This is a genomic window from Cohnella sp. GCM10027633, assembly GCF_042675445.1.
Classification (GTDB): Bacteria; Bacillota; Bacilli; order Paenibacillales; family Paenibacillaceae; genus Cohnella.
Genome location: NZ_JBHTGV010000001.1, coordinates 114,091 through 229,433, shown reverse-complemented (window position 1 = coordinate 229,433; position 115,343 = coordinate 114,091). Strand labels below are relative to the sequence as shown.

General features: G+C 59.1%; 94 protein-coding genes (2 of these 94 only partly in view). 80 read left to right on the top strand and 14 right to left on the bottom strand.

What is annotated here, in order from left to right:
- From katG to ACFQZG_RS00940, 3 genes are all read left to right on the top strand, one after another.
- A protein-coding gene (gene katG / locus ACFQZG_RS00950; protein ID WP_378149209.1) for a catalase/peroxidase HPI crosses the window boundary here: on the top strand, nucleotides 1–689 show its end. It extends 1,495 nt beyond the left edge of the window; the window shows 689 of its 2,184 coding nt (coding positions 1,496–2,184); the start codon falls outside the window, past its left edge; its stop codon occupies nucleotides 687–689.
- Nucleotides 690–713: 24 nt separating this feature from the next.
- Nucleotides 714–1,127 carry a Fur family transcriptional regulator gene (locus ACFQZG_RS00945; RefSeq protein WP_378149207.1) on the top strand — a complete coding sequence of 138 codons (414 nt, stop codon included), beginning with the start codon at nucleotides 714–716 and terminating at the stop codon, nucleotides 1,125–1,127.
- Nucleotides 1,128–1,236: 109 nt separating this feature from the next.
- The gene (locus ACFQZG_RS00940) at nucleotides 1,237–2,145 is read left to right on the top strand and encodes an NAD(P)-dependent alcohol dehydrogenase (protein ID WP_378149206.1); all 909 of its coding nucleotides are present in this window, start codon (nucleotides 1,237–1,239) and stop codon (nucleotides 2,143–2,145) included.
- 38 nt (nucleotides 2,146–2,183) lie between these two features.
- On the opposite strand, the gene ACFQZG_RS00935 is transcribed toward ACFQZG_RS00940, so the two are convergent.
- Both ACFQZG_RS00935 and ACFQZG_RS00930 read right to left on the bottom strand, forming a co-directional pair.
- Nucleotides 2,184–2,708, bottom strand: a complete 525-nt coding sequence (locus tag ACFQZG_RS00935) for a DUF3231 family protein (protein WP_378149204.1) — start codon at nucleotides 2,706–2,708, stop codon at nucleotides 2,184–2,186.
- A gap of 42 nt (nucleotides 2,709–2,750) precedes the next feature.
- Nucleotides 2,751–3,605, bottom strand: a complete 855-nt coding sequence (locus tag ACFQZG_RS00930; protein WP_378150416.1) for a manganese catalase family protein — start codon at nucleotides 3,603–3,605, stop codon at nucleotides 2,751–2,753.
- A gap of 195 nt (nucleotides 3,606–3,800) precedes the next feature.
- On the opposite strand from ACFQZG_RS00930, the gene ACFQZG_RS00925 reads away from it, so the two are divergent.
- The 20 genes from ACFQZG_RS00925 to ACFQZG_RS00830 all read left to right on the top strand — a co-directional run bounded on the left by ACFQZG_RS00925 (nucleotide 3,801) and on the right by ACFQZG_RS00830 (nucleotide 26,003).
- Nucleotides 3,801–4,130, top strand: coding sequence for an ArsR/SmtB family transcription factor (locus ACFQZG_RS00925; RefSeq protein ID WP_378149203.1), 330 nt, complete (start codon nucleotides 3,801–3,803; stop codon nucleotides 4,128–4,130).
- On the top strand, nucleotides 4,127–4,519 hold the full coding sequence (locus ACFQZG_RS00920; RefSeq protein WP_378149201.1) for an SRPBCC family protein: 393 nt from the start codon (nucleotides 4,127–4,129) through the stop codon (nucleotides 4,517–4,519). The genes ACFQZG_RS00925 and ACFQZG_RS00920 overlap by 4 nt, the downstream gene beginning before the upstream one ends.
- 16 nt (nucleotides 4,520–4,535) lie before the next feature.
- Nucleotides 4,536–6,782, top strand: coding sequence for an ATP-binding cassette domain-containing protein (locus ACFQZG_RS00915; RefSeq protein WP_378149200.1), 2,247 nt, complete (start codon nucleotides 4,536–4,538; stop codon nucleotides 6,780–6,782).
- Between the two features lie 15 nt (nucleotides 6,783–6,797).
- Nucleotides 6,798–7,169 carry an iron chaperone gene (locus ACFQZG_RS00910; protein ID WP_378149199.1) on the top strand — a complete coding sequence of 124 codons (372 nt, stop codon included), beginning with the start codon at nucleotides 6,798–6,800 and terminating at the stop codon, nucleotides 7,167–7,169.
- 88 nt (nucleotides 7,170–7,257) lie between these two features.
- Nucleotides 7,258–8,238 (top strand): aldo/keto reductase, encoded by a 981-nt coding sequence (locus tag ACFQZG_RS00905; RefSeq protein WP_378149198.1) that lies wholly within the window; start codon nucleotides 7,258–7,260, stop codon nucleotides 8,236–8,238.
- Nucleotides 8,239–8,365: 127 nt separating this feature from the next.
- The gene (locus ACFQZG_RS00900; RefSeq protein ID WP_378149197.1) at nucleotides 8,366–9,484 is read left to right on the top strand and encodes an FAD-dependent oxidoreductase; all 1,119 of its coding nucleotides are present in this window, start codon (nucleotides 8,366–8,368) and stop codon (nucleotides 9,482–9,484) included.
- Between the two features lie 74 nt (nucleotides 9,485–9,558).
- Nucleotides 9,559–10,677 carry a GNAT family N-acetyltransferase gene (locus ACFQZG_RS00895; RefSeq protein WP_378149195.1) on the top strand — a complete coding sequence of 373 codons (1,119 nt, stop codon included), beginning with the start codon at nucleotides 9,559–9,561 and terminating at the stop codon, nucleotides 10,675–10,677.
- Nucleotides 10,678–10,704: 27 nt separating this feature from the next.
- Entirely contained in the window at nucleotides 10,705–11,880 is a 1,176-nt protein-coding gene (locus ACFQZG_RS00890; RefSeq protein WP_378149193.1) for a serine hydrolase domain-containing protein, read from the top strand.
- A gap of 21 nt (nucleotides 11,881–11,901) precedes the next feature.
- Nucleotides 11,902–13,128, top strand: coding sequence for a M20 metallopeptidase family protein (locus ACFQZG_RS00885; RefSeq protein ID WP_378149192.1), 1,227 nt, complete (start codon nucleotides 11,902–11,904; stop codon nucleotides 13,126–13,128).
- A 238-nt stretch (nucleotides 13,129–13,366) separates the two neighbouring features.
- On the top strand, nucleotides 13,367–14,698 hold the full coding sequence (locus ACFQZG_RS00880; protein ID WP_378149191.1) for an LLM class flavin-dependent oxidoreductase: 1,332 nt from the start codon (nucleotides 13,367–13,369) through the stop codon (nucleotides 14,696–14,698).
- Between the two features lie 19 nt (nucleotides 14,699–14,717).
- Nucleotides 14,718–16,409 (top strand): ABC transporter substrate-binding protein, encoded by a 1,692-nt coding sequence (locus ACFQZG_RS00875; RefSeq protein ID WP_378149189.1) that lies wholly within the window; start codon nucleotides 14,718–14,720, stop codon nucleotides 16,407–16,409.
- 18 nt (nucleotides 16,410–16,427) lie between these two features.
- Nucleotides 16,428–17,354 carry an ABC transporter permease gene (locus ACFQZG_RS00870; RefSeq protein WP_378149187.1) on the top strand — a complete coding sequence of 309 codons (927 nt, stop codon included), beginning with the start codon at nucleotides 16,428–16,430 and terminating at the stop codon, nucleotides 17,352–17,354.
- 12 nt (nucleotides 17,355–17,366) lie between these two features.
- Nucleotides 17,367–18,284: an ABC transporter permease gene (locus ACFQZG_RS00865; protein ID WP_378149185.1), complete on the top strand. Its 918-nt coding sequence runs from the start codon at nucleotides 17,367–17,369 to the stop codon at nucleotides 18,282–18,284.
- Between the two features lie 37 nt (nucleotides 18,285–18,321).
- Nucleotides 18,322–20,352 carry a dipeptide ABC transporter ATP-binding protein gene (locus tag ACFQZG_RS00860; RefSeq protein ID WP_378149184.1) on the top strand — a complete coding sequence of 677 codons (2,031 nt, stop codon included), beginning with the start codon at nucleotides 18,322–18,324 and terminating at the stop codon, nucleotides 20,350–20,352.
- 36 nt (nucleotides 20,353–20,388) lie between these two features.
- Nucleotides 20,389–21,567 carry a M20 metallopeptidase family protein gene (locus ACFQZG_RS00855; protein WP_378149182.1) on the top strand — a complete coding sequence of 393 codons (1,179 nt, stop codon included), beginning with the start codon at nucleotides 20,389–20,391 and terminating at the stop codon, nucleotides 21,565–21,567.
- 30 nt (nucleotides 21,568–21,597) lie between these two features.
- Nucleotides 21,598–22,254 (top strand): SDR family NAD(P)-dependent oxidoreductase, encoded by a 657-nt coding sequence (locus tag ACFQZG_RS00850; RefSeq protein ID WP_378149180.1) that lies wholly within the window; start codon nucleotides 21,598–21,600, stop codon nucleotides 22,252–22,254.
- Nucleotides 22,255–22,368: 114 nt separating this feature from the next.
- Nucleotides 22,369–22,884, top strand: a complete 516-nt coding sequence (locus tag ACFQZG_RS00845) for a GNAT family N-acetyltransferase (protein WP_378149178.1) — start codon at nucleotides 22,369–22,371, stop codon at nucleotides 22,882–22,884.
- 123 nt (nucleotides 22,885–23,007) lie between these two features.
- A complete protein-coding gene (locus ACFQZG_RS00840; protein ID WP_378149176.1) occupies nucleotides 23,008–24,171 on the top strand; it encodes an MFS transporter in 1,164 nt (387 codons plus the stop codon).
- A gap of 134 nt (nucleotides 24,172–24,305) precedes the next feature.
- Complete coding sequence (locus ACFQZG_RS00835) at nucleotides 24,306–24,929, top strand: thioredoxin family protein (protein WP_378149175.1); 624 nt, start codon at nucleotides 24,306–24,308, stop codon at nucleotides 24,927–24,929.
- Nucleotides 24,930–24,968: 39 nt separating this feature from the next.
- Complete coding sequence (locus ACFQZG_RS00830) at nucleotides 24,969–26,003, top strand: LLM class flavin-dependent oxidoreductase (RefSeq protein WP_378149173.1); 1,035 nt, start codon at nucleotides 24,969–24,971, stop codon at nucleotides 26,001–26,003.
- A gap of 62 nt (nucleotides 26,004–26,065) precedes the next feature.
- Here the strand turns inward: ACFQZG_RS00830 and ACFQZG_RS00825 are convergent, their stop codons facing one another.
- The 4 genes from ACFQZG_RS00825 to ACFQZG_RS00810 all read right to left on the bottom strand — a co-directional run bounded on the left by ACFQZG_RS00825 (nucleotide 26,066) and on the right by ACFQZG_RS00810 (nucleotide 30,650).
- Complete coding sequence (locus ACFQZG_RS00825; RefSeq protein WP_378149171.1) at nucleotides 26,066–26,821, bottom strand: SDR family oxidoreductase; 756 nt, start codon at nucleotides 26,819–26,821, stop codon at nucleotides 26,066–26,068.
- Nucleotides 26,822–26,921: 100 nt separating this feature from the next.
- On the bottom strand, nucleotides 26,922–28,022 hold the full coding sequence (locus ACFQZG_RS00820; RefSeq protein WP_378149170.1) for a GerAB/ArcD/ProY family transporter: 1,101 nt from the start codon (nucleotides 28,020–28,022) through the stop codon (nucleotides 26,922–26,924).
- A 31-nt stretch (nucleotides 28,023–28,053) separates the two neighbouring features.
- Nucleotides 28,054–29,205, bottom strand: a complete 1,152-nt coding sequence (locus ACFQZG_RS00815; RefSeq protein ID WP_378149168.1) for a Ger(x)C family spore germination protein — start codon at nucleotides 29,203–29,205, stop codon at nucleotides 28,054–28,056.
- The gene (locus ACFQZG_RS00810; protein ID WP_378149167.1) at nucleotides 29,202–30,650 is read right to left on the bottom strand and encodes a spore germination protein; all 1,449 of its coding nucleotides are present in this window, start codon (nucleotides 30,648–30,650) and stop codon (nucleotides 29,202–29,204) included. Before ACFQZG_RS00810 ends, ACFQZG_RS00815 begins: the two co-directional genes overlap by 4 nt.
- 210 nt (nucleotides 30,651–30,860) lie before the next feature.
- Between ACFQZG_RS00810 and ACFQZG_RS00805 the strand changes: the two genes are divergently transcribed.
- Together ACFQZG_RS00805 and ACFQZG_RS00800 are read left to right on the top strand one after the other, a co-directional pair.
- On the top strand, nucleotides 30,861–32,207 hold the full coding sequence (locus tag ACFQZG_RS00805) for a glycoside hydrolase family 140 protein (protein WP_378149165.1): 1,347 nt from the start codon (nucleotides 30,861–30,863) through the stop codon (nucleotides 32,205–32,207).
- Nucleotides 32,208–32,333: 126 nt separating this feature from the next.
- Nucleotides 32,334–33,239: a sigma-70 family RNA polymerase sigma factor gene (locus tag ACFQZG_RS00800; RefSeq protein ID WP_378149163.1), complete on the top strand. Its 906-nt coding sequence runs from the start codon at nucleotides 32,334–32,336 to the stop codon at nucleotides 33,237–33,239.
- Here ACFQZG_RS00800 and ACFQZG_RS00795 read toward each other — a convergent pair.
- Nucleotides 33,218–33,796 (bottom strand): TetR/AcrR family transcriptional regulator, encoded by a 579-nt coding sequence (locus tag ACFQZG_RS00795; protein ID WP_378149162.1) that lies wholly within the window; start codon nucleotides 33,794–33,796, stop codon nucleotides 33,218–33,220. The genes ACFQZG_RS00800 and ACFQZG_RS00795 overlap by 22 nt on opposite strands.
- Nucleotides 33,797–33,963: 167 nt before the next feature.
- Here ACFQZG_RS00795 and ACFQZG_RS00790 point away from each other — a divergent pair, with 167 nt between their 5' ends.
- The 14 genes from ACFQZG_RS00790 (at nucleotide 33,964) to ACFQZG_RS00725 (ending at nucleotide 47,802) form a co-directional block, all read left to right on the top strand.
- Nucleotides 33,964–34,704 (top strand): SDR family oxidoreductase, encoded by a 741-nt coding sequence (locus tag ACFQZG_RS00790; protein ID WP_378149160.1) that lies wholly within the window; start codon nucleotides 33,964–33,966, stop codon nucleotides 34,702–34,704.
- 227 nt (nucleotides 34,705–34,931) lie between these two features.
- A complete protein-coding gene (locus ACFQZG_RS00785; RefSeq protein ID WP_378149158.1) occupies nucleotides 34,932–36,185 on the top strand; it encodes an AMP-binding protein in 1,254 nt (417 codons plus the stop codon).
- Between the two features lie 5 nt (nucleotides 36,186–36,190).
- Nucleotides 36,191–36,460, top strand: a complete 270-nt coding sequence (locus ACFQZG_RS00780; RefSeq protein ID WP_378149156.1) for a phosphopantetheine-binding protein — start codon at nucleotides 36,191–36,193, stop codon at nucleotides 36,458–36,460.
- On the top strand, nucleotides 36,457–37,512 hold the full coding sequence (locus ACFQZG_RS00775; protein WP_378149155.1) for a Gfo/Idh/MocA family protein: 1,056 nt from the start codon (nucleotides 36,457–36,459) through the stop codon (nucleotides 37,510–37,512). Before ACFQZG_RS00780 ends, ACFQZG_RS00775 begins: the two co-directional genes overlap by 4 nt.
- Nucleotides 37,475–38,632 (top strand): DegT/DnrJ/EryC1/StrS family aminotransferase, encoded by a 1,158-nt coding sequence (locus ACFQZG_RS00770; protein WP_378149153.1) that lies wholly within the window; start codon nucleotides 37,475–37,477, stop codon nucleotides 38,630–38,632. Before ACFQZG_RS00775 ends, ACFQZG_RS00770 begins: the two co-directional genes overlap by 38 nt.
- A gap of 29 nt (nucleotides 38,633–38,661) precedes the next feature.
- On the top strand, nucleotides 38,662–38,934 hold the full coding sequence (locus ACFQZG_RS00765) for an acyl carrier protein (RefSeq protein ID WP_378149152.1): 273 nt from the start codon (nucleotides 38,662–38,664) through the stop codon (nucleotides 38,932–38,934).
- Nucleotides 38,931–39,890 carry a DUF6005 family protein gene (locus tag ACFQZG_RS00760; protein ID WP_378149151.1) on the top strand — a complete coding sequence of 320 codons (960 nt, stop codon included), beginning with the start codon at nucleotides 38,931–38,933 and terminating at the stop codon, nucleotides 39,888–39,890. Before ACFQZG_RS00765 ends, ACFQZG_RS00760 begins: the two co-directional genes overlap by 4 nt.
- Nucleotides 39,874–41,244 (top strand): glycosyltransferase, encoded by a 1,371-nt coding sequence (locus ACFQZG_RS00755; RefSeq protein ID WP_378149150.1) that lies wholly within the window; start codon nucleotides 39,874–39,876, stop codon nucleotides 41,242–41,244. The genes ACFQZG_RS00760 and ACFQZG_RS00755 overlap by 17 nt, the downstream gene beginning before the upstream one ends.
- A complete protein-coding gene (locus ACFQZG_RS00750) occupies nucleotides 41,231–43,018 on the top strand; it encodes an ABC transporter ATP-binding protein (protein ID WP_378149149.1) in 1,788 nt (595 codons plus the stop codon). Before ACFQZG_RS00755 ends, ACFQZG_RS00750 begins: the two co-directional genes overlap by 14 nt.
- Complete coding sequence (locus ACFQZG_RS00745; RefSeq protein ID WP_378149148.1) at nucleotides 43,015–44,604, top strand: class I adenylate-forming enzyme family protein; 1,590 nt, start codon at nucleotides 43,015–43,017, stop codon at nucleotides 44,602–44,604. Before ACFQZG_RS00750 ends, ACFQZG_RS00745 begins: the two co-directional genes overlap by 4 nt.
- On the top strand, nucleotides 44,558–44,821 hold the full coding sequence (locus ACFQZG_RS00740; RefSeq protein WP_378149146.1) for an acyl carrier protein: 264 nt from the start codon (nucleotides 44,558–44,560) through the stop codon (nucleotides 44,819–44,821). Before ACFQZG_RS00745 ends, ACFQZG_RS00740 begins: the two co-directional genes overlap by 47 nt.
- The gene (locus ACFQZG_RS00735; RefSeq protein ID WP_378149144.1) at nucleotides 44,818–45,960 is read left to right on the top strand and encodes a hypothetical protein; all 1,143 of its coding nucleotides are present in this window, start codon (nucleotides 44,818–44,820) and stop codon (nucleotides 45,958–45,960) included. The genes ACFQZG_RS00740 and ACFQZG_RS00735 overlap by 4 nt, the downstream gene beginning before the upstream one ends.
- A gap of 32 nt (nucleotides 45,961–45,992) precedes the next feature.
- Complete coding sequence (locus ACFQZG_RS00730; protein WP_378149143.1) at nucleotides 45,993–46,946, top strand: hypothetical protein; 954 nt, start codon at nucleotides 45,993–45,995, stop codon at nucleotides 46,944–46,946.
- Nucleotides 46,936–47,802 carry a sugar phosphate isomerase/epimerase family protein gene (locus tag ACFQZG_RS00725; RefSeq protein ID WP_378149141.1) on the top strand — a complete coding sequence of 289 codons (867 nt, stop codon included), beginning with the start codon at nucleotides 46,936–46,938 and terminating at the stop codon, nucleotides 47,800–47,802. The genes ACFQZG_RS00730 and ACFQZG_RS00725 overlap by 11 nt, the downstream gene beginning before the upstream one ends.
- A 6-nt stretch (nucleotides 47,803–47,808) precedes the next feature.
- Here the strand turns inward: ACFQZG_RS00725 and ACFQZG_RS00720 are convergent, their stop codons facing one another.
- Nucleotides 47,809–48,630, bottom strand: coding sequence for a helix-turn-helix transcriptional regulator (locus ACFQZG_RS00720; protein WP_378149139.1), 822 nt, complete (start codon nucleotides 48,628–48,630; stop codon nucleotides 47,809–47,811).
- Nucleotides 48,631–48,732: 102 nt separating this feature from the next.
- Between ACFQZG_RS00720 and ACFQZG_RS00715 the strand changes: the two genes are divergently transcribed.
- The 35 genes from ACFQZG_RS00715 (at nucleotide 48,733) to ACFQZG_RS00545 (ending at nucleotide 95,709) form a co-directional block, all read left to right on the top strand.
- Nucleotides 48,733–49,005, top strand: coding sequence for an acyl carrier protein (locus tag ACFQZG_RS00715; RefSeq protein ID WP_378149138.1), 273 nt, complete (start codon nucleotides 48,733–48,735; stop codon nucleotides 49,003–49,005).
- Between the two features lie 39 nt (nucleotides 49,006–49,044).
- Nucleotides 49,045–50,112: a hypothetical protein gene (locus tag ACFQZG_RS00710; RefSeq protein WP_378149136.1), complete on the top strand. Its 1,068-nt coding sequence runs from the start codon at nucleotides 49,045–49,047 to the stop codon at nucleotides 50,110–50,112.
- The gene (locus ACFQZG_RS00705; protein WP_378149134.1) at nucleotides 50,090–51,244 is read left to right on the top strand and encodes an amino acid--ACP ligase; all 1,155 of its coding nucleotides are present in this window, start codon (nucleotides 50,090–50,092) and stop codon (nucleotides 51,242–51,244) included. The genes ACFQZG_RS00710 and ACFQZG_RS00705 overlap by 23 nt, the downstream gene beginning before the upstream one ends.
- Nucleotides 51,245–51,393: 149 nt before the next feature.
- The gene (locus tag ACFQZG_RS00700) at nucleotides 51,394–51,969 is read left to right on the top strand and encodes a TetR/AcrR family transcriptional regulator (RefSeq protein WP_378149132.1); all 576 of its coding nucleotides are present in this window, start codon (nucleotides 51,394–51,396) and stop codon (nucleotides 51,967–51,969) included.
- 86 nt (nucleotides 51,970–52,055) lie between these two features.
- The gene (locus ACFQZG_RS00695) at nucleotides 52,056–53,429 is read left to right on the top strand and encodes an MFS transporter (protein WP_378149131.1); all 1,374 of its coding nucleotides are present in this window, start codon (nucleotides 52,056–52,058) and stop codon (nucleotides 53,427–53,429) included.
- 142 nt (nucleotides 53,430–53,571) lie between these two features.
- Complete coding sequence (locus ACFQZG_RS00690; RefSeq protein ID WP_378149130.1) at nucleotides 53,572–55,023, top strand: spore germination protein; 1,452 nt, start codon at nucleotides 53,572–53,574, stop codon at nucleotides 55,021–55,023.
- A 16-nt stretch (nucleotides 55,024–55,039) separates the two neighbouring features.
- Nucleotides 55,040–56,134: a GerAB/ArcD/ProY family transporter gene (locus ACFQZG_RS00685; protein ID WP_378149129.1), complete on the top strand. Its 1,095-nt coding sequence runs from the start codon at nucleotides 55,040–55,042 to the stop codon at nucleotides 56,132–56,134.
- Nucleotides 56,131–57,207 (top strand): Ger(x)C family spore germination protein, encoded by a 1,077-nt coding sequence (locus ACFQZG_RS00680; protein WP_378149128.1) that lies wholly within the window; start codon nucleotides 56,131–56,133, stop codon nucleotides 57,205–57,207. The genes ACFQZG_RS00685 and ACFQZG_RS00680 overlap by 4 nt, the downstream gene beginning before the upstream one ends.
- 82 nt (nucleotides 57,208–57,289) lie before the next feature.
- Nucleotides 57,290–58,588 carry an epoxide hydrolase family protein gene (locus ACFQZG_RS00675; RefSeq protein WP_378149126.1) on the top strand — a complete coding sequence of 433 codons (1,299 nt, stop codon included), beginning with the start codon at nucleotides 57,290–57,292 and terminating at the stop codon, nucleotides 58,586–58,588.
- 20 nt (nucleotides 58,589–58,608) lie between these two features.
- Nucleotides 58,609–60,099 carry a spore germination protein gene (locus ACFQZG_RS00670; protein WP_378149124.1) on the top strand — a complete coding sequence of 497 codons (1,491 nt, stop codon included), beginning with the start codon at nucleotides 58,609–58,611 and terminating at the stop codon, nucleotides 60,097–60,099.
- Between the two features lie 17 nt (nucleotides 60,100–60,116).
- Nucleotides 60,117–61,223, top strand: a complete 1,107-nt coding sequence (locus ACFQZG_RS00665; RefSeq protein ID WP_378149122.1) for a GerAB/ArcD/ProY family transporter — start codon at nucleotides 60,117–60,119, stop codon at nucleotides 61,221–61,223.
- Nucleotides 61,220–62,371, top strand: a complete 1,152-nt coding sequence (locus ACFQZG_RS00660) for a Ger(x)C family spore germination protein (RefSeq protein WP_378149120.1) — start codon at nucleotides 61,220–61,222, stop codon at nucleotides 62,369–62,371. The genes ACFQZG_RS00665 and ACFQZG_RS00660 overlap by 4 nt, the downstream gene beginning before the upstream one ends.
- Nucleotides 62,372–62,460: 89 nt before the next feature.
- Nucleotides 62,461–63,552: a copper amine oxidase N-terminal domain-containing protein gene (locus ACFQZG_RS00655; RefSeq protein WP_378149119.1), complete on the top strand. Its 1,092-nt coding sequence runs from the start codon at nucleotides 62,461–62,463 to the stop codon at nucleotides 63,550–63,552.
- A gap of 111 nt (nucleotides 63,553–63,663) precedes the next feature.
- Nucleotides 63,664–64,605, top strand: a complete 942-nt coding sequence (locus ACFQZG_RS00650; RefSeq protein WP_378149118.1) for a hypothetical protein — start codon at nucleotides 63,664–63,666, stop codon at nucleotides 64,603–64,605.
- Nucleotides 64,606–64,819: 214 nt separating this feature from the next.
- Complete coding sequence (locus ACFQZG_RS00645; RefSeq protein WP_378149117.1) at nucleotides 64,820–65,299, top strand: hypothetical protein; 480 nt, start codon at nucleotides 64,820–64,822, stop codon at nucleotides 65,297–65,299.
- A 110-nt stretch (nucleotides 65,300–65,409) separates the two neighbouring features.
- Nucleotides 65,410–66,288: an ABC transporter permease gene (locus ACFQZG_RS00640; RefSeq protein WP_378150415.1), complete on the top strand. Its 879-nt coding sequence runs from the start codon at nucleotides 65,410–65,412 to the stop codon at nucleotides 66,286–66,288.
- Nucleotides 66,282–67,142 (top strand): carbohydrate ABC transporter permease, encoded by an 861-nt coding sequence (locus tag ACFQZG_RS00635; protein ID WP_378149116.1) that lies wholly within the window; start codon nucleotides 66,282–66,284, stop codon nucleotides 67,140–67,142. Before ACFQZG_RS00640 ends, ACFQZG_RS00635 begins: the two co-directional genes overlap by 7 nt.
- A 68-nt stretch (nucleotides 67,143–67,210) precedes the next feature.
- Nucleotides 67,211–68,773 carry an extracellular solute-binding protein gene (locus ACFQZG_RS00630; RefSeq protein ID WP_378149114.1) on the top strand — a complete coding sequence of 521 codons (1,563 nt, stop codon included), beginning with the start codon at nucleotides 67,211–67,213 and terminating at the stop codon, nucleotides 68,771–68,773.
- Between the two features lie 84 nt (nucleotides 68,774–68,857).
- A complete protein-coding gene (locus ACFQZG_RS00625) occupies nucleotides 68,858–70,600 on the top strand; it encodes a sensor histidine kinase (RefSeq protein WP_378149113.1) in 1,743 nt (580 codons plus the stop codon).
- Between the two features lie 16 nt (nucleotides 70,601–70,616).
- A complete protein-coding gene (locus tag ACFQZG_RS00620; protein ID WP_378149111.1) occupies nucleotides 70,617–72,101 on the top strand; it encodes a response regulator transcription factor in 1,485 nt (494 codons plus the stop codon).
- Between the two features lie 24 nt (nucleotides 72,102–72,125).
- Nucleotides 72,126–73,868, top strand: coding sequence for an FAD-dependent oxidoreductase (locus tag ACFQZG_RS00615; protein WP_378149109.1), 1,743 nt, complete (start codon nucleotides 72,126–72,128; stop codon nucleotides 73,866–73,868).
- On the top strand, nucleotides 73,865–76,255 hold the full coding sequence (locus tag ACFQZG_RS00610; RefSeq protein WP_378149107.1) for a family 78 glycoside hydrolase catalytic domain: 2,391 nt from the start codon (nucleotides 73,865–73,867) through the stop codon (nucleotides 76,253–76,255). The genes ACFQZG_RS00615 and ACFQZG_RS00610 overlap by 4 nt, the downstream gene beginning before the upstream one ends.
- Nucleotides 76,252–77,823 (top strand): MGH1-like glycoside hydrolase domain-containing protein, encoded by a 1,572-nt coding sequence (locus ACFQZG_RS00605; RefSeq protein ID WP_378149105.1) that lies wholly within the window; start codon nucleotides 76,252–76,254, stop codon nucleotides 77,821–77,823. Before ACFQZG_RS00610 ends, ACFQZG_RS00605 begins: the two co-directional genes overlap by 4 nt.
- Before the next feature lies 1 nt (nucleotide 77,824).
- Nucleotides 77,825–78,898 carry an SGNH/GDSL hydrolase family protein gene (locus ACFQZG_RS00600; protein WP_378149104.1) on the top strand — a complete coding sequence of 358 codons (1,074 nt, stop codon included), beginning with the start codon at nucleotides 77,825–77,827 and terminating at the stop codon, nucleotides 78,896–78,898.
- A gap of 104 nt (nucleotides 78,899–79,002) precedes the next feature.
- Complete coding sequence (locus ACFQZG_RS00595; RefSeq protein WP_378149102.1) at nucleotides 79,003–80,274, top strand: FAD-binding protein; 1,272 nt, start codon at nucleotides 79,003–79,005, stop codon at nucleotides 80,272–80,274.
- A gap of 194 nt (nucleotides 80,275–80,468) precedes the next feature.
- Entirely contained in the window at nucleotides 80,469–81,023 is a 555-nt protein-coding gene (locus tag ACFQZG_RS00590) for a YdhK family protein (RefSeq protein WP_378149100.1), read from the top strand.
- 222 nt (nucleotides 81,024–81,245) lie between these two features.
- Nucleotides 81,246–83,924: a DUF4962 domain-containing protein gene (locus tag ACFQZG_RS00585; protein WP_378149098.1), complete on the top strand. Its 2,679-nt coding sequence runs from the start codon at nucleotides 81,246–81,248 to the stop codon at nucleotides 83,922–83,924.
- 104 nt (nucleotides 83,925–84,028) lie between these two features.
- Nucleotides 84,029–85,591 carry an ABC transporter substrate-binding protein gene (locus ACFQZG_RS00580; protein WP_378149097.1) on the top strand — a complete coding sequence of 521 codons (1,563 nt, stop codon included), beginning with the start codon at nucleotides 84,029–84,031 and terminating at the stop codon, nucleotides 85,589–85,591.
- A gap of 242 nt (nucleotides 85,592–85,833) precedes the next feature.
- Complete coding sequence (locus tag ACFQZG_RS00575; protein ID WP_378149095.1) at nucleotides 85,834–86,751, top strand: ABC transporter permease; 918 nt, start codon at nucleotides 85,834–85,836, stop codon at nucleotides 86,749–86,751.
- A 15-nt stretch (nucleotides 86,752–86,766) separates the two neighbouring features.
- Nucleotides 86,767–87,660 carry a carbohydrate ABC transporter permease gene (locus ACFQZG_RS00570; RefSeq protein ID WP_378149094.1) on the top strand — a complete coding sequence of 298 codons (894 nt, stop codon included), beginning with the start codon at nucleotides 86,767–86,769 and terminating at the stop codon, nucleotides 87,658–87,660.
- A 116-nt stretch (nucleotides 87,661–87,776) separates the two neighbouring features.
- Nucleotides 87,777–89,330, top strand: a complete 1,554-nt coding sequence (locus tag ACFQZG_RS00565) for an ABC transporter substrate-binding protein (RefSeq protein ID WP_378149092.1) — start codon at nucleotides 87,777–87,779, stop codon at nucleotides 89,328–89,330.
- Nucleotides 89,303–90,403 (top strand): hydroxyacid dehydrogenase, encoded by a 1,101-nt coding sequence (locus ACFQZG_RS00560; protein ID WP_378149090.1) that lies wholly within the window; start codon nucleotides 89,303–89,305, stop codon nucleotides 90,401–90,403. The genes ACFQZG_RS00565 and ACFQZG_RS00560 overlap by 28 nt, the downstream gene beginning before the upstream one ends.
- A gap of 31 nt (nucleotides 90,404–90,434) precedes the next feature.
- Nucleotides 90,435–91,403 (top strand): carbon-nitrogen hydrolase family protein, encoded by a 969-nt coding sequence (locus tag ACFQZG_RS00555; RefSeq protein ID WP_378149088.1) that lies wholly within the window; start codon nucleotides 90,435–90,437, stop codon nucleotides 91,401–91,403.
- A 157-nt stretch (nucleotides 91,404–91,560) separates the two neighbouring features.
- Nucleotides 91,561–93,927, top strand: coding sequence for a helix-turn-helix domain-containing protein (locus tag ACFQZG_RS00550; RefSeq protein ID WP_378149086.1), 2,367 nt, complete (start codon nucleotides 91,561–91,563; stop codon nucleotides 93,925–93,927).
- A gap of 21 nt (nucleotides 93,928–93,948) precedes the next feature.
- Nucleotides 93,949–95,709, top strand: coding sequence for a DUF4091 domain-containing protein (locus ACFQZG_RS00545; protein ID WP_378149084.1), 1,761 nt, complete (start codon nucleotides 93,949–93,951; stop codon nucleotides 95,707–95,709).
- A 64-nt stretch (nucleotides 95,710–95,773) separates the two neighbouring features.
- Here the strand turns inward: ACFQZG_RS00545 and ACFQZG_RS00540 are convergent, their stop codons facing one another.
- Both ACFQZG_RS00540 and ACFQZG_RS00535 read right to left on the bottom strand, forming a co-directional pair.
- The gene (locus ACFQZG_RS00540) at nucleotides 95,774–97,516 is read right to left on the bottom strand and encodes a hypothetical protein (RefSeq protein ID WP_378149083.1); all 1,743 of its coding nucleotides are present in this window, start codon (nucleotides 97,514–97,516) and stop codon (nucleotides 95,774–95,776) included.
- Nucleotides 97,513–104,226, bottom strand: a complete 6,714-nt coding sequence (locus tag ACFQZG_RS00535) for a DUF7507 domain-containing protein (RefSeq protein WP_378149082.1) — start codon at nucleotides 104,224–104,226, stop codon at nucleotides 97,513–97,515. The genes ACFQZG_RS00540 and ACFQZG_RS00535 overlap by 4 nt, the downstream gene beginning before the upstream one ends.
- Nucleotides 104,227–104,666: 440 nt before the next feature.
- On the opposite strand from ACFQZG_RS00535, the gene ACFQZG_RS00530 reads away from it, so the two are divergent.
- The 3 genes from ACFQZG_RS00530 to ACFQZG_RS00520 are packed head-to-tail and all read left to right on the top strand — an operon-like array spanning nucleotide 104,667 to nucleotide 106,204.
- Entirely contained in the window at nucleotides 104,667–105,110 is a 444-nt protein-coding gene (locus ACFQZG_RS00530; RefSeq protein WP_378149080.1) for a tetratricopeptide repeat protein, read from the top strand.
- 17 nt (nucleotides 105,111–105,127) lie between these two features.
- Nucleotides 105,128–105,886: a hypothetical protein gene (locus ACFQZG_RS00525; protein ID WP_378149078.1), complete on the top strand. Its 759-nt coding sequence runs from the start codon at nucleotides 105,128–105,130 to the stop codon at nucleotides 105,884–105,886.
- A gap of 54 nt (nucleotides 105,887–105,940) precedes the next feature.
- Entirely contained in the window at nucleotides 105,941–106,204 is a 264-nt protein-coding gene (locus ACFQZG_RS00520) for a hypothetical protein (RefSeq protein ID WP_378149077.1), read from the top strand.
- A 65-nt stretch (nucleotides 106,205–106,269) separates the two neighbouring features.
- Here ACFQZG_RS00520 and mtnK read toward each other — a convergent pair whose 3' ends face one another.
- A complete protein-coding gene (gene mtnK, locus ACFQZG_RS00515; protein ID WP_378149075.1) occupies nucleotides 106,270–107,478 on the bottom strand; it encodes an S-methyl-5-thioribose kinase in 1,209 nt (402 codons plus the stop codon).
- Nucleotides 107,479–107,656: 178 nt separating this feature from the next.
- Here mtnK and ACFQZG_RS00510 point away from each other — a divergent pair, with 178 nt between their 5' ends.
- Genes ACFQZG_RS00510 through ACFQZG_RS00500 form a run of 3 tightly spaced genes read left to right on the top strand, consistent with a single transcriptional unit; the run spans nucleotide 107,657 to nucleotide 110,588 of the window.
- Nucleotides 107,657–109,162, top strand: a complete 1,506-nt coding sequence (locus tag ACFQZG_RS00510; RefSeq protein ID WP_378149073.1) for a spore germination protein — start codon at nucleotides 107,657–107,659, stop codon at nucleotides 109,160–109,162.
- Nucleotides 109,163–109,188: 26 nt separating this feature from the next.
- Nucleotides 109,189–110,361: a Ger(x)C family spore germination protein gene (locus tag ACFQZG_RS00505; RefSeq protein WP_378149071.1), complete on the top strand. Its 1,173-nt coding sequence runs from the start codon at nucleotides 109,189–109,191 to the stop codon at nucleotides 110,359–110,361.
- Nucleotides 110,358–110,588 carry a hypothetical protein gene (locus tag ACFQZG_RS00500; RefSeq protein WP_378149069.1) on the top strand — a complete coding sequence of 77 codons (231 nt, stop codon included), beginning with the start codon at nucleotides 110,358–110,360 and terminating at the stop codon, nucleotides 110,586–110,588. The genes ACFQZG_RS00505 and ACFQZG_RS00500 overlap by 4 nt, the downstream gene beginning before the upstream one ends.
- Here ACFQZG_RS00500 and ACFQZG_RS00495 read toward each other — a convergent pair whose 3' ends face one another.
- The 3 genes from ACFQZG_RS00495 to ACFQZG_RS00485 form a co-directional block, all read right to left on the bottom strand.
- Complete coding sequence (locus ACFQZG_RS00495) at nucleotides 110,589–111,680, bottom strand: GerAB/ArcD/ProY family transporter (protein ID WP_378149068.1); 1,092 nt, start codon at nucleotides 111,678–111,680, stop codon at nucleotides 110,589–110,591.
- A 107-nt stretch (nucleotides 111,681–111,787) separates the two neighbouring features.
- A complete protein-coding gene (locus tag ACFQZG_RS00490; protein WP_378149067.1) occupies nucleotides 111,788–113,287 on the bottom strand; it encodes a DHA2 family efflux MFS transporter permease subunit in 1,500 nt (499 codons plus the stop codon).
- A gap of 175 nt (nucleotides 113,288–113,462) precedes the next feature.
- Nucleotides 113,463–115,343: the 3' portion of a Na+/H+ antiporter gene (locus ACFQZG_RS00485; protein WP_378149066.1), read on the bottom strand. Its footprint extends 138 nt past the window's final position; 1,881 of the gene's 2,019 nt are visible here — the last part of the coding sequence; the start codon falls outside the window, past its right edge — the gene reads right to left on this strand; the stop codon is at nucleotides 113,463–113,465.

The following is a 115,343-nucleotide window of genomic DNA, read 5'->3' as shown; positions in this document are numbered from 1 at the left end:
ATTGGGAAGTCAATCAGCCGGGACAGCTGTCCAAGGTGTTGACGATTCTCGAGGGCATTCAAGAAGACTTCGGCAAGCCGGTCAGCTTGGCCGATCTGATCGTCCTAGGCGGCAGCGCGGCGGTAGAGAAGGCGGCGCGCGACGCAGGCTACGAAGCGTCCGTTCCGTTCACGCCGGGCCGCGGCGATGCGACGCAAGAGCAAACCGACACGGAGAGCTTCGCGGTGCTGGAGCCGATCGCGGACGGCTTCCGCAACTACCAGAAGAAGCAATACGGCGTAAGTCCGGCCGAGCTCCTCGTCGACAAGGCGCACCTGCTTAATCTTACCGCGCCGGAATTGACCGTTCTGATCGGTGGCTTGCGCGTGTTGGGCGCGAACTACGGCGGCACGAAGCACGGCGTATTCACGAACCGGGCAGGCACGCTTACGAACGACTTCTTCGTGAACTTGCTCGACATGGGCATCCAGTGGAGGCCGGTTGACGGCGTCGTATACGAAGGGCGAGATCGCAAGACGGGTGCCGTCGTGCGCACGGCGACCGTCGTCGACCTCGTGTTCGGATCGAACTCCGTTCTGCGCGCCATCGCGGAAGTGTACGCACAGGACGATAATCAACGGAAATTCGTGCGCGACTTCGTCTCCGCATGGACGAAGGTCATGAACGCGGATCGGTTCGACTTGAACTAGAACGATAACGAGGAGGGGACAAGGATGAGCAAGGATTCGATATTGGACCATATGAGAGAAGAAGGTCTGCGGATGACGCCCCAGCGCGTTCATATCGTCGAACTCCTGTTCGAATTGTCCCATCCGACCGCCGAACGGATCTATTCGATGATGACCGGGAAGTTTCCGTTCGTCAGCCAAGCGACCGTGTATAACACGCTTCGTAAGCTGAAGGAGCTCGGCGTCGTCAGAGAGCTCGCGAACGGGGACAAGTCGAGTCACTTCGAAGTAAGCGAGGCGGAACATTGGCATTTCAATTGCAAAGTTTGCGGCGGCATATACGACTTGGAGCCGAGCGAGACCGAAGCGCTGATGGCGGCAGGTACTCGCAATGGCGCATTCGAGGTCGATCGCTATCAGGTCGAGTTCTACGGCGTATGCGAGACGTGCAGGGAATAATGCGATAACCGTAAATCCGTCGGCGATGCGCCGGCGGATTTTTGTTATGATTAGGGTAAATCGCGGGGAATATTCCCAGTCCCCGTCTATCGAGTAGGAGGAACGAATGATGAGAGCAGTCGTTTACGCCGCATACGGATCGCCCGACGTTCTTCAGCTAAGAGAGGTCGACAAGCCTTCGCCCAAGAGCAACGAAATTCTGATACGAATCCATGCGACGACGGTAACGGCGGGAGATTGGCGCATGCGCAAGGCCGACCCGTTCCTGGCAAGACTGTATAACGGACTCCTAAGACCGAAGAAGGTGACGATACTCGGGTTCGAGCTGGCCGGGGAAGTCGAAGCCGTAGGCAAGGACGTGACGCGATTCAAGGAAGGCGACCGAGTATTCGCGTTCTGTGGCATCGGATTCGGGGCATACGCCGAGTACAGATGTTTGCCGGATGACGGATTGGTGGCCATCAAACCCGCGCATATGTCTTACGAGGAAGCGGCAGCTGTCCCTACGGGCGGAATAACGGCATTGAATTTCCTAAGGAAAGGCGATATCGCAAGCGGGAAAAAAGTGCTCATCTACGGCGCTTCCGGAAGCGTAGGCACCTACGCGGTACAGCTTGCCAAGCATTTCGGCGCTGACGTTACCGGGGTTTGCAGTACCGCGAATCTGGACTTGGTCCGTTCGATCGGCGCCGATCGGGTCATCGATTATACGAAGCAGGACTTCACCGCCGGCGACGAACGTTACGATCTCGTCTTCGATGCGGTAGGCAAGCGAATGTCGAAGCTCTCGAAAGCCCGATATCGGAAGGCGCTTCTACCGAACGGAAAGTTCGTAAGCGCGGACATGTCGCAGAAGATACGGCGTGAAGATCTTCTCTTGCTCCAAGAGCTTTGCGAGGAACAACGGATTAGACCGGTTATCGATAGAAGCTATCCGTTCGAACAGATCGCGGATGCTCATCGTTACGTCGAAGGGAAACGCAAAAGAGGAAACGTGGTCATTACGGTAAGAAGCTGATAACGAATCAAGCCCGCCATATCGGCGGGCTTGATCGTTTACTTGAGAGCTTCTTCGTATTGCGGTCTTTCAATGAGAAGAGGCGGGGGAACCAGCCACCCTTTTTCTTTGCTCAAGCGAAGCGCCTTTAATCCGATGGCTGCTTTGGTCGCATGGTACTTCGCGAACAATGCGCCGATGTCCTCGCGGATCGACTTGCCCATGATTTGACTGCAGACGACAAGGCCCGCAGCCGAATCGAGCGCCAGCATCCCAGCGATCTCTATGTCCGTGAACCGGGCGCCGACCGGAATGTCTTCCCAGCGGGCTTCGGGGCGATCCGGCAAGCCCGGGGCCGGGACAAGCCCGTTATGGACCAATATCTCGTCGCACTCCGCAACTTCGAGCTCCGCTTGATTGATCATGTCGCCGATGATTCCCTTAAGTTCCTTGTCGCCCGCATGATAGCTGTATGCGCGATAAGCGGAGACGCAGCCTTTGGCAGCCATCGAGAACTGCCAGATATCGTACGCTTCACCGAAGTGTAACGGTTGTTTCTTCTGATTGCCGCTTAAAATTCCCATTCGTTGCTGCCGCCTTTCGAGTAGTGGTATGTCGCTTTTGTTTTACCTTTGCAGATCGGCTACCCCGGGACTATGTTCGTTCGGCATATCCGGAAGCTGCGGCACCGGGAAACCCGCTGGAGGCGGCGTGACCGATAGCGTGCCGTCGTTGCGGCTCGGGCTCGCGCCTTTGAACACTTCCGCGATCCGAGTAGGGTCGAGACGGAAGTTGAATTGCGCGTTATGGAAGCCTTTGTCTACGTATTTCCGGCACTCGGGATATTTGTTGATATCGTAGTTCGGAACCGGGAAAATTTTGCCCCAGTCGACGCCTAACGTTTCCAACGCTTTGGCGAACGCGTTCTGATGGGCGTTGTCCCGAACGATCAGGAAGCCGAGCGTTTCCCTGAACGCCTTGTTGGAGCTCATCTCGTATATTCTCGTCTTCTGCAATACGCCGGTCGATTCGAGCACGACGTTGTTCAGCAGATCCGCGACCAGATTGCCGTGACTGTACACCCAGGAACCGTTCCACGGATTGCCGCCCCCATCGACGGGCAAAGAGCTCTTCGCGCCCATGATGAAGTGATGAGGGTTGCCATGCTTGACAGCCTCGTCGATCGGCGCGGCGTCGTTGCCCGCGTTGCCCGGGGTCGACAACCCCGCATCGTTCAACAATTGATTGATCGTATTCTGTACCAATTCCACGTGCGCGATCTCTTCTAAGAACACGCCTCGAAGCAAGTCCCGATATTGCTTGTCTTTGCCTCTGAAGTTCGAGCTTTGGAAAAAATACTGCATCATCGTTCTCATCTCGCCGAATTGTCCGCCGAGCGCTTCTTGAAGCACTTTGGCCGCGGCCGGGTCCGGTCGATCCGTCTCGATGACGTTAATCAGCTCTTCTTTGTAGTAATACACGTTCTCACTCACCTCCATCGATTCCTCGATACATGAACGCATATAGGGTGTCGCCGCGGTACCTTTTTATTCATGAAGACAAAGAGCGGGGGGATCCTATCGAAAGTTGACACGCCACCGAACGGCGCCTTATAATCGAAATGTCACCAAACGGTGTCCGTTTCGGAAATCCACCCAAAATTAGGTGAAGGTGTTGTGGACGAAAACCAGCGAACGAGGGACGTGTTCGACGCGATCGCGGATCCTACCAGGCGCCGAATCATACATCTGCTCGCGCAAGCAGACGAGATCCCGCTTCACGAGCTGACGACCCAGTTCGATATGGGACGAACGGCGGTATCGAAGCACTTGACGGTGTTGAAGGAAGCCGGTCTCGTCATCGACCGCAAGGTCGGGAGAGAGACGAGGTTCAAGCTGAACCCGGCGCCTCTGCGCGAAGTGCAAGATTGGGTCGCATTCTACAGTTTGTTCTGGACGACGAGCATGCTGCGGTTGAAACCGCTACTAGAGGAGGAAGAACCATGAGTTTAGCTTTATCCTTGGACTTTCAATACGCGACGACGATCGAGAAGGCTTGGGCGGCGTTAACCGATCCGGACAAGCTCGCGAAGTGGATCATGACGAACGATTTCAAGCCCGTCGTAGGGCATAAATTCCAGTTCCGCACGGAGCCGAACAAGTTCTGGAACGGCATCGTCGAAGGCGAAGTGCTGATCGTGGACGAACCGCGCAAGCTGAGCTATACGTGGGGCGTAACCGGCGAGTCTCACACGGTTACGTGGACGTTGCAAGATCTTGGCGAAGGCAAGGTGAATCTGCATCTCGAACAGACCGGGTTCTCGAACGTTCACGGCCTCGAGGGCGCAAGACACGGCTGGACGAATTGGTTCGGCGGATTCGAGCAAGTTCTGTAACGAGAGGAGAACGTTCATGACGCAAGAATATATCGAGATCCGCGGCGCGCGGGAAAATAATCTCAAGAACGTGACGCTGCGCATTCCGAAGCGGCAAATTACGATATTCACTGGGGTGTCCGGGTCAGGAAAATCTTCGATCGTCTTCGATACGATCGCGGCGGAATCGACGCGGCTGCTGAACGAGAACTTCAGCATGTTCGTGCGCACGTTCTTGCCCAAAATTCCTCAGCCGGAAGCGGACGCGATCGAGAACCTGAGTATGGCCGTCATCGTCGACCAGAAGCGATTGGGCGGCGGCTCCCATTCCACGATGGGCACGATAACGGATATCGCGCCGATCGTCCGCCTGCTGTTCTCCCGCGCGGGACAACCTTACGTCGGGCCGGCGAGCCTATTCTCGTTCAACGATCCGCAAGGCATGTGTCCCGATTGCAACGGGATGGGCCGCAGCATGGTCGTCGATATGAGCAAGGCGGTGGACATGTCGAGATCGTTGAACGAAGGAGCCCTCCTGCTGCCGGATTATAAGGTGGACAGCTGGGAGTTTAACATTATCGGGCAAGCGGGAGCCTACGATTTCGACAAGAAACTGAGCGATTATTCGGCTGAAGAACTGGATCAATTGCTGTACGGTAAGGCGAGGAAAGTGGAGATGCCGTTCGGCGGGAAGATCATGAACTTAACCGTCGAAGGCGTCATCGAGAAATTTACGAACAAGTACATCAAACAGGACTTGAAGACGAAGTCCGAACGTACGCAAAAAACGATCGCTCCTTACATTATCGAAGGAACGTGCTCCAGCTGTCATGGCGCGAGACTCAACCAGGCCGTGCTCGGCTGCAAAATCAACGGACGCAACATCGCGGACCTGTCCGCCATGGAAGTCGGCCAACTGATCCGCGCCGTTCGGGAGATCGACGATCCTGTAGCCGCGCCGATCGTCAAGTCGCTGGTCGAGCGTCTACAGCATCTGGTCGACATCGGACTGGACTACTTGACGCTCGATCGCGAGACGGATACGTTGTCCGGCGGAGAATCGCAGCGCGTCAAGATGGTGAAGCACTTGAGCGGCAGCCTCGTCGACGTGACGTACATCTTCGACGAGCCGAGCGTCGGCTTGCATCCGCGCGACGTGCACCGGTTGAACGAACTGCTCGTGAAGCTGAGGGACAAAGGCAATACCGTCATCGTCGTCGAGCATGATCCCGACGTCATCAAGGTGGCGGACCATATCGTCGACGTCGGTCCTCACGCGGGCAATCGCGGCGGCAACGTGGTCTACGAAGGAAGCTTCCCGGGTTTGTTGGAGTCGGGTACGCTGACGGGCTCCCATATGAAGTTGCCGCTCCGACTGAAAGGCGAATGCAGGCAAGCTTCCGGCAGTCTGCCCGTCAAGAACGCTTCGTTGCACAACCTGCAGAACGTTAGCGTCGATATCCCGACCGGCATTCTGACCGTCGTAACGGGCGTAGCCGGCTCCGGCAAGAGCACGCTTATTAACGACGTATTCCTTGGACAGCATGCGGACGCGATCGTCATCGACCAATCCGCGATCGGCGTGTCTTCGCGCTCCAATCCCGCGACCTATACGGGCATTATGGACGACATTCGCAAGGCGTTCGCTTCCGCGAACAAAGTGAACCAAGGCTTGTTCAGCTTCAACTCGAAGGGCGCTTGCGAGAATTGCCAAGGGCAGGGCGTCGTCTCGATCGATCTGTCGTTCTTGGACAGCGTAGATCTACCGTGCGAAGCGTGCGGGGGCAGACGGTTCAAGGAAGAAGTGCTCGCGTACAAGCTGAACGGCAAATCGATCGCGGACGTGCTGGAGATGACAGTGGAGCAGGCCTTGGAGTTCTTCGATCTCAAGGAGGTCGTGCGCAAGCTCCAGGCGATGAGCGACGTCGGGCTGAACTACATTACGCTCGGCCAGCCGATGAGCACGCTGTCGGGCGGGGAGTGCCAGCGGATCAAGCTGGCCAGCGAGCTGCACAAGAAGGGCAGCATCTACGTGATGGACGAGCCGACGACCGGCCTTCATATGTCGGACATCGGCCATCTTCTGGCGATCATGAACCGGCTCGTCGATGCCGGCAATACGGTCATCGTCATCGAGCACAACCTTGAAGTGATCAGCCAAGCGGACTGGATCATCGATATGGGACCGGACGGGGGCAGCCGAGGCGGCCAGGTCGTGTTCGAAGGCACGCCGGCACAGATCGTCCATGAAGCGCGATCGATCACGGGCAAATATTTGAAGTAACTCGGAGGCGAGATCATGGAAGTATTCGAGCCGTTCCTGGCGAAGATCGACAACCCGGATCATCGGATGCGCGTGGAGGAAGTGTTCGAATGGGTCATGCGGAAATATCCGCATCTTGAGACGAAGATTGCCTGGAATCAGCCGATGTTCACCGATCACGGCACGTTCATCATCGGCTTCAGCGTAGCCAAGCAGCATATGGCCGTCGCCCCCGAACGGGCGGGCATGAACCATATCGCGGACGATCTCGCGCAAGCCGGTCACGACCATACGCAAGAACTGGTACGGTTTAAGTGGAACCGTCCGTTCGATTACGCGCTGCTCGAGAAGATGATTTCGTTCAATATCGCGGACAAAGCGGGATGCACGACCTTTTGGCGGAAATAGAACCGAACGACCCTCTTGACTTAGAGTCCACTCGAAGCGGGATAATCATAGAAGCGATCCCAGACCACTTCGAAAGCAGGGACAATACATGGATTACGTGAAGCTAGGAAATACCGGACTGGACGTGTCTCGCATCTGCCTAGGATGCATGAGCTTCGGCGTTGCCGAAAGATGGACGCATCCGTGGGTACTCGACGAAGCGAACAGCCGGCCAATCATCAAGAGAGCGCTGGACCTGGGCATCAACTTCTTCGATACGGCGAATATCTATTCGGTCGGATCGAGCGAGGAAATCGTCGGCAGGGCCCTGAAGGAATACGCGAACCGAGACGAGGTCGTCATCGCGACGAAGGTTCACTTCCGGATGCGGGAAGGACCGAACGGCGCGGGTCTATCGCGTAAAGCGATTATGAGCGAGATCGATAAGAGCCTGAAGCGACTCGGCACGGACTACGTCGATCTCTACCAGATTCACCGCTGGGATTACAACACGCCGATCGAAGAGACCATGGAAGCGTTGCATGACGTCGTGAAGGCGGGAAAAGCAAGATACATCGGCGCGTCCGCCATGTACGCCTGGCAGTTCTTGAAGGCGTTGCACGCGGCGGAACGGCACGGTTGGACCCGGTTCGTGTCGATGCAAAACCATCTGAATCTCATCTACCGCGAAGAGGAGAGGGAGATGATGCCGCTGTGCAAGGAAGAGAAAATCGGCGTCATTCCGTACAGCCCGCTCGCTTCGGGCAGACTGGCGCGCGACTGGTCCGAGCAGACGCATCGTTCCGAAACCGACCAAGCGCAGAAGATGAAATACGACGCGACCGCGGGCGCCGACCGTCTGATCGCAGATCGGCTAGCCGCGATCGCGGAACGACGAGGCGTTCCCCGCGCTCAGATCGCGCTGGCGTGGTTGCTTCAGAAGCAACCGGTGACGGCTCCGATCATCGGAGTTACGAGCATCCCCCAGCTTGAAGAATCGGTCGGCAGCCTGTCGGTGACGCTATCTTCCGATGAGATCCTGGCGCTGGAAGAGTTGTACGTGCCGCATCGCGTCGTTGGCGCGCTGTAATCAAGTTTGCGTTCGAAAGACGCCTTGCCTTCCCGGCAAGGCGTTTTTCGTCTTCGTAGAAACATTTTCCATTCGGTCACGTCTAACCGTTATTACCAATCGCCAGCTATACGATCGGAGAACTGTTATGAGAATCGTCATTATCGGCGCCGGCATCGCAGGGTTAGCGACGGCTGCCGCGCTACGAATGAGAGGTCTGAACGTCGCGGTGTACGACAAGAACGCAGGATTGGAAACCCGCGGCGCGGCGCTGACGCTGTGGTCCAACGGCACGGATGCCTTGAAGCGGCTTCAAGCGCTGGAAGAGGTTCAGGCTCATGCCGAGATCTTGTTCAAGGCTAATATGTATACGAGCGGAGGCAAATGGCTGGAGAGCATCGCTATCGACTACGGAACGCCGACGGTAGGCATTCCTCGCAACGCGCTGCTTCGCATTCTGGCGGACAAGGCAGGAGCAAGCACGATTACGTGGAACAAGAAAATCAAATCCGTGTCCGGAAACGCTCTCGTATTCGAAGACGGATCTACCGTCGATGCGGATCTAATCATCGCGGCGGACGGGATCCATTCCGTCATTCGGCGAACGTTCGCGAACGATTCCTTGCGCTATAGCGGGTACACGTCATGGCGCGGAATATCAAGCGTGTCCGTTCCTTCAGCCTATGCCGGCGCGATGACGCAATATTGGGGAAACGGCCGCCGGTTCGGCTTCGTGCCCTTGAAGGGCGGCCGAACATACTGGTTCGCGACCGCGAACGCTAGGGAGGGAGAGTCGCGAATGGAAGGCGTCGCGCGGATGGTCGGCTCTTTCCCGGATCCCGTAGGGGCGATCTTCGCGGGACAAGCGCCATCCGAGATCATCCACTTGGACCTGTACGACCGGCGTCCCTTGCGCGGATGGTCGTATGGGAACGCGCTGTTACTTGGCGACGCTGCCCATCCGATGACGCCAAGTCTCGGACTCGGCGCCTGTACGGCGTTGGAAGACGCGGTCGTGCTGTCGGATTGCTTCGCCGGTTCGAAGTCCATCGAAGGAGTCTTGAACGCATTCGAATCCTTGCGCGTTCGCCGAGCGAACCGAATCGTCCGATTATCCCGTCGCGTCGGGATGATCGGTCAACTGAGGCATCCCGTATGGTGCGCGTTGAGAAATCGCATGTATCCTCTCGTGCCGAATCGATGGAAGCAGCGCGTGTGGAACGATTTATACGGATTCGTCACCGGGGATGATCCGAGTTTGCTATGATAGAGGTTAGCAAGAAGCGATTTCAGGAAAGGGCACCGCAGCGATCGCGCGAAAGGCGCCTAGAGGAGTACGACATGATCGAATATAGAAAGGCAAGACCGGACGAGCGCGAGGCCTGTATCGAACTGGCCAACCTGGCGTTTCAATTCGATTTGGAAGCGCAACTGCCGAAAGTATACGGCAAAGACTCGTCATTCACCTCTCTGCATAAGGTAGCTGCGGACGAACATGGCAAACTTCGCGCCCAAGTGGCCGTGCTGCCGCAACGATTGCACGTAGGCGATCATTCTCTCCGCGCCGGATTCGTCGGGATCGTGTCGGTGCATCCGGAAGCGCGCGGAGAAGGACATATGAAAGCGCTAATGAACGAATGGCTGGACGAGATGCGCGACTCATACGATATGGCCGTCTTGTGGGGGCAGCGCCAACGATACGAGTACTTCGGTTTCACGCAAGGCGGCGTGCAATTCAAGTATTGGATCGGAGAGGCCAACGTGCGCCACGCGCTGCGGGAGACGAACGCGGAAAGGTTGTCGTTCCGTCCCTTGTTCGAGGTCGACGGCGCGGACAGCTTCGCCCACGCGCTCAACGCATCGCGACCGGCATACGTTCGGCGCGAAGACGAGAGCTTGCCCGATTACTTCAAGACGCTGAAGCAAGTCGCGATCGGAGTGCTCGACGATGACAAGCTGATCGGCTATGTAATCGCTAACGACAAAGGCGACGAGATCTCCGAGTTCGCGATCGAAGATCAAAGCGATATTACGCGAACGATCAAAGCCTATATGAAGCACGCAGGCGCGGATAGAATCTCGATTCTCGTTCCCGAATACGATACGGCGCTGAACGCGATCTTAGGCGGGTTCGCGGAAATCTATACGATCGAGACGGTCAATATGTATCGCATATTCGACTACGCGAACGTGATGCAGGCCTACTTGACGCTCAAGCATCGAACGATCGGACTTGCACATGGCGTATTCTCGGCCGTTCTGGACGGACAGCCGGTTACCGTGCGATCCGACGAGAACGGCGTGACCGTCGAGCGGTCCGCCTTGGCCGGCGCCGTGACGCTCGACCAACGGCAAGCTCAGACGCTTCTGTTATCCAGGCACGGCGTATACCTTCCCGTATCCGCGCCAGCCGGCTGGTTTCCGTTGCAGTTGTTCTGGTATACGGCCGATCTATTCTAAGTTATCGTCGATAAGGAGATCATGCGCATGTTGGACCTATCCGCAATGAATCATTTGAAGCAAGCTTTAAGACAAGGGATCGAGAATCGGGAGTTAGCCGGCGCGAACATGCTGCTGTTCAAGGACGGCAACGAGCTGTTCTATCATGAAGACGGCATGGCCGACTTGGAAGCGGGAATTCCGGTGAACAGGCGCTCGGTCTTCCGCATGTATTCGTTCACGAAGCCGGTGACGGCGACCGCCGCGATGATCTTGCTGGAACGAGGGACGATCGACTTGTTCGACCCGGTGAGCAAGTACTTGCCGGGTTTCAAAGATCAGATGGTCGAGGAGGCTGGAAGCCTCGTTCCCGTCGCCCGCGAAGTCAACCTCCACGACCTGCTCTCCATGACCTCCGGATTGGTGTACGGGGGAACGGACAGGGCAGGCAAGGAAACCGAAGCGTTGTTCCGGGAGATCGATCGCGAATTGTTAGGCGAGACCCCGCTGTCTACGCTGGACGCGATGAACCGGCTGGGCGCATGTCCCTTGTCCTTCCAACCCGGCTCGGCTTGGCAATACGGGACTTCGGCGGACGTGCTCGGCGCGGTCATCGAAGCCGCTGCCGGCATGCGGCTCGGCGAATTCATGCGCAGAGAGCTGTTCGAGCCGCTGGGCATGCGCGATACGGGATTCTGGCTAAGCGAAGACAAGCGCGATCGCCTCGCCTATACGTACGCGGACGACGGCGAAGGCGGATTGACGCGCTACGAGGGCAACCACCTCGGCATCATTAACCGGATGGATAGGGACCCCGCATTCGAATCGGGTGGCGCGGGCCTCGTCTCGACGATCGACGACGCCTCGCGATTCACGCGGATGCTTATCAACGAAGGTTCGTTGGACGGCGTACGGATATTGCGTCCGAAGACGGTCCGTTACTTGACGTCCGCGACGTTGACGCCGGCGCAGCAGAAGGGCTTCGATCTATGGCATACGCTCCGTGGACATAGCTACGGCAACTTCATGCGGGTCATGACCGACGGCACGCGCGCAGGCATACTGGGAAGCAACGGGGAGTACGGTTGGGACGGCTGGCTCGGCGCTTACTTCTGCAACAGTCCGAAGGAGAACTTGACGTTCCTGTTCATGATGCAGAAGAAAGACGCGGGAACGACGACGCTCACCCGCAAGCTTCGCAACATCGTGCTCAGCGCATTCTAAGATCGCAAGGAGAGTATGAAGATGAGCGAGACGATCGACACGGCACCGGTCTATCGATGGCTGGAGGAACGGGAGACGGAATGGATCGCGCTGCGAAGAGAATTCCACAGGCATCCCGAAATCTTATACGACGTCGATCGAACCGTTTCGCGAGTCGCGGAGCTTCTGTCGGGTTACGGGCTGGAAGTGCGGACGGGCGTAGGCGACCATTTCGGCCGAGGCGTCGTCGGCGTGCTGCGCGGAAGCAAGAAGGGCAGAACCGTCTTGCTTCGAGCGGACATGGACGCGCTCCCGATTCATGAGCTCGGAGATAAACCCTACCGCTCCGAAACCGACGGCGCGATGCACGCTTGCGGGCACGACGCGCATATGACGATGCTGCTGGCCGCAGCCTATGGCCTTAGCCGAATTCGCGAACGATTGACCGGTACCGTTATATTCGTATTCCAACCCGCGGAAGAGGGCGCGGCGGCAAGCCCGTTGGACGGCTTGCTCAGAAGCGGAGGAAGAGACTTGGTCGAGAGCGGGGTGGCGGACGAAGCGGACGCGGCATTCGCCCTTCACGTCTGGCCCGACCTGGAAATCGGCAGGATGGCGGTGCACCGGAGAGAGGCGATGGCCAACTCGAGTCACTTCCACGTCGAATTCACGGGGCGTTCCGGTCACCACGGAGAGCCGCATCTGGCCGCCGACGCGCTGCTGATGGCCGCTCACTTCGCGGTCGAGGCGAGGAGCGCCGTCGCGGCGTCGATCGATCCGCACGAGCGCGTCGCGTTCGCCTTCGGCAAGCTGCACGCCGGTACCGTGGGCAACGCGATCGCGGAATCGGCGGAAGTCCGCGGGACGTTCCGCGCGTTCGATGCCGCGACCGTGCAACGCATCCGCTCGATTCTGGAACGTTGCGCATCCGCCTGCGCGGATCGGTTCGGCGGTACGTGCGAGTCGCGATTCCGAATGGGCAAGGCGCTGATCAACGACGAAGGAGCCGTGGAAGCAGCTAGGAGAGCCGGTGCTCTCGTATTCGGCGAGCGACAGGTCGAGCGGCTCGATAAGCCGAGCCTGGCCGGAGAGGACTTCGCTTACTACTTGGATAAGGCGCCGGGGGCTTTGGTGCTGATCGGCGTAAGGAACGAGGAGAAGGGCATCGTCCATCCGCTGCACCACCCGGCGTTCGACTTGGACGAGAGGGCGCTCGCGCTAGGCGCCAAGCTGCACGTGCAGCTGGCGGTCGACGCGCTATACGATTGAATCGGCAATAAGGCCGTTCTAGATGTCATCGGAGATGACGTCGAGGACGGTCTTTTTGCCGTTTTCGCGCGGACATCCAGGCAGGTCGCTTCCCCAATGATCGATTTCCCCTATTAGACATTCGAACTTTTCTATTATCCGCCGACCGATAATTCCCTTATAGTAGCAATTAAATACTCCTTTAAATCAAGTGGATTACTAGGAATTAAATCTATCAAAGGGATGGAGAGGATCATTCATGGCGGAAAAAAGAAAGTTGAGACTCGGCGCTGTCATTCACGGAGTAGGTTCTAGCGTGTCGGCATGGCGGCATCCGGACGTTCAGTCGGACGCCAGCATCAATATCGGCTACTACCGACAGCAGGCCGCCAAAGCGGAGGAGGGCAAATTCGACTTCGCGTTTATCGCGGACGGCCTGTACATCAACGAGCTCTCGATCCCGCATTTTCTGAACCGGTTCGAGCCGATCACGCTACTGTCTTCGCTCGCCGCCGTCACGAGCAACCTCGGTCTCGTCGGCACGCTGTCCACGTCGTACAGCGAACCGTTCAACGTCGCGAGGCAGTTCTCTTCGCTCGACCACATCAGCGGAGGACGCGCCGGCTGGAACGTCGTCACGTCGCCGGGCGTCGGCACGGCGTCCAACTTCAATAAAGGCGATCATCCGGAGCATGCGTCCCGTTACGATATCGCGGAAGAGTACCTCGAAGTCGCCAAGGGGCTGTGGGATTCGTGGGAGGACGACGCCTTCGTGCGCGACAAGGAGAGCGGCGTGTTCTTCAATCCGGAGAAGCTGCACCGCCTCGATCATAAGGGCAAGCACTTCTCCGTCCAAGGACCGCTTAACATCGCCAGGTCCAAGCAAGGACATCCGATCGTGTTCCAGGCGGGCTCTTCGGACGCCGGGCGGAACCTTGCGGCGAAGACGGCCGACGCCGTGTTCACCGGCCACGAGACGATCGAGGAAGCGCAGGCGTTCTACGCCGACGTGAAGCAGCGCGCCGCCGCGTACGGCCGTTCGCCGGACAGCATCCTCATCTTCCCGGGCATCGGCCCGATCGTCGGCGCGACGCTCGAAGAAGCGGAGCGCAAATTCGAGGAGACGGCGAGCCTTGGTTCGATCGAAGACGCGCTGCGATACTTGGGCCGGTTCTTCGATCATCACGACTTCACCCAGTATCCGCTCGACGAACCGTTCCCGGATCTCGGCTCCCTTGGCTCGAACGGGTTCAAGAGCACGACGGACCGGATCAAGCTGAAGGCGAGGGAGCAAGGCCTGACGCTGCGCCAAGTCGCGCTCCGTTCGACGACGCCGCGGGGCAACTTCATCGGCACGCCGGATCAAGTGGCGGACGAGATTCAGCGCTGGTTCGAGACGGGCGCGGCCGACGGCTTCATCGTCGGTTCGGGCGTTCCGAACGGCTTCGAAGACTTCGTGGAACAAGTCGTGCCGATCCTTCAAGCGCGCGGCCTGTACCGCACCGAATACGAGCACGATACGCTTCGCGGCAATCTAGGCTTGCCGTTCCCGATCAACCGCTACGCCAAGCAAACCGTAACTTCCAATTGAACTGGAGAGTGTCCATCCGATGAAATCTTTCGTTAAACGTTCGCAAGCATTGTTGACGCTCGTATCCGTGCTGCTCGTCGCGACCGCGTTGTCAGCTTGCGGCAACGACAATAACAAGGAGGAAGGCGCGGCCTCCGGCAACGCCTCCTCGAAACCCGCCTCCGCATCGGCAACCGAATCCGCATCGCCGCAAGCGTCAGCCGCGCAAGGCGGCGTGCTCACGTATGCTCTTGCGACTTCGCCCGATTCGCTCGACCCCGCCCGCAGCGGCCTCGCGGTCGCGTCCCGCGTCTACAAGACGATCTTCGACAACCTCGTCGTCACCGACGCGGACAACAACATCAAGCCTTGGCTCGCCACGGAATGGACGGCTTCGGAGGACGGCCTGAGCTATACGTTCAAGCTCCGCCAGGACGTCAAGTTCCAAGACGGCACGCCGTTCAACGCCGAGGCGGTGAAGTTCACGTTCGACCGGATCAAGGATCCGGCGACCAAAGCGTCCAACTCCGCCGCGCAGCTCGCCGCCTACGCATCGTCAGAGGTTATCGATCCTTATACGATCAAGCTGAATCTGTCCATCGCTTCCCGCGCGTTCCTCGGCAACCTCAGCAACGCGACGCTCGGCATCGTATCGCCGACGGCCGTGCAGAAGTACGGGGACCAATTCGGCAAAAACCCGGTCGGTACCGGTCCGTTCAAGTTCGTGAAGTGGGTGGAGAACGCCGACATCGAAGTCGCGCGCAACCCGGATTATGCTTGGGCGCCGGGTACCGTCGACAATCAAGGAGCCGCTTATCTGGACGGCATCACGTACAAGATCATTCCGGAGGAAGCGACACGGATCGGCAGCGTGCAGAGCAAGCAGATTCTGGCCGCCGAAACGGTGCCGCCGCAGAACATCGTCTCGATCGAAAGCGATTCTTCGCTGCAGCTGCTGAAGTCGAACACGGTCGGGTTGCCTTATACGCTGTTCATCAATCAAGACCACGCGCCGTGGGACGACGTCAAGGTAAGACAGGCGCTCCAATCCGGCATCGACGTCGGCGCGATCGTGAAGACCCTATACTTAGGCACGTACGAGCAAGCATGGTCGTCTCTGACGCCGGGCATATTCGGTTACGACGCCTCTCTCGAAGGTTCGGTTCAGCCCGACGCCGATAAAGCCGCGAAGCTGCTCGACGAATCCGGCTGGGTACTCGAGGCGGACGGCATCCGCGCCAAAGACGGGAAGAAGCTGACGCTCCATTACGTCGACGGTTCACCGAACCGGGAGAAGCGCAACGATATTGCCGTCATCATCCAGCAGCAGTTGAAGAAGATCGGGATAGAAGTGAATATCGAGCTCACGAAGGACGTCTTGACCAAAGTTTATACGAACAGGGAGTACGACATTTACGGCAACAGCCAAGTGAACAGCGACCCGAACGCGCTCTACTCGTTCTACCACACGGCCGCTCCCGGAGCCTTCGGCAACATCGCCGGCGTGTCCGATCCGCAAGTCGACCAGTGGCTCGAGCAAGGCGCGGTCGAGAAGGACGACGCGAAGAGGGCGGAGCTGTACAAGAACGTCCAGCATTACATTAAGGACAATGCGGTCATCATTCCGATCTACGTGTTCCCGTACACGGTCGCGGCAGGCAAATCCGTGCAAGGACTGAAGTTCGACAAGTACGGCTATCCATTATTTAATGACGTTAATCTTAAAAAATAACGCGAGGAGGTAGTATCGGTGGTTAGAGCGGTATCGGAACGGGTCATCGCCTCGCTGCTCGTCATCACCGGATCGTCCGTGCTCGTCTTCGTCATCATGTACTTGCTTCCCGGCGATCCGGCCGGTTCCATCCTCGATCCGTCGATGGCTTCAGCCGAAGCGCTCGCCGAGCTCCGCCGTCAGCTCGGAACCGACCAGCCGTTCCTCATGCAGCTTGCCGATTACTTCGGCAAGCTGCTTCGCGGGGATTTCGGCAAGTCGCTGCTCAATTCCGAGCCCGTGCTGCCGAAGATCGTCGAGCACTTGCCGGCGACGCTCGCGCTGGCCGGGGCGAGCACGCTCATCTCGGTAACGGTAGGGGTGCTGCTCGGCGTACTGTCGGCCATTCACCGGAACAAGACGATCGACGTCGTCGCCCGGATCGTCGGTTTGCTCGGCATCTCGATGCCGACGTTCTGGTCCGGCATTCTGCTGCTGCTCGTCTTCTCGATTCATCTCGGCTGGGTGCCGGCGATGGGCTCGGACGGCTGGAAGACGCTCGTGCTGCCGGCGGCGACGCTCGGGTTGATCGGCGCGGGCTACATCGTGCGCATGGTCCGCAACAGCATGCTCGAAGTCGTGAACGAGCCCTTCATCGTCACGCTCCGGTCCAAGGGTCTGTCCGAGCGCGCGATCATGTACCGGCACGCGCTTCGCAACGCTCTCATTCCGACGGTGACGATGATCGGCATGCTCGTCGGCGAGATGCTGGCGGGCGCCGTCGTCATCGAGACGGTGTTCTCCCGGCAGGGGATCGGGCGCATTCTCGCGGACGCCATCATGGCCAAGGACTTGCCCGTCGTTCAAGGCGTCATCTTCTTCTCCGCCATCGTCTACGTAGCGGTTAACTTGATCGTCGATCTGTCGTATTCGTTCATCGACCCGCGCGTCAGGCGCAAAGCTTAAGGAGGAGAGTACATGAGAGATACGGCAACTGCATCGGCAACGACGGCAACCGCGAAAGCGGTGCTGCGGGGGAGCAAGTGGGAGCTTCCCGCGCTGCGCGCCCCCGCAAGGCGGCTATCCTTCGCGAAGCTGTTCGTCGGGCTCGCGGCGCTCGTCATCGCCTTCATCGCGCTGTGCGCGATCGCGCCGCAATGGGTGGCGCCGTATTCGCCGACGGAGATGATGGCGGACAGCCTCATGCAAGCCCCGAGCGCCGCGCATCCGTTCGGAACCGATTACTTCGGCCGGGACGTCTACAGCGTCGTCGTGTACGGCGCGCGGGACTCGCTGTTCATCGGGCTGCTGTCGGTGCTCGTCGGCGGATTGATCGGCGGTACGATCGGCGCGCTGTCCGGTTATATCGGCGGTTGGTTCGATGCGGCCTTCATGCGGGTCGTCGACGTGCTGATGACGATTCCCGGCATCCTGCTGGCGCTGGCGATCGCCGCCGCGATGGGGCCGAGCATGACGAACATCGTGCTGGCCGTCGCCGCCGCTTCGATTCCCGGTTACGCGCGCGTAATGAGAAGCCAGACGATGAGCATTAACGGACGTCCGTTCATCGCGGCGGCGCGATCGATCGGCGTGACGAACTTCGGGATTTTCTGGCGGCACGTGCTGCCGAACTCGCTGTCCCCGATGCTCGTCATGTCGACGATCGGCATTGGCACGTCCATCTTGGCGGGATCGGGACTGAGCTTCCTCGGGCTCGGCCTGTTGAGAGAAATTCCGGATTGGGGCACGCTGCTGTCGCAAGGCAGAGGCTACCTGACCGTCGCCTGGTGGATTTGCACGTTCCCGGGGCTGGCGATCACGATGCTCGTGCTCTCCGTCAACATCATCGGCGACCGGTTGCGAGACGAGTTGGATCCGAAGAAGAAGGACAATTAATGTCATTAACGATATAGTGAAAAAGGAGGTTTCCGACTTGGAGCAACTGCTCGACATTCAAGGGTTGTCCGTCGATTTCCATACGCGCCGAGGGTTGCTTCAAGCGCTGAACGACGTCTCGCTGAGCATCGTTCCCGGCGAGACGGTCTGCCTCGTCGGAGAATCGGGAAGCGGCAAAACGCTCACCTCCAAGGCGGTCATGCGACTGCTCGATTACGAGAACGGGCGAATCTCGAGCGGTCGTATCCGGCTCGGCGGCCACGACTTGACTTCGTTGTCCCAGCAGGAGCTGCGGCTGCTCCGGGGCAAGAAGATGGCGATGGTGTTCCAGGAGCCGATGGCCGCGTTCGATCCGGTCTACACGATCGGGCATCAGATCGCCGAGACGATCCGGGCGCACGACGCCAAGACGAAAGCCGAATCGTGGACGCATGCCGTATCGCTGCTCGAACGCGTCGGCATTCCCGAGCCGGCCATTCGGATGAAGCAATATCCCGGGGAGCTGTCCGGCGGCATGCTCCAGCGCGCCATGATCGCTCTCGCGCTGTCGTGCGGTCCGGAGCTGCTCATCGCCGACGAGCCGACGACCGCGCTGGACGTCACGATTCAAGCGCAAATTCTGCAACTGCTCCAGGACCTTCAAGAAGAGTTCGGCATGGCGATCCTGCTCATTACGCACGACCTCGGCATCGCCGCGGAAATCGCGGACCGCGTCGTCGTCATGTACGCCGGGCGCGTCGTCGAGCAAGCGCCGACGGCGGAGCTGTTCGCTTCGCCGCGACACCCGTATACGCAAGGGTTGCTGCGTTCGATCGCCTCCCTGGACACGGAGAAGGGCGACAAGCTGCACGCCATCGAAGGCACGATTCCGAGCTTGTCGGCGTTGCCGGAAGGCTGCCTGTTCCATCCGCGCTGCCCGTACGCGACGGACCGTTGCCGGGCGGAAGCGCCGCCGCTCGTCGCTGACGGTGATCGGGAGGCTGCTTGCTGGCATATCGACCGCGTCGCGGGGAGCGCTCGGCGGGAGCCGGATAAGCAGGCGTCGATCGTCGTCTCGACGTCCGATCGGCCCGCGCTCGGCTTCGGCGAACAGGAGACGGAAGCGCCGGACTTGTTCCGGGTTGACGGCCTGCGCAAATATTATCCGGTCAAAGGCCGGTTGCCGGGTCGCGCCCGCGCGTTCATCCGCGCCGTCGACGACGTGAGCTTCGCGATCCGCGAAGGCGAGACGTTCGGGCTCGTCGGCGAATCGGGAAGCGGCAAATCGACGCTCGGCCGGGTACTGCTGCAGCTGGAGCGCGCGACCGCCGGAACGATCTCGTTCCAAGGCCGGGAGCTGACGAAGCTCGGCGGGTCCGCGCTGCGGAGCGCGCGCAAGGACATGCAGATGATCTTCCAGGATCCGTACGGCTCGCTCGATCCGCGCTGGAGCGTCGGGGACATTATCGCGGAGCCGCTTCGCACGCACGGCAAGCCCGGCTCGCGCGAGCTACGGGAGAAGATCGCCGAATTGCTCGGCGCCGTCGGATTGGACGAAGCTTACTCGAAGCGGCATCCGCACGAATTGTCTGGCGGGCAACGGCAGCGGATCGGCATCGCTCGCGCCATCGCGCTGAATCCGCGGTTCGTGCTCGCGGACGAAGCGGTTTCTGCGCTCGACGTGTCGGTACAGGCGCAGGTCGTCAACCTGATGCAGGAGCTTCAGGCGAAGCTGGGCTTGACGTACTTGTTCATCGCCCACGGTCTTCAGATCGTCCGCCACGTCTCCGACCGGATCGGAGTCATGTATCTCGGCAAGCTGGTCGAGATCGCGCCGAGCCGGGAGCTGTTCCTTCGTCCGGCGCACCCGTACACGAAGGCGCTCATCGCCTCGATCCCGCATCCGGACCCGTCGCGGAGACGGGAGAGGACGACGCTGCAAGGCGAGATTCCTTCGCCGACGCGGCCGCCGTCGGGCTGCAGGTTCCATACGCGCTGTCCGTTGGCGACGGCCAAGTGCCGCGAGGAAGAGCCGAAGCTGGCGACTATCGCCCGCGACCATGTCGCGGCTTGCCATTATCCGCTATAATGATTCGAACCGAAAGAGCGAAGAGGGGGCATACGCATGACGACCGCGCTGCGGAGATGGATTCAGACTCTAGAGGAAGACGAGCGCGAGATTATCGGCGTCAGACGTTACTTGCATCAGCATCCGGAGCTGAGCTTCGAGGAACATCGGACGGCTGCCTATATCGCCGAGCGCTTGCGCGACTACGGCATTGAGACGAGGACCGGCGTCGGCGGCAACGGCGTTGTCGGTTTCCTGCGAGGAGGCAAACCCGGTCCGACGCTCGCGTTCCGCGCCGACTTCGACGCGCTTCCGATCCAGGACGAGAAGGATGCGCCGTACAAGTCGACGGTGCCCGGCGTCATGCACGCGTGCGGACACGACGGACATACGGCGACGCTGCTCGGCGTCGCCAAGGTGCTTAGCCGACACCGGGACGAACTCGGCGGCACAATCGTCTTCTTGTTCCAGCACGCGGAGGAGAAGCCGCCGGGCGGCGCGAAGGCGATGATCGAGGACGGCTGCCTGGACAGCGTCGACAAGGTGTACGGCGTGCACGTCTCCTCGGAAATTCCGTACGGGCGCGCCGGACTGAGAGAAGGCCCGGCCATGGCCGCCGTCGACGCGTTCACGATTACGATCATCGGCAGAGGCGGGCATGGGGCGCGCCCGCACGATACGGTCGACGCGTTGGTCGTCGGCAGCCAGCTCGTCTCCAGCTTGCAACAGATCGTCAGCCGCAGGGTGAACCCGCTGCAGCCCGCTGTCGTCACCGTAGGCGTGTTCCAGGCGGGAACGGCGTTCAATATTATCGCGGGCAAGGCGAAGCTGGAAGGCACCGTGCGCACGTTCGACCCGCAAGTACGCCGGCAGATCGAGGAGGAGATCCGTCTGCTCGTCGCGGGCGTCTGCGAATCGGCGCATGCGAGCTACGAGATCGACTACTTGAACGGCTATCCGTCGCTCGTGAATCCGAGCGAGGAAGCCGGGCGACTGCGAACCCATGCCCTGGATCTGTTCGGCCCGGAGTCGTGGAGAGACTTGCCTCCGGTCATGGGCGCGGAAGACTTCGCGTATTACTTGGAGAAGAAGCCCGGCGCGTTCCTGCACGTCGGCGCGCGCAACGACGAGGAACGAACGCATTACCCGCACCATCATCCGAGATTCGATATCGACGAGAGAGCGCTGCTCGCGGCAGGTCGAGTGTTCCTGTCGCTGGCTGCGGAACATTCGTAACCAACCCCAATAGATAGAGGAGTGAATGCCATGAGTAATCCCATTATTGCCATCGTCGGCGCCGGTCCGGGCGTCAGCGCGGCGGTCGCGCGCAAATTCGGATCGAACGGGTTTCGCGTCGCGCTCGTCGCGAGGAACGCGTCTTCCTTGGACGCACTGGCATCCGAACTGAGAGAGGACGGAATCGAGACGATCTTCGCGACGGCGGATGCCTCGCGGCCGGAATCTATCGCGGACGCATTCCGGTCCATACGGGAGCAATTCGGCGAGCCGGACGTCCTGTTGTATAACGCCGCAGCCATCTCGAGAACGGCGGCGACGGCGCTGAGCGAACAACAATTGATCGAAGACTTCAAGGTGAACGTCGTCGGCGCGCTGACGAGCGTCAAGGAAGTCGCACCGCGATTCGTAGAACGCAAGGAAGGCACCGTACTCATTACGGGCGGAGGCTTGGCGCTGCACCCGCATCCCGATTACGCATCGCTCTCCGTCGGCAAAGCCGGCGTTCGCTCGCTCGCGTACGCGCTGGCGCAAGAGCTGAAGCCGAGCAACGTCTATGTCGGCACGGTCACGATCGGCGGCTTCGTGTCGCGGGGAACGTATTACGATCCGGACCGCATCGCCGAGAAGTATTGGGAGCTATACCGGGATCGCGACGACGTGGAGTACGTGTTCGCGGAAGCTTAAGAGAAGACGAGACCGAATATATGCCGGAGGGCAGCCCGATACAGGGCTGTCTTTCTTCCGTTCGGGCGAAGATGAAAGGAGGGCAAACGACTTAGACCAAGGAGACCTGGAAGCATGGACGATCGTCAATTCGATCGCGTGTACGCGATCATGCAAGCTTCTTTCCCGAACATCGAACGGAGGACGTACGAAGGCCAGAAGGCGCTTCTGGCCAATCCGCATTATCGGCTATTCGCCGAATCCGACGGCGAAGGCGACGCGATCGGATTCATCGCGTCTTGGGAATTCGCGGATTTCCGCTTCGTCGAGCATTTCGCCGTCGATCCCGCCATCCGGGGAGGCGGGGTCGGAGGGCGGCTCATGTCCGGCTATCTCGCTCGGTCGCCGAAGCCCGTCATTCTGGAAGTAGAGCCTCCGGAGACGGAACCGACGAGACGAAGAGTCGGGTTCTATGAACGGCTCGGCTTCCGGTTGAACGGCTACGATTACTTGCAGCCGCCATTGCAGCCGGGCTTGCCGGATTTGCCGCTCAAGATCATGAGCTACCCGGAACCGCTCTCCGAACCCGAGTTCTCAACGTTCCGCGACACGTTGTACGAGCGCGTCTATCGCGTATCGCGCGATCTATAGAGATGTACGATCGATCTATTACGTATTTCTATTATCATTGGCCCGCGAGTTCCTCTATCGTAGAGTGATAACCGACTTCCCAAGTCGGATTACGATGTCATCTACGCTCGGAGGACGCGAACGTTGCCGGTATGGAAACGCAATCTGTACGTCTTGTGGTTCGGCCTGTTCTTCAACCATATGGCGTTCACGCTGTCCGTGCCGTTCTTCCCGCTGTTTCTGCAGCAGGATCTGGGCATCGAGAGCGGGCTAACGGCATGGGCGGGCGTCTCGATCTCGATCAGCTTCCTCGTCAGCGGCTTATGCGCGCCGTTCTGGGGTTCGCTTGCCGACAAGTACGGGAGCAAGCCGATGCTCGTTCGCTCCGGCGTCGGCCTCGCGCTCGCGCACTTCGCCAATTATTTCGTATTCGATCCGTATACGTTCATTCTCGTCCGAATCTTCCAAGGCGTCATGGCCGGGTTCAGTCCCGCGGCCTATACGCTGCTCGGCACGAACACGCCGGAGAAGCACGTCGGCTACGCGCTCGGCGTCATCTCGACGTCCGGCGCGGCCGGGGGTATCCTCGGCCCGCTCTTCGGAGGCGCGCTTAGTCAGTGGGTCGGCCTGCGAGGCTGCTTCGTCGCTTCCGGCATCATTACGTTGCTATCCGCAGCCATCGTGCTCGGCGTCAAGGAAGCGCACGAACGCCGCTCGACCGGCCGCCCGAGCGTCTGGCAGGACGTGAAGCGCGCGGCCGCGACTCCGGCGCTGCTGCGCGTATACGGTCTCATTCTGCTCGTCTCGACTTCGGTGCTCCTTCTGGAGCCGCTGCTGACGATCTTCGTCGTCGAGCTCGGCGGCGAACCGGATCAAGCGACGCTCAGCTCGGGCATCGTCTTCTCGGCGATCGGCGTCGCGACCGTCATCATGGGACCGCGATGGGGGAAGATCGGCGGAAGGATCGGGTACGGCAAGACGCTGCTCATCGGTCTCGTCGGGGGAGGAATCGGCAATTTGCTGCAAGCGGTCGTTCCGCAGCTGGTCAGCTTCGGCGTGCTGCGGTTCGGATACGGCTTATTGTTCGCGGCCGTCTATCCGGCGCTCAATGCGCTCGTTATTCAATACGCGGATGCCGACTTCCGCGGGAGGGCGGTCAGTCTCAGCCAGACCGCGATGCAGCTGGGTATCGTCGCAGGTCCTCTGCTCGGCGGCGTCCTCGGCGGCTGGATGGACATCCGGTACGTATTCGTGCTGACGGGCATCGCGTTGTTGGCGGCCGCATATCGAGCCAGAAAGCTCGGCTAGGGATGTAATGCCGGCTGGCGTATTCTCTATAACCGTATAGAAAAAGTCGATTAGCACAAGTCCGCATCGTTATGGTATTTTTATATACACAAATTCTTACCCGATTAATCGGATATTATAATGGAGGTAATCCCATGACCATCTCGCAATCGTCCCGATTGTCTCAAGAAAGAAGAGAGCGCGCGTTCCAAGAAGCGGTTCCGTTCGCCGCGTTCGTAGAGCAGGCTCAGGTAAACCGGGAGACGTTACAAGCGAACTACGATGCATACGCCGTGGAGGACGGGCAATTGGACTTCCTGAACGACCGTCGGGAGCCGGTGGACGTTCTCGTTCTCGCCCATGACTGGTGCGGCGACGTCGTCGCCAATCTGCCGCTGTTCGGCAAGATCGCGGACCGGACGGATAAGCTGCGGCTTCACATCGTGAACCGCGATCCGGACAATCAGGATATCGCCGGGTTGTATCCGCATGCCGACGGTCGCAATCACATTCCCACGTATGTGTTCTTCGACCGTTCGGGTCAAGAACTCGGGACGTTCATCGAACGCCCGGCGGAGATTAGCGCGCTTCTCGGCCAATGGATCGAAGCGTTCTGGACCGAGCACCCGGAGCTGGAAGGCCGGGGCAAGCCGATCGGCGAGCTCGGAGAGACGGAGAAGAAAGAGCTGTTCCGCGAGCTGAAGAGAAGGAGAAGGGAAGTCATCGACCAAGAGCGAGATGCCATCCTGCGGGAAATTCGGACCATTGTTAGCCGCTAAGACGCTGACGATTGAGGCAGCGGGGAGGCGATACGCACGATGAGATTCGCATTGTTCAGCTTGATCATGAATATTCCTAACCCCGTTACCGGGGAATCGTTCTCGGATCACCGGAAGCTGCATAACGTGCTGCGGCAGGCCGAATTGGCGGAGCGTCTCGGATTCGACGCATACGGCGTCGGGGAGCGGCACGGTCCGCCGTTCTTATCCTCTTCGCCGCCCGTGGTGCTTACCGCCATCGCGGCCAGAACGAAACGGATCCGGTTGCTTACGACCGTAACCGTGCTTAGCGTCTTGGATCCGGTGCGGGTAGCCGAAGATTACGCGACGCTGGACCATCTGTCCGAAGGACGGCTCGAGATCATCATCGGCAAAGGCAACGATCCGCGGCATTATCCGTTGTTCGGCATTCGGGAAGATCAACAGTGGGACTCGCTGGCCGAGCGATACGGGTTGTTAAGAAGACTATGGGACGAGGAGAAGGTCACTTGGGTGGGGCAATACCGGCCGCCGCTACACGAGGTAACCGTACTGCCTAGACCCTATCAGGAGAAAATCCCGATATGGCACGGCAGCGCATCCAGCCAACTGTCGACGGAGCTGGCGGCGCGATACGGCGAACCGTTGTTCTCCTCGAATACGTTCCATCCTAAGGAGAAGTACAAAGCGCTGATCGATCACTACCGGGAACGATTGGCTTATTACGGGCACGATCCCAGCAAGGCGATCGTCGGAGCCGGCGCGGGCAGCTTATATTTGGCCGATACGCCCGAAGAGGCGATCCGGCGATTTCGTCCGTATTACGACGCATTCTTCTCCACGCCGGCTTCCCAGCATAACCAATCCCCGTTCAAGGACCTCGAAGATCACGTCGCCCGAGGTTCGATGTTGGTCGGCAGTCCGGACAGCGTCGTCGAGAAAATATTGAACTACCGGGAAGCGTTCGGCAACGAAGTGCTCAGCATTAGCGTCGACGGCTTATCCGAGACGGAACAACGGGAACAGCTTCAGCGATTCGCCGAAGAAGTCGCGCCGGTCTTGCGGCGAGAGGCTCCGACCTTGGTATGGCGATGATATTGAATTAGGCGGCAATCCCGAAAGATCGGGACGGCCGCCTATTTGCGCGTGAACCGCGATTAATTCTTCTGATTGTTCAACCAATCCGCGTAGCGAGTACGGGCGATAGACGCCTCGCCGGTCGGAACGAGAGATTGATCGTTCACCTCGATGCCGCCGAAATAGCCTGCCGTTTCGTCGGTTACGACCTGGCGCGCATCTTGAGGCTGCGTACGCAAGTAGATGCGGACGAGCTCGTCCAGCCGGATCTTCTCGGGCCCGGCCAAGTCGACGATGCCGTTCGCGGGTCTGGCGAGCGCGAAGTCGACGAGCGCGAGCGCCACGTCTTCTCCGGCGATCGGCTGCGTATACGCGGATGGCAAGCGCACGTCGTTGCCTTCGGTGGCGACGTAGGCGATCGTGCCGACGAATTCGAAGAATTGCGTCGCCCGCACGATCGTGTACGGAATCATGGAGTCGGCGATTCGCTTCTCCTGCGCGATCTTGGCACGGAAGTAACCGCCTTGGAGAAGCCTGTCGGTGCCGACGACGGACAAGGCGACGTAATGCTTCACGCCTGCCGCCGTTGCGGCCGCGAGCAGGTTGCGGGTCGTCGTTTCGAAGAACGCGAGCACCGCTTCGTCCTCGAACGACGGGGAGTTCATGACGTCGACGACGACTTCCGCGCCGCGAAGTGCCTCGGGCAATCCTTCGCCCGTCACCGCATTGACGCCGAGCGACGCGGACGCCGCCGTCGCTTCGTGCCCGCGCTCGAGGAGAAGGTTCACCAACTTTTTGCCGATCAATCCGGTACCGCCTACGACTACGATTTTCATATGAATATGCCTCCTATGGGTCGATCCGGCTAACCGGATCGCGATCGAATGGTGTTACGCCCATATAACGAGATAGGTCCGGTATTCGTGACAACCCAGATTATGGAAGGCCGTCAGTCGACCTGCGCTTGCGGATACCGCCGATCGCCCATACGAGAAGGGGGACCAAGGCGTACAGGAACGGATACAAGTAATGTCGTTCGTAGTCGGACTTCAACACGTTCTCGATACGTACGTCGTGCGAGCCGTACATGACGACGACGAACAAGGCGATGCCGAGCGCCCACGCGATCGCTCGCCAGTTCTTGAAGCCCGTCCATTCGGAGAGCCCGTAGCTGAGGATGAACAGGCCGACCGACAGCTTCACGAACGCGCCGAGCAGCCACAGCGGAATGTAGAAGGCGTCGATATTCTGAATGAAGTTCAAGATCGTCACGAACTTCGTCAAGGAATACACCGGCACGACGAGAGAGGTAGCCAATTCGGGTCCGGTGACGAACAGCAGGACCATTGCTGTCAGTATGCCCCATACCATCGCGACGCCCGTTCCCCACAGAATCGCTCGCGAAGCCGTCTTCTTGTTCTCCGCGAAGTAGTACAGCATGAGGATGATGGACGGATCGACGAGGAACGGATAGCAGCCCAGGGCTCCTTGAAGTATCGCTTGCCACCCCGTATCGACGTAGATAGGCAAGATTCGCTTGACGTTCATGTCTTGCGGGTTCAGGAAGAGCTGGACGTAGAGGATGCAGACGAAGACGGGGCCGATGACTTCCGCGCACCGGCTCACGGCGGTCAAACCTCCCCGGTGCACCGCGAAGGCGACGAGGAACAGCATGCACGCGACGATGACGCTCATCGGGGTCTCATGCAACATGACCAAGTTGTGGAAGTTCGCCATGTCCTTCGCGATCAACGCCATCTGCACGAACCAGAAGACGAAATAAACGGCCACGACGAGCTTCCCGACCGCCGATCCGAAGACCGCTTGCACGAACCGAACGAACGTCTGCCGCTCATGCTGCTTGCAGATCCGGAGCATGAGCCAAGTGACCGCCATCATCAGCAAGCTTCCGAGGAGCATGGAGATCCATGCGTCTTGCTTGGAGGATGCCAGGGCGAACCGTATCGGAATGTAGGAGATGACGATGATGGAGGAGATGCTGACCATCCAGAACAACTGATATCCGCTCGCTTTCAACGTTCGGCCTCCTTGTCGCGATCGGCGACGCTTACGAACTGCTCGTCCCCGTGGAGCGAATGCTTACGTTCGACTTGACTTCGACGCGTAGACGCGCGAACTGCCCGTCCCAATCGTCCTTATGCGATTTCCACCAGCCCGGCCGCGTTCGGTGAAGGTAAGCGCCGATGCCGTACGCGTCCGTGCCCGAGCGTCGGCATTCGTCCATGATGGCTTGAAGCCGCTCGGCGATCTTCCCGTTCAAGTACGTCTGAATCTCGATGACGTTCTCGACTTTCGAGGTATCGATTCCGGCTGTATTTTCCAGCAAATAGGCTTGGGCGCGTACCGTTAACGAAACGCTTCCCGGGTCGCCGCTCCCCGCGGACCGTATCCGGCGCTTCAAGTGCGTGAGTCGGAAGGAGAGCAATCCCTTGCCGTCCTTCCAAGGAATCGTCATGCCTTGCGTCGTGCCTTTGCCCGCCATCCATACGGCGTCCATGCCGTCGGTCTCGTTCAACACCGTCCGAACCTTCAATCGTTTGTCCAAGATCGCGAAGCCGGACAAAGACGCGAGCGTCTTCGCGTTCTCTTCGCTCAGCCTCGTCTTCTCGTACCGGATCATCGGCACGATCGGCCGCTGTCCGTCGGAGATGCTGTCGATCAAGAACTGGCGCGTCGTGAACTTCGTCAACCCGTTCACGTTAAGCTCCTTGCCGACTCCGACGCTCGAGAGGTGCTCCATCGGGTGGTTCAACCGGATGAACGCCTTCGCGCTTCCCCGGACGACGACGATAACGTCCCGTTGATTGTTCGCGGGGTCTCTGTTCAGCTTGTCGAACAGCTTGCGCGCGTCGTTCTTGCCGAAGAACGATTCGCCGACGGCGATAACCATGCGATGGCTCGTGATCAGCTTGCGCGACATCATCGCCTGAATCTTCTGGCTGGCCTCGAAGACGTCTCTGCCGACGGCGCTCAAGACGATGAAGCTTCCCTTGTTCTGCGAGCTCTCACCCATGATTGGACTGTTCTTATGCGTCGGCACGACGATCTGGTGGCTGATCTCGATGCTCCCGTCTTCCGCTTGATCGACCGCGGTTCCCAAGACGAACGCCAATTGATTCGGTTCTACGAAGTCCGTGCATCCGGACAGCAAGCAAGCTAAGAGCAGCATAATGCCCAGCCGCGCGGCGTATCGGATCATGACCGCAGTCCTTTCTTGCGGGGGCCGCCCTTGGCGCGGAACGGGTACCGGACGATCCAATCCTTAATGCGTCTTCGGTCCAACGGGGCGACCGGAGACAAGAACGGCGTTCCGAACGATTCGAGCATGACGAGATGGATGAGGAGGAAAATAAGGCCGAACGCGAATCCGACGAAGCCGAGGAAACCGGACGCGAACAGCATCATGTACCGGATGATCCGGAAGGGCAGGGCGGCGCTATACTTCGGGATCGTATAGGCGGCGACGCCGGTCAGCGAGATGACGATAATGATCGGCGTCGAGATAATGCCGGCTTCGACGGCGGCTTGCCCGATGACGAGCGCTCCGATGATGCTCACGACCGGACCCAACTGATTGGGTAGATGAACGCCGGCTTCCTGCAACCCGTCGAAGATGAACGTCATGAGGAACACTTCGATCATCGTCGGGAACGGCGAGCTCTCCCTCGCGGTCGCGATGCCGATCATCAGATAACTCGGAACCATCTCCGGATGGAACGTCGTCAAGGAGACGTATACGGCCGGCAAAGCGAACGAAATGAACGTCATCGCATAGCGGATCAGGCGAAGGAGCACGACGTACACGAATCTCTCGAAATAATCGTCCGCGGATTGCAGACCGGACCAGAACGTAATGGGAAGGATGAGCACGAACGGAGTGCCGTTGGCGAGTATAGCGACTTTGCCCTCGATCAAGCCGGCCGCGGCGATATCCGGCCGCTCGGTATTGTGAATCTGCGAGAAAATGGACAGCGCATTGCCCTCGAGCCACTCCTCGAGATAGGCGGTATCGAGGACGCCGTCCAATTCGATCCGGTTCAGCTTCGCCCTGACCTCTTCGAGAACGCGAGGTTCCGCGACGCCTTCCATATAGGCGACGACGACTTCCGTTCGCGTGTACTCGCCGATCGTGAACGACTCCATCTTCAAACTCGGATGCACGATTCGCCGGCGAATCATGGACGTGTTCGTGCGCAGATGCTCGACGAACCCTTCCTTGGAGCCTCGCAGCGTCGCTTCCTTATTCGGCTCCTGAATGCCTCGCGTCTCGTAGCCTTGAACCTGCGCAATGATCGCCGCGTTCTCCCCGTCCAGAAGAATGCCCATGCCGCCCGTCAGCACTTGCTTCATCACGTCGTCCAGCGAGTCGGCGACGGCAACGTTCGCCAAGGGAAACCGTTCTCTGCGGAACCAGTCGGTCATCGTCCTTACCCGATCGGTCCCCGGCGCTAAATCTTGCATGATCAGCGGATGGAGGAGATGATCTTCCACGCCTTGCAGCCGCGTCATGCCGTCCAGATAGACGAGCAGCAGCGCGGTATCGTCCCGGAGCGTCACGGAACGGAAGACGACGTCCGAGCAACGGTCGAACTTGTCCCTGAGATAAGCTTCATTGCGTTCCAACCTACGGTCGAAGGCGCTCATTCCGGTTCTCCCTTCCGCGGTCTCGCATCGTTCGAAGCTATTATGGGCTACGCTAGATTCGCCTATGCAAGGATGGGACGCTTCGAGCTTGCCGGCTCGGCAATCGCGTAGAATCCGCCATCGTTAGCGGAGAAATGGAAATGGCTACGCGAAGGACGCCATGCTATGGTAAGTGCAGACGAGACGAGAGTCCTTGGGAGGATCCGGAACATGAAGAGCGAGCTGCAGCGATTGAGAGTTAACGATAACGGGCGATTCCTCGTAACGGAAGACGCCTTGCCGTTCTATTGGCTTGGCGATACGGCTTGGGAGCTATTCGCGAAGTTGAACCGGGAGGAAGCCGGCCATTACTTGCGTACCCGGGCGGAGCAAGGCTTCACGGTCGTGCAGGCGGTCGCTCTGGCCGAGTTGGACGATGCGGACCGGAAGGGAAACGCGTACGGACGCCAGCCCTTGTCCATGGACGAGAGCGGCGTTCCCGATCCGCGAAGACCGGATGCAGGAGGGGCGTATTCGTACTGGGATCATGTCGACTACGTCATCCGTCTAGCGAACGAGCTCGGTCTCTATGTCGCCCTGTTGCCGACATGGGGCAACCGATTCCATAAATGGCCGTTCGACGAAGGCGCGGAAATCTTCACGCCCGAGAACGCGCATGCGTACGGCAAGTGGATCGGCGAACGGTACAAGTCCGTGCCGGGACTCGTCTGGGTGCTCGGCGGCGACCGACCGCTCTACAATCGCCGGCACTTCGAGGTCGTCTGCGGGATGGCGAGGGGATTGCGGGAAGGTGACGGAGGCGCTCATCTGATCACGTTCCATCCGACGGGGCCGGACAGCTCCGCGCGCCAGCTGCACGAGGAGCCATGGCTCGACTTCAATATGGTTCAATCCGGTCACTTGGATACCAACTTGACCAACGATCGGCTGGTAACGACGGATTATGAACGACTGCCCGTCAAACCCGTCATCGACGCCGAACCTTGTTACGAGGATCTGCCGATCGGCTTCAAGCCGGAGAACGGCTATTTCGACGCGGTCGACGTTCGCAAAGCCGCGTATTACGCGTTATTCGCCGGCGCGTTCGGCCATACGTACGGTCATCACTCGGTATGGTCGATGAGCGACGGGAGCTTCGCGAACGCGAAGGCCGACGGACCGGGCACGTTGCCGATCATGGGCTGGAAGGATGCGCTTAGCCGGCCGGGAGCGGAGCAGATGCGATACGTCAAAGCGCTCATGCAATCGCGCGATTGGCTATCGATCGTACCCGACTCGTCGCTGCTTGCGGGCAATCCGGAAGGAATCGTCCGACGAGCGGCCGCGAGAGGTCGCGATTACGCCTATATCTATTGCCCGAACGGATTGTTCGCGGACGCCGTCCTGGGCAAGCTCGGCGGCGATCGCGTCCATGCTAGCTGGTTCAATCCGCGCGACGGAAGCACGGTCCCGGCCGGATCGTTCCGGAACGAGGGGACGGTCAGCTTCGTCGCTCCGACTAGCGGCAGAGACAACGACTGGATACTGTGCCTGGACGCAAGGAATACTTCGGCTTAACGGAGCGGGGGCCGTCACCCCGGCGTAACGGGTCGGGCTGTCACAGAAGCGCTCCGTCGCTCGTTATATGATCGACCTCAATTCTGCTCTGATGGGGGAATAGACCGAATAAGGATGGATAAGGCCATGCAGGAAATGTACGCGAAATATAAGGGGCTGCTGTTCAAGCTGGCCTATCAGATGACGGGATCCGTATCGGACGCCGAAGACATCGTCCAAGACGTCTTCCTGAAAGCATACGACGTGCCCCCGGAGAAGCTGACCGAACCGAAAGCCTATCTGTGCAAAATGGTCGCGAACCGCTGCCGCGATCTGTATAAGACGGCGCGCAGACAGCGGGAGCAATATTACGGCGAATGGCTTCCCGAGCCGTTCCATAGCGCGGATAACGATACGATGGATGCGGTCTTGCAGGGAGATTTGCTATCCTATGGCATGCTCGTTCTGTTGGAGAGGCTTACGCCTTCCGAGAGGGTCGTGTTCGTGATGCGCGAAGCGCTCGGCTTCGATTACGGCGAGATCGCCGGGTTGACGGACAAGAGCGAGACGAATTGCCGCAAGCTGTACAGCCGGGCAAGCGCGAAGCTGGGGCATGGCGACGAGGACGCCGTCGCCGCGACGGAGCCTGCGACCGAAGCTTGGGTGCGGCGATTCCTTGACGCGTTGAAGGCGGGGAATACGGAGCGGATCGTGTCGATGCTCGGTCAAGACGTCGTCTCGATCTCCGACGGGGGAGGGAAAGCCGCCGCGGCCCTCGAGCCGATCGGGACGCCGGAGGCGGTCGCCCGCATGCTGACCGGTCCGCTGCGCCTAGCCGCGACCGTGAACGGAGAGGTTCGGTTCGAGCTGGTCCTCTTGAACGGACAGCCGAGTATCGTCGCGCGATCGGAAGAGGGCGTCGTTCATACGGCGGGGATGCTTCAGGTCGAGAACGGCGCGCTGCGCAGGCTGTTCTTCGTCCGCAATCCGGACAAGCTGCGGCACGTCGACGAGAAGCGAGAGGAAGACGGCTACCCGGAGCCGTCGAGTTGAAGCTTCCCGAACAGCTCCCATGCTTGGTCGGCCATTATCCGCGGAGGTATGGGCATTCCGCTCAAGATCCACCACTCCACGACGCCGTATAACGCGGAGGCGGTGAACGGCACGGCGATCCGGCGTTGCTCGTCCTCGAGCTCCGGCAGCTTTCCCAGCTTCTCCGCGATATTGTCCGAAGCGATGCGCAGCATTCGTTCCCGGAACAGGGCGGACTTCGGGTTGGCCAGCATCGTCGAGAAGAAGGCGAAGTTGTCTTGGATATATGCGAATATCGGATGAAGCGAGCCGATCAGATCGATCGGTTCCCCGTTCTGGCGGTGTGGTCCGCATAGCGCGAACATGCGGTTCAGATGTTCCTCGATGCATCGGTCGAGCAGGTCGTATTTGTCCGCGTAATGCAAATACACCGTGCCGCGGTTCACGTTGGCCGACTCGGCGATCTCGTTGATCGTGATCTGCTCGAACGGCTTGCGCGCGAACAGCTCCAGGAACGCGCTCTCGATCGCTTGCTTCGTACGCAATACGCGTCTGTCCGGTCTCGTATCTGCTGCCAAAAGCAGTGGCCTCCTTCCGTTAGTAGACAATTCGACGGCGAATGTCGGATATCGCACACATTCGCCTGTATTAACGATTGTATTGGCATTGCCTCTCCCTATAATGATAATCAACAGCTGTTGGATATACAACATCAGTTGAATCGAATGCGAGGGAGAGATCGAAGATGACGGATCAGACAAAGAAGGTCGTCGTCGTTACGGGGGCGTCCAGCGGCATCGGAGAAGCGACGGCGAAGCTGCTGGCGCGCGGAGGAGCCAAGGTGGTGTTGGCGGCCCGAAGAGAAGATCGTTTGCGGGAGTTGGCCGACGAGATCGCGCGGGAAGGCGGTCAAGCCGCGTACCGGGTTACGGACGTGACATCGCGGGAAGACATGCTGGAGTTGGCCCGATTCGCGATTCAGCGTTACGGTCGGATCGACGTGCTCGTCAACAACGCCGGCATCATGCCCAACTCGTCGTTGAACGAACTGAAGGTAGAGGAATGGGACAAGATGATCGACGTCAACGTGAAGGGCGTCCTGTACGGCATCGCCGCCATGTTGCCGATCATGCGGGAGCAGCGTTCGGGGCATATCGTCAATCTGTCGTCGGTCGCCGGATACCACGTCTATCCGACGTCAGCCGTCTACAGCGCCACGAAGTTCGCCGTCCGGGCGATCTCCGAAGGACTGCGCCAAGAGGAGTCGCCGGCTTCCGGCATCCGCTCGACGGTCGTCTCGCCGGGTTTCACGGATACCGAGCTGACGAATACGATCACGACGCCCGAGATCAAGGCGATGGCCGATCGGATGAGCGGCGTGGCGATTTCGCCCTCGCATATCGCTAAGGCGATCGCGTACGCCATCGATCAGCCGGGCGACGTCAGCGTGAACGAGATCGTCGTGCGTCCGACCGCGCTGCCTTAATTCAGGTTCATTACTACCGTCGTAATAGCGGAAGGCAATGCTACTAAACCGGCTCAGGAACATAGAGAGGAATAGAAGAGGCTGTCTCTTGGTCATCCGATGGATGACGGAGAGACGGCCTCTTCGTCATGGGAGATCGATTGCTGAATTTACGACTAAATTCTGAAGAATCATGAATTGTTCGGACTTAAGGGACGCCCTAAAATGGGAGAAAAAGGAGGTGGATGATGAACGGATTCGCGTTACGGGTCGATGGTACGGTCTATGGCCGGGTAGAACTGGACGAGCGAATCAGAGAGTTGAGAATGGCGGACGTCTGCCGTTCTCCGGAAGGCAAGAGATTCGCGATCGTCTTCCGGCATCCGATGGACGTGCTGGCCGCCGCGATCTACTTCCGGAACGCCGGCGCTTCGATTTTGCTGCTTGGCGGCGATACGCCCTATGCGCGGGCGATCGAAATCGCGTCCGCGGCAGGCTGCAATGCCTTGTTGTTCGGATCGCCTTCGCAAGCCGTCCGATTGGTCGGAGGGTCGGACCCACGGATGCCGTTCGCCCCCGCGCTATGTCAATACAGCTCGGGAACGACCGGCGCTCCGAAGCTCGTCGTCAGGCCTTGGACGGACATCGACGGCGAGATCGAGAGCTACAATCTCAGACTGGCGCCATCGGGAGGAGAGTCTCCGCTCGTCCTTGTGCCGGTGACCCATTCTTACGGCTTGATCGCGGGGGTACTCGCAGGGTTGGCGAGAGGCGCGTCGCCGCACGTCGTCCGGATGAACAATCCGAAGTCTGCGCTGCGCCGATTGAGAGAGGAACCGGATGCGATCGTCTATGCCGTTCCTTTTCTCTATCAGCTGCTGGACGCCTTAAGCAAGGGCGAAGCGAGATATCGCAAAGCCGTAAGCTCCGGGGCCCCGTTAACGGGGGCATTGCTCGCGAGAATGAAGCAATCCGCCGGCGAAGTATGGCAGCAGTACGGCTGCTCGGAATGCGGCTGCATCTCGCTCGGCAGAGATCCCGCCGCGCCGGAAGACGTCGGACAACCCTTATCCCATCTCTCCGCGGAAGCGGAGGAAGGCGCGGACCGAGAGATCGTCGTCACGGCCGGCGCTCGCGCGATTCGAACGGGCGACTCGGGTTACGTCTCGCCGGACGGGCGATTGCACGTGCTGGGAAGACTGGACGATCTCATCAACGTGTCCGGACAGAAGGTCATGCCGTCCGAGATCGAGACCGTGATCGGAAGCATGCCGGGCGTCCGGGAAGTCGTCGTCTACGGTTCAACGCATCCCGTGTGGGGCGAAGCCGTCAGCGCGATCGCCGTCGCGGAAGGCGGCGTGAGCAAGGAGGGGGTCCGGGAGTTCTGCGCGCAGCGGCTTCCGGCGTACAAAGTCCCTTACGCGGTAAGGTTCGTCGATGAAATCCCGCGCCCGCCTTCGGGCAAAATCAGCCGGAGGTACATCCGGCAACGAGAGGAATGAACAGGATGGATACGCAAGCGATGGAAGAGACATTGCGGAGAATCATCTCGGAGGATCTGGACGTCGCCGTACCCGAGCGACTGAACCCGGAGGACAGGCTCAACGAAGATCTGAACCTCGATTCGATCATGGTGCTGCAACTGGCCGTCTATATCGAGGAAGCGTTCGAAGTATCGATTCCCGAAGAGGAAGTCGATCCCGCCGTATTCGCGACGGTCGGTTCGTTGACCGGCTTCATCGTTCGCTTGCAAGGCGTCGGAGCGGGCGAACGATGAGCCCGATTCGGCTCGGCATCGCGGGCTTCGGGAGAATCGCGGAGCTGACCCACCTTCCGCTAATCGGCAAGATGGAAGCGTATCGCGCGGTCGGCGCGTTCGACGTGACGCCGCAGCGGCGCGCGCTGGCGGAGAAGCGGGGTCTGGCCGTCTACGCGCAGCTTGAAGACCTGCTGGCGAGCGACGCGGACGCCATCTTGATCGCGACGCCGCCGGGCAGCCATTATCGCATAGCGGAGCAAGCGCTCCTTAGCGGCAAGCACGTCCTCGTCGAGAAGCCGATAACGCTGCACGCGGAAGAAGCGGTCGAGCTGAAGCGATTGGCACAGAAGCAAGGGAAACACGTGACCGTCTTCCATAACAAACGGTTCGACGACGATCTTCGTCTCGTGCGGGAGATCATCGGGAGCGGCCGGCTCGGAAGCATACAGTACGTCGAACGTCGATGCCATCAATTCGGATCGGGCGCGTCGTTCGGGGTTCAATCGTTCCATCCCGGCTGGCGCAATGAAACCGCTTACGGCGGCGGAGCGCTCATGGACTGGGGGGTGCATCTCGTCGACCAGCTGTTGCAACTGAAGCTGGGGAACTGGGTATCGCTCGAAGCCTCGGCGCATCGGCTGCGCTGGATGCGGGGGGACGCGGAGGATTGCGTCAATGCCCGGATCAAGCTGGATAACGGCATCGTTCTGGCGATGGACATTCACTTCGGCTCGCACGCCTCTGCGCCGTTATGGATCGTAGGCGGAGAGCTCGGCACGTTGACGGTGGCGAGCGCCCGAGAGGCGACGCTCCATATCGCCGGGCAACAACCGGCGGTCCCGGCGGAGCCTTCGTCCTCGGACGGGAACGCCTACCGTCGGGATATGGACGGCGTGAAGCGAATCTACGCTTCGTTCGCGAGGAAGCTGGCGGGCGAGGGCGAATCGGAAGTGACGTTGGACGAGGCGATCGACGGCATGCGCGTATTGGACGCGATCCGTACGGCCGCCGACGAGAAGAGGGAGGTACGGCATGGGCATTTTATTCTCGGCGCCTCAATCGGAATTTGAACTCATACGCGATCAATGGATCGCAGCGGTCTGCGAATTGGCCGGCAAAGGCGTGTTCGTAGGCGGACCCGCGATCACGGAATTCGAATCGGCGTTCGCCAGGTACGCCGGCGCGGCGGGAGCCGCGGGGGTCGGCAACGGCACGGATGCCATCTTCCTCGTCCTGAAGGCGCTCGGCATCGGCGCCGGCGACGAAGTCATTACGGCGGCCAACACGTTCGTGGCCACGGTCGAAGCGATCCATCATACGGGAGCGACTCCGGTGCTCGTCGACTGCGATCCCGACAGCTACTTGCTCGACTTCGAACAAGTCGAGCACAAGGTGACTCCGCGCACGAAGGCGATCATTCCCGTCCATCTGTACGGGCAAATGGTCGACGTCGAGCCTTGGGTGACCTGGGCGAAGGACCGGGGAATCGCGATCGTCGAAGACAGCGCGCAAGCGGCCGGGGCCAGATTGAACGGCAAGCACGCGGGTTCGATCGGAACAGCCGGTTGCTTCAGCTTCTACCCGGACAAAAATCTGGGCGCGCTCGGCGACGGAGGCGCGATCGTCTCCTCGAATCCGGAGCTGTTGACGGAAATCCGCAAGCTGCGCAATCATGGCGGCGAGACGAGGTACACGCACGAGATTCCCGGCTTCAACAGCCGTCTCGACGCGATTCAGGCGATCGCGCTAAGCCTGAAGCTGGCACGATTGGACGAATGGTCCGAGCATAGGAGGCGCATCGCCGGCTTGTACGAGCGATACCTCGGGGGCATTCCCGAGATCGTGATGCCCGTGAGCCGAGGAGACGAGAGCCACGTCCATCATCTCTACGTGGTCCGTCTTCCGGCGGAGCATCGGGACGACGTTCGGAAGTCGCTGCAGAAGAAGGGGATCCTGACGGCGGTCCAATATCCGCTGCCGATTCATCTGTTGCCCGCGTTCCGGCATCTCGGTTATTCGCGAGGCGATTTCCCCGTCGCGGAACATTGCGCGGAGCGAATCGTATCGCTGCCTATTCATATCGGCATGGACGAGGAGTCCGTCGCGTTCGTCTCTGAGCAGCTGAAGGAAGCGATCGCTCGATCGCGTCATCCGCAGCCGCATGCCGCAAGCAAACGGGCATCGTCCTGAAAGGTATCGAACCCCAGAGGAGGTTAATCATGATCGCTTCGGATCGCGCTCGCATCGTCGAAGCATTGATCGTCCGCGTCGCGGAATTGGTAGACGATCCCGAGCTGAAGGATAAGCTGCAGCCCGACTCCACGATGGAGGAGGCGGGAATCGATTCCATTCTGTTCCTGAACTTGATCCTGTACGCCGAGTCGGCATTCGAGGTCGCGTTCCGCGACGACGAGCTGTCCGGGATCCGGGTCGGTACGCTTAGCCAGCTTGCCGATCGCATCCACGGCAAACGGACGGTGACGAGCCGATGAGCAAGCCGCCCATCCATTGCTTGATGGATTGCCTTGCCTTGGCGGTGAAGACGGCTACGGAATTCGATCCTCGCCCGGCTTATCTCGGCATCTGGAACGCCCCGTTCCTGGCGGACGAGAACGGCTTCCGGTACTACTCCGAGACGATCGATCCGGATACGGAGTTCCGTCAGTTCGAGAGCTTGTACGGGAACGGCATTCAGAGATGGAACGACCCGACGATGAGCAAGGACGACCACTATCGGCAGCTGGTGCGCCATAGCGAGAGCGCGGCGCGATTCGGAACGGTCGTCACGTTGGTCGATCTCTATTACATGCCTTATTCGGCGATCTGCTACAGGCAGAAGCATCTGCCGCATATCGTCATCGTTAGGCTTCTGGACAACGGCGATTGGTACGTCAGGGATCCGTTCTTCGAGTGGGAAGGGAACGTGGCGAACGCCGTGCTGCAGGACGCGCACACCTGCGAGCGTCTGAGCGCGGGCGTCACCGTCGACGGCCGTCTGCTGCGCGCGCCGGGGCCGGTTCGCATCGCTCGTACGTTCCGCGAGCAATTGTCGATGGACGAGAGCCCGCTCGTCGCGTTCGTCGACGCTTATCTGCGGCAGATCGCGGAAGGCGTGCCCGGCTATTCCGCCCAGACGCTCTACGCTTCGATCGGACAGGTCGGCATCGTCGCGAAGCGTTGGAAAGCGTTCGGACTCGTCGGCGAATACTTCTCCGATCAAGGCGGAGGCGATTCCCGGGAACTCGAGAAAACGATGGAGTCTCTGATGCTGAAATGGGAGAATTTCGTTCTCACCATCGTGCGCCTAGGCGTGTTAGGCAAGCACGAGAAGCTCGCCGATGCCCGGATCAAGCTAGGCGAGATCGCGGCTCTCGAACGCGAGACGAAGCTTCGCTTGCAAGAGATCTTCGAGAAGTGGGAGGCGGCGAACCGTGAATCCATCGCCTAGCAAGCCGCGCATCGGTTGCTCCGGCGGTTCGGCCAAGCGGCTCAACGAGCGCGCGATCGACAGCCAGTGGGTGCGATATCTGACCGAGCACGCAGAGGTCGAAGCGTTGCAGCCGCTGACGTTGTTCCGCATGCTCGGGGGATCGATCGAGCGGTTCCTGCGCGATTATCCGCGATCGCTGGAGCGACTGGCCGAGGAGCTCGGGGAACTGAGGGAGAGAACGGGGCTGCGCTCGATCTACATGAACGTACCGGCGCTCGTTCCTTATCTGCTGATGGGCCGGGCGTACGGCGGCATCGATCTCGGCTTCCTGTTCATCGCGCATTCGATAGGGTCCGAATGGTGGCTGCGGCAATGGCTGGCGATCGCCCCGTTGTTGAACGCCAGGGACGTGGTGCTCGCCTCCTCGAACGCCAGCCTGACGGCGTTGCGGCGCATCTCCGACCGGTTCGGCATCGCCCGCTTGATTCCTCTGTGCGCGGATACGCGCGACCGCTCGTCGATCGGCCCGGCAATCGCCGCGCGCGAAGGCAGGCGGCTGCTCTCGATCGGCAGGCTGGAAGACGTGAAGAACATCGATAGCCTGCTGCGGGCGTTCGCGGCGATCCGAAGCCGGCTGCCTGACGCGGAGCTGACGATCGCGGGCGACTATACGGGTGCGGATCAAGACCAGATCGAGCGGTACCGGGAGCTGCTGAATGGTCTCGTCGGACGGCTCGGCCTGGAGGTGAGCGTCGCTTTCGCCGGTCCGGTCGAAGGCGAGGCGAAGGAACGGTTGTTCGAACGTTCGGATCTGCTGCTCAATCTATCGACGGATCCGGGAGAGACGTTCGGCTACAACTTGATCGAGGCCAAGCAGTGGGGCATGCCGGCGATCTGCGTCAATTGGAACGGCTTCCGGGACGTCGTCGCGCACGGCGAAGACGGCTACCTAATCGATTGCGATTGGGGGGGAGACCTCCCGATCGTCGACGAGGCGCGAACCGCCGACGTCGTGTTGCGGGTACTGAAGGACGATACGCTTAGGGCCGCATTATCCCGAAGAGCCGCGCAGCGGGCGCTATCCTTCGATTACCGCGCGGTCTTCCCGTCCGTTATCGCCGCGATCGCGGCTTCGGAGGCGATCCCCGGAGCGATCGCCAAGCATCCGGACGTACTCGGCCTTCTGAATCGGAGAATGTCCGAGCTCACGATGGAGTACCGGATGGAACATATGCTCAGGCTGCCTTTCGCGAATGAACGGATGATCGATATCGTATCCGGCCGATCGGCCGTGCCGCTCCGCGATTGGATGCCGGCGGTTCGGCCGATCATCGGCCACTATGCGGGGAGGATTGCCCATGCAGAGCGTTAGACTGTTCAGGCGTCTGCTGCCGCACGTACGGATTCGGTGGCGCCTGACGCTGCTCGCCTACGCGTGCGTGTTCTTGAATCTGACCTTCCAACTGTTGCAGCCTTACGTCTTCCTCTTGCTGATAGACAAGGTGCTCATCGGCGGAGAGGACGACTGGCTGACGCCGCTGCTCGCCGCGTCCGGCGGCTTGGCGCTCGGCTCGGCCGCGCTCGGTTCGGTCCAAGCGGGCTTGTTCCGCTACCTCGGCATTCGGCATACGCTCGACGTGAGGGAGACGATCTTGGCCCGCTTGCGTCGGATACCGATGACGGAGATCGAACGGCAAGGCGCGGGCAAATATTCGGCGCTCATGGGCATGGACACGGCGACGATGGGCAACTTCCTCAATCACGTCGTGATGGAGTTGGCGTCGCAATGGTACTCGCTTCTGTTCGCGCTATCGGTTATTTTCTACATCGATTGGCAGCTCGGCATCGCGGCGCTCGCTTTCGTGCCGGTTCTGCTGGCCATTCCGCGCCTATACCGCGGAGCGATCGCCCGCAACACCGGCTTCGTTCGAACGCACAACGAGGAGATCGGCACCCATCTGTTCGAGAGCATCGAGGGCTCTAGGGAAATCCGGGTCCACGGCCTGGAGCAATGGGAGAACCGGCGCAACGAGCGCATGTATCGGAATCTCGTGAGAGCGAGCGTCAAGGATACGCTGTATCGCGTGTTATCGGGCCATTCCGGAGCGCTCGCGGTCAGCGCGATCGTGTTGCTGCTCTACGGCGTGGGCTCCGGCCGGGTGCTGGACGGCACGATGACGATCGGGACGCTCGTCGCCCTCGTCCAATACTTCAATAACGCGCTCGCGCCCGTCCAAGCGATGAACCACTTCGTCGGCGAGCTGCAGGCGGCCGAGGTCGCGATGCGCAGAATCGAAGAGTTCCTGAACACGCCGGAGGAACCGATCTCGGGCGCGGAAGGACCGGTTCGCGGAGAAGAGAGCTTCCATCCAACGATCGAGGCGGAAGGCTTGCATTCGACGTACGGGGAGCAAGAGATCCTGCGGGATATCGGCTTCCGGGCGCAAGCGGGCATGACCGCCGCATTCGTCGGCAGGAGCGGATCGGGCAAAAGCACGCTGTTCCGCGTCATTCTCGGATTCATGCCCCTTACCGCGGGGACGATCCGGCTCGGAGGCATCCGGAACGCGGAGTGGACGAGGGACTTCCTAACCCGCCGCGTCGGCGTCGTTTTCCAGGAAAGCTTCCTGTTCGCGGGAACGATCCGCGACAATATCGCCCTCGGCCGTCTGGACGCTTCCGACGAAGAAATCTACGAAGCGGCCGAACGGGCCGACTTGCGGACGTTGATCGACGCTCTCCCGGACGGCATGCATACGGAGGTAGGGCATCGCGGATCGTTGTTGTCCGGCGGACAGCGCCAGAAGGTAGCAATCGCGCGCGCGATCTTGCAGCGGCCGGACATCCTCATCTTGGACGAGCCGACCTCGGCGTTGGACCGCGCTTCGGAAGAGCGCGTTCTGCGCGCGTTAGCCCGGTTGATGGACGGCAAGCTCACGTTGATCTCCACCCACAGGCTGGCGACGGTCGAGAACGCCGACGCCATCTATGTCATGGAGCAAGGCCGGATCGTGGACAGAGGCCGTCACCGCGAATTGGTCGATCGCGGCGCGACGGCTTACCTGGACATGTTGGCCCGTCAACAGCGATCGGATGAAGTTCATGCCGCGCCGCATCCGGTCGAGAGCCGGCAGGTGCCGGTATGACGGCGGGCTTGTTAGCCGGCTTGTTCGAGCGTACCGCCCGTTCCGATCGGGGATTCCGTTACGGGGCGGAGGAAGCCGGCTTGTTCGTCAGCTACGCCGACTTACTCTCGGAAGCGCGCTCGCTTGCCGCGGCGTTAGGCCGACTGGATCAGCGGCCGAGATTCATCGCCGCGATCTGGATGGAGCCGTCGCCTAGTTGCTACGCGGCGTTCATGGCCGTCGTGCTGGCGAACGGCATCCCCGTTCCGCTGCACGGCAGCGCTAGCGCGGACCAAGTCTCGGACGCCCTGGAGAAGCTGGAAGCCGAGGTGCTGCTCACTGTCCGTTCCCGATGGCTGCCGGTTACCGGATCGGACGGACTCGCCCGCGCGTCTGCCGCGGGGACGATCGTCGTGGACGGACAGACGGGCGAGCCTTACGAGGCGGCGCGCGATACGAGCCGCGGCAGGCGGGCGCGTTCTTACGAGCCGCCTGCGGAGACGGCCGTCGTGTTCATGTCTTCGGGATCGACGGGCAAACCGAAAGGGATCCTGCTGTCCGAACGCAATCTGCTGTCCAACCTTGCGTCCATCCAAGCCAGCCTGCGATTGACGGAAGCGGATACCGTACTGATGACCAAGTCGTTCGGCTACAGCTCGACGATTACCGGCGAATGGCTGCTGGCTTTGCAAGCCGGCATGCACATCGCGCTGGCGCCCGGACTGCTGCATCCGCTGCAGCTCGTGCGCGAGATCAAGCGTTCTCGGCCGACTTTCCTATGCACGGTGCCGGCCGTCTTGCTGCCCCTCGCCAAGTCGAGCCGATGGGACGCGCGGGATCTGGCCAGTCTGGCGAAGCTGATCGTCGTCGGCGCGGCCATGCCGTCGGAGACGCTGCTGAGGCTGAGCGAGAGGTTGCCGGAGGTCGAGATCATGCCTTGTTACGGACTGACGGAAGCTTCTCCGCGCGTTACTTGCCTTCCGGCCAGGCAATTGGCTGCCAGACCGTCGTCCGCGGGAGCGGCCATCCCCGGCGTCGCGATCTCGATTCGCCGAGACGGAATGACGGTCGCGCCGGGCGAGGAAGGAGAGCTTTACGTGAACGGGCCTAACGTCATGCTTGGCTATTATGATGACGACCAACGAACTTCTTATGCGTTGACCGTTCACGGGTTAAGGACGATGGACAGGGGATACATGGACGAAGACGGCTATCTGTTCCTGTCCGGAAGATCGGACAGCGCCTTCAACGTAGCCGGGCATCTCTTCCATCCCGAGACGCTGGAGCGAACGCTGCTCTCGCATCCGGCCGTCCGCGAGGCGGCGGTAACGGGAGTTCCGGATCCGATAGCCGGCCAACGGCCGGTCGCGTACGTCATACCGGAACGGCTATCGCTCGATGAAGCGCAGGCGCTGGCCGCGGAGTTGCACGCTTATTGCTTGAACCGAATGTCGGCCGAAGGGCGACCGAAGGACATCGCGGTCGTCGGTGAGCTTCCCCGGACGCCTTCGGGCAAAGCCGATCGCAAGGCGATCCAACAGATGGCAAAGGAGAGAGATTATGATTCGCGAGACGGAGCAATCGCGGCTGGAACGGACGGTCGTTGAGATCATGGGCCAACTGGTCAAACGCGATCCGGAAGAGATCGGAATGGAGGACTCGTTGCTGAACGACCTGCAATTGGATTCGCTGCACGTTCTCGAATTGATGACGTTGCTGGAGCAGCGGTTCGGCTTCGAGACGGAAGCGGAGGATCTGCAGCCGAGCGTGTTCCTAACGGTGAACTCGGTCGTTCGTTTCGTGCGAGGCAGAGTCGCTTCTTGACCGCCGAGACGTTGCAACGACGGTTGGATCTGTTGGCGCAGGAAGCGGCGGAGCGGTACCCGTACTACGGCCATTTGCAAGGCCCCGACGTTCGGTTCGAGCGGCTTCCCTTGATGGACAAGGCTACGATCAACGACAACCGGGCGCAGCTGGAACGGCCTCCGGCAGGAGCGGCGATAATCGAGTCGCATACGTCCGGCAGCACGGGCACGCCGTTCCGGTGCCTGAAGACGAAGGAGGAGCAGCTCGCATTGTCGATGGCGATTCAACGGAGAAGGCTGCAATGGGGATTGCCGCTGAATCACCGAACCTTGCTGATCGGCAACTCGCTGTTCGCCGATCCGCGAATGGTCGCGCTGTACGCGAACCAGATCGCGAGCCAATCGCCGCATCTCGTCCAAGGCCGCTGTTCGGGGCTATACGAGCTGGCTGCCTATTACGAGCGGAACAAGCTGGATATTCCGCCTTCCCTGGCGTGCGTCCAGAATTGGGGGGAGTACGTACACCCCGCCCAGAAGGAAGAGATCGAACGCATCTTCGGGGTCCCGTTGCTGGACTATTACGGCATGGAAGAGATCTGGATGATCGCGTTCACCAATCCGGCGGGCGAGCTGGAGATCGACGAGCGCCACGTGTTCGTCGAGGCTCTGGATCCGGGAACCGGACAACCCGTTCCGGAAGGAGAGATCGGAGAGCTGGCGGTGACGTCCTTCGTCCTCAGAAGCTTGCCGTTCCTACGTTATCGGACGGGCGATCTGGGGCGCGTGACGCGCGGGAAGGGACAACGCGGCGCCGTGCTCGAGTTGCTGCCGATGCGTCAATCCCATATCAAGCTGCGCGGCAAGCAGGTCAACGCTTCCGTGCTGAGATTCTTGGACCGGTTCTACCAGTCGCTCGCGGCGGATCGGGGAATGAAGCAGTTCCAATTGATTCAGGAATCGTACGTATCTTTCATATTGCGCGTCGTCGCCGATACGTCGGCCGACGGGGAATGGCGGGAGGAGGCGCGCAAGCTGGAGCAGTTATTGAAGCAATGCCTGCTGACGGACGAACTGACGATCGCGATCGAACGGGTGGCGGCCATCGCGCCGCATCCGGTCAGCGGCAAGTATCAGCCGTTCGTCAGCAGCGTACCTTGATTGTCATCCCTGCGGATCGAGGAGGTAATCGCATGAGCGTTCCAATCGCGTCATCCGCCGGCACCGTCCGGCTCGCCGCGCTCGAGTGCGCGGCATCTTGCGCCGTATCCGCCTTGGCCATCCGGGGCATGGATCCCCGCGGCTTCCTGCTCGGCTATTGGCATATCGCGTATTACGACGGCATGCTCATGTCCGCTAAGAACATCAAATGGATCGATCTCGCCTACGAATACGGCGTTAGTGCGACGTTCACCTCCGGATCGCCGGAGAATCTTCGCGAGCTCATCGACGATGGAGACATGGCGATCGTGCTGTGCACGGCTTCCAAGCTCTCGTTCTTCCCCCCGTCGATGCTCGGATTCGAATCCGCCGGATTCTATCATTGCGTCCTTCTGCACCGCCGCGGCGAACGTCCGGACAGCTACCTCGTCGTCGATCCCGTCGCGGATTACGCCGGAGAGACCACGGAGCAAGAGTTGACAGAAGCAAGCGTCCGCGCCGGACAGTTCGTATACTGCCGGTTATCTTTCGACTCTTCGTATCGCCGACCGTCGGCGAGAGAGTCCTTCCTTAAGGAAGCGGCGGCCAACCTTGCGTCGTACGAGAAGAGCGGCGCCGCTGCATTCGAGAGCTTCCGGTCCTATGCCGCGGACTTCGAGACCTGGGATGCCGCAACGAGACTGGCTTGGGCGGATCGAAACGCTATCGCCTTGTCGGCGTTGATCCGCATGCGCACGCTCGTCTGGCAGAGCTACGAGGATACCGGACTGCTGACGGTCGACGAACTCGAGGAAGGCCGCTCGAAGCTGGGAGACGTCGTGCGCGCATGGATGAGCATCAACCTGCTATTCGTCAAGATCGGCAGACGAGTCTCCGCCGGCGGGCATGCCGAACCGCTCGCGCGGCTAACGATCGCCGCGGAGCAGGCGGAGATGCGGCTGCTCGCTTATCTCGCCGCGAGGGAGCTGATCCCGAATGAGAATTAATCTATGCACGATCTCTTTCCGGCACGAGCTTGCGTCGTTCAACGAATTGTTGGACTTCGCCGCGCGAACCGGCTTCTCCGGCATCGAGCTATGGAGCGTCCATGCGGCGGCGATCGCCCGAGGCATGCCGCTGCAGGGAGCAAGAGACGTCAGGAACATGCGCCGCCGAGGGATCGAGGTGGCCATGATCAGCGGATACGTCCGCTTGCTGCCGGACGATGACGACGGGTTCGAAGAGTCCGATAAGGAGTGGCGCCGCTTGTTGGCGTTGGCCAGGTTGTTCGAGACGGACAAGGTTCGCATCTTCGCCGGCAACCGATCGAGCATGGCCGCTTCGGAGAGCGATTGGACGACCTGCGCAGGACGATTGCGTCAGCTTGCGCAGGACGCGTCGCGGCAAGGAATCCGAACCGTCGTCGAGACGCATCCGGGGACGCTCGCGGACGGCCTGGACGCCGCGTTACGGTTAATTCGCGACGTCCGTCACCCGAATCTGTCGATCAATCTCGACTTCCTTCATCTATGGGAGGCCGGCGACAGCATCGTCGAAGCCTACCGCCTTCTTCGGCCCTGGACCGTCCATTACCATTGCAAGAACATCCGAGACCGCAAGGCGCTGTCCGTATTCGAGCCGGATAACGTGTACTCCCCGGGCGGAACCCGCGCTGGCATGGTTCCGCTATCGGAGGGGGCGGTCGATTACGCAGAAATCCTGACGTTACTGAACGAAGACGGTGGCGATCCGTCTATCTCCCTGGAATGGTTCGGGAACGATTCCTTCCGCTATCTCGCGAAGGAGATCGCCTGGATCCGCGGCATCCGCGGAGAGGCTCGCGGCAATCTGGCCATACGATAGCCCCGTTCATAGGTTCAACGTTCCGGTTCTCTTGCTCCTTCTGTACTCCAGCGGCGTCATGCCGACCTTGGCTTTCACCATGCTCGTGAAATTGCCCGGGTTGCGGATGCCGACTTGCTCGCAGATCCGCTTCACTTGGTCGTCCGTATTCTCCAAGTACGTCAACGCCATGTTCATGCGCAGCTCGTTCAGATGCCGAATCGGCGACACGCCGAAGATCTGGCTGAATTCCTGGCAGAAGTAATTCGGATTGTAACCGACCGCTCCCGCGATTTCCTGCAGCGACAGGTCCGGATTCGCCAGATGCTTGCGCATGTATCGGACCGCGTAGACGATCGGCAAGCCGGTCTTCTTGCGTTGAACGGATTTGGCCGGCGCGGGCCGGGGCTTGTCCGGACCGTCCGCTTCGACGTTCAGGAAGCATTCGCATAGCAGGGAGAAGAGGAGGCCGGATACGCGGACGCCGTTGCCCGGCTCCGACTGGCGGCGGTAGCCTTGAATGAGCGTCAACAGACGCTTGGAGAGCGCCGTGGCGGAGAAGACGAAGCATCCCGCGAAGTCCGGAAGGTCTTGCAGCATAGAAGACTGGAAACGCAGGCATCGAAGGAAGTGCGGATTGTGCGAGGTTAGCCGCACCGGTTGCTTCGGCATGACGAGCAACAGCTGCGCCCGCGCGATGGTTCTGTCGCGATCGCTGACGCTGCAAGCGAACGCTTGCTGCTGCGTCCACAACAATTGGAACGACGAGCTTGTCCATTTTTCCTCTTGAATGGCTTCGAATCTCTCGAATTGCACGGGAAGCATAGCGGAAAAATGCCGTTCGTACATGAACTGTCCCCCTTCGTTAACGTGATTAACGATCGCAAGGTGTCGGATTCCGCAAGTAACTGTATTATAGCCTATCTAAAATCGGGTGAAGGAGCGAACTTCATGTCGAAAGATCCGGAAAGAGACAAAGTCGTCCTGTATTTGAAGGGAAAAATCGCCGAAATCACGGAAAATCCCGAATTGGAGCAAGGAGCGGACGTTCATGCCCTGATTCGGGACATGGGGATGGATTCGCTCAGAATCGTCCAGTTGATCGTCCATATCGAGCAGCGGTTCCAAATCTCGTTCGAGGACGAAGAGCTCGTCATCGACTTCTTCTCCACGATCGACCAATTCGCCTCGAGCATCGCCAAGAAGAGAGCTTGTCCGGCCTGACCCGAATCGTACGTTACGATGCGAAGGAGGAATCTTCCCATGATGATGAAGCGGCTTCCGGTTAACGACCACGATTACGTCACTTATCCGAACATAGCCAATCTGTTCAGCGTTATCGGCATCCGCGAGGAGACGATGCCCTGGATCTACACGAACTTCATCCAGCTCGTGTGGTTCGATTCGCTGCGGAAGATCGACTACACGAACAAGCTGGACAGCTTCTTCGATCCGCTCCTGTTCGACTGTCCTTGGCTGAACATTCAGTTCATCCATCGGAACACGATTTCCCGGGTATGGGACGGCAGCTTCGCGCGATTCGCCGTCGATGCCATCGATCGGGGGGAATACGTGTATTTCGTCGCCGATCAGAAGTATATCGCCCAATCCGAAGCTTACGGCAAACATCCGCACAATCACGATATGTTCATCTACGGTTACGATACGGCAACGGGTTCGTTCAACATCTCGGACAATCTGAAGCATGGGAAGTATACCCGGACGGAATGCGGGTTCGACGAGATGGAACTGGCCTACGCTCATGCGGACGCCGACCGGGATTGGTTCGATTCGCGGGTCATGACCGTGTCGTTCAAGCCGAAGACGTATTTCCAATACGAACGGTATCTCGTGTTCGATTCGGTGTCCGTGGCCCATTCCCTGAACCGATACCTCCATTCCTTGAAGCCGGTCTCCTATATGTGCATGGAGAATACGTACGGAATCGCCGTCTACGAGAGGCTTCAAGAATACTTGCTCGCGCTGAAGCAAGAGCGGGAAGTCGTCGACGTTCGGCTGCTGCACATCGTCCACGAGCACAAGAAGATGATGCGGCGCCGTATCCGGTATATGCTCGATCATGGCTATCTCTTGGACGAGAGCCTCGAGACTTCGTACGCGAACGTGGAGAAGGAGCACGGCATCTGGATCGGGCTGATGCTGAAGTACGCGGTGACCGGCGACGGCAAGATGCTCGATCGGATCGGTGGCGCTCTCGCGGAGTGTTCCGCGACGGAGAAGGAATTGCTCGGCCGCGTCGTCGCAACGGTCAATCATCGACAAGTATTCTATCAAGGAGGGCGCGTCCATGACCATCCGGCTGTCCTATAAGGACAAGCTATCGAGGAATCAAGCCGAGTCGTTGGCAGGCAAGCTCGTCTATAGCATCGAGGGAATTCGCCGATGCGGCATGGACGAAGCAGCAGAGGAGATTTACGCCGAGCCGATCGAGGAGTCCCGCTCGGGCGAGATCGCCGAGACGATCGCCGCGATGCTCGAGGAGGAACGGGGAATCCGTACGCTCGGAAGCCGAACGGTTCGGGATTATAGCCGGCCGGCCCAAGGCGGAGAACGTCGGCTTCTCGTTCACGACGGGCATCGGGAAGATACGTCCCCGGTAGACGTCGGCGTGAAGAAGGATTCCGCGGTCGAGCTCGTCCGGCTGCTCGACGGCTTATTCCTGCGGTACGCGGTCAGGAGGAAGGCGGCGCAGAGACAATATCCGTCGATGATCGCCTTGGGAACGTTGGAGAAGTGCGGCTACGTACGTTCGTTCCCTCAGAATCTGTTCACGGTATCGGAGTTCCCTCATCGGTATCGTACGCTGAGGCAAGTGAAGGAAGCGGCCGACCCGACGTCCCTGACCCGTCCGAGCCGTTATGCGCTGTCGCCGGCCGTCTGCTTCCATTGCTACGAGGAGCTGGCGGGAACCGCGCTCGCCGGGCCGACGCTATTAACCGCCTCGGGCGCATGCTTCCGCCATGAAGCGCCGTGGAGAGTGGGCGGACATCGGCTGAACGAGTTCGGCATGCGCGAGGTCGTGTTCGTGGGCGAAGCCGGTTTCGTGGAGGAAGAGAGAAACTGGTGGATGGAGGAGATCGGCGCGTTATTCCGCGAGCTGGGGCTGAAGGGCATCATGGCGACGGCCAACGACCCGTTCTACTTCTCCGAAGACGCGATGAAGAGCCAGCACCAGAAGATGGCGAACATGAAATACGAGCTCATCGTCGAAGACCGCCGGGGGAATTCTTACTCGATCGCTTCGTTCAATAACATGAGCGACTCGCTGTGCAAGCCGTTCTCCGTCGTCGCCCCTTCGGGCGCCGCGCATCATTCGGGCTGCGTGGCTTTCGGGATCGACAGGTGGGCGTACGCCTTGCTGACCGAGTACGGAACGCTGGACGAATGGCCGGCGGGCGTGAGGGACGTGCTCGAAGGCAAAGCGCGAATGCTCGCCGAGTAGTCGCGCCCAATCGCAAGCGAAGAGACGCGAAGCCGCCCGCGAAGGCGGCTTTCGCGTTTCCGCTCATGCAGAACGCGTACTGCGAAATCAATTCTTTACCGATCGTTCTACATATGCTATGATGGGTTGCATCGGGAGGTGACGAGCGCATGGCGAGAACGAAGGAATTCGACGAGGACGCGGTATTGCTCAAGGCGATGAAGCTGTTCTGGGAGAAGGGCTACGAGAAAACCTCCATCATGGACCTTGTCTCGCATATGGGCATTCATAAGAAAAGCATCTACGACACGTTCGGCGACAAGCATTCGCTGTACGTCAAGGCGTTGCAGCGCTATGGCCGCATGCTGCGGGAGAGACGTCAGATCTACGAAGCGATGCCCCCGGTCGAAGCCATCCGCGCGTTGCTCGAGCGGACGATCAGACGGGATGAAGGGGAAAAGCCATTAGGTTGCTTCGTCGTGAATACCGCCGTGGAGCTGGGCTTGCACGATTCCGAATGCAAATCCTGGGTGAACGAGTGGGCGGTCGATTACGAGCGGATGATCCGGGATCTGATCGCGAAAGGCCAGCAGGCGGGAGAGATTAACCGGACGCTCGACGCGGATACGATGTCTTGTTTCATTCATAACGCAATGGTTGGCTTGCGCGTGAAGGTGAAGACGATCGACGACCGGGAGAAGCTGCAGCGCGTGATCGACACGACGATGGCGATGTTACGACCTTGACCGAGTAGGATAGGCGAACGCGCCTCGTCATTTTTACAGCCATAATTGAACGATCGTTCTACAAAACCGAGAAAGCGGTGAATCGCATGTCCAAATCCATATCCGCGGCAGCAACCGCGAACGCAGCCGTGCAATCCAATATCCGGGAAGGGCTCGTGACCGCGCTTCTCGGCTTGTCGATGGTGCTGGTCATTATGAACACGATGATGTTCAACATGGCTCTCCCGAGCGTCGCCGTCGACTTCGGATTATCCGCTTCGTCGACGTCCTGGATCGTAACGGGTTATTCCATCGTCTTCGCGATCGCATCGATTACGTACAGCCGGTTGTCCGACTTCGTGCCGATACGCAGACTGTTCGTCTTCGCGCTCGTCTCGTTCAGCGCGGCGGCGATCGCGGGTCTATTCAGCGACAGCTTCTTGGCGCTCTTGCTCGTGCGTCTCGTGCAAGCGTCCGGAGCGGGCGCCATACCGGCGCTATCGCTCGTGCTCGTCACGCGGTACGTGCCGCAGCAGCGGCGCGGCAAAGCGATGGCGATGATCATGTCGGCCGCATCGCTGGGACTCGGGCTCGGTCCTGTCGTCGGCGGGGCGATCGTCGAATATTGGGGCTGGCATTACCTGTTCGCGATTACGGCCGTAACGATCGTGCTCGTACCGTTGCTCGCGGGACTGCTTCCGAAGGAGAAGCCGACGGCAGGCACGTTCGACTTCGCGGGAGCGCTGTTCGTCGGTATCGGAACGACGGGGCTGCTGCTGTTCCTGACGAATCATTCGGTCATCGCGCTAGCCGCCGGCGTCGTATCGCTCGTCTTGTTCGTCGTTCGCATTCGCAAGGCGCGCGATCCGTTCGTGCAGCCGGCCTTGTTCCGCAACCGCGGCTACATGCTGCTTAGCGTCGTCGGGATGACCGCCTATCTATCCAGCTTCAGCACGCTGTACCTGATGCCTCAAATTCTCGTCGGCCAATACGAATTAAGCGCTATCGAGTCCGGTCTCGTTCTGTTCCCGGGAACGCTGCTCGCTTTCTTCGTCTCCCGTCGAGTCGGCAAGTTCATCGATCGCCAGGGCAATCGGACGATTCTCCGGTTCGTGCCGTGGATCGTGCTCGCTTCCGTCATCCTGTTCGCCTTGTTGTCCGGGACGTCGTACGTCGCCATCATGCTCGTCTTCCTGCTCTTAAGCGTCGGATTCACGATCATCAGCAGCAGCGTCTCGAACGAGATGTCGCGCGTGCTGAAGCCGGCCCAGATCGGTTCCGGGCTAGGGCTGTTCCAGCTGCTGCAGTTTTTCAGCGGGGCGTTCGCCGTCGCGGCGTCGGCCAGCGCGATGTCCTGGCAGCGCGAGCTTCCTCCGTTCACCGCCTACGGCAACATTTACTGGGGACTGACGGTCATCGTGCTCGTCTCGATCGGCTGCGCTTATGCGTATACCCGCGGTCATGCGCGAAGCGGCACGTAACGAATTTATCATAACGAACGAGTCATACCGAATGTGCGTAGGGAGCCCGCGATTTCGCGGGCTTTTTCGCATGGCGCGTATATCCGGTCCGATCCGCGAGGGAAACTAACCGAACCGATATTGCCCCGAGAAGAGGGATCGCATGACGAAGTCGCCGCGGCTATGGGACAGGTTGAGCGAATCGATGGATTTCGTCCGTTACGAGCACAAGGCGGGCAACGATACGTACTTCGTCGGTTATTACCGCACGCTGGTCGACCTGGTCATCCTGCAGGACCATATTCTCGAATGGATCGGCAACGATCAAGGCCGAACGTTGGAGTCGCTGTTCCCGCTCATTCCGATAGCGGTGAAGGAGCTGACTTCGGATCGGGAACGGATCGAGAGCAAGCTCCTGCAAGGTTACGTCGCCGTCCAACGAGGCGGATCGGACGAGCAATGCCTGCTCGTCCAAGCGGACGTCGCGCACGGGCGATCCGTCACGAAAACGGACAACGAGTTCACGGTCGAAGGGCCGAAGGAAGCGTTCGTGGAGATGATGGACGTCAACTTGAACATGGTGCGCAGACGGCTTCCCGTTCCGGAGCTTCGAATAAAGGAAGTCACCCTGGGAAGCCTATCCAAGACGAAACTTGCGGTCTGTTACATAGATGGCATTACGAACGAACAGCTCGTCGATACGTGCATGCAACGGCTGCAAGCGATCGAATTCGATATCGTTCCGGAGATTACCGTCGTTCAGCAATTGATCGAAGACCGGTCCAATTCCATCTTTCCGCAACTGTTCGGCACGCAGAGGCCGGACCGGGTTTCCTGGAGCCTAGGCATCGGGCAAGTGTGCGTATTCCTGGACGGTTCGCCGACCGCGCTCGTCGGTCCGGCGAATTTGGGCTTCTTCTTCACCTCGTACGAAGATTATTTCCTCCCCTGGATCATCGGCTCCGTCTTGCGGCTAGTCCGGATGGCGGCCGTCGTGTTCTCCGTGCTCGCCTCGTCCTTATACGTTGCCATTATGACCTATCACGGCCAATCGATTACGAATACGTTCCTGCCGACGATCGTCTCGTCCCGGATCGGCGTGCCGTTCCCGCCGTTCGTCGAGGTCATGATCATGGAACTCGTCATTACGCTTCTCTACGAAGCGGGCTCGAGATTGCCATCCAAGATCGGACAGACGATCGGCATCGTCGGCGGCATCGTGCTCGGCACGGCCGCGGTCGAGGCCGCGCTCACGAGCAACTTCCTGTTGATCATCGTCGCGATGGCGGCATTGGCTTCGTTCACGACGCCGGTGTTCCGAATGAGTTCGACGATCCGTACGCTTCGGTTTCCGTTCATTGTCGCGGCGCAAGTGTGGGGGCTGCTCGGGATTGCTATCTGCGGCGTGGCCGTCGTAATCCACCTGCTGCGTTTAACGTCGTTCGGGATGCCGTATCTGGTCCCTTATTACCCGTATCGCCAATCCGACTTCGCCGATTCGATCATCAGGGCGCCTTATTCCAAGTTCCATCATCGGCCGAGCTTCCTTCGGACGCGGAATCCCGTCAGATTCGATCGGAACAAGGCGAAGCTCAAGAACGATATCGACGAATAATGCGGGAGGGGTAACGGTGTCATCTACGATTAGCCCTAAGCACACCGTCTCGCCGTATCTCGTGTTCGCGCTCGTTCATACGATGCAATTCGGATTCGGCTTCCTGTTCATGTCGGTACAGCCGATCCGTTACGCGGGCCAGGACGCTTGGATCGCCGTGCTCCTAAGCGGCGTCAGCTTCCACGTCGTTCTATGGATGATGTATCGCATACTCAATCGCCACGACACGGATCTGATCCATATCCATCGCCGATTGTTCGGCAGGTACGCGGGGGCTTTTCTGAACTTCATCTTCGCCGCGTACTTCCTAACGATCGCCGTTCATCACTTGCGGTTGTACATCGAGATCGTCCAAGTATGGATCTTCCCCGATCTACGGACGTGGACGCTGGCGCTGGTTTTGCTGCTGATCGTCTATTACTTGGTGTCGGGAGGCTTCCGGGTCGTCGTCGGCATCTGTTTTCTAAGCTTGCTGCATCATATTCTCGGGATATGCTGGTTTTTTCCCGGGCCTTTCTTCCATGTCGGCAACATGCTCCCGATGATGGACCACTCGCTAAGCGAGCTTCTGAAGGCTTCCAAGGAGTTGACGTTCCCGTTCCTCGGCGTCGAGATGCTGTTCTTCTATTATCCCTTCATCAAGAACGCGAAGAAGTCGGAGAAGTGGGCGCATTGGGGAAACGCGACGTCGACGGTCTATTATCTGGCGCAAATCTTCTTCTCCTTGTTCTTGTTCAAATACGAAGAGCTTAGGACGCTCATCTGGCCGGAGCTGATCAAGTTCACGTTCGTCATGTTCCCGTTCGTCGACCACTTCGAATTCATCGGCGTAACCTCGTGGATTCTTCGCTTCGTTCCGATCGCCGGACTATGCCTGTGGGCGTCCAGCCGTATCGTCAAGCTCGACTTCAAAGCGAAGCAAACGACGGCGCTTCCGATCCTGCTCGCGCTCGCGCTCGTCGCCGTATGCTTCATCCCCGGGCGCGACGGCGTCGAGGCGACTCAAATCGCCGTGACGAGAATCGGATTCGGCATCGTCTACTTCTACGTTCCTCTGTTGTTCCTCTATGACACCGTCAGAACGAAAGCGAAAGCGGGCAGATCAATATGATACGGCTCATCCTCGCGATACCGGCGATCCTCCTCTTGTTAACGGCTTGCGTAAGGGAAGAGATCTTGGACAGGCAGACGTTGTTCATCGCCTGCGCGATCGACGAAGCACCTGACGACGGCATCGAATTGACGATCGCGGCACCGAAATACGCGTCCGGCAAATCCAAAGCCGCCACGGACGTCACGCTCTCGAATATCGGCCGTACGAGCTTGGGAATCAAAGAGATCATGGCCAACCGTACGGAAACGCCGATCAGCTTCGGCAAGCTGTCGGTCGTCTTGTTCGGCCGTCCGCTCGCGACGAACGGCTTGCGGCACGAACTCGACGAGTTATTACGCTATCCGCGCACGTCCCGCAAGATGCTGCTGGCCGTCGTAGACGGCAAGGCCGGACCGCTGCTGGAGTCGGGCTTCAGCAAGGAGCGGGAGAAGGGGATGTTCTTGCTGCATCTCCTTCGGACGAACGAGAAGCAAGGCTTGACGCCCGTCCTGAATTTGCACGAATTCAACTATGCTTATGTCGGTCAAGGCATGGATCCATACTTGCCGCTGCTTACGATTACGAAGGACGAAGCGACGATTAGCGGAATTGCGCTGTTCAAGGGCGACAAACTCGTCGACACCCTCGACGTCAAACAGATGCGGCTGATGACCTTGTTGCTGAATCGCGTCAATCATGGCGCGTTCGAGGCCAAGGATGAGCGCGGCAACGACGCGGTCATGTTGAATCGCCGGTCGAGAGCGAAATATCGGCTCTTCGCGGGGCCGAACGGACCCGGCGTTACGATCGATCTGGCCATACGCGGAGAAATCGCGGAGACGCAAGGCGAACGGCTTACCGAGCAATCGCTGAATAAGCTCGAAGAGCGATTCGAGGCCGAGCTTGGAGCGATGGGAACGGGGATCATCCGCAAATTCCAGCAGAAGGGGATCGATCCGCTCGGCCTCGGCGAATTCGTGAGAAGCCGCACGAGAGGGTGGCGCGAAGCGGAATGGATGGCGCGGTACAGAGCGTTGAACGTTCGCTTGAACGTGGACGTGAAGCTGGTGGAGACCGGAATCATGAAGTGAGCGGCGAATAAGAATCGCGCATCGGTTGGAACCTATTGGAAAGCTAACCAATGATGAAATTCCGAATGGAGCGTCGAATCGCATGAACAACAGAATCCGGTATCGCTCGGCCATCCTCGTGGCTCTATCCCTCTTCCTGACTGCATTCGCTCAGCCGCAGCAGCTATCGCTAGCGAACAGACCCCCTGGCAACGATGCCGTTCGCCCGTTCCAGGTTAAGGTTCCGGAGAAGGAGCTCTCCGATATGGTCAGACGAATCAAGGAGACCAAATGGCCGGACAAGGAGACGGTCAAGGATTCGTCGCAAGGCGTGCCGCTGGCCACGATGCAACGGCTCGCGCGCCATTGGGCGACCGATTACGATTGGCGCAAAGCCGAAGCGAAGCTGAACGCTCTGCCGCAATTCGTTACCGAGATCGACGGGGAAGACATCCATTTCATCCACGTCCGTTCTCCCCATAAGAACGCGCTGCCGATCATCATCACGCACGGTTGGCCGGGTTCCGTCCTCGAGCTGATCAAGCTGATCGGCCCGCTGACAGATCCGACCGCTTTCGGCGGCCGAGCCGAAGACGCTTTCGACGTCGTCATTCCGTCATTGCCGGGTTACGGCTTCTCCGGCAAGCCGACGAAGACCGGCTGGGGACCCGAGCGGATCGCCCGAGCTTGGGCGAAGCTGATGGATCGACTCGGTTATACGCGGTACGTTGCGCAAGGCGGAGACTGGGGAGCGATCATCGTCGATCAGATGGGCTTGCAGAAGCCGGAGGGGTTGCTTGCGATCCACACCAACATGCCCGGCGCCGTGCCCGCCGACATCGACAAGGCGATCAGAAACGGAGAACCGGCGCCGGCGGGATTAACAGCCGAGGAACGACGAGCCTATGAGCAGTTGGTCAGAAGCACGAAGGAATTAGAGTACGCCAAGTTCATGGGGTCGCGCCCGCAGACGTTGTACGGCATCGCCGATTCCCCCGTCGGCCTGGCTGCGTGGTTGCTCGACCACAACGACGGCGAAGGGCAACCGGCAGGAGCGATCGTCGAAGCGTTGAACCGGACGCATAGCGACACAGGCGAATTGACCCGCGACGAGATTCTCGACAACATTACGCTCTATTGGCTGACGAACACGGGAGTATCTTCATCCAGACTTTATTGGGAGAATAAAGACGGCTTCTTCACCGCGAAAGGCGTAACGATTCCGACGGCCGTGAGCGCATTCCCGCACGAGATCTACCAGGCTCCGCGGAGCTGGACGGAGCAGGCTTACCCTAATCTCATCTACTTCAATAAGCCCGACAAAGGCGGCCACTTCGCCGCGTGGGAGCAGCCGCAGCTGTTCGCCGAAGAACTGCGCGCCGCGTTCAAGTCTCTTCGCTAACGAAGGAGGAACCAACATCCGTGTCTAACCGCGGGCAAGATCGCGTTCAATTGCACGACGACCTGAACGAAACCTTCGGCGACGACGCGGATTTCGTATCCAGGACGATCCCCGTCCCGAGCGGCCGGTCCGACATCAACGTGCACTACATCGAGACGCTGATAGACGACGAGAAGTTGAACGAATTCGTCATCGTAAGGCTGCAGGATGCGCATGCGGAGCTACGCGGATCCGCCGCGGCCGACGACTTGGACCGAATCCAATCGACCGTCTTATCCGTTGCGAAAGTCTACCGTTCCGATAAGCGGGAGCAGCTCGTGCAAGCGATACTGACAGGCCAAGTCGCGTTAACGATTAATGGCATTAATGATGCTCTCGTGATACCGTTGCCTAAGCGCGAAGAAGCCGAAGTATCGGAGACGGAGCCGTCCATTCAGAGCGGCAACGAAGCGTTCACGACCAGCATGAGCAAGAATTATAACCTGTTAAGACTTCGGTTGCCTTCCACGAAGCTCATGTTCAGACAGATGGAGATCGGACGGACCTCCCACACGAAAGTCAGGGTCGCGTGGCTGAACAACGCAGCCAAGCCCCAGGTCGTCGAGGAGCTCTGCGGGAGACTCGACCGGATCGACGTCGACGTCGTTCATTCGATCTCCGTCCTCACCGAGCTTACGGAGGACAACCCTCTGTCCCTATGGCCTCAATATAAGCTGACCGAACGAGTGGACGTAACCGTCGCCAACATGGCCGAAGGTCGCGTCGCGATTCTGTGCGACGGTTTTCCGTTCGTTATCGTCGTACCGCTGTTGGTCCTGCAAGAATTCCAGACGCCCGACGATTATTCGCAGAAGTGGCTATTCAGCTCGATCATGAGAATGACGAGGATAGGCGCCTTCGTCCTATCTTCGACCTTGTCTTCGTTGTACGTGTCGTTCGTCGCCTACAACCATTCCATCATGCCTCCGTCGTTAGCCATTCGAATATCGGCGGGAAGAAGCGAAGTCCCGTTCCCCTCCGTGATCGAGGTGCTGCTCATGACGTTCATGATCGACGTGCTGAAGGAAGCCGGCATACGGCTGCCCAAAGGATTAGGGCAGAGCATCGGCTTCCTCGGAGCGGTCGTCATCGGCCAATCCGCGGTGGAAGCGGGTTACGTAAGCCCGGTCGTCATCATTATCGTCGCCATATCCGCGATCTCGAGCTTCGCGCTGCCGTCCATTAACCTTACCAATATGTCGCGAGTAACCAACTATTTGCTTATCATTCTAGCGACGTTATTAGGGCTCTTCGGCGTCATCATCGGCTTGGTCTACTTGCTATGGAGACTCGTTAGCTTGCGTTCGCTCGGGGTATCGATTTCCCACCCGATGGATGTCGGCAGAATCAGCTTGATGAAGGATATGTTGATCCGATCGCCGGTCTGGAAGCTCAGAGCTCGTCCGAACGTATTGTCCGATAACGAGAAGACGATGGGAGACCGTACCGGCAAGCCGGATCCCAACGCGTAGAGAGGAGGGCGGGGAGCATGCTTCGGAAGCAGAACATATCGCGTATGCAAGCCGTATTCCTGACCTTCGCGAGCGCTTACGGCGGCGTGTTCTTCTATCATTCCTACATCGCGAGCGTGGCGGGGAGAAGCGCGTGGATCGCGGAGCTCTTAAGCGGGTTCGTCAACATCGCGTTCGTGCTCTGGGTATTGGGCGTGGCCAAGAACCATCCCGGGAAAAACATTTTCCAGCTTATCGAGCAATTCGGCGGCAAGTGGATCAGCAAGCTGTTCGTTATCGCTTACGTCGCGTTAAACGTCGCCTTGTCCTCCATGCTGTTAATGATGTGCGGGGGATTAGTGAAGACGATCGCGTTGCACAACACGCCGATGTGGGTCCCGATGATGCTGATGATCGGCATGTCGCTGTTGATCGCGGGCAGCGGGATCGAGAATTTAGCCAGGTTGAGCGCCGTACTGGAATTTATTCTATTCGGCCTCATGTTCACACCGGTTCTCGTCATCGGGGTATTGACTCAATTCGACGTCGCGAACATCCTCCCGATATGGGATTGCGACGTTCCATACTTCCTAAGGGCCGTATTATTGGCGGGAGGGGGGCACTCCGAAGTGGTTCTGTTCCTGTTCGTCATGGTGGAATCGTTACACCGACCGGGCAAACACTTCACGTCGCTAACCGCGGGATTGCTGGTGTCCGTCGTCTTCATGCCGGGGATGGCGTCTTTCTTGTTCTCGGCCGCCATCTCTCCGGAGGAAGCTTCCAGAATCGCGTTCGCGGGCGTCAATGTCGCGTTCTCGATCACGATCGGGAAGTTCATCTCGGGATTGGAAATCTTCATCTTCATTCCGTACGTCGTCATCACCATATTGAAGCTGTCCGGCAATTTCTACAGCAGCTGGGTCGCTTCGGAAACCGTCATGAGACGAAGCTCCAAGATCGTTCTCCTCATCCTCGCACTAGTAACTTTCATCCTCGCGCTCAACATCCGCTCCTTCAACCAAGCCTTTTACGCGTACATCGAAGTCATTCAATACGGTACGTACCCGTTCTATATCGTCGTTCTGTCCGCGGTGTCCGTTCTTCTATTGGCCAGAGGCAAAAAGGCGGTATCGATGAAATCATGAGCGAAGCGAAATGGTTACGACTCGTTCTCGTCATGGTCGCGTTGACCGCGATGACCGGCTGCTGGGACTATAAAGAGTATGAAAGCATGGCCTTGGTACGCACGATCGGCATCGACGTGGACAAGAGCGGGAAGTTTCTGCTGACCTACGAGATCATTAAGACTCACGAATCGAACATGGACGGAAACAAAGCCAAGGAAGTCGTCCAAGGAGCGGGGAAAACGCTCACGGAAGCGTTCGATAACCTGCAGACCGTCGTGCCGGAGGAATTGTTCTTGGGCTATGCCACTTCCGTCATCATCAGCGAAGACGCGGCCAAGCGGCACTTAAGAACCATCATGGACTTATTGTTCATCAATCCGAGCATGAGAGAGTCCGTGTTCCTGGCCTTTACGAAAGATAAGCCCGAGGAGATTCTGAAGCTGTCGATCGGCAAGTCGGATCTTCTGGTCGGGGAATCGTTAGTCGATTTCTTCAAAATATCGAAGAGCGTCGGCGTATCCTTCCCGGTCCGATTAAGGGAGTTCAATAAAATGCTGATGGCTGAAGGCGTAGAACCCGTCGCTCCGTCTTTGCGAATCGACGGGAACGGCAAGCTCAAGCTATCGGATATCGTCGTGTTCGACGGGTTCAAGCCGGCAGGCGTTCTCGACGGGGAACAGAGCAAGGGCTTGGCTCGCATCGTGAATCTCGATATTCAAGAAAGGCCTTCCATTACGATACAAGCGCCCGGCACCGGCCATTCGGTAACCGCCGTATTCAGAATTAGCGATAACCGATCAAGAATCAGAACCGTAGCCGGGAAGGATGCTCCCGAAGCGTTCATCAAGACGAAAGCGAACGCGACGATGATCCAGATCGGCGGCGATATCGAAGCGATCACGCCGGACATCCTCCGCGCATGCGAGCGGGAACTTGAACGTTTGGTGAAATCGGAGATCGAAGCCGCGATCGCCAAAGCGCAAAAAGAGTACAAATCCGACTTTCTCGGCATCGGGCAAATCGTCTATCGGCAGCATCGCGGCCAATGGAAAACGAACTATAAACCGAAGTGGGACGACGTGTTCCCCAAGGTTCCGATTCATGCCGACGTTAAGATCAAAGTATTGAATTCGGGAACGAAGGTCGTTCCGTTAAGCGAACAGTGAGCCCTGGAACAATATGGACGCCTGCAACTATTCTCTCGCAGCCTTCGTTTAAGGTTTCGATCACAGCTTAGAGAGGCAGGTTATCCACCATGTTCAAGAAAACGATCGCAACGACCGCATTGGCATCCATCCTGTTGACGCCGTCCTTATTCGGCGCTCCGGCGCAAGCCCAGGCGGACGCCTCCGGCTATACCGTCGTCAAATCCTTCTCCCTCAAGGGGAATTCCGCAGCGTATATGGATCATAACAACGTCATGGTTCCGATTCGCGATGTCGCGCAAAGTCTCGGTTGGACGATCAAATGGGACGGAAAAGCCCAAGAGGTCAAGCTCGCGAAAGGCAATCAAGTCATCCGGCTGTTCCCGAACAAAATACGCGGAACGATCGGCGACGGCGAACCGTTCTTGCTGACTTCGCCAGTCGCGATGAAGAAGGGGACGACTTACGCGCCGTTGAGAGTGCTTACCGCCCGCATGGGGGGAGTAACGTTGTGGGACGCGAAGTCCGGAACGGCATCCATCGCGATTCCGGATTCGTCGATCCGGCTTGCGTACGACTTCGTCAAAGATGACGGAGGCTGGAAGACGGGCGTCGCGGATCTCCCGGTCGATTATCAGAGCCAAGACTTCCAGATCAAGACGAAGGTTGACGCGGTTAAGCTCGCCGACGGCACGACGGTTCGCGGCATGCTGCTCGGCGGCATGAACCGCAGCGACGACCTGTTCTTGTACATGACCAAGAAGCTCAGCGGTACCGACGGCTTGAAGCCGAACACGACGTACGAAGTGAAGCTGCGGTTCGATCTCGCTACCGAAGAAGCGGATGGCTCCTTCGGAGTCGGAGGGAGCCCCGCTTCCTCGGTATACGTCAAGGCCGGCGTCGTCGGCAAGGCGCCTGCCGTCGTCAAGGACGACTCGGACGCGAGCATGCCTTACTATCGCTTGAATCTCGATAAGGGCAACCAGTCGACGGACGGCAAAGATGTCGCGCTGCTCGGCAACGTCGCTAAGCCGAACGCCGACAAGAGCGGATTCCAGTTGAAGAAATTCGAACGCACGTTCACGGCGAAGAGCAACGCGGCCGGCGAGTTGTACGTTATTCTCGGCACCGACTCCGGTTACGAAGGGCTGCAGACGCACTACTTCACGAACATCGACTTGACGCTTGAGGCGAAGAGTTAATAGGGTTAAATAAGCAAAGAACCTGGATCTTTCATCCAGGTTCTTTGCTTATTCGCATATCGATGTATAATGGTGGATAAAAACTCGAACGCGAAACGAGGAGTCCGGGCGATGTCGACGACGGGAAACGAAGCGAATCTATCTCGCATTTTGCGCGAATTGGGAAAGGAAGATTGGGTCGGCGCGTTAGCGGAGCGGTTATCCGGCTCCGACTTCAACACGCTGATGCTCGAAATCTATAAAGCGAGAACACGCCGATCGACGCCGGCCGAGCTGCTCAAGCAATACGAGGGCAATCGGTTCGTTCATCCCGCGGCCGTCGACCCGTTGCGGCTGAAGCAGCTCGAGCTGGATCTGTTGACGATCGCGCGAGCGCATCGGTCCGAACCGATTCAACTGTCTCCCGCGGCGCCGCTCGGCTCTTGTTCCGTCGTCGGTCCCGTCGATCAGAACAAGGTGATCTCCGCTTCCAGAGGGACGGAAGTCGTCGCGGATGCGACCAACTTGCTGGCGCTGCACGTTTGCCGTCTGCTGAAGTCGAAGGAAAGAAGCCATCGGGACGAGTTCATCCGATTCGCGACGACGCATCGGCACGTCAGAGCGCAATACTTCGGCGCCGCTCCGGGAATGCTGCCGCATTTTCACGTCTTCTGCATGGTGACCGCGGGTTCGGACACCGGGTCTTACGCGTTCGAAATTCCGTCGTTCTGGGAGCATATCCTGGTCTATCGCGACATCTTCGGAACGTTGTTCGGGGCCGAGATCGAGATCAGGCTTAGCGGACGGGCGGGGTATAAGGACGGCGAAGGATTGCTGAGCAGAATCGTCAAGGAAGGCGAAGGAAGATCTATCGACGTCGCGACTAAGCTCATCGAACCGAACCTCGGCAACGATTATTACAAAGGGCTGCAATTCACGATTGTAGCGAGGATCGGAGGACAGGAGCTTCCGATCGGAGACGGAGGCTACGTCGACTGGCCGCAACGGATGTTAGGGAACAAGAAGGAGAGGATGCTCATCAGCGCGATCGGGTTGGACCGGTTGCTTCAGTGAGAACCCGCGCGAATCGGACAATGTAAGTCCGTTATATTTCCGCCGGTATTAACAAATTCTATATCCGATTCTATCAAGCAGCCGACAACGGCTGCTTTTTGCCTATCGCGGCGGCACGGCAATAACTGCCAGGTTGAGTTTTCGTCGATCAATGAACTTTTCGCGCGCCGGCTTTCTCTTATCTAGGAGAGGGGGGAGAACAGGATGGTAAGACGTGACGGAGCCGATTTCTCTTGCTTCGCCATCGGACCGATCGATACGCGTTAAGGGCGAGAAGCTATGGGTTCGCAGCGTAACGCCGACCGAATCCGGCTATGATATCGTCGTCGCGCGCAAGCAATTCACGTTGCCGGATACAGACGGCTTATCCGTACGGGCAGGCGGCAAGCGCGTACCCGTATCCGCGATATCCGCGTCGCGTCCTTGGGATCTGGGGAACGGCAACGTCTTATGGAAGCAGACGTATTCCGTTCAAAGCGCGATCGAACCATCGCCATTCCGGTCGCCAAGCCATAAAACGACTGTCGCGTCGTTATACGAATTTCCGAAAGCCGTAGCAGCAGGCGGCCCGCTCATCGCGGGCTGCTTTTTTCTCGTTCCGAACACAACGATTTTTGTATGCGGATTCGTGCGTTCGCGTACCGGAGCAGGAATCACAAAATTTGTCGCATCAACAACCCAAATCCGTCCATGATGCGAAATCGCGCCGGCTGATATGCTTAGCCTAAGCAAACGACACGGAAAGGGAGCGACACCTTGCACAACGTACTTACGAAACATAAACGGCTCGCCGGGCTGTGGCAGATGCGCGCGCTATACGTCATGCTTCTTCCGGGGCTGATCTGGTTCTTGATCTATCGCTATTGGCCGATGTACGGCGTAACGATCGCGTTCAAGGATTACGGCATTATGGACGGGCTGCTCGCCAGCCCATGGGCGGATCCGTGGTACAAATACTTCAAAATGTTCTTCGATTCTCCGTACTTCTCGCAATTGCTGACCAACACGCTTCTCATTAGCGGCTATAAGCTCGTGTTCGGAATGATCCCGCCGATCTTGATGGCGATTCTATTGAACGAATGCCGAATCGGTTGGTTCAGACGATGGGTGCAGACGCTGACGTACATGCCGCACTTCCTGTCTTGGGTCATCGTCTACGGCATCGTAATCTCCTTGTTCTCCGAAAGCTCGGGGCTGATCAACCGCTGGATCGTCGAGCTCGGGGGAGACGCGATCGCGGTCCTGACTTCTACCGACTTATTCCGGTCGCTGCTCGTCGGATCCGACATCTGGCAGAATCTCGGGTGGGGCGCGATTATCTATCTGGCGGCCATCGCCGGCATCGATCCGACGCTGCACGAAGCCGCGAACGTAGACGGAGCGGGAAGGCTGCGCGTCATCTGGCACATCATTCTGCCCGGCATTCGAGGAATCATCGTCCTGATGCTCATCTTGCGGCTCGGTCACGTGATGGACGCGGGCTTCGAGCAAATCTACGTCATGTATAACCCGCAAGTGTATCCCGTCGCCGACATCCTGGATACGTGGGTATACCGCACCGGCCTGGAACAGATGAGCTTCAGTCTCGCGGCGGCCGTCGGATTGTTCAAATCGGCGATCGGTTTGGTGCTCGTTATCTTGTCCAATTCGCTCGCGAAACGTTGGGGGGGCGGCATATGGTAAAAGCCAAACGGGACTACTTCTTCGATACGGCGATCGTCGTCCTGCTGGGGTTATCCGCTCTCGCGGCGGTGTTCCCGCTCCTGTACGTCTTGATCGTATCGATCACGCCGTATACGGAGCTCGTCAAGAACGGCGGATTCGTGCTCATTCCGAAGAAGCTTTCCTTCAGCGCCTACGAAGGGTTGTTCCAGCAGACGGGCATGACGAGGGCGTTCATGATCAACGTGTTCATTACCGTCGTCGGAACGATCGTCAACATGGTTCTCACGACGCTCATGGCGTATCCGCTCAGCAGAAGGAAGCTGTACGGCCGCACCGCGATTCTGCTCGTCGTCGTGTTCACGATGCTGTTCCAAGGCGGTCTTATTCCGACTTACCTCGTCGTGAAGGACACGGGGCTGCTCAACACGGTGTGGGCGATGATCGTGCCGAACGCGATATGGGGCTTCAACATTCTGATCATGAAAAGCTTCTTCGAATCGTTGCCGGAAGAATTGTTCGAATCGGTGAAGATCGACGGGGCGGGCGAGAGCCGAACCTTGCTGCAATTGGTTCTGCCGCTGTCGCTTCCGAGCATGATGACCGTCGGACTGTTCTATATGGTGGGCCATTGGAACGAGTTGTTCCAGGCGGTGCTGTACATTACCGATTCGGACCTGCATCCGCTGCAAGTGTTCGTCCGCAACATCTTGATGCAGAACCAGATGAACGAGATCGTCGTCGACGTGACGCTGCCGGCGCAATCGCTGCAGATGGCCGCCGTCGTGACGGCGAGCTTGCCGATCATCCTCGTGTACCCGTTTATCCAGAAATATTTTTCCAAAGGGATGCTTCTCGGCTCGATTAAGGGCTAATCGCGATTGAACGCAAGGCAAACGCCTTGATTCAATATATAATCATACTCATAGAGAGGTTGGGTTACATGAGCAGAAAATGGGTTGGGGGCTCAATGTCCGCCGTATTGCTTGGAACGCTGCTCGCGGGATGCGGCGGAGGAAACGACAATAACGACGCGAAGGAGCCTGCGGCAAGTCCGTCGGCGTCCGCCTCGGCTCCAGCGCCGAGCCAGTCGGAATCGGCCGCGCCGGAAGCCGGCGAGAAGATCAAGATCGAAGCGCTCAAAGTCGGCTGGGGAACGAAAATGCCGGCGGACGACTTCGTGAAGAAGAACCTCGACGAGAAGCTGAACATCGATCTCGAGCTCACGTTGCCGGGCAACACGGACGAAGTGAAAAATCAGCTGAGCACCCGCATCGCCGCGAGCGATCCGCCGGACATCATGGAGCTCGTCGATCGCAATCATCTGCTTCAATTGGCCAATATGGGCGCGCTGCTCGATCTGACGCCGTATCTGAACGACCTGCCGAACGTGAAGCAGCTCGCGACGGAAGAAGGCCTCAAGAAAGGCGTCGTGAACGGCAAGACGTACGCTCTTGCCAAAGCGCCGACGCTGCTCACCCAGTCGTATTGGATACGCAAAGACTGGCTAACGAACTTGAACCTGCCGATGCCGACGACGTTCGACGAACTGCTGGAAGTCGCCAAGGCGTTCGCGGAGAAAGATCCGGACGGCAACGGCAAGAAGGACACGCTGGGCATGACGGCGCAAGAATGGCTCGCGTTCAATCCGATCTTCGGCTCCTACGGCGTCGGAAGCTCGTATAAGGACATCTATATCAAGGACGGCCAAGCGATCTCGGCCGTATACGACCCTGCATATCGCGACGCGCTCGCGTCCGTCAAGAAACTGCTGGATGCCGGCGTCGTCGACCCGGAACTGTTCTCGAACAAAGGGGCGGTACCGCGGGATAAGGCGATCACGGGGCAAGCGGGCATCATCTACACCGACTTCGAGCTGTTCCGGGACGAGCACGCGGCTTCCATCAAGGCGGCCAACCCGAACGCGGAATGGGCCATTGTTCCGTCTCTCACGGGACCTGGCGGACAATTCGAGAGCTCGTACGACCTCGGGGGCTCTTCCGGCTTCGTCGCGCTTCCGAAGAGCTTGGATAAAGATCCGGACAAGGTGAAACGCATCCTTCAACTGCTGGACCACGTCTCCCACGACGAAGGACTCCGATTGGTCGAGTACGGACTCGAGGGCACGCATTTCACGTTGAAAGACGGCAAGGCGGAAGTCACCGACAAAATCACGGAGTCGTCGTACAGCTGGGTGTATCAGTTGATGGGACGTCCGGAGAAGGAATACTTGTCGACCAAGTTCCCGAAACAGGCGCCGCAAATTCAAGAAGCCGCCGCGAAGCCTCGCCTGAACGTGTACAACGGCTTCATCGATCCGCCGGCGACGGTTAACTTGGCCGATGCGCAACGCTTCATGAACGACGAGCTGCTGAAGTTCGCGTTCGGCAAATCCCCGATGAGCGAATACGACAAGTTCTTGTCCACGCTCGATACGACGTACGGCTACAAGCAGTATATCGAAGAAGCGAACAAGCAATTGAAAGCGCTCGGATTTCTGAACTAAGAGGAAGCGAAGGGGAGCCGTGCTGCCCTTCGCTCTCTTTGCTACTTTGACGCACAACCGATCCCGTCTGGAGGAAACCCATCGATGCTTGCAGCGCTGTCCAGGCTCGTCCCGAGAACGATCAAACACAAGCTGTTCGCCGCGTTCGTGCTTCTGATCTTCGTGCCGTTGCTCGTGCTCCAGTTGAGCATGTACGACAATACCGAGACGTTGATCCGTCACAGGGTCAGCGAGCAGAACAGCGTGCAAATGGAACAGGTTCGGCAAAACTTCGAAAGCATGAGAAGCTTCATGCTGACGTCCGTCGTTACGCTGGAATTAATGCTCAGACAACAAGAGACTTTCGACGAAGCGAACGAGCTGACGGAAACCGAACGCGGCCAAATCGTTACGGATAACCTGCGCAGGCTCAAGGATCTGAACGAGCTTAACAGCGCTCAACTGACCTTCACGGTGCTGGATCTGAATGGACATGCGTATACGGATGGGGATCCCGCTTCCGTATCGGATTACGCCAAGCTGCGCGATGAGAGCGGATTCCGCGCGATCTCGGCGGGTGAAGTCAAATACGTATGGGAGAGCGAAGCCACGAGCGCGAACGCGAGCACCAACGAGCTGTCGTTGTACGCGGTGCTGGAGGATGACGGGCGCGCCGTCGCGATGGTGCACGTCGCTTTCCGTTTCGAGGAGTGGCTGCGGGCGATCGCCAAGGAGTTCGCCGTATTCCAGGACTACTACATTCTGGACGAGAAGGGCGCGACTCTCGCCAGTACGAAGTTCCGCGAACTGGATTCAGCGATCTACCGCGACGTCGTATTGACCGGCGATTGGAACGGCAAGCGTTCCCCGCATAACACGGTCATCAAGGTCGGCGAGCTGCCGTCTCTCGGGTGGACGATCGTGAGCAGCTTCCCGATGGAAATTTACTTCGGGGATTTGCACCAGCAGCAGATCCGATACCTGCTTACCTTCATCGGCATCATGCTGGCGTTCGTCTTGATCACGTTCATTCTGCTCAGACGCATTACCCGGCCGCTTCACTTGCTGGAGAGGCGCATGTCCGAGACGGTCGAGAAGCAGTTCACGGCGGGAATCAACGAGAAGCCTTACCAGGGAGAGATTCTGTCGTTGTCCCGCACGTTCAACCGGATGCTGCGCGACATGCAGGCCCTCGTGTCCAAGATCAAACGGGACGAGAAGCAGAAGGAAGCGCTTCGTTATCAGAGTCTGATCGCGGTCATGAATCCGCATTTCCTGCTGAACACGTTGAATACGGTGAAGTGGCTGGCCATGCGGAAGAACGAACAGGAGATCGCCCTCATCTGCGTGAAGCTCGGCGTGCTGCTGGAGACGAGCTTGAATACGGACGTCGAGCTGATCCGGGTCGGCGAGGAGCTCGAGCTCATTCGCGCCTACGAGACGATCCAACGGAACAGGCATCTGCATCCGTTCGACGTCCGTTACGAAGTCGGAGCGGATCTCGATCATGCGCTGCTGCCGAAGATGACGCTTCAGCCGCTCGTCGAGAACGCGATCATTCACGGGTTCTCGGGACTGGAGAAGGAAGGCTCGATCGTCATTCGCATAAGCTCGGAGGACGGACGGCTCGTGCTGGACGTCGAGGATAACGGGATCGGTATGGAGAAGTCCGCACGGGCGGTACGGATTCGCCAAAGAACAAGCATCGGCTTATCGAACTTAAGGGAACGGTTGCAATTGCTGTTCAAATCGGAAGCGTCGCTAGATACGGCATCGGACGACGCGGGAACGCGCGTCCGCATCGTCGTTCCGCTGCTCGTCGCCAAGCCGTACGAATCCGCCAACTGACCAGGAGGTGTCCGCGATGTGGAAGGTCGTCATCGTAGAGGATGAAGCGTTCGTGAGAGACTCCATCAAACAAATGATCCCGTGGGCGAAGCTCGGGTTCGCGTTGGCGGGAGAGGCCGGCAACGGGGAAGACGGACTCGCTCTCGTGGAGGAAGTGCGGCCGGACGTCGTCATCACCGACATCATGATGCCGAAGATGGACGGCGTCATGATGCTGAAGGCGGCCAGGGAAGGGGGCAGCGAGGCTCGCTTCATCATGCTGACGTGCATGAACGAGTTCGAGTACGCCCGCTTGGCGCTCGAATACGGAGCCAGCAGCTATATCCTGAAGCTGTCGATGACGATCGAAGCGCTGCAGGACGCGCTCGGCAAAGCGACCAAGGAATTGTCGGCAAAGACCGCGCGTTCCGCCGAACGGGAGCGGGAGATGTACGAAGCGATCTATGACAAGCTATGGCGGGAATTCCGCACATCGGCTTTCGCGAACGACCGCGCGGAGGACTCGCGCCAGAAGCCGCTGCTTCCGTACGTTTCCATCTTCTGCGCGTTCGATGGAGAATTAGAGCCGACGGGAGAGGCGGGGCTGCCGGCAGGAATAGCGGCGTCGCCCGGCGAGCATGCGGTCGCTCACGCGTATCGTTCCGACGGACTGACGACCTATTTCGTCTGGAGCAACGCGCAAGGCACAACGATGCCAAGCGGGGGAAGCGAAGCCTCGCCGTTATCGTACGTCTATCGGCTCGACGTACCGGGCGACCGGCTGGCGCATGAATGGTTCGGCGCGCTGCGGCACATGGACGCGATCTGGTATGGACGGGAACGGGGACCGATTCGCGTCGCGGATTCGGCATTGGTAGAACCGGAAGCCCGGATGCCGGAAGGCCGGAAGTCGAACTGGGGAGAATGGCTAGCTTGTTTCGAGCACGTCAAGACGGCCGACGGCTTGCGTCTGCTCGCCCAGGAGTGGGCCGATATGGAGCGGAGAAGCTTGCCGATGCCGCTCGTGAAGGACCACGCGTCGCAGCTCGTTCGTCTACTGGAGCAGTACGTCCGCATGACGCCAGAGCTATACGTAAGCGTGACGACCGCCGCATCCCATTTGCAACTGCTGGCGCGCATGGAACGCATCGTGTCCGTCGCGATGGACGATATCGTGAAAGACCGGTCCGCCTACACCGACCATTCGGAGATCAACAAGGTGATCGGCTACATTCACACGCATTACGATAACAACATTACGCTCCGCTCGATGGCGTCGTTCGTCTCCCTCGACGAGAGCTATCTAAGCAGCCTGTTCAAGAAGAAGACGGGCGTCAGCCTCATTCATTACGTCCAGCAAGTTCGGATCGACCGGGCCAAGCAACTGCTCGCCGAGGGCAAATCCGTCAATCAGGCGGCGGAGCTCGTCGGCTTCGTCGACGACAGTTATTTCATTAAAATATTCAGACGGTTCGAGAACAGGAGCCCTGCGGAATTCAAGAGACACCTGGCGGACCGTTGAACGACAGATAAGGGAGAGACCCGTATGCAGCAGAAGACGCACCGAACGCAGTTATGCATCGTCGGCGGAGGGATGGCCGGCATGATCGCGGCCATCTCGGCGGCCAGACGCGGAGTCAAGGTCGTGCTCGTGCACGATCGGCCGGTACTCGGAGGCAACGCCTCCTCCGAGATTCGAATGAACATCGGCGGCGCCCACGGACGCAACAATCGCGAATCCGGGCTGCTGGAAGAGATCGAATTGGAGAATCTGTATCGCAATCCTTCGCCGAGCTTCTCGATCTGGGACAGCGTCCTGTACGAGAAAGTACGCTTCGAACCTAATATAACGTTATTGCTGAATTGCAGCTGTACGGGATCAACGATGGACGGTACGTCGATCCGCTCGATCACGGGCTGGCAATTAACGACCGAGACGTGGCACACCGTCGAAGCGGACTACTTCGCGGACTGTTCGGGGGACGGCATTCTCGCGCCGCTCACCGGCGCCGAATATCGGATCGGCAGAGAAGCCTCGAGCGAATTCAACGAATCGATCGAGCCCGACGTCGCGGACGAGAAGACGATGGGCCTTAGCTGCCTGTTCCAAATTCGCGAGACGGACCGGCCGCAGACGTTCATCCCGCCGGCGTGGGCGCATACGTTCATGAGCGACGACGATCTGCCGCATCGACCGCACGATAAACGGACGAACTTCTGGTGGATCGAGCTCGGAGGCGATCGCGACGCCATACACGATGCGGAAGAACTTCGGGACGAGCTGCTGAAGATCGTGTTCGGCGTCTGGGACCATATGAAAAACCGCGGAGAACACGGCGTCGACAATTGGGTCATCGACTGGATCGGATACTTGCCCGGCAAACGCGAGAGCCGCCGTTACGTCGGCGATTACGTATTGACGCAGAACGACATCGAGGCGGAAGGCAGGTTCGACGACCTCGTCGCCTACGGCGGCTGGAGCATGGACGACCACTTCCCGGAAGGCTTCCATTACCGCGGCGGTCATCCTACGATCTACCACAAAGCGCCTTCGCCGTACGGCATTCCGTATCGGTGCCTGTACTCCAAGAACATCGACAACTTGTTCTTCGCGGGCAGGAACATCAGCGTCACGCACGCGGCGCTCAGCTCCACGCGGGTTATGGGCACCTGCTCCTTGCTCGGTCAGGCGATCGGCACGGCCGCCGCGATCGCTGTCAAGGAAAAACTGTCTCCGCGGGGCGTATATGAATCGCAAATCCGCCAATTGCAAGACATGCTGATGGAAGACGACTGCTATCTTCCTTGGCAGCTCAGGGCGGCGTCCAAGCTTACGCGGTCTGCCCGTTTGACGGCGTCGAGCGGCGACGCGGAAGCGCTAAGGAACGGCGTGGACCGCACGCTCGGACAAGACGATAACGGATGGACGGGAAGCGTCGGGGATTGGATCGAATACCGGTTCGACCGGGAAGAGCCGATCCGCGAGGTGCGGCTCGTGTTCGACAGTAACCTGAACCGGGTCATACGCAACATGCCTAACAGCTACCCGTTGAACAACCGTTCGTGGCACGTACCGAAGTCGATGGTCAAGGACTTCCGAATCGAGTATTTGCAGGAAGACGGAAGGTGGACGGAATTGCTGAGCGTGACGAACAACTACCAACGGCTTCGTAAATTCCAAGTCGACGTCTCGGCGAAGGCGCTTCGCCTTATTCCGTTAAGCACCTGGGGCGCTGAGCAGGTCCATATATTCGCCTGGGATATCCGAGACGAGGTGCACGCGGGATGAAGTGGAGCGGTCGGACGCTGTTGATCTGGGATCCTGACGAAGTCGAGACGCATTACGAGCACCCGAAGAACGCGTATTGCCATTTCCGCAAAACGTTCATCCTGCCCGAAGCGCCGATTCAAGCTACGATCAAGCTATTCGCGGATTCCCGGTACGCGTTGTACGTGAACGGACGGTACGTCGGCCGCGGGCCATGCCGCAGCGATCCCCGCATGCCATATTGCGACGAATGGGACATTCTCGACGAGCTGCGGTCCGGCACGAATGTCATCGCGGTGCTCGCGCTTCATTACGGTTACGGAACGGGACAGTCCGTTCATCGGATTCCGGCTTTAATCGCGGAGGCCGATATTCGCGCGGGGACGATAGAGCCGATCGTCGTCCCGAGCGACGCCAGCTGGCGTTGCTTGCCTGCGCCGGCTTACGACCGCGACGCCCCGCGGGTTAACGGCTGCCAAGGGCCGATCGAGATCTATGATGCCCGCCTGGAGCCTGCGGGCTGGACGGAACCGGACTTCGACGACGGCGCGTGGAAGAAGGCCAAGGGACGAGGCGCCGTCCTCTCGCCGTTCTGGAACTGGAAGGTTCGCGAGATACCGAACCTGGAGGAGGGAGTCGCTGAAGCTCGCGCGATCGTAAACTTCGGTTACGCGAAGCAGGTTGCGGAGCCCGTCCAACGGCTGCATCGTCAGATCTTCGCCGAAGAGGCGCTGATCCGGCTGACGGGCGGGCGAGTCGAGGACGGCATCGCCGATTATAAGGTCGAGCCCGATCCGGAAGAAGGGCAAGCTTCGATCGTCACGTTCGAATTTCCGGTCATGGAAGCCGGATATTTGCAACTGGATGTCACGGGCAGCGCGGGAACCGTCATCGATGCCGTCTATGCCGAAGAGCTGTGGGAAGGCAAGGCGTTGATCAACGTCGACTATTCGAGACCGATCGATCGGTTCGTACTGGCCGAAGGAAGGAACAGGCTGGAGAACGCGTTCGCATGGCGGGCGTTCCGTTACGTTCAATTCCGCGTCCGCGGCGCGAACGGACCGGTCGCGTTCCATCGCGTCGGGATGCGGACTCGCCGATATCCGATGGCTCGTACGGCGTCCATGCACAGCGGCGACGACAGGCTGAACGGCATATGGGACATCAGCGTCAGGACGCTGCGCATCTGCATGCAAGACGGCTTCCTCGATTCTTCCAGCCGAGAGCAGCAGCAGTGGATGGGAGACGGCCGCTGGCAGGCGGTGTTCAACGCGTACTTGTCGGGCGATTCCCGTCTCCATCGCAAGCTGCTCGAGCAGATCGGACAGTCGCAGGACTGGCAAGGGATGACGAAGGCGCGCTATCCGGACGGCCATCATAATTACCCGCCGATTCCTTCGTTCTGCCTCGCGTGGATCAGCGCGTTCGCCGATTACCGGACCTACGCCGGAGACGACGGATTCGTTCGGGCATGGTGGCCGAATATCGTGCTGGCGCTACGTTGGTTCGCCGCTCTCGAGAACGAGGACGGCTTGCTGGAGGACGTCCCATACTGGGCGTTCATCGACTGGGCGGAAGGACCGAAGGGACCGCTGCTCGACGATCAACGCGGCGGTATCGTCGCCCCGCTGAATCTTCAATACTTGGAAGCCTTGCAATCCGCGTGCTCGTATGCCGAGCTCGCGGGCGACCCTGAAGCAATGCGCCTGTATTCGGACAAAGCGCTCCGGTTGGGCTCCGCCATCCGGAGTCAGCTGTGGGACGAAGAGAAAGGAGCCTACGTCGACAGCAAAGTTGACGGTCATCTGAGCGCGACGGTGAGCGAGCCGACGAACGCCCTTGCGCTGCTTCATCTTCATGAAGCGGACGACGAACGCGCGCGCGAGATCTATCGGACGGTATTCAGCCCCGATACGAACGTTCGGACAGTCGCGGGGAGTCCGTACTTCATGCTGACTACGTGCAGGGCGCTTCGGAAAGTCGGCGCCGTGCCCCGTGCGCTGGAGATGATTCGAAGCCGATACGGCGCGATGCTGGATGCCGGTTCGACGACGACGTGGGAGAAGTGGACGCTGTTCCATCAAGAAGAAGACGGCCGGGTTGCCTTCTCCAGCGCAAGCCATGCCTGGGGGGCCGCGCCGATCGCGTTCGCGTTCGAAGGCTTGTTCGGGTTGCGGCCGCTCGAGCCGGGATTCCGACGATTCTCGCTTGATCCGGCTTTAGGCGCGATCGCGAACGTTCGGGCCGCGTTACCGACCGACTGCGGAGAGCTGCGGTTGGAGCTTCGCCAAGTCGGCGAGCGCGAATGGGAGCTGGAGGCGGACGTGCCGAAAGGCAGCGTCGGGCAATTCCGCGACATGACGCTGACGGAAGGCCATCATGTGCTATCGATCGGAGGAGAACGATGAGCAGAATCATAGACATCGACAGAGAGAGCTTGCCGGATACGGAAGCGAGCTTCTCCACGAACAACGAATCTCTGCAGAGGCTGTATGACCGGTGCGAGACGATGGCCAAGCTCAATATTCGGACGTTCCTGGATAAGAGAGTATTGGTGGAGGGCTCGTACTATCCGAACGTGTGGCTGGAGACGCAGCCGATGGGCGGCGAGATGTACGCGAAGCGCGATATCGAGGCGGCGCTGGGCAACCAGCTGATCTTCATGGAGAACCAGAGAGAGGACGGCAGAATTCCGGGCATGATCTCGGTCGCCGGCGGGAAGCTGCAGTCGGATTTCGCGTGGTTCCAGGGCTATTGTTTTCCGGTGCCGGCGTTAAAAATGTACTATTGGATGAAAAAGGATCGGCGGTATCTCGAATCGTTGTACGGCGTGCTGGAACGATTCGACGCCTATCTGTGGCAATACCGGGATTCCGACGGGGACGGTTGCCTGGAGACGTGGTGCGTGTGGGATACCGGCGAGGACCATTCCACGCGGCTGGCGGGCGCGCCGGATAGCTGGGACGGGGAGACCCCACCGTACGGAATCGGGAACGTGCCTTACGAATCGATGGACGTCATGGGCTATTCCTGCAACGGCAGGGACGTGCTCGCGATCATCTCGAGAGAGCTTGGCAACGGACAGGAGAGCTACTGGCGAAGGAAAGCGGACGAAGTACGGGACAAGATCAAGTCCTATCTATGGCGTCCGGAGAAGACGGCCTGTTACGACAGGGATTGCGACAACGCGTTCATGGACGTCCTCGTTCACAACAATCTGAGAGTGATGTATTACGGCGGGTTTGACCAAGAGATGGCCGATGCGTTCATCGCCCGTCATCTGTTGAATCCGGAAGAATTCTGGACGACGATGCCGTTGCCGTCCATCGCCGCGAACGATCCGCTGTTCCGGAACGTCGCTAGCAACGACTGGAGCGGACAGCCGGAGAGCCTCACGTACCAGAGGGCGATTCAAGCGCTGGAGAACTACGGGCATTACGCGGAGATTACGCTGCTTGGCCGAATCTTCATCGGCGCGCTGGAGAAGTCTTCGTTCTTCCCGCAGCAATTCGATCCGTTCACGGCGGAACCGAGCCCGGCGAAGGACGGGTACGGTCCTGCGATTCTATCGGCGTTGGAGTACATTTCACGGTTGTACGGCGTGCATATCGATAGGGAAGAAGTCTATTGGGGAGGTCTCGCGGACGGTAGCTTCGATAGAAAGTACACGCAGCGATGGGGGCATGACCGATTCACGCTCGTAAGCGGCAACGGCGAATTCAGCGGTTCGATCAACGGCAAGGAAGCGTTCCGCTCGACGAACGGCGTATGCATGAGAACGGACTTGAACGGCCGGGTACTGGCCGTCATCGGCATCGATTCGGAACCGATCGACGTACGGCTGCGCATGGAAGACCGCAGCTATGCATTCCGGATCGAACCGAACGAAGCGTATACGATAGAGAACGATCGGGCGGTACGGGCGAAGCGCGTCGCGTTCGATTATCCATTCGCGAAAGTAGAACGGGTGCGATAAGATGATCTACCTACAGGCGGAATTGCATAACGTCGAGGCGCTCGTCGAGGTGCCCGATCGGCCGGGCGTACTGCTGCAGCGCGTCCCCGAGTCGGTGCGGGCCGGATTGATCGAAGACGGGCAAAGACAGGCCCGAAGAGCCGCCATGGCCGAGATCCGCTTCGTCGCGGAAGGAGATGCGGCGGAATTGACGCTTGCCAGCTTCGGCGAATCGAGCCGGGTTCAAATCTATTACGGAGAATACTGGGTCGAAGAGAGGACGATCGGCGAACGATCCGAGACGTTGACGTTCGGCGCGCGCGAGCCGCGATTCCAGTTCGACGCGCCTTGGAGCGAATCGGTTCCGCGTCGGTCTTTCGGGCGCGTGTGGCGGATCGTGCTCCACGGCGGCGAAGTCCATCTGCTCGGGCTGAGCGGCGCGTCGCTGAGACCGCCTCTCATGGACGAGAAGCCGAAGCTTCGCTATCTTGCTTACGGAACGTCGATTACGTACGGCGGCGCATCGCCGGAAGCTACCTATGTCGCTCATGCCGCCTGGCGGCTCGGCCTCGATCCGATCAACCTCGGCATGCCCGGCGCCGCCTTCTGCGAGCCGGCGATGGCGGAACATATCGCGAATCGCCAAGACTGGGATATCGCGACGCTCTGCCTGTCGGTCAACATGCTGAACCGCGGCGTGACGACCGAGGAGTTCGCGGCCCGCGCCGGCGCCATGGTTCGCAAGATCGCGTCCGCGCACCCGAATAAGCCGGTGCTGTGCATCGGGTTGTTCACGGGCTTCGCGGATCTCGGGTGGACGTGGCCCGGCCGCGTCGTTCCGTCGACTTCGGATGCTTACCGCGAAGCGTTGAAGCACGCGGCCGAGAAATCGGGATTCGCGAACGTTCGTTACGTGGACGGACGCGAGCTTTTCGACGACTGGCGAGGCTTGTCGCACGATCTATTGCATCCGTCGCCTATGGGAATGGCTCTCATCGGAGAGAAGTTGGCGGCGCGCATGTCGCCGCTGTTGGCGGGGGCGAGCGCTGGAGCGCAGGCGCGCGGGGACAAGAACGGATTCGAATCAAGCGAGTAGAGACCGACATCGTCAGGGAAAAGTCCGCGCCTACGCGCGGATTTTTTCGTTATAATAGGAATTACTTAAACAACCTTACGTCCAGAACCGAAGGAGCAATGACGATGGAAGATAGACGCAACTGGGCAGGCAACTACCGTTATGGCTCGGCGCAACTGCTCGAACCGGCAAGCTTGGAGGAAGTACGGGATATGGTCGTTCGCGGCGGTCGCATCCGCGCGCTCGGCTCGCGGCACTCCTTCAACGGAATCGCGGACACCGACGGCGCGCAGCTCTCGCTTGGCAAGCTGAACCGGATCATCGGACTCGACAGAACACAGGGGACGGTTACCGTGGAAGGCGGGATCCGATACGGAGAGCTGTGCCGCTATCTGCATGAGGAAGGTTACGCGCTGCATAATCTCGCTTCGCTTCCGCACATTAGCGTGGCCGGCGCCGTGGCGACAGCGACTCACGGCTCGGGCGACCGCAACGCGGGATTGGCGGGGGCCGTGCGTAAGATAGAGCTCTTGAAGGCGGACGGAGAAGCCGTAGAGCTGACGAGAGACAAGGACAGCGACTTCGAGGGCGCGGTCGTCGGGCTCGGCGGGCTGGGCATCGTGACGAAGCTGACGCTTGACGTCGTCCCGGATTACCGAATCGCTCAGACGGTATACGATCGGCTGCCGCTATCCGCGCTCGATCATGGCGGATTCGACGCCATCTTCTCGGCAGCCTACAGCGTCAGCCTGTTCACGAATTGGGAGGGCCCGACGTTCAACCAAGCGTGGGTGAAGCGGAAGCTGGACGGGGCGGTCGGTGAACCTCTCGCGAGCACGCCGGCCGAGTTCTTCGGGGCTTCGCCGGCTACGGCGAAGCGGCACCCCGTTCCCGGCCAGTCCGTCGTGAACTGCAGCGAGCAACTGGGCGTTCCGGGACCCTGGCACGAGCGGCTGCCGCACTTCCGAATGGACTTTACGCCGAGCGCGGGCAACGAGCTGCAGAGCGAATATTTCGTTCCGCGGCGGCATGCGTTCGAGGCGTTGCGCGCGCTGAACGGGCTGAGCGAGCATATCGCGCCGCTGCTCTATGTATCCGAAGTCCGCACGATTGCTACGGACGCGTTCTGGATGAGCCCGTGTTACCGGCAGGACAGCGTAGGCATTCACTTCACGTGGAAGCCGGAGTGGGAGCAAGTCCGGCGGTTGCTTCCGTGCATCGAGGACGCGCTCGCTCCGTTCGGAGCGCGCCCGCATTGGGCGAAGCTGTTCGCGATGGATCCGGAACAAACGCAAGCGCGGTATGAACGGCTGCCGGACTTCCGGCGATTGCTGCATCGATACGATCCGGCGGGGAAATTCCGCAACGCGTTCCTGGATTCGTATATCGGCGGTTAACAAGCATATTCAAGGGGCTAGAAAGCCGACTCCGCGGAGTCGGCTTTTGGTGCTCGAACAACTATCGACTAGGTATCGATAACCTCGAGTAATGGCCGTCCGAACGTTTGTCTTCCGTTCGCGTTGATGGCCAATCTTGGGTATACTTGGTGAAATGATTCATCTAGCAAGAGGATGAAAGGAGGCAAAGTCTCATGAGAACGTACTTGATCTTACTTGGGTTGTCCGCATTATTAGCGCTAAGCGCTTGCGGTAACGCGGGGGTACACGAGCATACGCACGCGAACGCCGAAACCGGCGACGGACACGATACGCACCACCATCACGGCTCCGGCGAATTGCCTGCAGGCTTGACGGAAGCCGACAACCCTCGATATCCAGTCGGCTCTTCGGTCACGATCCGTACCGATCACATGCCCGGGATGAATGGCGCGGCGGCAACGGTCTCCGGAGCATTCCATACGACGGTATACGCCGTATCTTATGAACCGAAGAACGGGGGAGCTCGCGTTACCGACCATGAATGGGTCGTTCACGAGGAATTGAAGGATCCCGGCAGCGAGCCGCTCGCGGTCGGCGCCAAGGCGACGCTGGAAGCCGACCATATGGAAGGCATGAGAGGCGCCGAGGCCACGATCGACTCGGCCGAGCGAACGACCGTTTACCTGGTGGATTACGTTCCGACGACGGGCGGCGAACCGGTGACCAATCATATGTGGGTCGTAGAGAGCGAACTCTCGGACGATTAACGTGCCTAGAAAGACCGAATGCCCTTCATCGTTCCGTGAGGAACGTTGGAGGGCATTTTTCTGTCATAGAGGTCATTTTCCACGCCTTCCGTTACGGATCGTGCTGTTTTCTACAGATCGAAGAATTTACGTAGGCGACCGTCAGCGCCTACGATAGAGAGCAAGGGCCGGCCTGGCAGAATCATCCGACAGTAGCTGCCCTACGGAGGGAGGAACCGAATCATGAACACACAGGATACCGGATATTCGGCAGTGCCGACATTAACCGACGAATGGCCGGAACGGTTGCTGCGGAACGCCAACATGCCGTTCCGTCCTGCGGACGGGCTCGTCACGACGCAAAACCCGCCGGATTTCAGCTGGCCGTACGTCCCGGACGCATCGGGTTATCAGCTTCAACTGGGAAGGACCGTTTCCATGGACGGCAAGCTCGAAGAGATCGAACTCGAGGCGAACTTCCATAATCTGAATCGGACGCTTAACGCGGGATATTGGTACTGGCGGGTCCGCTACCGCTTGTCTTCGTCGAAAGGAGCGTCGCCGTGGAGCGCGGTTCGCCGCTTCCGTATCGCGGAAGAGAACGTGCCGTTCCCCGTGCCGACGATCGACGAGATGATGGCGAGAATGGAGAGGGGCCATCCGCGGGTATGGACGACCCCCGGCGATCTCGCGGCGTTCCGCGACCGCAGGTTTACCGGGAGCGGCAAGGCGGCTTTCGATCGGCTCTATGCGTCCGTTCAAGCCGATCTAGGGAATCCTCTGCCTTCCGATCCGCCTTTTCCTTATCTGAATGCCGACATTTCGTCCGTATCTCCCGAGTTCGTGAAGGCGTTGCAGGAATTGCGTGCTTACGCCGATACGACGCTCGAACGGATGCTGAACGCGGCGTTCGTCTATCTGCTGACCGGAGAGAAGCGGATCGGCGCCTACGCGAAAGCCCATCTCATGAACGTTACCGCATGGGACCCGTCGGGTTCGACCCGGTTCGATATTAACGACCAGGTGCATCGCGCCGTCGCGTACCGTTCCGCCATCGCGTACGACTGGCTGCACGATCTGTTGTCGGACGCAGAGCGTCGGGACGTTCAAGGGATGATCAAGACGCGCGTCGCCGAACTGATCGACAAGTACTTGGTCAACCAACCGATCTATCAATATCCGTTCGATTCCCATGGCTGGACCATCATCGGCTATATCGGCCTCATGGGCGCCGTGCTGCTGCACGATATTCCCGAAGCGGAGCAGTGGATGCGACGCTCCGTTCCCGCCTTCGTCAACCTGCTGCCGCCTTGGGGCGGGGAGGATGGCTCCTGGTCGCAGGGGACCGGCTATTGGCAATGGTCCTCCGGCTCCAACAAGGAGCTGATGGACATTCTGCTTAGCTCGGGGGCCATTAATCTGTACGATAAAGCTTTCTCGCGTAACGAGGGCTTGTATCCGATCTACATGTTCCCGCACGGCAGCCCGACCGGCGTCTTCGGCAACGACAGCCATTACGCGCCAAGCTCATACAGCTCTCGCCTGCTGAACCGCATGGCTCAGGTATACAGCGATTCCCGTCTGAAGTGGGCGGCAGACGCGATCGGGGAGATGCCCGCGACCGCGCAGCAGGATTATTACTACCGGGACGACGATCTGCCCGCGGTTCCGCCGACGGAACTGCCCAAGGGCAAATGGTTTCCCGTGACGGGATTGGTCGCGATGCATTCGGATCTTCTCGACCCGAAGCGAATCTCCCTCTACTTCAAGTCGAGTCCGTACGGCAGCTACAGCCACAGCCAAGCGGACCAGAACGGCTTCATCTTGCACGCGTTCGGACAACCGCTCGCCATTAAGAGCGGGGTGTACGATTACTACAACAGCGTCCATCATCGCGGCTTCACGAAACGAACGTATTCGGCGAACGCGATTACTTACGACGGAAGAGCGGGGCAACCGATCGACGATTTCGACGCCAAGGGACGGGTGCTCGGGTTCGTCCACCACCCGGACTTCGACGCGGTCAGCGGCGACGCGACGGCCGCTTACAAGGAAGGATTGACCCGGGCGATCCGGCATATCGTGTACGTCCGGCCCTCGGCATTCGTCGTGATCGACGAGCTGGCGACGGACCGCCCGGGAGGCTCCGCGTTCGAGTGGAACCTGCATGCGGACGACATGCTCGCGTTCGATTCCGACGGACGCGGAGCGACGATAGAGAAGGGCGGGGCAGGGCTGCACGCAAGACTTCGCGGAGGACTTGCGCATGAATGCCGGACGGCTCTCGAGACAGCTTACCTGAACCCGGAAGGCGAGGAAGTTCCGCCGGTCGCGGGCTTCGCCGGCAAGCGGCAGGTTCACGCCGCGTTCGTCACGCCGAATACAGCCTCCGTCGTTCTCGTATCGACTCTCGCGCCTTATCGCCTTGGCGGCGATATTCCGAAGGTAGAGGAGGAAGAGGCCGAAGGCGTCCTTAAGTTGACTTTCGACGGGGGAGCCTCGGCGTACGTTCGAACGTCGGACGCCGGCTTGTCCGGCGACAATCGGTTCGACGGCATCCGTTTCGTCGGCGCGGCGGCCGCGACGAAGGGAGACTCCTTCCTGTTGGTCTCCGGTACTTTGCTGGAGAAGGACGGCGTCATTCTCGCCCGAAGCGACGTCCCGTCGACGATCGCGCTCGGAGATGGTATGCTATCCCTATCCGCCCAGAGCGACGCGAATGTCGTTCTTGATGCGCCAAGACCGGTCCTCCTGTACGATTCGGACAGCGGCAAGGCGATTCAGCCCGGCGGACGAGCCGAGGAGAACATGAGCGACCGCGGCGTCCACTGGACGCAGTCGGAAGGCAGGCTGACGATTCGAACGGAGCGCGGTCAGCGGTCGTTCCGAATCGTCGCCGCGCCGGGCGAGGCGAACAATTAAGCTGCCCGCGGCAAGACGGACCCTCGGCTTCCTTATGGAGCCGGGGGTCTTTTGATTCGCATTGCTACAATAATGATAGCAAGCAATAACGGGAGGCGGTTCGATTGACGTCAAGCAAGGACGACATGTTACTGCAAGATCGGAAGAGAGGAGCGGCCATAAACCTCGCATTAGCGGTTTCAGCCGCGGTCGGAGTCTCGTCCCGGCGAATGCTGCTCGCGGCTGTCGGACTGATTACGGCAGCCGTCCTCGCCGGGTGCTCGACGCCGCTGTTCGGTTCGGACTTGGAGGAAGCGGCGGAGTCCGGCACGAACGACGCGGTCGAGTTGATCTGGTATTATCCCGAATATCAGGCGAACGCGGATCTTGCTCTCGTGAACGAAGAAGTCAACCGGCTCGTCAAGGCGAAGATCAACGCGACGGTCCGGTTGATGCCGATCGAGTTCGGCAACTACGAGCAGAAGATGAATACGCTGGCCGCTTCGAACGAACCGGCCGACATCGTCTGGACGTCCAATTGGCTGTTCTCTTGGACCGACAACGCCGAGAGGGGCGTCTTCCGGCCGGTACAGGACTTGCTCCCTGAATTCGCGCCGGGGCTGCTCGCTTCGCTGCCGGAACGATTCTGGAACGACGGCAAACTGAACGGCGAGCAGTATGGTATTCCGAATTATCAGATCTCCGCCATGCAGCCTAGCCTCGTCGTGCAGAAGCGATTCGCAGACAAGTACGGGTTGGACGTCGGCTCGATTCGTAAGATCGAGGATATCGAGCCGTTCCTGAAGCGCGTCAAGGAAGGCGAACCCGGTATCGTGCCCTTCGGGACGACGCGCGGCTTCTATACGAATATGCTGTACGGTATCGATTGGCGGGTTCCGGTCTACTTGGACGATCCTACCCATACGATACTGCCGGACGTAACGCCGGAGATGACGAGCAATTTCAAACTCGCAAGGTCTTGGTACGAGAAAGGTTACATCAACGAGGACGCCGCCACTCTACGCGACGCATCGGACGCCTACATCAAGGGGAATACGGCGGTTTGGTTCGATCCGACGGGCAAGCCGGGCTCGGAGGCGGACTTCAAAGCGCGGGACGGCGGCCACGACGTGCAGTTGGTGCCGCTGGCAAGCCCGTATTATACGGGCGCGGTCAGCTCGATGAACGCCATCTCCCGCACGTCGAAGAACCCGGAGAGAGCGCTCATGTTCCTGGATCTCGTGCATACCGACAAGGAGCTGTACAATCTGCTCGTATACGGAATCGAAGGAGAGCATTACGAGAGAACGACCGACAACTTCATCCGGATCGACGCGGACGCCGGCTATTACACGAATACCGACTGGGTGTTCGGCGATATCCGGAACGAATACTTGCCGGAGGGCTCGCCCGCGGACAAGCTCGACCAAACCGTTCGGATCAACGAACGGGCGAAGCTGTCCTTCTATCACGACTTCGTCTTCGACGGCGAATCCGTCAAGGCGGAGCTGGCCAACGTACGGGCCGTCAACGAAGAATATTACGGATCGCTGGCGACGGGAACGGTAGATCCCGAGGAATATTTGCCCATCTACGAGGAACAGCTGAGGAAGGCCGGCAGCGACATCATCGCCGCCGAGAAGCAGCGTCAATTGAACGAATGGCTGGCTTCCAAAGGGCTGAAATAGCCTCCTCATACCTCATAACGATCGGCGTCAATCGGCCGGAAAGACAGGGAATTCTCCTTGTCTTTCCGGCTTTTTCGCGTCTAGGCGCGCATGGAATCCGAATTCGGCACTTTAATGCGGATCGAACATCGCGCGAGTAGAGAAAAGTACGGTTTTTGCACTGTATTCATCCCCGTACGGACCGTTATCGTGAATGGCAAGACACCGCAATCCACTTCAACGGCAAGGAGGCATAGAGCAACTTGAAGCAGAACAGCTTATCCCGTTTTATCGTCAGGAACATCGAACTATTCGTCCTATCGCTTCCCGCCGTCCTCTACATTTTCGTCATGGCGTACGTCCCGATGTTCGGAACTCTCATCGCTTTCAAGAATTACCAATACGACAAGGGGATTCTGGGCAGCGACTGGGTCGGGTTCAAAAACTTCGAATTTCTGTTCGAGAGCGAGAACGCCTTCCGAATTACCCGCAACACGATCCTGTACAACGTCAGCTACATGCTGATGACCACGATCTTCGCGCTATTGGTCGCCATTCTGCTGCACGAGATCTCCAAGAAGTGGCTGAAGCTGTACCAGACCGCGATGATTCTGCCGTTCTTCCTGTCTTGGGTCGTCGTGAGCTATATCACGATGGCGTTCCTCGATCATCAGAACGGCTTCCTGAACGGCTGGCTGACCGCGCTCGGCTTAGAGAAGGTGCAATGGTACTTCGATGCCCACGTCTGGCCGTACATCCTGAACGCCGTCCACCTCTGGAAGAGCATCGGGTTCTCGGCGCTCGTCTATTTCGCGGGCATTCTCGGCATCGACGGCGAGCTGTACGAAGCGGCGAAGATCGACGGCGCGCGCAGATGGCAGATGGTTCGGAACATTACGATTCCTCAATTAACGCCATTAATTATCATTTTGTTGATTCTCAGCGTAGGGAACATGTTCCGCGGCGACTTCGGGCTTCACTACTTCATCCCGAACAACAACGGCATGACGTACGCCACGACGGACATCATCGACACTTATATTTACCGCGCTCTGAGCACGCTCGGCGACGTCAGCATGGCATCGGCCGTCGGCCTGTACCAATCGTTCGTCGGCTTCGTTCTCGTCGTTCTCGCCAACTTCACCGTCCGCAAAATCAACGAGGAGAACTCGCTCTTCTAGAAAGGAGAAGCCTGCATGCTCATTAGCAATAGGGTCCGATGGTCGAATCTTCTTATTCATCTGTTCTTCGTCTGCCTGACGCTGTCGATGCTCATCCCGCTGGCGTTGATCATTATCGTCTCGTTGTCGGATGAGCAGTCAATCGTGCTCCACGGCTTTCGGGTCATTCCGGACAAGTTCTCGACCGTTGCCTACCATTACTTTCTGAAGACGCCGGATACGCTCATTCGCGCCTATGCCGTGACGGTCCTGGTCAGCATCGTCGGCACGATTCTGAGCCTGATCCTCACCTCAACGATGGGCTACACGCTGTCCAGAAGGGATTATGGGTTGAATCGGATCACCTCGTTCTATGTGTTCTTCACGATGCTGTTCAACGGCGGCCTTGTGCCGTTCTACATTCTGATGACGCAGGGATTGCAATTGAAAGACAACTTATGGGCGATGATCGTGCCCGGCCTGCTCAGTCCGTTCTACGTGCTCATCATGAAGGGCTTCATGTCCAAAATCCCGTATGAAATCATCGAGTCGGCCAAAGTGGAGGGAGCGAGGGAATGGCGCATATACGCCCAGCTCATTCTCCCGCTGTCGAAGCCGGCGCTGGCGACGCTAGGACTGTTCATCATGTTCAACTTCTGGAACGAATGGTTCAACGCGCTGCTGTTCATCGACAACCAGAAGCTCGTACCGCTGCAGCTTCTATTGGTAAGGACGATGAACTCGCTCGACTTCATTACTTCAAGGCCCGAATTCTCGGCGGCGATGGTGAGCTTCGACATGTCGAAGTTCCCGAGTACTTCCGCCAAGTTCGCGATCGCGATTATGTCGGCGGGCCCGATGCTGCTGGTATTCCCGTTCTTCCAACGGTTCTTCGTCAAAGGGCTGACGATCGGGGCTATCAAAGGCTAATAACGGATGAGAGAGTTACCGGCGCGAAGAGGAGAGGAGGTGGGGGGCAAGACGATCCGAGCGCTTGTCGTCATAGCATGTCGCTGTGCCCATTCATATTCAGGAGGGTTATAACCATGGAACGTACACAGAACAGAAGAAACGGTATGCGCTTCACCCTGGCACTGGCTTTGGGCTTCTCGATTGTCCTGACTTCCGCTTGCGGCAACAATTCGAATTCGGGCTCTAACGCTTCCCCGAGCGCGTCTGAGCCGCAGTCTAGCGCATCGGCTCCCGCCAGCGCATCGGCCGAGGCATCGCCGTCCGAGGCGGCGCTCGAACCGGTCGAACTGACCTGGTATTATCCTCAGAACGCCGAGAATGCGGACCTGAAGCTCGTTAACGACGAGGTCAACAAACTCACCCAAGCCAAAATCAACGCGACCATCAAGTTGAAGCCGATCGACTTCGGCAACTACGAGCAGAAGATGAACACGATCGTTGCTTCGGGAGAGGCATTCGACCTCCTCTGGACGTCGAACTGGCTGTTCAAGTTCGACACCAATCAGGTGAAAGGCGTCTTCACGAAGCTCGATGACCTCTTGGGTACGGTCGGCAAGGATCTGCGCGCGTCGATGCAGGAGAAGTTCTGGGACGACGCCAAGCTGGACGGAGGCATCTATGCCGTTCCGAACTTCCAAATCTCCGCCAGCCGTCCGAGCTACGTCATCCAGAAGCGGTTCGTGGATAAGTACAATCTCGACGTCTCCACGATCAAGAAGATCGAAGACCTCGAGCCGTTCCTGAAGACGATCAAAGAGAACGAGCCGGGAATTACGCCGTTCGGCACGACCCGCGGTTTCTATAGCGGCTTGCTCTACGGAATCGACAAGAGGGCGCCGGTCTACCTCGACGATAAGACTTATACCGTCCTGCCGGACATTACCGACGAACTGCGGGACTACTACAAGCTCGTGCGTTCCTGGTATACCCAAGGCTACATCAACGAAGACGCGGCAACGCTGAAGAGCGCGGCGGACGCTTACAAGAAGGGCACGACGGCAGCATGGTTCGACGTGACCGGCAAGCCGGGCTCCGAGGTCGAATTCAAGGCCGCGGACGGCGGCTTCGACGTCGTGCTGGTGCCGCTGGCCCAACCGATCTTCACCGGCGCGGCGAGCACGATGAACGCGATTAGCCGCACCTCCAAGAACCCGGATCGGGCGATGATGTTCCTGCAGCTCATCAATACCGACAAGGAGCTCTACAATCTGCTCGTCTACGGCATCGAAGGCAAGCACTATACGAAGATCGACGACCGCTACATCAAGATCAACCAAGACGCCGGCTACTTCACGAACGCCGACTGGATCTTCGGCAACGTGACGAACGGATACTTGCCGGAAGGCGCTCCCGCCGATAAGTTCGAGCAGACGATCAAGGTCAACGACGAAGCGCTCGTATCTCCGTTCAGCGGATTCACGTTCGACTCGGAGCCGGTCAAGACGGAGATCGCGAACATGCAGGCCGTCCGCGACGAATACCAAGCTTCGCTCGGTACCGGAACGCTCGACCCCGAGAAGTACTTGCCGATCTACGAAGAGAAGCTGAAGAAAGCCGGCGGCGACGCCTACCAAGCCGAGATGCAGAAGCAATTGGACGCATGGCTGAAAGAGAAGGGCATGAAGTAAACCGCATTCGAATTCATCGCATCGGCCGAGAATGGACCGGGATCGCCCGGCCGTTCTCGGCTTCGGCGCGGAAAGGAGAAGAAGACTTGAGAATCGCCTTCTTGCAAGGACAACATCAGCGGGAACGGGTATTCCTGCCGGAGCATATCGAACGGTTCCGCCGGCATGGGGAAGTCGCCATGAACGAAGAGGCGGGCGATCCGTCGGAGGAGCGGATGGCGCACATCGTTCGCGGCGCGGACATCGTCGTCACTTCTTGGGGATGCGGCACGTTGACCCGCCGCGTGCTGGATAGCGCGCCTCGGCTTCGGCTCGTGCTGCACGCGGCGGGTTCGGTCAAGCCGATCCTGTCGCCTGAGCTGTGGGAGCGCGGGGTCCGCGTCTCGCAAGCCGCCGCGGCGCTTAGCAGAGGCGTTGCGGAAACGGCGCTCGCGCTCACGATCGCCTCGCTCAAGGATATGTGGCGGCTCTCCCAAGCGACGAGAGAGGGAGCCTGGGGACCGCTGAACTCGGTTCGGGAAATGTACGGCATGAGAATCGGCGTTCTTGGCGCCGGGCGAGCGGGCTCGCAATACATCCGGTTGCTTCGCGCTTTCGACGTAGACGTTCTCGTCTACGATCCGTACGTCGACGAAGCGGCGGCCGCGGCGATAGGCGCGCGCAAAGCCGGGCTCGAGGAAGTGCTTCGCGCTAGCGACGTCGTCTCGGTGCATCTGCCGTCGCTCCCCGACACGTATCGGCTGCTGAATCGCGAGCGGTTGGCGCTGCTCAAGGATGACTGCGTGCTGATCAATACGGCTCGCGGAGCGGTGATCGACGAGGAAGCGTTGGCGGCGGAGCTTCGCCGGGGCAGGCTGTTCGCTTGCCTGGACGTAACCGACCCGGAGCCGCCGGAGACGGATCATCCGTTCCGCCTGCTTCCGAACGTCGTTCTGCTGCCGCATATCGCCGGCGCCGTGAACAACGGGCTTCGACGCGTCGGCCAGTCCGTGCTGGAGGACTTCGAGTCGTACTTGGAAGGAAAGCCGATGGAAGGCGAAGTGACGAAGGCGAATGCGCATTTGCTTGCGTGAGCGAGGAACAGCGAGGAGAGGGGGAAGGAAGATGGCGAATCGCGTTACGATCAGCTGTCTTGGGCCGCGGCCGCTGGCGATCGAAGCCGGAACGCCGCCGCGGGAAGCGATTGATCGTATGATCCGGCACTGGGCCGACCAATTGGAGAAGGTGCTGCCCGATCGGCCGGATCTGATCGTACTGCCGGAAGTCTGCGACCGGCCGGACCCGCTCGGGTTCCCGCTGGAGGAGCAGCACGCTTATTTCCGCGCACGCGGCAGTCAAGTACGCGATTACTTGGCGGACGTCGCCAAGAGGCATCGCTGCTATATCGCCTATCCGGCCCTGTCGGAGTCGGCGGACGGCGGCTGGCTCAACGAAATGCAGATGATCGACCGAGTGGGCAGGGTCATGGGAACGTATCGCAAGCACTATCCGACGCCGGACGAGTCCGGTCGGCGGAAAGTCCGCTTCGGCACGGACGCCCCGGTATTCGAATGCGACTTCGGCCGGGTGGCGGCGGTTATCTGCTTCGACCTGAACTTCGACGAGCTGCGGCTTCATTACGCGGCCATGAAGCCGGACTTGATCGTCTTCCCTTCGATGTATCACGGGGGACTGATGCAAGGCTATTGGGCGTACTCGTGCCGAGCCCACTTCGCGGGAGCGGTTGCCGGAGGTCCCTGCACGATCCTGAATCCGCTCGGAACGGCGACGGCCGGCAGCACGAACTATTATTCGTTCTGCACGGCGACCGTCAATCTGGATTGCGCCGTCCTTCATATCGACGAGAACGACGTGCTCTTCCCGGCGATCAAGCGGAAGTACGGCCGCGACGTGACGATAGGGGAGCCCGGGTATCTGGGATGCGTGCTGCTCTCGAGCGAATCGGACGTCTTCTCCGCGGATGACGTCATCGAAGAGTTCGGTTTGGAGCGGATCGACGATTATTTCGACAGGACGCGACATTGCAGGGCCGTCGCGGGCAACGCTGACAGTACTGACAACGATAGGCATTGAATCGGCCTTCCCGCGGGAGGAAGCGTCCTTGCTTCGTCGCAAGAATAGAGAAAAGTGCATTTCTTGCACTTTTTTTTATTATCGAATCTTGCTATGTTAGCTTACAGGACCTGATCTATATCGAATCCGGTCGCCGTCAACGGAAAGTGGGGGCGTTATGAATAAATACCTTCGCAAGTATAGGGAACGCAAGTACCTTGTCCGCATCATGCTCTCTATTAACCTGTTGATCGTGGCCGTCATGCTGGCTTCGCTGGTGACGGCTTATTGGAATTCGAAGAGAATCAGCCTCGCCTCCCAGCGGGAAGCCAACGAGAAAGTACTCTCCCAGATTAACTACAATATCAGCTACATGAACGAAACGGTCAAAAACTTCGCGATCTCTCTTTTCTACGACAACAACATGGCCCATCTCCTGTTCAGCAGGGAAGAAGACCGGTTCGAAGACACGTCGCGCATCAACAAGCTGAACAAGACGATCGCCTATAACTCGTATATCCATTCGATCGTGTTCTATAACAGCAAGAGGCAGCAATACTTCACCGGAGGAGACCCCGACATCTCCGAGGAAGGCAGCAATCTGATGCCTCTCATGAAAGACTATCTGGAAGGCAAGCATCCCATCTATAAAATGCAGCTGATGCCCGTCGAATTCACGCCGGATTCGAAGCACCCGGAACGGAAGGAGGAGGTGTTCTCCCTGTTCCTGTACGATTCATTGGACGCCTACTCCAAATCCGAGAGCGTGCTCATCGTCAATATCCAACCGGAGTGGCTGTTCGAGAAGCTGGATATGCTGAACAGCCGATCGGACGGTTCGTCCAATCAAATCTTCATTCTCGACCAGAACAGGGAGATCTATCGACCGTCCGGGGAGGAGAGCGGCGAGCTAATGGGCATCCGGAACGAGGTCTATCGGCAGTTGGATTCGTCTCATCGCGACGTGGCGCAGTTCACGCACCCGTACCGGGACGACAAGCAGATCGTCAATTACATGGTCAATCCCTCCGTCAATTGGGTAATCGTCGACGTCGAGCCTTACGCGCATGTCATGTGGGCCGTCGACGAGCTGAGGAACGTCTTCTTCACGGTGGCGATCGTCTGCTTCGTGCTCGCCGCGTTCGCTTCCTTGTTCATCGCAAGGCGACTGTATTCGCCGATCAACGGCCTGCTCGAGCAGACGCAGCGGCTGCCGGGCGCAGGCTCGGTCGCGGTCGCCGATCCGCTGCTCGCGGAGAAGGACGAACTCGGCTACATCTCGCGCATCTACAATCAAATGATCGAGCGAATCATACGGGACCGGTCTTGGCAGGAGGACAACGGGAACATCATCGAATCCTATTACCACCGCAAGCTGATTACGGCCAGCCCGTCGTTCACGTCCGAGGATTGGAACGAATGCGTAGCCCGTTCTTACTTGCGTACGGATTTGACCCGGGACAGCGTGATCGGGGTGCTCAAGATCGACCAGTACGACAAGCATAAAGCGAGATTAAGGGCGTCCGATATGCAACTGCTGCACTTCGCGATCACCAACGTCGCGCTCGAAATGCTGTCGGGGGAGCTGCGCGCGGACATCGTCAACCTGAAAGGCGAACATCTCGTCCTGCTCGTCGAGACGGGCAATCTCGGCGACGGTATCTACCCGAAGTTGGCGTCGATTCTCGCCAAGGCGCAGAAGACCGTACGGGAGTATTACGGAATCACGTTCTCCGCGTCCTTGAGCGATCGGGTTCCCGATTACGGCATGCTGACGCTCCATTACGAGCGCGCGCTCGATTATCTGATGTACAAGATGAACTTCGGCTTCGAATCGGTCATCACGCCCCAGATGGTACAACGGATCGCGGACAACGGCGAATCCCGGATTCCGCAAGCGCTGGAGAAGAAGTTGATCGAAGCGGTCCGTTCGAACAAGCGCGAGGCGGTGCTGCGGGAGCTGCACAGCATTCGCGAGGCTATGGCGGGCATGAGCTACGACGCGGTCATTCAATCGGTCCTTCACCTCGGCATCCTGATCAAAGAGACGATTCGCGAGATCAACCAGAACAAGCTGTCTCCCCATATGGTCGACTTGCGTCAGATCGACCGCCTGGCGTTCGAGAACGAGACGCTGGACGAGATCTTCGAAGCTTACGGAGCGATACTGGGCGCGTTGTCCGTCGATCAGAAGCAGCTCTCGGAGAACAAATTCCAAGTGATTCTGGATACGATCAAAGAAGTCGTTCAGGCCAACTTCTCGAATCCGTCCCTGAGCTTGCAGGAAATCGCCGATCTGTTGAAGATGTCGCCGGTTTACGTGGGAAGAATTTTCAAGAAGTACGAGACGATCTCGGTCGCCGACTATATTAACGAAGTACGAATGCTGAACGCGGTCGTTCTGCTGGAGAACGATAGGTTACAGGTGTATGAAATCTCGGAGATGGTGGGCTTCACTTCGCAAAGCTATTTCTTCAAATTGTTCAAGAAACGATTCGGTACGACTCCTAAGGATTACCGGATCAAGAAATCGCTCGGATCGTAACGCAACGAGGAGGAATCCGGCATGACGATAGCGCTCGGGCTCGCGCATGAGAGCTACAAATACGTATTCGGCGTAAGAAATAAGTTCGCGACGCCATTCGAAGAAGACCGCGCGATCTCGCTCGTCTGCGCCCGCGGCGATCGGACGGCGGCGCAATTGTTGATCCACGCGGAAGAGGAGCTGCTCGTCTGCGTCGGCGAGGAAGCCGCGTTCGACGAACGGGGGCCGATCGAGGTGCTGCGCGTGCGCGCGGAGGTGCCGGGTCTGACGCACGGCGGCGTCTCCGCCAGTCTGGTCGGGCTCGTGGAGGACGACGACAGGCAATTGAAGTCCGACATCGTGCTGCGGCAGTCCGCGATCCGCGTGGAGAAGCGTAGGGTGCAGCAGGTGTGGATCGAGGTGGAGATCGGCGCGGACGCGAAGCCCGGCGTCTACCGGCCTCGGATCACCGTGTACCGGCACCGGATGTTCGAAGACGAGACCGTCGTTCGCACGCTCAGCTTCGAGGTGAAGGTGCTCGATCTAACGCTTGCGCAGCCTTCCGATTATTCGTTCTACCTCGATCTCTGGCAACATAATGCCAATCTTGCGCGCAAATACGACGTTCCGCTCTGGGGCGACGACCATTTCGCGATTCTAGACGCTTATCTTCCTTCGCTGGCGGCGTTAGGGCAGAAGGCGATCACGCTCGTCGTCTCCGAAATTCCGTGGTCCGGTCAAGCATCCTGCTACGATCGCATCGACCCGGCGAACTTGTTCGAATACAGCATCGTGATGGTGACCAGGCGGACGGACGGACAATGGACGTACGACATGAGCGCGCTGGACCGGTACGTGGAACTGTGCATGAGACACGGCATCCGGGAGGAGATCGAGGTATTCGGCTTGCTCAACGTCTGGGTGCTGGAGGACGCGGGCTACGGCGGCGTTATCGACGATCATGAAGATGCGGTTCGGATCCGCTATTACGACGAAGGCAGCCGGTCGTACCGTTACGTACGGGAGAAGCGGCATCTCGAAGCGTACGTCGCCGCGCTGGAGCGACATTGGACAGAGAAGGGCTGGATCGATAAAGTTCGCGTTCTGGCGGACGAGCCGGCCGACTTGCCGGCGTTCCGGAAGCGACTGTCGGCGCTGCGGGCGATGGCACCGTCTTTCCGTTACAAGGTGGCGATCAATCACGCGGAATTCATGGCCGAAGAAGGACTCGAAGACCATGTGCCGATTCTGGACTGCGCGGCGGCCGAGCATGAACGGATTCACGAATTGAAGGCGGGCAAGACGGGGCGCACGCTCTTCTATGTCGCCTGCGACGTCCATACGCCGAATACGTTCATCCGTTCGCACCTGCTGGAAGCCCGGGCGATTCCTTGGCTGGTCTGGCATCTGAAGCTGGACGGCTTCCTCCGATGGAACTACACGGCATGGCCGAACGACCCGCTCGGCAAGATCGTCTATCACTGTCCGTTCTTCCCGGCGGGAGATACGAACTTCGTCTATCCGGGGCGCGACGGCAGACCTTTGCTCAGTCTGCGGTACAAGCTGCTTCAGAAGGGGATCCGAGATTACGAGATTCTCGCCCGGTACGTCCGTGAAGGCGGCCGCAGGGAAAAGGCGGACGAGTTGCTGCGGCGAGTGTTGCTCTGGCAGGATCCGAAGGAGCTTCACCGGGATGCGCGCAGACAGACGCAGGAGCTGATCTCGCTGAACGACGAAGATTACGACGGGATAATCGCGGAGCTGCTGGAAGAGCTGGCTTCGATGAAAGACCGGACGATGTAGCTTGCGGACGGGCGTAATCGCATATCGGTAACTATAAAAGAAGACCGCCGAATGGCGGTCTTCTTCATTCCGAATCGTCCTCGATCGGAATGAGGAGTTCATTCGAACGGCTCGTGCCGACGTATCTCGTCCCCCCATACGTTAGGTAATAATTCGCGATGTACCGCGTCGTCACGTAATCGCTATCATCGGCATCGTCCGCAGACCGATTCAGGGCAAGCGTCTTCGCGGTCTCTAACATTTCCGCGCTCGCTGCCGACCGATATACGGCATACGTCACCCTCACGCTGCCGCCGGTCTGCACAAGACCAAGCTCCAACCCGGATTCGAGCGGGAAGTCGGGTACGCGCCGACCGTCGATCTTAACATCATGAATATGAAAGCCGAGCGGATAGGGGCTGCGAAGCAAGTTCGCGAATACCGATGCGTTCCCGTTGTTCTTGACAATCGCGGCGTAATCCACCGATTCCTTCAGACCGAACTCCATCGGATGGGCGGAAGCCGTGACGGTCAGCCGCAACGCCAATAGATCCGTATGGACGGTATTGGATCGCACTTGCTGCGAGATTGCTCTTCCGTCCGTCAGCCGGCACGTATAGATGAATCTTACGCTGTTCTCGATCGGCCGAGGATCGACCGGCACGGCTGGTTGATCGATGGTGACGCGATAGGCGACGACGGCGCGCGATTGCGCCAGCAAGGTGCCCAGCGGGAGACCTTCGGCGAGCGAGAAGCCTAGACGAGGGACTCCGTCTACGACGACGCTGCCGGATACGAACGTAGTCCCCGCCGGTATGAGCTCCGTCAATACGCCGTCCAACGCGAACTTGCTGTCGTTGGAGACGATCGCTTCGTAGGTTAACGTCTGCCCGGTCTGCGCATGGGGCCGATCGACGGACAACTGCACCGACACGGTCGGTTTGACGATTATAACCGGGCTGACGTTCGTAAGCAGATGAAGCGATTCTCCGCCGGCTCGATAGTCGATCAGACTCTGGAAATCCGCTGTATCGTATTCCGGATCCGCCGCGTCCAAGTATACGCCGACCCGAACGGACATCGTCTCTCCCGGTCGAAGCGCGGAGACGGGAGCTCCTTGATCGGGCACGATCCAAGGCGCGAGTACCCCGTTCAAGGCGACGCTGCGAGAGACGAAGCGGAAATCCTCGGGCAATCGAAAATGGACGAGCAGCTGGGTTAGCGTCAACTGTCCTTCGTTCCTCAGCGTGATCTCGTAGGCGAGAATATCGCCGACGAACGTCACCGGCGAACTCAGTTGACCGTGAGCGAACAATTGATACGGAACGGCTTCGAGCGTCGCCGTATTGGACGTCGCTTCATCCGTTACGACTCGGCCGCCATATGTCGTGAAACGATACGACAACAGCGCCTCGCATTCGAATACGTAGGATGCCGGAATGGATACCATCATCGTTTGGAAGACGATTCGTATCACGGAACCTACCGGCACCTGACCGAGCGGAATGCCGACCGACGGCGTAGCGCCCGGCATTGACGCGCCGTCTCTTAAGACGCTATTCGGGATGAACGACAAGCCTTCGGGCAACGCGACGAATACGGTAGCGAACGCGCCTAAATTACCCGAATTGCGAATCGTGACGGTAAACATCGCGATTTGTCCGCGAACGAGCCGCTCGGGGGCCGCCTCCAGACGAATCGTAAAGAGAGGCCCGACTAGCGGCGTCTGTACGGTGTTGGAATAAGCGACGCTTTCCAAGGAACCGCTGCTGAACCGGACGAGCGTCTGGTTCAGCAGCATAAAGTCATGAGAACCGTCAGGCGTCATATCGTGACCACCAACACCCGGAACTTAACGACGGAAGTCGCTCCTGCCGGGAGGGTGCCGACGAGGATGCCCGTATTCGGATTGGCTGCCGGTCTCGAATTGCCGTCTACCGTCACGCTGCCGTCGACGAACACGGTGCCGACGGGAACGGGGTCGACCAGTACGACGTTGGTCACGGAGCTGATGCCGTTATTCGTCACGTTGATCGTATACGTGATCTCGTCGCCCACGACGGCGTCGATCGCGTCCGTGCTCTTCACGACGGAGACGTCCGGCGAAGAGACGGGGATCGACAGGGTGTTCGAGTCGACCGTTCCCGTTAACGGCCGGCCGTCCGGCGCCGTGTAATCGTATACGCCATGCGCTTGGTTAACGAGTTGCTGCGACGGCGGGAGCGTCTGGATGACGACTTCGTAGGACACGGTAACGATGACGGTATCGCCGGGGTTAACGACTCCGACGTCTATGCCTGCGGACGGATTGGCGCCGGGCACGGGCATTCCGTCTACCAGCACGCTGTTAGGGACGAAGGCGCCGCCTGCAGGGGTCGGATCGGTAATCGTCACGTCCGCCGGAAGATTGCCCGTATTCGTCACGTGCAACTCGTAGGTCACCGTTTCGCCGACCGTCGCATTGTTCGTGTTGGCCGTCTTCTGAATCGCGATAATCGGCTGATAGACGAGCACGACGGCCGTATTCGAGAGCGTCGTGCCGGAGAAGGCGCCGGAGGTGAAGCTCGCGCTCGCTTGATTCGCGAATTGATAAGACGGCGGCAAGCTCGACGCGAGCAAGCGGAATCCGACCGGGACCGTCAAGCCGGCGCCGATCGATCCGAGAGAGATGCCGGCGATCGGCGAAGAACCCGGACTCGGCATGCCATCGATCGTTACGCTGCCGGCGACGAAGGAAGAGCCCGGCGGCAGCGTATCCGCGACGACGACGTTGTTGACTTGATCGATTCCATTATTCGTCACGTTGACCGTGTACTGGATCGTGTCGCCGACGACCGCCGTCGACACATCGGCCGTCTTGACCAACGTGAGGTTGGGCGACGATACCGGGATCGTCAACACGTTCGAGACGAACGAACCGTTCAACGTGCGCGAGTCGGGCAACGTGTATGAATAAGTGGCGGAAGCTTGGTTGTTCAACAGTTGGCCCGGCGGCAGCGATACGATGACGACGGAGAAGGAGACGGTCGCCTGCGCGGCGACGTTGCTGATCGGGATGCCGGTGGACGGATCGGCGCCAGGAACGAGCGAACCGTTGACGACGACGCTGTTAGGCAAGAAGCTGGTACCTGCCGGAATGGTGTCCGTCAACACGACGTTCGCGCCGTAGTTGCCGCTATTCGTAATCGTAACGGTGTAAGCTACCGTGTCGCCGACCGTCGCCTGCGTTCTGCTCGCGGTCTTCACCGCCTGGAAGATCGGCACGTAGACCGGGGTGTTGACCGTGTTCGAGAATGCCACGCCGGAGAACGCGCCCGAGGTGAACGTAACCGACGACTGGTTGGACAGCTGCGCCGTCGCGGGCAACGACGTTACGGTAACGGTGAAATCGATCGTCGTCGAAGAGCCCGGCGAGAGGGAATCGATCAACACGCCCGTCGCGGGATTCGCGCCGAGTCTCGGCGTGCCGTCTACCTTTACGGAGCCGGCGTTGAACGATGACCCGGGCGGAATCGGGTCGGTGAACAGAATATTCGTAATCGTCGAGATGCCGGTATTCGTAACCGTCGTCGAATAGAGGACTTCGTCTCCGATCGATACGGCGGTAGACTGCGTGCTCTTCACGATGGCGGCGTTAGGCGCCGAGACCGGGAAGGAGACGATGTTGGACAGGACGGTTCTGTTGAAGCCGCGCCCGTCCGGCAACGTATAGACGACCGCGGCCGTCGCTTGGTTGACCAGTTGCTGCGGAGAAGGCAGCGTATCGATGACGACGGAGAACATGACGTACGCCGTCGTCCCTGCATCGACGGGACCTACGGGAATACCGGAGACGGGATCGGCGCCGGGTAGCAGCGTTCCGTTGACCAATACGCTGTTCGGGACGAACGAGGTTCCCGCGGGTATGTTATCCGTTAACGTCGCGCTGGCAGGGTAATTGCCGCTGTTCGCGACCGCAAGCGTGTACGTGACCGTCTGTCCGACGGTCGCGTTCTGGGTGCTGGAGCTCTTCGCGACCTGGATGACCGGATTGTAGACCGGCGTGGAGGTCGTATTGGAGAACGCCGTTCCGGAGAAGGCTCCGGAAGTGAACGTAACCGAGCCCGTATTGAACAAGGTAGGCGGGATAGGAACCGCGTTGACAAGGTTGCTGAATCCGACCGTAACGCTGCCTCCGGGCGGAATCGGACTTAGCGAGATGCCTCCGATCGGGCTTTCGCCCGGCGCGGACACCCCGTTGATCGTAACCGAGCCCGGAATGAAGGAGGTCCCCGCCGGTGCGGGGTCAGTGAAATGCACGTTGTTGATCGTCTCGATGCCGCTATTCGTGATCACGGTCTGATAGACGATCGCGTCTCCGACCGTTACGGCGGTGAACATTGTACTCTTAACGACGTTAACGTTCGGCGCGGATACCGGGAAGCTGACCGTATTCGACGTCGCGGAACCGGAGAGCAACCGTCCGTCCGGCGGCGTGAACGCATACGCTGCCGTACCCACGTTGGATATGATCTGGGGCGACGGCAACGAGGTAATGACGACCGCGAACGTAACGGTGGCCGTCGTGCCCGGATCGACGTTGCCGATGTTAATGCCGGTAACCGGGGACACGCCAGGGAACGGAAACCCGTTCACGATGACGCTGTTGTCCGCGAACGCCGTTCCCGCCGGAATCGTATCCGTAACCGTGACCGCCGCGGTTAGATTGCCTGTATTGGCGACCGCCAGCTTATAGATGACCGTATCGCCCAATGTGGCGTTGGACGTGTTCGCGCTCTTGACGACGGAGATCTGCGGCTGCGTCACCGGCGTTACGGTCGTATTCGAATTCGCCGTCGCCGAGAAGCTGCCCGACGTGAAGCTGGCGGTCGATTGGTTCGTAATCTGCGATGGGATGGCCATCGTTATCATCACCCCGAATGCTACGGTCGCTGAGGCTCCTGGCGTCAGCGTACCGAGTGGTATGCCGGCGACGGGCGACGCCGCCGGTTGGTTCGAGCCTTGCACGTACACGCTGCCCGCGACGAATTCGGCGTTGGACTGGAGCGGATCCCGAAGAATCAGGTTATTGACGTTCGACAAGCCGTTATTCGTCAGGACGACCACATACGTCAAGATGTCTCCCGTTACGGCATCGATCCGATCGACGGTCTTCGTCATGGAGACGTTCGGAAGGGCGACCTGGACGATGAACGTATTCGACTGGGCGGACTTATCGATGACGCGGCCGTTCGGCAACGTGAATTGGTACGCGGCAGAGGCTTGATTCGTCAGTTGCCTGCCGGAAGGGTACGACACGATATCCATGACATAGCTTACGGTAGCGCTTCCGCCGGCAGGAATGACGCCGACGGGTATGCCGGTCACGGGATCGACACCGGGCGTCGGCGTTCCGTTGATCAGAACGCTGTTCACGACGAACGCGCTGCCTTCCGGAATCGGATCCGTCAGCGTGACGGTCGCGTCGGCGTTGCCCGTATTCGTCAGGGTGAACCAATAGGAGAACGAATCGCCGACCGTCGCGTTCGCCGTGCTCGCCGTCTTGGCGACGGACACGACCGAGTCCGAGACGGGCGTCGCGACCGTATTGGATGTCGACGTTCCCGTGAACGCACCCGAGGTGAACCCGACGCTCGCGGCGTTGCTGATCGTTCCGGCGGACGGCAGCGAGACGATGCGCAGCTGGAACGTTACGTTCGCCGTCGCGGCGGGGTTCAGCGTTCCGAGAGCAATGCCCGCATTCGGATTCGCCAGCGGAGCGGAAGAACCGTTAATGACGACGCTGCCGCTCACGAAGCTCGTTCCCGCCGGCAGCGGGTCGGACAGGACGACGTTCGTAATCGGAGCAATGCCGTTATTCGTGGCCAACACGGTGTAGGTCAGCAGCTCGCCTACGGCGACGGCCGTATCGCTTGCCGATTTGCTGACGGCGACGTTCGGCGAAGATGCGGCGATCGTAACCGTATTCGAGCTGCCGGAACCCGCAAGCCCTCTGCCGCTAGGCAGCGTATACGAGTAAGCCGCGTTGGCTTGATCGACGAGCGTCGGCGGAGACGGCAGCGTATTCAGCAGCGTCTGGAACGTAACCGTCGCTTGCGCGTTCGGTATCAGGCTGCCGACGGCTATTCCGGTCAGTGGAGACGATGCCGGACTGGAGACGCCGTTAATCGTCACCGAACCCGCCACGAAGCCGGAGCCGGCCGGGACGTTATCGGTCAGCGTGACGAGCGCGGCGATATTGCCCGTATTGCGCGCGACGATCGTATACGTAATCGTGTCGCCCACGGTCGCCGCGGCGGAGCTCGCCGACTTCGTCAGACCGATGACGGGCTGGTAGACCGGCGTCGTCGTCACGTTGGATGCCGTCGTGCCCGAGAACGTTCCGATCGAATAGGATACGTTCGACTGATTGAGCAACTGGAAGCTAGCCGGTAACGAGCTGACGAGCGCTTGCAGCGTCACGGCGACGGACGTACCCGCATTGATCGTTCCGACGGGTATACCCGTACCTGGATTAGCGGTCGCATTCGGCGTCCCGCCCACGACGACGCTGCCGGGCACGAACGTCGTACCCGCCGGAAGCACGTCGGTTAACGTCACGTTCGTCACGGCTTCCGACCCGTTATTCGTCACGACGGAGCTATAGGTCAGCGTTTCGCCGACCGCGACGTCCGCGAAGTTGACCGACTTGACCGCCGTTACGTTGGGAAGCGACACGGGCAGCGTTAACGTATTCGAAGAAGCGGAGCCGGATATCGTACGGCCGTCCGGCGGCACGAACGTATACGTCGAAGTGCCTTGGTCGACGAATTGCGGCGGAGTGGGGAGGGAATTCACCTGCACGTCGAACGTAACGATCGACGTCGCCCCGGCGGCGACGTTGCCGATCGGCACGCCCGCGACCGGATTCGCTCCGGCAACGACGTTGCCGTTCACGCGGAAGCTGCCCGGGATGAAAGTGCTTCCTGCCGGGATATTGTCCGCGACCGTCATGTTCGCGCCGATATTGCCCGTATTCGACACCGACAACGTATACGTAACCGTGCTGCCGACGGTCGCCGTCGTTCGATTCGCGCTCTTCGCAATCCCGATAATCGGCGAATAGACGGGCGTGCTGACCGTATTGGACGGAATAACGCCGCTTATGATCGATCCGCCCGCAACGCTCTGGAACGTGAAGGCCGCGTTCGCCATATTCGGCAGAATCAGGCCGTTCGGCCTCGAGGATACCGTCGCCTTATAGGTGACGACGACCGAAGTGTTCAGATTGAACTGTCCGAGCGCGACGCCGGCCACGATATCGGCGGTCGGCTTCGGAACGCCCCCTACCGTCACGCTGCCGGGCACGAACGTCTCGCCCGGCGGGAGCGCGTCGGTCAATACGACGCTCGCCGCGTTCGCGGTGCCCGTATTGCTCACCGTGACCGTGTAAGTAATCGTGTCTCCGACGACAACACCGGTAACATTCGCACCTTTAACGACATTAATCGTCGGAGAATTAATATTAATCTGAATCGCGTTCGCATTGACGACGTACGCGTCGCCGGAAGTCGTCAGGATGAGCACGGCGGAAGATTGGTTGTTGATCAGTCTTGCCGAGACGTCGACGTTCGTGATGTCCCAGCCTTGGCGGCCGCCGATAATATTGGTGCCGGGGGCGCCGTTCGTCTGGTTGCGGGTACCGAACGTTCCGGTCGTATTGAGGTTTCCCGCGTCGTTGTTGATCTGGGAGGCGAAGAAATTGTTGGCGAAGTTATTCGGACCGGACAAGGCGACCGCGGTACCCGAGGTCGGTCCGAACAGCGCTTGGTCGCCCGTTCGGTTCGCATCGCCTTCCTGCGCGCTGAAGAGCGCTCTGCCCCCGAGCGCTCCGGAGATCGGCGTGGCGAAGCCCGTGATCGTCGTGGAGACGGGGGCGGACGTCGATTGAACGAGGACGGCGCCCGCCCGCAGCGACATGTTCCGGAACGGCAGGGTAGGGTTCTGATAGATGACGCCGAGCGTCCACCCCGCATGGTTGGCCGTCGGATCGCCCGGGATGACGATCGTGCCGACGACGCTGCCCGTCGTATACGCGCCGGCGCCGCCCTGCGAGATGAGCGACGTGACGTTGTTGGAGCGCGTGTAGGCGAACGCGCCGCTCCCTAAGTTGACCTGATTGCTCGTGGCGGCGTCTGGGCTTACGTTGAAAGTGCCGGCCGGAGTCGTGAAGATAACCGGGTTGTTGATGAACGCGCTCAGATCGACGGTACCGTTAATATACGTGCCGCCCCAGATGAGTTCTGCGTAGAGAATCGTACTGCCCGCAGGCAGCGTCAATATCGCAGAGGCGCTGTTGCTTGTATACGAACTTGTCGTGCCCGCCGGGTAAGAACCGTAAACGGAAGCCGTGTTCGTCGTAGCGAAACCGCCGATACTATCCTCGGTACCCGGTACACCCGCCGTACCCGAGCGGCTCAAGCCAAGCGTATTGCCCGTGAAGGTAATCGCTCCGGTCGCATTGAACGTCGCTCGCGTGATAAGCGGAATCGGACTCACCTCCCGGAAGTAGAGATCGCGAACTTGAAGAGCAAAAGCGGGATATCGCTCACGGATTCATCCTATGAACGACGAAAGAAGAATATTTGAGTTCGTCGCGTAAAGTCGCGCTTCGCGCGTTTTTGGCGGCGCTATTGCTTCGAATTCGCGCAATGCGAGAATCTCCCTATTAAATTCGCGCGAAGAAGAATGTACATTTTATCGGAAAAGGGCATTTCATCCAACCGCGAAATGGGGATCGCACATATCGTAACAAGGAAGATCGGACGTGCAAGGAGGGGAATGTCCGCGTTGCCGTACGGGTTGGACAAGGCTGCTGCTTGGACAACGGATTCGTTATGTGGAGGTCGTTGGAGATGTCGGTTCGGAACAACCGTAAGAAACAATTCGAGGAAGCCGTAGCACTCCATAATAAAGGAGTGGACGGAGACAAAAGGGCGGTGATCAAAGCGAACGAGATGCTCTCGAAGCTTCGCGGGGACGAGCCCGACGATGCCCAAATCGAAGCCTATTACGGGAGTACTCTCGTTCTGTTAGGCCGGGATGCCACTAGAGTTCTCGATAGAGTGGATAAAGCGGAAGAGGGACTGGAAGCGTTGAATCGCGCCGTGGCTTTGGACCCGAACCATAAAGTCGTTCGTTTTTTGCGCGGGAGCATTTGCCTGAGGCTTCCGGAGTCGTTCTTCCAATGTTCGACGACGGCGATCGAGGACTTCCTCTTCTTGCTGGAACGCTATGAAGGGAATTCCGGTTACCTCACTTCGAAGCAGGCGCGCGAAGCCATGCGAAACCTGAGCGAAGCTTACCGAAATGCCGGCTCGCCCGACCAAGCCGATATCGCGATACAGAAACTCGTCTTATGGGAGCAAGACAAAAACAAATAAACAGAGGAGGAGGACCTTTGACATTCGAAGAGAGACTCGACAGGATTAAAGCTCTATATAAGGAAGGCGGACAAGGGAATACCGCCGCCGTTCAGGAAGCGTACCGGCTATCGGAACAGCTGGGACTCGATTATCCGAATAACCCTCTCGCTGAAGCTTACCATGGCAGTATCGTCATCTTGATCGCCCGGGATAAAAAAAGTCCGCTCGATCAGCTGAAATGGGCGAAAACCGGCTTAAAACTTCTCGACAACGCGGTAGCGGCCGCTCCGCACGACAGCAGAGTCCGGTATCTCCGCGGCAGGTCCGCCAATAAATTGCCGGAGAAGCACTTCCAACGCACGAGAACGGTCATCGAAGATTACACCTACCTGATCAACCAAGAATTACGTCAAGAAGGCCATATCCGGACGATGGGCATGGGCGTCGACTACCCGAATATCGCTTACGAGCTCGGCGAGGCGAACGGCAGAATCGGCCGGAACGAGGAAGCCGCCGGGTGGTGGTCCAAGCTGGAGCAGCAAACTCAGGATCCGCAGCTAAGGGAACTGCTTAAGCAAAAGCTGCAATCCTTGGCCGGCAAGCCCGCTATCGAACATATTCGTGCCAACGACAGCACCGCTTCGATCATGATCGGGAATACGGCCGAAGCCGTAGGCATCGCGCTCCTCAAATGGTTCGATAAAAAGACTTCCGATAAAAAGCTTTCCAAGAAAGCACGGAAGGTTAACGATAAAGCTCGACGTAACCGCGGCAAGACAAAGAAACGAAGCTAAAAACGATCATCCCCTTACCCGTGCAATCGGCAAGATCGGAAGGAGGTGAAGTATATGGCAAAAGCAATCAAAAGGGTTCGCAAGAACGTAAAGAAAGAAATCCTTATTCTCGCCGATATGGCTCTCACATCCAGCGCCGCCAATATCGGAAGAGAACTCGTGAACTTGCGGCACGATATCGTTCTGCCGTCCGATCTGTCTCTGGAAACGGTTAAGAATGCCTTGATGAGAGGCGTCATCGCGACCGGCCAAGAGATGATGACGAAGGGATTCGAGCGTGCGGGCATCTCTGCGCAAGGGCTGCGACCGAACGGCTAAGCGTATATCTGCGCCAATTATAAGAGGCTCTCGCCGCAATCGGGCGAGAGCCTTTGCCGCTCTACCTAGCTTACTGCTTCGCTTGCGATATCCAGCGCTTCCTCGATCGAACGGGCGGAGCGGTTCCGCAGGATCAATGCCGTTCCGATCCGCAGCGCGATCCGCTGCGCACGTTCCCGGGCAACGGCGTCCTCGATGCGATCGATGTCCGCGACGTGGACGAACCCATGAACGCGGCACACGATCAGGGCGCCAGCGTAACCGATTGCGTCCTGCAGTAACCTTCCCACGTACGAATCCTGATAGCTTCGCGTCTTCGCCATTCGATCGGCGACATGACCGTTCCAGAGCTCGCGGAACCGAAGCTCGAATTGCGACCATACGTCGCGAACGGAATCCAGCAGGTAGACGCGGTATTCGGCGCGTTCCCGCGCGTCCGCGCTCCATCCCTCTTGACCCGAGTAGTTCAGCAACAGATTGGCGATAACCGTTCCGATATCGAAACCCATCGGACCGTAAAAAGCGAATTCGGAATCGATAACCTTCATCGAATCCGGCTTGATGAAGATATTGTCCGTGTGCAAGTCTCCATGCAGCAAAGCCTGCGCTCTCGTCATGTACGTCTCCCGCAGCAGCGCGACCTCGAAATGCAGCCCCGTATCCGCCCAAACGCGCTCGACCGCATCTCGGATAGGGGGCTCGAATCTATTCATTCGGGACTTCTTATAAGGAGCGTCGAAGATGAGATCCTCGCTGATATTGCAAAGTTCCGGATTGATGAATGCCTTCACTTGCCGTTTCTTCTCTTGCGGATCCATGGCCAGGTCCGAGGTGAAGAACAGCATCCGCGCCAAGTAGGATCCGATCTGCCCGCCGACTAACGGATAACGGCCTCGATCCATCAGTCCTCGTCGCAAAATAACGTGATCGCTCAAATCCTCCATGATCAACAGCGCCAGTTCCGGATCGTACGCATAAACCGTAGGCGTCATATCGGGGCAAAGCTCGTCTTGAATACGCAAGGACTCGATTTCGATGCGCGCTCTGTCCAGCGTCAAAGGCACCGATCCGCCGACCGCCTTGACGAAAGGCAATGCCTGCTTCGCGATTACGCTTCGTCCCGACGCCGGGTCGAAGATTCGAAATACGCGGTTAAGATTACCGTCTTCTCCTATATCCCGCGACTCCAGTCGCGCTCCGACCGGGAATACCTCCTCGATATCGCTAGCATACCGGGCCGCCTCGTCGTGATTAATGATGCGATAATCGCCCAATGATGCATCCCTCCGAATTAGAATTTCAATAGACTCAATATATTCATGGCGAATCCGGATTACCTAAACGCTTGCGTAGAAAACCTGTTCGAGAGGAGCTCCATCGTAAACCCGAATCGGAATAAACGCATAAGCGCCAGGGAAAAATCAGGTATCTATCGATAAACGAGGGGATCGCATGAAACGGTTCAAGCGGGGACGACCGAGACCCGGATATCCGAGCTACGAACAAGAGGAGTCTGCCGACGCTGTCCTTAACGACTTGGTCTCGCCGCATCTGAAGAACAACGAGAGCTATCTTCGGGAAGCGTTCCGCGACTGCTCCGATATCGTATACCGGAGAATCCGTCCTGGCGCGAGGGCGGAGCTGCTCGTCGTCTTCCTATCGAGTCTCGTGGACGAAGCGATCATCGACGACCATGTACTGAGGCCGATCCTAACGCTGTCCTCGGACGAACCCATTTCGATCGACCAACGCGCGGAAGCGCTATTCACGGCAGGAAAGGTCGTACGCACGGAGAGCATGCGAGAGACGATTCGTCAATTGCTCAACGGATACGCGATCGTATTGGCCGATGCCGAACCTATCGCCATCATGGCCAAAGCGAGCGGCACGAAGCAACGCGGCCTTGAAGAGCCTTCATCCGAGCCTGTCATTCGCGGACCGCGCGACGGATTCAACGAGAATATCGCCACGAATATAGGTCTCTTGCGCAATAGGCTCCGAACGTCCAAGCTCAAAACGGAATCGTTCTCTCTTGGCGAATTGACGGATACGCAAGTGGTCATCGCTTATCTGGCAGGCGTCGCGGCCGCGCCATTGGTGGAGGAAGTCAAAGCGCGGGTGAAACGAATCGCTATCGACGGCATTCTCGATTCGGGCTACGTGGAAGAATTCATCGAAGACTTGCCGTACTCGCCGTTCCCGCAAGTGCATAGCACGGAACGGCCGGACGTCGTGGCCGCCGAGCTGCTCGAAGGGAGGGTCGCGATTCTCGTCGACAACACGCCGTTCGTCTTGGTCGTTCCGATGACGCTATGGGCGGGGCTTCAAGCGAGCGAAGATTATTACGTCCGTTGGCCGATCGCGACCTTCGTCCGTTGGATCCGGTTCCTGTTCATCTTCATCGCGATCTTCGCTCCGCCGCTGTACGTCGCCGTCACGACCTATCACCAAGAGATGATTCCGACCAATCTCGTGCTCAGCATCGCCTCGTCCAGGGAAGCCGTACCTTTTCCCGCGTTCATCGAAGCGCTGCTCATGGAGATCATCTTCGAGGCGCTGAGGGAGGCAGGCATTCGATTGCCGAAGCAGATCGGCCAGGCCGTCAGCATCGTCGGCGCGCTCGTCATCGGGCAGTCGGCCGTGGAAGCGGGGATCATCTCGGCGCCGGTCGTCATTATCGTCTCGATCACGGGGATCGCCGCGTTCACGATACCGAGGTACAGCTTCGCCAACGGCGTTCGCCTCTTGCGCTTTCCGATGCTCCTCTTGGCCGGAACGCTCGGCCTGTACGGAATCGTGCTCGGCTTCCTAGGCATACTGTTGCACCTCGCGGCGTTGCGTTCTTTCGGCGTCCCGTACTTCACTCCGATTTCCTTCCGCAGCTTGAAGGACATCCTCGTGAGATCGCCGATATGGGCGAGAACGCTTCGAACCGAGCCATCCGGGAAAGACCGGTAACGTCGTACGATGGAAAGGACCGGCCTATGAAACCGATTCTATGCTTCTGCATGCTCGGCTGTGCGATCCTGTTGAGCGGCTGCTGGGACCGAACGGAAATCAACGACTTGGCGTTCATTACGGGCTCCGCCTTCGATCGGACGAAGGAGGGCAAGTACGTCTTATCGGTACAGCTCGCGATTCCCCACGGAGAACTGGGAACCGGAGGCGGCTCGAGGGAGAAGTTCTTCGTGCTGTCCGGCACGGGGAAGAACGCGAGCGAAGCGTTCGAGATCATTCAGAAGAAGAGCTCCCGGCGGTTATTCACGGCGCATCGCAGCGTCATCTTCATCGGCGAATCGCTCGGACGGCACGGCATCGGCGACGTGCTGGACGTATTCGCCCACGATCCGAGACAGCGGCTGAAGACGTATATGATGGTCGTCAAGGGAGAAGCGGGGCAGAAGCTGTTGGAGACGAAATATCCGTTCGAACAAGTGCCCGTCGAAGCGATTAAGGAACTGGAAGGGTTGCATACCGAGATGGCGGTCACGCTAAGAGACTACTTCATTGCCGATTCCAGCCCGGGCGTCAGTCCCGTATTGGGAGCCATCGAGACGACGGAAGACGGTATGGGCGACGGAAAGTCGAAGGACGGCGAGCTATTCAAGCTCGCAGGAACGGCCGTATTCAACGGAACCCGCATCGTCGGGTTCCTGAACGGGAGCGAGACGAGCGGGTTCTTGTGGGCGACGGATCGCATGAAGAACGGGCGCGTTACCGCCGATTTGCCGGGCGGCCAAGGCAATGTCGGAATTCTGTTGCGCCGCGCGAATCGGCGCATCGTCGCAAGCGGGGAAGGAGACCAGTTGCAAGTGAACATTCGGCTCGAAGGGGTAGGCAGTCTCGTCGAGAACAACTCGCGACTAGACATAAGCAGACCGGACAATCTGGCGATCGTCCGGCAGGCGCTCGAGCGATCGGTCGCGGAGCAAGTCCGCAACGTCATGAACAAGCTTCAGAAACAATTCAAGACGGACAGCATCGGAATCGGACAGTCGATATACCGGAATCAACCGAAACGATGGAAAAAGCTGAGGGACGACTGGGACGCGATTTATGCCCATGCGAACGTCGCGGTCGAGGTCAAGCTGTCGATCGTAGGCGCCGGGATGGCCGGACCTCCGCTGCAATTGAACGAGAAGGAGATCGTCGAATGATCGTGCAGATCGGAGGATTCGTGCTCGTCGCCGCCATTTGGTCGTTCTTCAAGGTTCGTTCCCTGGCGGCCGGGCGCCAATACAAAGAAGCCGCCTTATACGGCGGCTTAATGGGAATGGCGATCGTGTTCGGATCGTTGCTCATGGCGAAGGTCGAGATGCCGAGCTTCACGTTGCCGTTCAAGCTGCTGTTCGAGCCGATCGGGCGAATGCTATTGAAGCATTGATTACGCCGTTCGTCTTCGAACCGTATCGATCGCGAGCAATAGGACCGGCAACAGCGTCTGGTTCAAGAACGCCAGGAACGGGAACGTGAATACCAAGTAGTTCAGCAGCTCCGCGCTGTTCTTGAATATCCATATCGAACCGATCACCGTCAGCATAATGATGGGCAACGTCAAGATCCGATGATTTTGAATACCGCACACTTGGCCGATAGACAGACACAGGATGAACAAGCAGACGGATACCTTAACGAAATACCCCATCACCCATATCGAAACCGCGACGGCCTCCAGACGTTCGATGGACCCCTCGATCCCGACGTATTGAATGACGCTCAAGAACGAGTAAGTCAACTTGCCGGTCAACGGACCAAGGACCAGAATGGACAGCAGGACAACGATGAACACCGTCGCCATAATGCCGGTCAGGGCGAGGAGAGAGGCCTTGCGGTCTATCTTCTGCCGATTCAAGTAGGGCAGCAGCCAGCCGAGGATGAACAACTGATTCATGAACGCCCCGGCCGGCAGCAGCGCTCCCTGCATGACCGGTTTGAAGCCGTCCCCCAATACGGGCTTGAGGAACTCGGGATTGGCGTCTTTGATCGCCAACAGGAAGATGGGCATGACGGCAACGACGAGCAGCGGCGTAAGAAACTGATTGCATCTTCCGATGACCTCGATACCCGCTGTAGCGGCCAAGGCGCATAGGATGAGCAGCGTCGTGCTGCCGACGATGGACGGGCTCCTGGGCAGAAGCAGCGTGCTGATGAACGACGTGTGCTGAAGCGTAATCGTCGATACCGAGACATACCAATAATAGATGTAATTCAGGCCCAAGCATGCGCCGAACCACTTGCCGACGATTTTTGACCCGTATTCGATAATCGTCAATCCGGGGTACCGACGCGAGAGCGTCGTCATCACCCATATGGTTACGAGTCCGGTAGAGGCCGCCGGCAGCACCGACAACCAGGCATCCTGTCCGGCGAACATCACCATCTGACCGGGCAAGGTCAAGTTGATCGTGGAGACGACGAACGTGAACAAGATCAAGCCGAGCTGGGTGCCCGATATTTTCTCGATTGCCGGTATCATCGCGAATGCTCGCTCCTTGCCCCGTTAACGATTGCCAGACATTTACTGCAGTGTTAACGGAACGAAAGGCAAATATACGCAGGCAGATCGCTCGTTAGGGGCCTCTTCTAGTGACCCATCATCATCGCGGGATCGGCTTTGTCCGCGACTTCGGACTCGGGCTGCGGTTTCGGTTTGCGAAGGATGAAGCTGAACAAGATGCCGAACAACGTCAGGCCGAACCCTAGATAGAAGGTGTCGCTATAGGCGCTGACGGCCGAGTCGAGCGGATTGCCGCTCGCGCCTGCGCTAGCCAGATGATCGTTCAACCGCGTCGTCATGAACCCCGTCAAGCCGGCGACCGCGAACGAGGTGACGACTTGTTGGGCCGCCGTCGTAAGCGGGGTCACGCGGGTTACGAGATGCCGCGGCGCCGAATTCAAGACGTGCGTGTTGAGCGACATCATCGAGAGTCCCATCCCGGAACCGATCATGAATAACGGCAGAATGATCATGATGAGCTTCGTATCGATCGCGATATTATGAAGCAGGTATAGCGCAGTCGCTACGAGCGACAGACCGACGATCGCGAGCGGGCGCGCGCCGATCTTATCGAACAGCTTGCCGCCGATCGGCATGAAGAACATCGAGCCGATCGCTTGAGGCAGCATGATGAGGCCCGTCTCGAGCGGCGAATAATGGCGGATGTCCTGCAGGAATACCGGCATCAGGATCATGGCGCCGAACAGGGCGATCTGCACGATCCATACGAGCAACGTGCCGCGCGTGAAGTCGGAGGATCGGAATACGCGGAGCTCGAGCAGCGGTTGCTTATGTCTCAGCTCCACGATAATGAACAAGAGCAGCGCGATTCCGCCCACGATCAAGGCGATCAACACGTTGTCGGTGCCCCAGCTCGTGCCGCCGCCGTCGCTCACGCGACCGCCTTCGCTTACTCCGTATGCCAACGTAGCGAACGCGATCGGCGCAAGAATCATTCCGAGGATGTCCAGGCGAGGAGGCTTGCTCGTCGCGAAGTTAGGCAGATACTTCAGGCCGACGTACATGCCGGCGATGCCGATCGGAAGATTGATCAGGAAAATCCAATGCCACGAGACGGATTCGATCAACCAGCCGGATAAGATCGGTCCGAGAGCGGGGGCCATCAGCATCGGAATGCCGAGCATGCCCATGACGGCGCCGCGTCGTTCCGGAGGAGCGAGACGGAAGATGATGGCCATGCCGATCGGCATGACCATGCCGCCGCCCAGACCTTGAATGACGCGATAAATAATAAGTTGATCGACCGTCTGTGCCGTGCCGCACAGGACGGAGCCGAGCGTGAACAGCGCGATCGTCGTCAGGAATACGCGTTTGGAACCGAATCGATCGGTCATCCATCCGGCTAGCGGGATAACGGCGGACAGCGCTAGCGTATACCCCGTGAACGTCCATTGAACCGTATTGATCGTCGCGTCGAACTCCGTCTGGAATTTCGCCAAAGCGACGTTGACGACGGTGCTGTCCAGAATGACCATGATCATGCCGACGATAACGGCCAGAAGCGGGGCGATAATGCTTCTGATCGAAAACTCGGCCGGCGATGCCGGTACTGCTTGCGATGACATAACTCAACCTTCTCTCCATGATAATCATAGGCTCCGATTCGCGCGTTCCCCAGAGCTCAATCCACCATACAAGAGTTTTATGAACTGCTTATGAACGAGAAGGACTGTTCGATGAAAAAAAACGGCGATCGTCGTCCGGTTATTAACCGAATCGCGATCGCCGCTACCCGCGTTCTTATTCCAATATCGTCGCTTCGCGCGTCCGGATCATCCGGCGCAGCTTGTTCGCGATGTCGCGCGTGATCTCGCCTCGCTCGAACAGAGTCTGCACTTCGTCCCGCTCGGCTTGAATGGCGATCCATTGCAGGTCGCGCCGCACTTCCTCGTCGCCCTCGAGAGGCTTGCCGAAGGAGTAGGGGGAGGTCAACCTCGTCAGCACGTGCTCGTAATGGCTCATGACGGCCGCTCTTGCGTCGCACGTCCGTTCCGTGCGCAGCGAGGATATCGCCGCTTCGCACGTCTGCACCTTCACCCCGCGGATCGCTTCCCGGTCTTCCTTCGACAAGTCCCGCATCGCCTTGAACCGGGACTCTTGCTTCGTGAACAGCGCCTTCAATTCTTGCCACCAGAACTTGATCAGCAGGACGAGCAAGTTCGTGCGCGCGGACAGCACCATCGACATCTGCTCCAGATTGCTCTGGAACAGCGCCGCTTGCGTCTCGGTAATGCGATCGTCCCGGAGCAGCAGGTTCACCGTGCGACGCTCCACTTCGATCGCTTTAAGCCGCATTTCCCGTTCTTCCGCGTCGTTCTTGCCGCGCTGCATCTTCCGGACGTCGGCTTCCGGATTTCTGCGCCAGCGCTCGTAGTCGGCGATGACGGACGCCGACTCGATTTCGTTGCCTTCGGTCGTCGCGGAATGGACCGCGCGAATGGCGGCGCCCATGATCTTCTGTTCGCCCGTGCGTTCGGATGCCAAGCGTTCCGCCGCTTTGTCCTCGGCAGGCTTCTGCGCGAGCAACGGCAAGAAGACGCTCGCGGCGACGAGGGACAGCAAGATAACGACCGCCGCCAAGAAGATGACGAGGCTTCGTTCCGGGAACGGCGCCCCGTTGTCCAGCAGCAGCGGGATGGAGAACGCGCCGGCGAGCGTGACGGCGCCCCTCACGCCGGACAGGGAGGTCATCGCGAGCATCTTGAACGAGATCTTCGCGCCCAACTCCGTCTTCTGGCCGATCCAGCGTCCGCCGGTGGAGAACGAGTACGCCCACAGGAGGCGCAGAACGAGCAGCATGAGGAAGATGACGACCGCGTAGCCGATCACTTCTCCGTTGTTCAACAGGGGATCTTCGAACACCTCGTTGAACACGCTCGGCAGCTGCAGCCCGAGGATGACGAACACGAGCCCGTTAAGGATGAAGACGATGACGGACCACGTATTGTCCGACAGCTCGTGGGACAGCGGCTTGACGCTCGCCATCCGGTCGCGTTCGATCGCGTGCACGAAGCCGCCGGCGACCGCGGCCAAGATGCCGGATACGCCGAGATGCTCGGCGATCATATAGAGCGCGAACGGCGTCAACAGATGAACGAGCATATGCATCGTCTCGTCTTCGAGACCCGACCTGCGAAGCCACACGCGGACGCCGGAGACGAGCAGCGCCGTGACCGCGCCGACCGCGAGGCCTCCGATCGCGATGAGGAGGAAGCTGACGCTGGCGTTCGCGAGCGAGAAGCTGCCGGATAGCGCGGCGGCGATCGCGAACTTGAACGCGACGAGACCCGAGGCGTCGTTCATGAGCGCTTCGCCTTCGAGCAGGTGCATCAGTCTTCGCGGCAACCGGATTCGGCCTGCCAAGCTGCCGACCGCGACGGCGTCCGTCGGCGACAGGATGGCCGCGAGACCGAACGCGACGGGCAGTGGAATGGACGGGATCATCCAGTGGATGGCGTATCCGATCAAGAACACCGTCGCGAACACCAAGCCGACGGAGAGCAGCAGAATCGGAACGCGCAGCTTCCATAGCTCGGTCCTCGACACGTGCTTGCCGTCGTTATACAGCAGCGGCGCGATGAACAGCACGAAGAACAGCTCCGGCTCGAGGTGCATATGGAG

Excerpts from the sequence above, each read along its gene's own strand:
- ACFQZG_RS00945 (WP_378149207.1), top strand. The coding sequence starts at position 714 with ATGAGCAAGGATTCGATATTGGACCATATGAGAGAAGAAGGTCTGCGG.
- ACFQZG_RS00940 (WP_378149206.1), top strand. The coding sequence starts at position 1,237 with ATGAGAGCAGTCGTTTACGCCGCATACGGATCGCCCGACGTTCTTCAG.
- ACFQZG_RS00935 (WP_378149204.1), bottom strand. The coding sequence starts at position 2,708 with ATGGGAATTTTAAGCGGCAATCAGAAGAAACAACCGTTACACTTCGGT.
- ACFQZG_RS00920 (WP_378149201.1), top strand. The coding sequence starts at position 4,127 with ATGAGTTTAGCTTTATCCTTGGACTTTCAATACGCGACGACGATCGAG.
- ACFQZG_RS00915 (WP_378149200.1), top strand. The coding sequence starts at position 4,536 with ATGACGCAAGAATATATCGAGATCCGCGGCGCGCGGGAAAATAATCTC.
- ACFQZG_RS00910 (WP_378149199.1), top strand. The coding sequence starts at position 6,798 with ATGGAAGTATTCGAGCCGTTCCTGGCGAAGATCGACAACCCGGATCAT.
- ACFQZG_RS00905 (WP_378149198.1), top strand. The coding sequence starts at position 7,258 with ATGGATTACGTGAAGCTAGGAAATACCGGACTGGACGTGTCTCGCATC.
- ACFQZG_RS00900 (WP_378149197.1), top strand. The coding sequence starts at position 8,366 with ATGAGAATCGTCATTATCGGCGCCGGCATCGCAGGGTTAGCGACGGCT.
- ACFQZG_RS00895 (WP_378149195.1), top strand. The coding sequence starts at position 9,559 with ATGATCGAATATAGAAAGGCAAGACCGGACGAGCGCGAGGCCTGTATC.
- ACFQZG_RS00890 (WP_378149193.1), top strand. The coding sequence starts at position 10,705 with ATGTTGGACCTATCCGCAATGAATCATTTGAAGCAAGCTTTAAGACAA.
- ACFQZG_RS00885 (WP_378149192.1), top strand. The coding sequence starts at position 11,902 with ATGAGCGAGACGATCGACACGGCACCGGTCTATCGATGGCTGGAGGAA.
- ACFQZG_RS00880 (WP_378149191.1), top strand. The coding sequence starts at position 13,367 with ATGGCGGAAAAAAGAAAGTTGAGACTCGGCGCTGTCATTCACGGAGTA.
- ACFQZG_RS00875 (WP_378149189.1), top strand. The coding sequence starts at position 14,718 with ATGAAATCTTTCGTTAAACGTTCGCAAGCATTGTTGACGCTCGTATCC.
- ACFQZG_RS00865 (WP_378149185.1), top strand. The coding sequence starts at position 17,367 with ATGAGAGATACGGCAACTGCATCGGCAACGACGGCAACCGCGAAAGCG.
- ACFQZG_RS00855 (WP_378149182.1), top strand. The coding sequence starts at position 20,389 with ATGACGACCGCGCTGCGGAGATGGATTCAGACTCTAGAGGAAGACGAG.
- ACFQZG_RS00850 (WP_378149180.1), top strand. The coding sequence starts at position 21,598 with ATGAGTAATCCCATTATTGCCATCGTCGGCGCCGGTCCGGGCGTCAGC.
- ACFQZG_RS00845 (WP_378149178.1), top strand. The coding sequence starts at position 22,369 with ATGGACGATCGTCAATTCGATCGCGTGTACGCGATCATGCAAGCTTCT.
- ACFQZG_RS00835 (WP_378149175.1), top strand. The coding sequence starts at position 24,306 with ATGACCATCTCGCAATCGTCCCGATTGTCTCAAGAAAGAAGAGAGCGC.
- ACFQZG_RS00830 (WP_378149173.1), top strand. The coding sequence starts at position 24,969 with ATGAGATTCGCATTGTTCAGCTTGATCATGAATATTCCTAACCCCGTT.
- ACFQZG_RS00825 (WP_378149171.1), bottom strand. The coding sequence starts at position 26,821 with ATGAAAATCGTAGTCGTAGGCGGTACCGGATTGATCGGCAAAAAGTTG.
- ACFQZG_RS00815 (WP_378149168.1), bottom strand. The coding sequence starts at position 29,205 with ATGATCCGATACGCCGCGCGGCTGGGCATTATGCTGCTCTTAGCTTGC.
- ACFQZG_RS00810 (WP_378149167.1), bottom strand. The coding sequence starts at position 30,650 with ATGAGCGCCTTCGACCGTAGGTTGGAACGCAATGAAGCTTATCTCAGG.
- ACFQZG_RS00805 (WP_378149165.1), top strand. The coding sequence starts at position 30,861 with ATGAAGAGCGAGCTGCAGCGATTGAGAGTTAACGATAACGGGCGATTC.
- ACFQZG_RS00800 (WP_378149163.1), top strand. The coding sequence starts at position 32,334 with ATGCAGGAAATGTACGCGAAATATAAGGGGCTGCTGTTCAAGCTGGCC.
- ACFQZG_RS00790 (WP_378149160.1), top strand. The coding sequence starts at position 33,964 with ATGACGGATCAGACAAAGAAGGTCGTCGTCGTTACGGGGGCGTCCAGC.
- ACFQZG_RS00785 (WP_378149158.1), top strand. The coding sequence starts at position 34,932 with ATGAACGGATTCGCGTTACGGGTCGATGGTACGGTCTATGGCCGGGTA.
- ACFQZG_RS00780 (WP_378149156.1), top strand. The coding sequence starts at position 36,191 with ATGGATACGCAAGCGATGGAAGAGACATTGCGGAGAATCATCTCGGAG.
- ACFQZG_RS00775 (WP_378149155.1), top strand. The coding sequence starts at position 36,457 with ATGAGCCCGATTCGGCTCGGCATCGCGGGCTTCGGGAGAATCGCGGAG.
- ACFQZG_RS00770 (WP_378149153.1), top strand. The coding sequence starts at position 37,475 with ATGGGCATTTTATTCTCGGCGCCTCAATCGGAATTTGAACTCATACGC.
- ACFQZG_RS00765 (WP_378149152.1), top strand. The coding sequence starts at position 38,662 with ATGATCGCTTCGGATCGCGCTCGCATCGTCGAAGCATTGATCGTCCGC.
- ACFQZG_RS00760 (WP_378149151.1), top strand. The coding sequence starts at position 38,931 with ATGAGCAAGCCGCCCATCCATTGCTTGATGGATTGCCTTGCCTTGGCG.
- ACFQZG_RS00750 (WP_378149149.1), top strand. The coding sequence starts at position 41,231 with ATGCAGAGCGTTAGACTGTTCAGGCGTCTGCTGCCGCACGTACGGATT.
- ACFQZG_RS00745 (WP_378149148.1), top strand. The coding sequence starts at position 43,015 with ATGACGGCGGGCTTGTTAGCCGGCTTGTTCGAGCGTACCGCCCGTTCC.
- ACFQZG_RS00740 (WP_378149146.1), top strand. The coding sequence starts at position 44,558 with ATGATTCGCGAGACGGAGCAATCGCGGCTGGAACGGACGGTCGTTGAG.
- ACFQZG_RS00730 (WP_378149143.1), top strand. The coding sequence starts at position 45,993 with ATGAGCGTTCCAATCGCGTCATCCGCCGGCACCGTCCGGCTCGCCGCG.
- ACFQZG_RS00725 (WP_378149141.1), top strand. The coding sequence starts at position 46,936 with ATGAGAATTAATCTATGCACGATCTCTTTCCGGCACGAGCTTGCGTCG.
- ACFQZG_RS00720 (WP_378149139.1), bottom strand. The coding sequence starts at position 48,630 with ATGTACGAACGGCATTTTTCCGCTATGCTTCCCGTGCAATTCGAGAGA.
- ACFQZG_RS00715 (WP_378149138.1), top strand. The coding sequence starts at position 48,733 with ATGTCGAAAGATCCGGAAAGAGACAAAGTCGTCCTGTATTTGAAGGGA.
- ACFQZG_RS00710 (WP_378149136.1), top strand. The coding sequence starts at position 49,045 with ATGATGATGAAGCGGCTTCCGGTTAACGACCACGATTACGTCACTTAT.
- ACFQZG_RS00705 (WP_378149134.1), top strand. The coding sequence starts at position 50,090 with ATGACCATCCGGCTGTCCTATAAGGACAAGCTATCGAGGAATCAAGCC.
- ACFQZG_RS00700 (WP_378149132.1), top strand. The coding sequence starts at position 51,394 with ATGGCGAGAACGAAGGAATTCGACGAGGACGCGGTATTGCTCAAGGCG.
- ACFQZG_RS00695 (WP_378149131.1), top strand. The coding sequence starts at position 52,056 with ATGTCCAAATCCATATCCGCGGCAGCAACCGCGAACGCAGCCGTGCAA.
- ACFQZG_RS00690 (WP_378149130.1), top strand. The coding sequence starts at position 53,572 with ATGACGAAGTCGCCGCGGCTATGGGACAGGTTGAGCGAATCGATGGAT.
- ACFQZG_RS00680 (WP_378149128.1), top strand. The coding sequence starts at position 56,131 with ATGATACGGCTCATCCTCGCGATACCGGCGATCCTCCTCTTGTTAACG.
- ACFQZG_RS00675 (WP_378149126.1), top strand. The coding sequence starts at position 57,290 with ATGAACAACAGAATCCGGTATCGCTCGGCCATCCTCGTGGCTCTATCC.
- ACFQZG_RS00665 (WP_378149122.1), top strand. The coding sequence starts at position 60,117 with ATGCTTCGGAAGCAGAACATATCGCGTATGCAAGCCGTATTCCTGACC.
- ACFQZG_RS00660 (WP_378149120.1), top strand. The coding sequence starts at position 61,220 with ATGAGCGAAGCGAAATGGTTACGACTCGTTCTCGTCATGGTCGCGTTG.
- ACFQZG_RS00655 (WP_378149119.1), top strand. The coding sequence starts at position 62,461 with ATGTTCAAGAAAACGATCGCAACGACCGCATTGGCATCCATCCTGTTG.
- ACFQZG_RS00650 (WP_378149118.1), top strand. The coding sequence starts at position 63,664 with ATGTCGACGACGGGAAACGAAGCGAATCTATCTCGCATTTTGCGCGAA.
- ACFQZG_RS00640 (WP_378150415.1), top strand. The coding sequence starts at position 65,410 with ATGCGCGCGCTATACGTCATGCTTCTTCCGGGGCTGATCTGGTTCTTG.
- ACFQZG_RS00635 (WP_378149116.1), top strand. The coding sequence starts at position 66,282 with ATGGTAAAAGCCAAACGGGACTACTTCTTCGATACGGCGATCGTCGTC.
- ACFQZG_RS00630 (WP_378149114.1), top strand. The coding sequence starts at position 67,211 with ATGAGCAGAAAATGGGTTGGGGGCTCAATGTCCGCCGTATTGCTTGGA.
- ACFQZG_RS00625 (WP_378149113.1), top strand. The coding sequence starts at position 68,858 with ATGCTTGCAGCGCTGTCCAGGCTCGTCCCGAGAACGATCAAACACAAG.
- ACFQZG_RS00620 (WP_378149111.1), top strand. The coding sequence starts at position 70,617 with ATGTGGAAGGTCGTCATCGTAGAGGATGAAGCGTTCGTGAGAGACTCC.
- ACFQZG_RS00615 (WP_378149109.1), top strand. The coding sequence starts at position 72,126 with ATGCAGCAGAAGACGCACCGAACGCAGTTATGCATCGTCGGCGGAGGG.
- ACFQZG_RS00610 (WP_378149107.1), top strand. The coding sequence starts at position 73,865 with ATGAAGTGGAGCGGTCGGACGCTGTTGATCTGGGATCCTGACGAAGTC.
- ACFQZG_RS00605 (WP_378149105.1), top strand. The coding sequence starts at position 76,252 with ATGAGCAGAATCATAGACATCGACAGAGAGAGCTTGCCGGATACGGAA.
- ACFQZG_RS00600 (WP_378149104.1), top strand. The coding sequence starts at position 77,825 with ATGATCTACCTACAGGCGGAATTGCATAACGTCGAGGCGCTCGTCGAG.
- ACFQZG_RS00595 (WP_378149102.1), top strand. The coding sequence starts at position 79,003 with ATGGAAGATAGACGCAACTGGGCAGGCAACTACCGTTATGGCTCGGCG.
- ACFQZG_RS00590 (WP_378149100.1), top strand. The coding sequence starts at position 80,469 with ATGAGAACGTACTTGATCTTACTTGGGTTGTCCGCATTATTAGCGCTA.
- ACFQZG_RS00585 (WP_378149098.1), top strand. The coding sequence starts at position 81,246 with ATGAACACACAGGATACCGGATATTCGGCAGTGCCGACATTAACCGAC.
- ACFQZG_RS00570 (WP_378149094.1), top strand. The coding sequence starts at position 86,767 with ATGCTCATTAGCAATAGGGTCCGATGGTCGAATCTTCTTATTCATCTG.
- ACFQZG_RS00565 (WP_378149092.1), top strand. The coding sequence starts at position 87,777 with ATGGAACGTACACAGAACAGAAGAAACGGTATGCGCTTCACCCTGGCA.
- ACFQZG_RS00560 (WP_378149090.1), top strand. The coding sequence starts at position 89,303 with ATGGCTGAAAGAGAAGGGCATGAAGTAAACCGCATTCGAATTCATCGC.
- ACFQZG_RS00555 (WP_378149088.1), top strand. The coding sequence starts at position 90,435 with ATGGCGAATCGCGTTACGATCAGCTGTCTTGGGCCGCGGCCGCTGGCG.
- ACFQZG_RS00550 (WP_378149086.1), top strand. The coding sequence starts at position 91,561 with ATGAATAAATACCTTCGCAAGTATAGGGAACGCAAGTACCTTGTCCGC.
- ACFQZG_RS00545 (WP_378149084.1), top strand. The coding sequence starts at position 93,949 with ATGACGATAGCGCTCGGGCTCGCGCATGAGAGCTACAAATACGTATTC.
- ACFQZG_RS00540 (WP_378149083.1), bottom strand. The coding sequence starts at position 97,516 with ATGACGCCTGACGGTTCTCATGACTTTATGCTGCTGAACCAGACGCTC.
- ACFQZG_RS00520 (WP_378149077.1), top strand. The coding sequence starts at position 105,941 with ATGGCAAAAGCAATCAAAAGGGTTCGCAAGAACGTAAAGAAAGAAATC.
- ACFQZG_RS00510 (WP_378149073.1), top strand. The coding sequence starts at position 107,657 with ATGAAACGGTTCAAGCGGGGACGACCGAGACCCGGATATCCGAGCTAC.
- ACFQZG_RS00505 (WP_378149071.1), top strand. The coding sequence starts at position 109,189 with ATGAAACCGATTCTATGCTTCTGCATGCTCGGCTGTGCGATCCTGTTG.
- ACFQZG_RS00500 (WP_378149069.1), top strand. The coding sequence starts at position 110,358 with ATGATCGTGCAGATCGGAGGATTCGTGCTCGTCGCCGCCATTTGGTCG.
- ACFQZG_RS00495 (WP_378149068.1), bottom strand. The coding sequence starts at position 111,680 with ATGATACCGGCAATCGAGAAAATATCGGGCACCCAGCTCGGCTTGATC.
- ACFQZG_RS00490 (WP_378149067.1), bottom strand. The coding sequence starts at position 113,287 with ATGTCATCGCAAGCAGTACCGGCATCGCCGGCCGAGTTTTCGATCAGA.